General features: G+C 70.2%; 77 protein-coding genes and 4 pseudogenes. 45 read left to right on the top strand and 36 right to left on the bottom strand.

What is annotated here, in order from left to right:
* Positions 1-187 precede the first annotated feature (187 nt).
* Positions 188-394 carry a hypothetical protein gene (locus tag AB0N06_RS17615; RefSeq protein WP_366135578.1) on the top strand — a complete coding sequence of 69 codons (207 nt, stop codon included), beginning with the start codon at positions 188-190 and terminating at the stop codon, positions 392-394.
* A 655-nt stretch (positions 395-1,049) separates the two neighbouring features.
* Here the strand turns inward: AB0N06_RS17615 and AB0N06_RS17610 are convergent.
* Complete coding sequence (locus tag AB0N06_RS17610) at positions 1,050-2,726, bottom strand: AMP-binding protein (protein ID WP_366135577.1); 1,677 nt, start codon at positions 2,724-2,726, stop codon at positions 1,050-1,052.
* A 109-nt stretch (positions 2,727-2,835) separates the two neighbouring features.
* Here AB0N06_RS17610 and AB0N06_RS17605 point away from each other — a divergent pair, with 109 nt between their 5' ends.
* Both AB0N06_RS17605 and AB0N06_RS17600 read left to right on the top strand, forming a co-directional pair.
* Positions 2,836-3,678: a LuxR C-terminal-related transcriptional regulator gene (locus AB0N06_RS17605; protein WP_366135576.1), complete on the top strand. Its 843-nt coding sequence runs from the start codon at positions 2,836-2,838 to the stop codon at positions 3,676-3,678.
* A gap of 115 nt (positions 3,679-3,793) precedes the next feature.
* Positions 3,794-4,441 carry a LysE family translocator gene (locus AB0N06_RS17600; RefSeq protein ID WP_366135575.1) on the top strand — a complete coding sequence of 216 codons (648 nt, stop codon included), beginning with the start codon at positions 3,794-3,796 and terminating at the stop codon, positions 4,439-4,441.
* Positions 4,442-4,452: 11 nt separating this feature from the next.
* On the opposite strand, the gene AB0N06_RS17595 is transcribed toward AB0N06_RS17600, so the two are convergent.
* Positions 4,453-5,619 carry a winged helix DNA-binding domain-containing protein gene (locus tag AB0N06_RS17595; protein ID WP_366135574.1) on the bottom strand — a complete coding sequence of 389 codons (1,167 nt, stop codon included), beginning with the start codon at positions 5,617-5,619 and terminating at the stop codon, positions 4,453-4,455.
* 130 nt (positions 5,620-5,749) lie between these two features.
* On the opposite strand from AB0N06_RS17595, the gene AB0N06_RS17590 reads away from it, so the two are divergent.
* Positions 5,750-6,628, top strand: a complete 879-nt coding sequence (locus tag AB0N06_RS17590; RefSeq protein WP_366135573.1) for a DMT family transporter — start codon at positions 5,750-5,752, stop codon at positions 6,626-6,628.
* A gap of 324 nt (positions 6,629-6,952) precedes the next feature.
* Here AB0N06_RS17590 and AB0N06_RS17585 read toward each other — a convergent pair whose 3' ends face one another.
* Positions 6,953-7,846 (bottom strand): DUF2510 domain-containing protein, encoded by an 894-nt coding sequence (locus tag AB0N06_RS17585; RefSeq protein WP_366135572.1) that lies wholly within the window; start codon positions 7,844-7,846, stop codon positions 6,953-6,955.
* A 234-nt stretch (positions 7,847-8,080) separates the two neighbouring features.
* On the opposite strand from AB0N06_RS17585, the gene AB0N06_RS17580 reads away from it, so the two are divergent.
* The 3 genes from AB0N06_RS17580 to AB0N06_RS17570 all read left to right on the top strand — a co-directional run bounded on the left by AB0N06_RS17580 (position 8,081) and on the right by AB0N06_RS17570 (position 12,181).
* Positions 8,081-8,923, top strand: coding sequence for an alpha/beta hydrolase (locus AB0N06_RS17580; protein ID WP_366135571.1), 843 nt, complete (start codon positions 8,081-8,083; stop codon positions 8,921-8,923).
* Positions 8,924-9,004: 81 nt separating this feature from the next.
* Positions 9,005-9,280 (top strand): TetR/AcrR family transcriptional regulator C-terminal domain-containing protein, encoded by a 276-nt coding sequence (locus AB0N06_RS17575; RefSeq protein ID WP_366135570.1) that lies wholly within the window; start codon positions 9,005-9,007, stop codon positions 9,278-9,280.
* A 498-nt stretch (positions 9,281-9,778) separates the two neighbouring features.
* Positions 9,779-12,181: an endonuclease/exonuclease/phosphatase family protein gene (locus AB0N06_RS17570; protein ID WP_366135569.1), complete on the top strand. Its 2,403-nt coding sequence runs from the start codon at positions 9,779-9,781 to the stop codon at positions 12,179-12,181.
* Positions 12,182-12,425: 244 nt separating this feature from the next.
* Here the strand turns inward: AB0N06_RS17570 and AB0N06_RS17565 are convergent, their stop codons facing one another.
* Complete coding sequence (locus tag AB0N06_RS17565) at positions 12,426-12,758, bottom strand: hypothetical protein (RefSeq protein WP_366135568.1); 333 nt, start codon at positions 12,756-12,758, stop codon at positions 12,426-12,428.
* A 264-nt stretch (positions 12,759-13,022) separates the two neighbouring features.
* Between AB0N06_RS17565 and AB0N06_RS17560 the strand changes: the two genes are divergently transcribed.
* From AB0N06_RS17560 to AB0N06_RS17545, 4 genes are all read left to right on the top strand, one after another.
* The gene (locus AB0N06_RS17560) at positions 13,023-13,694 is read left to right on the top strand and encodes a TetR/AcrR family transcriptional regulator (protein ID WP_366135567.1); all 672 of its coding nucleotides are present in this window, start codon (positions 13,023-13,025) and stop codon (positions 13,692-13,694) included.
* Positions 13,695-13,912: 218 nt separating this feature from the next.
* Positions 13,913-14,614 carry a helix-turn-helix domain-containing protein gene (locus AB0N06_RS17555; RefSeq protein WP_366135566.1) on the top strand — a complete coding sequence of 234 codons (702 nt, stop codon included), beginning with the start codon at positions 13,913-13,915 and terminating at the stop codon, positions 14,612-14,614.
* 390 nt (positions 14,615-15,004) lie between these two features.
* Entirely contained in the window at positions 15,005-16,564 is a 1,560-nt protein-coding gene (locus AB0N06_RS17550) for a peptidoglycan-binding protein (RefSeq protein ID WP_366135565.1), read from the top strand.
* 284 nt (positions 16,565-16,848) lie between these two features.
* Positions 16,849-18,069: an MFS transporter gene (locus AB0N06_RS17545; protein ID WP_366135564.1), complete on the top strand. Its 1,221-nt coding sequence runs from the start codon at positions 16,849-16,851 to the stop codon at positions 18,067-18,069.
* 172 nt (positions 18,070-18,241) lie between these two features.
* Here the strand turns inward: AB0N06_RS17545 and AB0N06_RS17540 are convergent, their stop codons facing one another.
* The 5 genes from AB0N06_RS17540 to AB0N06_RS17520 form a co-directional block, all read right to left on the bottom strand.
* Positions 18,242-19,393 carry an XdhC/CoxI family protein gene (locus tag AB0N06_RS17540; RefSeq protein ID WP_366135563.1) on the bottom strand — a complete coding sequence of 384 codons (1,152 nt, stop codon included), beginning with the start codon at positions 19,391-19,393 and terminating at the stop codon, positions 18,242-18,244.
* Positions 19,394-19,435: 42 nt separating this feature from the next.
* On the bottom strand, positions 19,436-20,902 hold the full coding sequence (locus tag AB0N06_RS17535) for an NCS2 family permease (protein ID WP_366135562.1): 1,467 nt from the start codon (positions 20,900-20,902) through the stop codon (positions 19,436-19,438).
* A gap of 261 nt (positions 20,903-21,163) precedes the next feature.
* Entirely contained in the window at positions 21,164-23,548 is a 2,385-nt protein-coding gene (gene pucD, locus AB0N06_RS17530) for a xanthine dehydrogenase subunit D (RefSeq protein ID WP_366135561.1), read from the bottom strand.
* A 2-nt stretch (positions 23,549-23,550) separates the two neighbouring features.
* A complete protein-coding gene (locus tag AB0N06_RS17525; RefSeq protein ID WP_366135559.1) occupies positions 23,551-24,144 on the bottom strand; it encodes a (2Fe-2S)-binding protein in 594 nt (197 codons plus the stop codon).
* 2 nt (positions 24,145-24,146) lie between these two features.
* Complete coding sequence (locus AB0N06_RS17520) at positions 24,147-25,037, bottom strand: xanthine dehydrogenase family protein subunit M (protein WP_366135558.1); 891 nt, start codon at positions 25,035-25,037, stop codon at positions 24,147-24,149.
* A gap of 262 nt (positions 25,038-25,299) precedes the next feature.
* Here AB0N06_RS17520 and AB0N06_RS17515 point away from each other — a divergent pair, with 262 nt between their 5' ends.
* Together AB0N06_RS17515 and AB0N06_RS17510 are read left to right on the top strand one after the other, a co-directional pair.
* Positions 25,300-27,030: a PucR family transcriptional regulator ligand-binding domain-containing protein gene (locus tag AB0N06_RS17515; RefSeq protein WP_366135557.1), complete on the top strand. Its 1,731-nt coding sequence runs from the start codon at positions 25,300-25,302 to the stop codon at positions 27,028-27,030.
* 202 nt (positions 27,031-27,232) lie between these two features.
* Complete coding sequence (locus AB0N06_RS17510; protein ID WP_366135556.1) at positions 27,233-28,018, top strand: hypothetical protein; 786 nt, start codon at positions 27,233-27,235, stop codon at positions 28,016-28,018.
* Positions 28,019-28,266: 248 nt separating this feature from the next.
* Here AB0N06_RS17510 and AB0N06_RS17505 read toward each other — a convergent pair whose 3' ends face one another.
* Positions 28,267-29,088 (bottom strand): GntR family transcriptional regulator, encoded by an 822-nt coding sequence (locus AB0N06_RS17505; RefSeq protein WP_366135555.1) that lies wholly within the window; start codon positions 29,086-29,088, stop codon positions 28,267-28,269.
* A gap of 145 nt (positions 29,089-29,233) precedes the next feature.
* On the opposite strand from AB0N06_RS17505, the gene AB0N06_RS17500 reads away from it, so the two are divergent.
* Both AB0N06_RS17500 and AB0N06_RS17495 read left to right on the top strand, forming a co-directional pair.
* Positions 29,234-30,082 (top strand): (2Fe-2S)-binding protein, encoded by an 849-nt coding sequence (locus AB0N06_RS17500; protein WP_366135554.1) that lies wholly within the window; start codon positions 29,234-29,236, stop codon positions 30,080-30,082.
* Between the two features lie 191 nt (positions 30,083-30,273).
* Entirely contained in the window at positions 30,274-31,350 is a 1,077-nt protein-coding gene (locus AB0N06_RS17495) for a DUF2637 domain-containing protein (RefSeq protein ID WP_366135553.1), read from the top strand.
* 42 nt (positions 31,351-31,392) lie between these two features.
* On the opposite strand, the gene AB0N06_RS17490 is transcribed toward AB0N06_RS17495, so the two are convergent.
* Positions 31,393-31,755, bottom strand: a complete 363-nt coding sequence (locus AB0N06_RS17490) for an ATP-binding protein (RefSeq protein ID WP_366135580.1) — start codon at positions 31,753-31,755, stop codon at positions 31,393-31,395.
* 274 nt (positions 31,756-32,029) lie between these two features.
* Between AB0N06_RS17490 and AB0N06_RS17485 the strand changes: the two genes are divergently transcribed.
* The 3 genes from AB0N06_RS17485 (at position 32,030) to AB0N06_RS17475 (ending at position 36,303) form a co-directional block, all read left to right on the top strand.
* Complete coding sequence (locus tag AB0N06_RS17485) at positions 32,030-32,422, top strand: ribonuclease domain-containing protein (RefSeq protein ID WP_366135552.1); 393 nt, start codon at positions 32,030-32,032, stop codon at positions 32,420-32,422.
* 107 nt (positions 32,423-32,529) lie between these two features.
* Positions 32,530-32,919, top strand: a complete 390-nt coding sequence (locus tag AB0N06_RS17480; protein WP_366135551.1) for a barstar family protein — start codon at positions 32,530-32,532, stop codon at positions 32,917-32,919.
* A gap of 270 nt (positions 32,920-33,189) precedes the next feature.
* Positions 33,190-36,303: a glycoside hydrolase family 38 C-terminal domain-containing protein gene (locus AB0N06_RS17475; protein WP_366135550.1), complete on the top strand. Its 3,114-nt coding sequence runs from the start codon at positions 33,190-33,192 to the stop codon at positions 36,301-36,303.
* 14 nt (positions 36,304-36,317) lie between these two features.
* Here AB0N06_RS17475 and AB0N06_RS17470 read toward each other — a convergent pair whose 3' ends face one another.
* The 3 genes from AB0N06_RS17470 to AB0N06_RS17460 form a co-directional block, all read right to left on the bottom strand.
* The gene (locus AB0N06_RS17470; protein ID WP_366135549.1) at positions 36,318-38,060 is read right to left on the bottom strand and encodes a pyruvate dehydrogenase; all 1,743 of its coding nucleotides are present in this window, start codon (positions 38,058-38,060) and stop codon (positions 36,318-36,320) included.
* Between the two features lie 51 nt (positions 38,061-38,111).
* Entirely contained in the window at positions 38,112-39,683 is a 1,572-nt protein-coding gene (locus AB0N06_RS17465; RefSeq protein ID WP_366135548.1) for a protein phosphatase 2C domain-containing protein, read from the bottom strand.
* Positions 39,684-39,797: 114 nt separating this feature from the next.
* Positions 39,798-43,574 (bottom strand): S8 family serine peptidase, encoded by a 3,777-nt coding sequence (locus AB0N06_RS17460; protein ID WP_366135547.1) that lies wholly within the window; start codon positions 43,572-43,574, stop codon positions 39,798-39,800.
* 211 nt (positions 43,575-43,785) lie between these two features.
* Between AB0N06_RS17460 and AB0N06_RS17455 the strand changes: the two genes are divergently transcribed.
* The 3 genes from AB0N06_RS17455 to AB0N06_RS17445 all read left to right on the top strand — a co-directional run bounded on the left by AB0N06_RS17455 (position 43,786) and on the right by AB0N06_RS17445 (position 47,940).
* Positions 43,786-44,775, top strand: a complete 990-nt coding sequence (locus AB0N06_RS17455) for a helix-turn-helix domain-containing protein (RefSeq protein WP_366135546.1) — start codon at positions 43,786-43,788, stop codon at positions 44,773-44,775.
* A 120-nt stretch (positions 44,776-44,895) separates the two neighbouring features.
* Positions 44,896-45,378 carry a DUF456 domain-containing protein gene (locus AB0N06_RS17450; protein ID WP_366135545.1) on the top strand — a complete coding sequence of 161 codons (483 nt, stop codon included), beginning with the start codon at positions 44,896-44,898 and terminating at the stop codon, positions 45,376-45,378.
* 171 nt (positions 45,379-45,549) lie between these two features.
* A complete protein-coding gene (locus AB0N06_RS17445) occupies positions 45,550-47,940 on the top strand; it encodes a glycoside hydrolase family 95-like protein (protein ID WP_366135544.1) in 2,391 nt (796 codons plus the stop codon).
* Positions 47,941-48,059: 119 nt separating this feature from the next.
* Here AB0N06_RS17445 and AB0N06_RS17440 read toward each other — a convergent pair.
* From AB0N06_RS17440 to AB0N06_RS17415, 6 genes and pseudogenes are all read right to left on the bottom strand, one after another.
* Positions 48,060-49,443 (bottom strand): annotated as a pseudogene (locus AB0N06_RS17440) (AlkA N-terminal domain-containing protein).
* Between the two features lie 71 nt (positions 49,444-49,514).
* The gene (rsgA, locus tag AB0N06_RS17435) at positions 49,515-50,687 is read right to left on the bottom strand and encodes a ribosome small subunit-dependent GTPase A (protein ID WP_366135543.1); all 1,173 of its coding nucleotides are present in this window, start codon (positions 50,685-50,687) and stop codon (positions 49,515-49,517) included.
* A gap of 360 nt (positions 50,688-51,047) precedes the next feature.
* Entirely contained in the window at positions 51,048-51,254 is a 207-nt protein-coding gene (locus AB0N06_RS17430; RefSeq protein ID WP_366135542.1) for a hypothetical protein, read from the bottom strand.
* 119 nt (positions 51,255-51,373) lie between these two features.
* The gene (locus tag AB0N06_RS17425; protein ID WP_366135541.1) at positions 51,374-51,664 is read right to left on the bottom strand and encodes a hypothetical protein; all 291 of its coding nucleotides are present in this window, start codon (positions 51,662-51,664) and stop codon (positions 51,374-51,376) included.
* Positions 51,665-52,103: 439 nt separating this feature from the next.
* Positions 52,104-52,337, bottom strand: coding sequence for a chaplin (locus tag AB0N06_RS17420; RefSeq protein ID WP_366135540.1), 234 nt, complete (start codon positions 52,335-52,337; stop codon positions 52,104-52,106).
* Between the two features lie 297 nt (positions 52,338-52,634).
* A complete protein-coding gene (locus tag AB0N06_RS17415) occupies positions 52,635-53,045 on the bottom strand; it encodes a rodlin (RefSeq protein WP_366135539.1) in 411 nt (136 codons plus the stop codon).
* A 460-nt stretch (positions 53,046-53,505) separates the two neighbouring features.
* Between AB0N06_RS17415 and AB0N06_RS17410 the strand changes: the two genes are divergently transcribed.
* The gene (locus AB0N06_RS17410; protein ID WP_366135538.1) at positions 53,506-54,333 is read left to right on the top strand and encodes a chaplin; all 828 of its coding nucleotides are present in this window, start codon (positions 53,506-53,508) and stop codon (positions 54,331-54,333) included.
* A 223-nt stretch (positions 54,334-54,556) separates the two neighbouring features.
* Here the strand turns inward: AB0N06_RS17410 and AB0N06_RS17405 are convergent, their stop codons facing one another.
* Positions 54,557-54,784 carry a hypothetical protein gene (locus AB0N06_RS17405; protein WP_366135537.1) on the bottom strand — a complete coding sequence of 76 codons (228 nt, stop codon included), beginning with the start codon at positions 54,782-54,784 and terminating at the stop codon, positions 54,557-54,559.
* Between the two features lie 385 nt (positions 54,785-55,169).
* On the opposite strand from AB0N06_RS17405, the gene AB0N06_RS17400 reads away from it, so the two are divergent.
* Positions 55,170-55,508: a hypothetical protein gene (locus tag AB0N06_RS17400; protein ID WP_366135536.1), complete on the top strand. Its 339-nt coding sequence runs from the start codon at positions 55,170-55,172 to the stop codon at positions 55,506-55,508.
* Positions 55,509-55,836: 328 nt separating this feature from the next.
* Here AB0N06_RS17400 and AB0N06_RS17395 read toward each other — a convergent pair.
* Positions 55,837-56,058 (bottom strand): annotated as a pseudogene (locus AB0N06_RS17395) (hypothetical protein); the annotation flags it as partial.
* A gap of 207 nt (positions 56,059-56,265) precedes the next feature.
* Here AB0N06_RS17395 and sigJ point away from each other — a divergent pair.
* From sigJ to AB0N06_RS17380, 3 genes are all read left to right on the top strand, one after another.
* Positions 56,266-57,243, top strand: coding sequence for an RNA polymerase sigma factor SigJ (gene sigJ, locus AB0N06_RS17390; protein ID WP_366135535.1), 978 nt, complete (start codon positions 56,266-56,268; stop codon positions 57,241-57,243).
* A gap of 16 nt (positions 57,244-57,259) precedes the next feature.
* Positions 57,260-59,371, top strand: a complete 2,112-nt coding sequence (locus tag AB0N06_RS17385) for an MMPL family transporter (RefSeq protein ID WP_366135534.1) — start codon at positions 57,260-57,262, stop codon at positions 59,369-59,371.
* A gap of 304 nt (positions 59,372-59,675) precedes the next feature.
* Positions 59,676-60,071, top strand: coding sequence for a VOC family protein (locus tag AB0N06_RS17380; protein ID WP_366135533.1), 396 nt, complete (start codon positions 59,676-59,678; stop codon positions 60,069-60,071).
* Here the strand turns inward: AB0N06_RS17380 and AB0N06_RS17375 are convergent.
* A complete protein-coding gene (locus tag AB0N06_RS17375) occupies positions 60,008-60,751 on the bottom strand; it encodes an AraC family transcriptional regulator (RefSeq protein ID WP_366135532.1) in 744 nt (247 codons plus the stop codon). The two genes, AB0N06_RS17380 and AB0N06_RS17375, sit on opposite strands and share 64 nt — an antisense overlap.
* 29 nt (positions 60,752-60,780) lie before the next feature.
* Positions 60,781-61,956 carry a YihY/virulence factor BrkB family protein gene (locus tag AB0N06_RS17370; protein WP_366135531.1) on the bottom strand — a complete coding sequence of 392 codons (1,176 nt, stop codon included), beginning with the start codon at positions 61,954-61,956 and terminating at the stop codon, positions 60,781-60,783.
* Positions 61,957-61,973: 17 nt separating this feature from the next.
* Here AB0N06_RS17370 and AB0N06_RS17365 point away from each other — a divergent pair, with 17 nt between their 5' ends.
* The 14 genes from AB0N06_RS17365 (at position 61,974) to AB0N06_RS17300 (ending at position 74,373) form a co-directional block, all read left to right on the top strand.
* The gene (locus tag AB0N06_RS17365; RefSeq protein ID WP_366135530.1) at positions 61,974-63,611 is read left to right on the top strand and encodes an acyl-CoA dehydrogenase family protein; all 1,638 of its coding nucleotides are present in this window, start codon (positions 61,974-61,976) and stop codon (positions 63,609-63,611) included.
* A gap of 59 nt (positions 63,612-63,670) precedes the next feature.
* A complete protein-coding gene (locus AB0N06_RS17360) occupies positions 63,671-63,925 on the top strand; it encodes a hypothetical protein (RefSeq protein ID WP_366135581.1) in 255 nt (84 codons plus the stop codon).
* A gap of 13 nt (positions 63,926-63,938) precedes the next feature.
* On the top strand, positions 63,939-64,526 hold the full coding sequence (locus AB0N06_RS17355; protein ID WP_358857136.1) for a GNAT family N-acetyltransferase: 588 nt from the start codon (positions 63,939-63,941) through the stop codon (positions 64,524-64,526).
* A gap of 298 nt (positions 64,527-64,824) precedes the next feature.
* A complete protein-coding gene (locus AB0N06_RS17350) occupies positions 64,825-64,908 on the top strand; it encodes a putative leader peptide (RefSeq protein ID WP_317864749.1) in 84 nt (27 codons plus the stop codon).
* A gap of 125 nt (positions 64,909-65,033) precedes the next feature.
* The gene (locus AB0N06_RS17345) at positions 65,034-66,731 is read left to right on the top strand and encodes a nitrite/sulfite reductase (protein WP_366135529.1); all 1,698 of its coding nucleotides are present in this window, start codon (positions 65,034-65,036) and stop codon (positions 66,729-66,731) included.
* Positions 66,728-66,943: a hypothetical protein gene (locus AB0N06_RS17340; protein WP_366135528.1), complete on the top strand. Its 216-nt coding sequence runs from the start codon at positions 66,728-66,730 to the stop codon at positions 66,941-66,943. Before AB0N06_RS17345 ends, AB0N06_RS17340 begins: the two co-directional genes overlap by 4 nt.
* Positions 66,903-67,619, top strand: coding sequence for a phosphoadenylyl-sulfate reductase (locus tag AB0N06_RS17335; RefSeq protein WP_366135527.1), 717 nt, complete (start codon positions 66,903-66,905; stop codon positions 67,617-67,619). Before AB0N06_RS17340 ends, AB0N06_RS17335 begins: the two co-directional genes overlap by 41 nt.
* The gene (cysC, locus tag AB0N06_RS17330) at positions 67,619-68,188 is read left to right on the top strand and encodes an adenylyl-sulfate kinase (RefSeq protein ID WP_366135526.1); all 570 of its coding nucleotides are present in this window, start codon (positions 67,619-67,621) and stop codon (positions 68,186-68,188) included. The genes AB0N06_RS17335 and cysC overlap by 1 nt, the downstream gene beginning before the upstream one ends.
* Positions 68,185-69,120: a sulfate adenylyltransferase subunit CysD gene (gene cysD, locus AB0N06_RS17325; protein WP_366135525.1), complete on the top strand. Its 936-nt coding sequence runs from the start codon at positions 68,185-68,187 to the stop codon at positions 69,118-69,120. The genes cysC and cysD overlap by 4 nt, the downstream gene beginning before the upstream one ends.
* Positions 69,121-70,482, top strand: coding sequence for a GTP-binding protein (locus tag AB0N06_RS17320; RefSeq protein ID WP_366135524.1), 1,362 nt, complete (start codon positions 69,121-69,123; stop codon positions 70,480-70,482). It begins immediately after the preceding gene.
* Positions 70,483-70,726: 244 nt separating this feature from the next.
* On the top strand, positions 70,727-71,842 hold the full coding sequence (locus tag AB0N06_RS17315) for an ABC transporter substrate-binding protein (RefSeq protein ID WP_366135523.1): 1,116 nt from the start codon (positions 70,727-70,729) through the stop codon (positions 71,840-71,842).
* Positions 71,843-71,876: 34 nt separating this feature from the next.
* A complete protein-coding gene (locus AB0N06_RS17310) occupies positions 71,877-72,668 on the top strand; it encodes an ABC transporter ATP-binding protein (protein WP_366135522.1) in 792 nt (263 codons plus the stop codon).
* Entirely contained in the window at positions 72,655-73,575 is a 921-nt protein-coding gene (locus AB0N06_RS17305) for an ABC transporter permease (protein WP_366135521.1), read from the top strand. The genes AB0N06_RS17310 and AB0N06_RS17305 overlap by 14 nt, the downstream gene beginning before the upstream one ends.
* Before the next feature lie 33 nt (positions 73,576-73,608).
* Positions 73,609-74,373, top strand: a complete 765-nt coding sequence (locus tag AB0N06_RS17300; RefSeq protein WP_366135520.1) for a CbiX/SirB N-terminal domain-containing protein — start codon at positions 73,609-73,611, stop codon at positions 74,371-74,373.
* A gap of 273 nt (positions 74,374-74,646) precedes the next feature.
* Here AB0N06_RS17300 and AB0N06_RS17295 read toward each other — a convergent pair whose 3' ends face one another.
* The 4 genes and pseudogenes from AB0N06_RS17295 to AB0N06_RS17280 form a co-directional block, all read right to left on the bottom strand.
* On the bottom strand, positions 74,647-75,279 hold the full coding sequence (locus tag AB0N06_RS17295) for a DsbA family protein (protein WP_366135519.1): 633 nt from the start codon (positions 75,277-75,279) through the stop codon (positions 74,647-74,649).
* 68 nt (positions 75,280-75,347) lie between these two features.
* On the bottom strand, positions 75,348-75,932 hold the full coding sequence (locus tag AB0N06_RS17290; protein WP_366135518.1) for a TIGR03086 family metal-binding protein: 585 nt from the start codon (positions 75,930-75,932) through the stop codon (positions 75,348-75,350).
* A gap of 78 nt (positions 75,933-76,010) precedes the next feature.
* A pseudogene (locus tag AB0N06_RS17285) lies at positions 76,011-76,469 on the bottom strand (ketopantoate reductase C-terminal domain-containing protein); the annotation flags it as partial.
* 25 nt (positions 76,470-76,494) lie between these two features.
* Positions 76,495-76,684: pseudogene (locus AB0N06_RS17280) on the bottom strand (DUF4440 domain-containing protein); the annotation flags it as partial.
* 581 nt (positions 76,685-77,265) lie between these two features.
* On the opposite strand from AB0N06_RS17280, the gene AB0N06_RS17275 reads away from it, so the two are divergent.
* Positions 77,266-79,644, top strand: a complete 2,379-nt coding sequence (locus AB0N06_RS17275) for an MMPL family transporter (protein ID WP_366135517.1) — start codon at positions 77,266-77,268, stop codon at positions 79,642-79,644.
* A 7-nt stretch (positions 79,645-79,651) separates the two neighbouring features.
* On the opposite strand, the gene mgt is transcribed toward AB0N06_RS17275, so the two are convergent.
* Genes mgt through AB0N06_RS17255 form a run of 4 tightly spaced genes read right to left on the bottom strand, consistent with a single transcriptional unit; the run spans position 79,652 to position 83,999 of the window.
* On the bottom strand, positions 79,652-80,842 hold the full coding sequence (gene mgt / locus AB0N06_RS17270) for a macrolide-inactivating glycosyltransferase (RefSeq protein ID WP_366135516.1): 1,191 nt from the start codon (positions 80,840-80,842) through the stop codon (positions 79,652-79,654).
* Between the two features lie 54 nt (positions 80,843-80,896).
* The gene (locus AB0N06_RS17265) at positions 80,897-82,204 is read right to left on the bottom strand and encodes an extracellular solute-binding protein (RefSeq protein ID WP_366135515.1); all 1,308 of its coding nucleotides are present in this window, start codon (positions 82,202-82,204) and stop codon (positions 80,897-80,899) included.
* Positions 82,204-83,043: a carbohydrate ABC transporter permease gene (locus tag AB0N06_RS17260; protein WP_366135514.1), complete on the bottom strand. Its 840-nt coding sequence runs from the start codon at positions 83,041-83,043 to the stop codon at positions 82,204-82,206. Before AB0N06_RS17260 ends, AB0N06_RS17265 begins: the two co-directional genes overlap by 1 nt.
* Positions 83,040-83,999 carry a sugar ABC transporter permease gene (locus AB0N06_RS17255; RefSeq protein WP_366135513.1) on the bottom strand — a complete coding sequence of 320 codons (960 nt, stop codon included), beginning with the start codon at positions 83,997-83,999 and terminating at the stop codon, positions 83,040-83,042. The genes AB0N06_RS17260 and AB0N06_RS17255 overlap by 4 nt, the downstream gene beginning before the upstream one ends.
* A 126-nt stretch (positions 84,000-84,125) precedes the next feature.
* Here AB0N06_RS17255 and AB0N06_RS17250 point away from each other — a divergent pair, with 126 nt between their 5' ends.
* Entirely contained in the window at positions 84,126-84,992 is an 867-nt protein-coding gene (locus AB0N06_RS17250; RefSeq protein ID WP_366135512.1) for an aminoglycoside phosphotransferase family protein, read from the top strand.
* Positions 84,993-85,112: 120 nt separating this feature from the next.
* On the opposite strand, the gene AB0N06_RS17245 is transcribed toward AB0N06_RS17250, so the two are convergent.
* Positions 85,113-85,841, bottom strand: a complete 729-nt coding sequence (locus AB0N06_RS17245; RefSeq protein WP_366135511.1) for a 3'-5' exonuclease — start codon at positions 85,839-85,841, stop codon at positions 85,113-85,115.
* A 105-nt stretch (positions 85,842-85,946) separates the two neighbouring features.
* Positions 85,947-87,179: an SAV2148 family HEPN domain-containing protein gene (locus AB0N06_RS17240; RefSeq protein ID WP_366135510.1), complete on the bottom strand. Its 1,233-nt coding sequence runs from the start codon at positions 87,177-87,179 to the stop codon at positions 85,947-85,949.
* 581 nt (positions 87,180-87,760) lie between these two features.
* Here AB0N06_RS17240 and glgX point away from each other — a divergent pair.
* Positions 87,761-89,914, top strand: coding sequence for a glycogen debranching protein GlgX (glgX, locus tag AB0N06_RS17235; RefSeq protein WP_366135509.1), 2,154 nt, complete (start codon positions 87,761-87,763; stop codon positions 89,912-89,914).
* Positions 89,915-90,215: 301 nt separating this feature from the next.
* Here the strand turns inward: glgX and AB0N06_RS17230 are convergent, their stop codons facing one another.
* Both AB0N06_RS17230 and AB0N06_RS17225 read right to left on the bottom strand, forming a co-directional pair.
* Positions 90,216-90,899, bottom strand: coding sequence for an ABC transporter ATP-binding protein (locus AB0N06_RS17230; protein ID WP_366135508.1), 684 nt, complete (start codon positions 90,897-90,899; stop codon positions 90,216-90,218).
* Positions 90,896-91,984 (bottom strand): ABC transporter permease, encoded by a 1,089-nt coding sequence (locus AB0N06_RS17225; protein ID WP_366135579.1) that lies wholly within the window; start codon positions 91,982-91,984, stop codon positions 90,896-90,898. Before AB0N06_RS17225 ends, AB0N06_RS17230 begins: the two co-directional genes overlap by 4 nt.
* Before the next feature lie 172 nt (positions 91,985-92,156).
* Here AB0N06_RS17225 and AB0N06_RS17220 point away from each other — a divergent pair, with 172 nt between their 5' ends.
* Together AB0N06_RS17220 and AB0N06_RS17215 are read left to right on the top strand one after the other, a co-directional pair.
* Positions 92,157-93,377: a sensor histidine kinase gene (locus AB0N06_RS17220; RefSeq protein WP_366135507.1), complete on the top strand. Its 1,221-nt coding sequence runs from the start codon at positions 92,157-92,159 to the stop codon at positions 93,375-93,377.
* The gene (locus tag AB0N06_RS17215; RefSeq protein WP_366135506.1) at positions 93,374-94,009 is read left to right on the top strand and encodes a response regulator transcription factor; all 636 of its coding nucleotides are present in this window, start codon (positions 93,374-93,376) and stop codon (positions 94,007-94,009) included. The genes AB0N06_RS17220 and AB0N06_RS17215 overlap by 4 nt, the downstream gene beginning before the upstream one ends.
* Positions 94,010-94,771: the final 762 nt, after the last annotated feature.

The following is a 94,771-nucleotide window of genomic DNA, read 5'->3' as shown; positions in this document are numbered from 1 at the left end:
AGCCCGCCCCGATCACCGCAGCCACCGCCCAGGACCTCGCGAACCTCATTGGATGGGACAGCCCCAAAACGATCAGTAATTAATCGACAGCTCCCTGGGCTCCGGCCCGCCACCACGCACAGCACCTGCGCCGCAGGTGCAGCCGTCGGCCCTGACCGCCGAAGAGCGGGCTGCGATATTGGAGTTAATGAACGGTGACGAGTACGCCGAGCTGGCGCCCGCGCAGATCTGGGCCCGCGAGCTGGATGCCGAGCGCTATCACTGCTCCGTCTCGACGATGTACCGGATCCTGCGTGCAAAAGGAGCAGTCCGGCGAGCGCCAACGGCAGGCCACCCACCCCGCCAAGGCGGTGACCAAACTGATCGCCACCGGCCCTGGCAGGTGTTCACCTGAGACAACTGATCCGCGAGACCATCGCCAGCAACGGCACCGTGACCCAAACCGTGCACGCGGACCGCGGCACCTCGATGACGTCGAAGAAGGTCCCACTTGCTGATCCATCTGGGCGTGACGCGGTCACACTCGCGGCCGAAGGTCTCCAACGACAATCCTTACAGCGAGGCCCAGTTCAAGACCACGAAGTACATGTCGGACTACCCAAGGCCGCGTAGTTAAGAGCTTGTGTACAAACTGATCCACAGCTCTCAGTTCTGCGGGCTGGTTCGCCGATAACTCCCCATGGAAACAGGGCCTCTTGGTAGTCCAGGGGTGACGAAACCATCCCAGACACACAAGAGGCCCCGCCATGCCGCTGCACCCCCTGCCCGAGCCCGCCGTCATGCCGTCATGCCGTCATGCCGTCATGCCGTCGGCGGAATCGTCCTGCTCCTGTGCGGCGTGCCGCGGGGGGCACGGGACGCAGCACCCGGCCCGGCCCCGCCGCTACACCTCGGACATGAACAATTCGGAGTGGCAGGGCATCGCCGCGGCGATGCCCTGGCCGGCCTGGCCGGACGGCAAGGGCGGGCGCCCCGAGGAGTACTGCCGGAAGCCGATCGTCGACGCGATGTGACGGTGCCGTGCGCGTAGGACAGCCCGGTCCGTCCGGTCATCGCAGGTCCCCCTCGTCGTATTCGGTGCCGGTGCCCTGGGCCGTGCGCTCACGCAGCTCGATCCGACGGATCTTCCCGGAGACGGTCTTCGGCAGCTCGGCGAACTCCAGCCGGCGGATCCGCTTGTACGGGGCGAGAACCGCCCGCGAGTGCGCGAACAGCACCTTCGCCGTGTCCGGGCCGGGCTCCCAGCCCTCCGCCAGGACGACGTACGCCTTCGGTACGGCGAGCCGGACCGGGTCCGGCGCGGGCACGACCGCGGCCTCGGCGACCGCTTCGTGTTCCAGCAGCGCGCTCTCCAGTTCGAACGGCGAGATCTTGTAGTCGGACGCCTTGAACACATCGTCGGCGCGGCCGACATAGGTGATGTAGCCGTCCTCGTCGCGGGAGCCGATGTCGCCGGTGCGGTAGTAGCCGCCGGCCATCGCCTCGGCGGTACGGTCCGGGTCGCCGTGGTAGCCGGTCATCAGGCCGACCGGGCAGGACGACAGGTCGAGCGAGATCTCGCCCTCGATCGCACCGGGCTCACCGGTGACCGGGTCGAGGAGCTCGACCTTGAAGCCGGGACTGGGCCGCCCCATCGAACCGGCCTTCAGCACCTGGCCGGGGGTGTTGGCGACCTGGACGGCGGTCTCGGTCTGGCCGAAGCCGTCCCGGATCGTGACGCCCCACTCGCGCTGGACCGTTTCGATGACCTCGGGGTTCAGTGGCTCTCCGGCGGCGACGACCTCGCGCGGCGGGGTGTTCAGCTGGGAGAGGTCGGCCTGGATCAGCATCCGCCAGACGGTGGGCGGGGCGCAGAAGCTGGTGACGCCCGAGCGGTCCATTTCGGTCATCAGGCGGCCCGCGTCGAACCGGGTGTAGTTGAAGATGAAGACGGTCGCCTCGGCGCTCCACGGCGCGAAGAGGTTCGACCAGGCGTGCTTGGCCCAGCCCGGTGACGAGATGTTGAGGTGGACGTCCCCGGGCTTGAGACCGATCCAGTACATCGTCGCCAAGTGACCCACGGGGTAGGAGACATGGGTGTGCTCGACCAGTTTGGGGCTGGCGGTCGTGCCGGAGGTGAAGTACAGCATCAGTGGTTCGTCGGCATCGGTCTCCCGGTCCGCCTCGAAGCTCTCCGGCTGCTCGCCGGCGCCGGCGTAGGGGAGCCAGCCCGGTACGTCCTCGCCGACGGCGATCCGGGTGTAGTCGCCGGGCACCTCGTCGAACTTGGGGGTGTCGACGTCCCGCACGATCACATGCCGGACCCGGCCGCGCTCCACCCGGTCGCTCAGGTCGACGGGGCCGAGGAGCGGGGTGGCGGGGATGACGACGGCGCGCAGTTTCATCGCGGCGAGGGCCGTCTCCCACAGTTCGACCTGGTTGCCGAGCATGACGAGGATCCGGTCGCCGGCGCGCACCCCTTGGGCGCGGAGCCAGTTCGCGGCCCGGTTGGAGCGGGCGGACATCGCGGCGAAGGACACCTCGGTGCGGCGGCCGTCCTCCTCCACGATGTGCAGGGCGGTGCGGTCGTTGTTCTCCGCGATGACGTCGAACCAGTCCAGCGCCCAGTTGAAATGGTCGGCCCGGGGCCAGCGGAACCCCTCGTACGCCGTCGCGTAGTCCTCGCGATGCTGGAGCAGAAAGTCCCGGGCGGCCCGGAACGTTTCCGTTGCGCTGGTTGCCGACATGTGCCCTCCTTTTTGCGGACCGGACCGGTCCTTTAACATCATGTAAACAGTGACCCAGGTCTCACCAGCCCCGAACGGGGGTACCGCAGGCGGGCAGAGAGGCGACAGCGTGCCGGAACCGGTCGATGCGGTCGAGATGCAAGCGGCCCTGCTGCGGTTGCGCCGGACGAGCGGGCTGCCCGTGGCCTTCGGCGGACTGCTGTCGGATGCGCGTCACGCCAGGATCGCGGAGCTCAACGGGGCACAGACCACGGCGCTGCGCGGCCTTGTCATCACTGTGGGCAGCGGACTCGGCGGCAAGTCGATCGCCCTGTCCCGACCGTGCGCGGTGACCGACTACCCGTCGTCGCGGCACATCAGCCACGAGTACGACACCGCGGTCGCCGCGGAGGGGCTGCGTTCGGTGGTCGCGGTGCCCGTCGTCGTACGCCGCAAGGTACGGGGCGTGCTGTACGGGGCGCTGCGCGAGCCCCTCACCCTCGGGGACCGTGCGTTCGACGCGGCCGTCGCGGCGGCCCGCGACGTGGAACAGGCGCTCGCCGTGCGCGACGAGGTGCAGCAGCTCCTGGCCTTCAGCCGGGACCAGGTGGCGGACCTGCGGGCGGCGCCGGCTGCTTGGGAGGACGTCCGCGAGGCGCACCGCGAGCTGCGCGCGCTGGTCCCGAGGGTGACCGACCCGGCGCTTCGCGAGGAACTCCTCTCGGTGTGCGGGCGACTGGCCTCGGCGTCCGGGACAACGGTGCCGGGCGCCCACGGGGTGCAGCTGGCGCCGCGCGAGATCGATGTCCTCGCCTGTGTGGCCGCGGGCGCGACGAACGCGGTGACAGCCGACCGGCTGGGGCTGCGGCCGGAGACGGTGAAGGGGTATCTGCGCGCGGCGATGCGGAAGCTGGGGGCGCGCACCCGGCTGGAAGCGGTCGTGGCGGCGCGCCGGGCGGGGCTGCTGCCGTAGACCGACCGGCCCATGTGCCGGCCGGTCTTGGGTGCGCGCCGGGCATCCGCCTCGGTCGCGCGCCTGACGTCCGCCGGGGTCTGTGCCGTACGGTCGGGGCCAGGGGGTGACGGACATGGTGTCCACGCATCAATATCTTGCCTTCGCGGCGATGTCCCTGCTGGTGATCGTGATCCCGGGGCCGAGCGTCCTCTTCGTGATCGGCCGGGCGCTGGCCTACGGACGCCGCACCGCGCTGACCACGGTGCTGGGCAATGTCGCCGGTTCGTACGTCCTGGTGGTGGCGGTCGCGCTGGGCATCGGCTCGCTGGTCGAACGCTCGATGATGGTCTTCATGGCGGTGAAGCTGGGGGGTGCGGCGTATCTGGTCCTCCTGGGGGTGCAGGCGTTCCGCCACCGCAAGGAGCTGCGGCTGGGGGCTGTCGAGGCGTCTCCGGCGCGGCCCGCGCGCGGTGATCTGCGGACGGTGGTGGACGGTGTGGTCGTCGGCGTCACCAACCCCAAGGGCATCGTCTTCTTCGCCGCGGTACTCCCCCAGTTCGTGGACCCGTCGACCGGCCATCTCCCGGTGCAGATGCTGCTGTTGGGGCTGGTGCCGATCGCGATCGGGCTGGTGACGGACACGCTCTGGGGGCTCGGCGCGTCGGCGGCCCGGAGCTGGTTCGCCCGGTCGGACAGGCGGCTGTCGATGATCGGCGGGGCGGGTGGCTTCGCGATGATCGGTCTGGGCGTGACGGTGGCGGCGACGGGCCGCGCCGACTGAGCCCGACCGGCTCAGTCCCCGAAGTCGACGAAGGGGGCGAACCGGATGTCGTGTGCGGCCGGGTCCGCGGGTCTCATCGTGGCAAGCATCCGCAGCCCCTCCTCCGTGACGGCTTCGCGCTCCGACGGGCTCAGCCTCCCCAGCGCCTGCACGGTGACGGTCCCCTCGCCGTCGGTCTTCCGCCCGGGCGCGCCGAACCGCCAGATCGCCGCGAGGAAGCCGTCGACGAGCACGGCTCCGTACGCCTGATTGCCGTTCCCGTTGCGCCCTTTGAACCGTGGCGGGATGACACGCGTACGGTCCGCGTGGCCGAGCAGAACGTTGTCGAACTCGGGCAGGAAGCGCGGCGGGGCGGGGGTGTCCGCGTCGGGACGTGGGGCGTCCGGCAGGTCGAAGAGTTCCACTCCGTGCTCGTCGCGGAAGGTGATCAGCCGTGGCCGCAGCCGCTCGAAGACCTCCCGCAGCCGGGTCAGTCCGGCCCACATCTGCATGTCCTTCACGGAGGCGGGTCCGAAGGCGCCGAGGTAGCGCAGCACGGTTGCGTCGGGCGTGGACGCCGGCTCCGACGGCCGGCCGAGCCAGTGCTCCACGGTGGTCAGCGCGACCTGTCCGCTCCGTCCCCAGAGCCCGCGCGGGGTGACCTGGACCAGGGGCAGGGTGCAGCGGACGGCCACGGTCAGGGCCTGCGGGTCGGCGTCCGGCCACTGCGCGCGCAGTGCCGCGCGGAGTTCCTTCGGAGTGCGCGGGCGCTCCTCGACGAGCTCTCTGCCGATCGCCGCGAGCCGGTCCAGGTCCACCCCGCCGAGCCCCTGCCGGAATATCTGCAGCTCCCGGCTGCGGGCCGGCTGGACCAGCGGACGCAGGGTCAGCGCGTCGTCGGCGGTGTGGGTGTGGATGGTGGAGCGGAGGGTGACCATGCGGACCACCTCCCGGGACGCCATCAGCGCGGAGAGCTCGGCCGGGTCGAAGCCTTCGAGCCGGGCGAAGAGCTGGTAGTACGGCGGCTTGGTGTTCTGTGCCTGGAGCCCGACGAGATGCCCGACGGCTTCCTTCGCGGACATCGGGGTCCGGCGCAGGAGCAGTTGGCGCTCCAGGGTGGCCCGGCCCAGTGCGCGGGGCGTGAGCAGCGGGGGCCGGGCGGATGCGGTTCGTGCGGCGGGGTTCGTCTTCGCGGCCATGAACGGCACGGTACGGGAACTTGCGGACAACTCCCGTCCGCAATCACACCGTCTCGTCCCTTCCCGCGGCCGCCGCACCGCAGCGCGGCAGGACCCCGGATTGCGCGCGGGCCGCCCGCATCATGGTCGGGTGATCAGCGTCCTGTTCGCCATCCTGACCGCACTCAGCAACGGCGCCGCGTCCGTACTGCAACGCCGTGCCGCCCTCGATGTACCCGACACGAAGGCGTTGCACCCGTCGCTGATCGGCCACCTGCTGCGCCAGAAGGTGTGGCTGGCCGGAATCGGGCTGGTGATCGTCGCCGCCGTCTGCCAGGCCGTCGCGCTGGCCACCGGGCCGATCGCGGTGGTCCAGCCGATCTTCGTCATCGAACTCCCGGCGGCGCTGCTGTTGGCCGGGTTCGTGATTCGGGTCCGGGTACCGGGCGGAGTCTGGTACGGCGTGGCTGCCGTGACCGTCGGGCTGGCCCTCGGCATGACCTCCGCCGCTCCGGGCGGCGGCAGCATGTCGGTGCGGGGCGCGGTCTGGGTCCCGGCGCTGATCATGACGGGGATCTTCGAGGCCGCGCTGATCACCGGCTCGATGAAGACCCGCGGGAACCCCCGGGCGGCGCTGCTCGGGCTCGCCGCCGCGTGTGGTTACTCGCTCACCGCCGCGCTGATGAAGGACGCCATGGGGCGGCTCGGTGACGACGGGGTGACCGCGCTCATGACGTCCTGGCAGCTGTACGCCACCGCCGCCGCCGGGGTGGGCGCGCTGTTCCTCCTTCAGAACGCGCTCCAGGCGGGCACCCTGGTCGCCGTCCAGCCGATGCTGACCCTGGGCGACGCGCTGATCAGCGTCCTGTACGGGGTGACGCTGTTCGGCGAGGAGCTGCGCACGGGCTGGTGGCTGCTGCCGGAGCTGGTCGCGATCGCTCTCATCGCGCTGGGCTGTATCGAACTGTCCCGTTCGCCGCTGGCGTCCGGGAGCGCCGTACCGCCGCGGCGCAGCACCCGCGTGACGTGACGGCCCGTACCGGGCCCCGGGGTCGGGCGTCCGGGTTCCGGTGCGTCGGCGAACAGCACGACGGCGATCGGGCCGAAGAGGTGGCAGACGGTGCACGCGGTGGCGGTGTGCCCCTGCTCCGTACTCACCTGTTCGGTGGATAGTTCGCTGAGTCCGGCACGACGGGGAGAGTGCGAGTTCCGGACGGTCCGGGACGACGCCCGTCGCCTGGCAGGCGGGGCTTTCGAAACACGCCCTACGGCCGCCGGCCCCTGTGATGCTCGCCCGACGCGCGGAACCGGCCCGGGGGAATCAATCCCGCGGGCCGGTTCCTGCCGATTCGCTTCAGGCGGTCTGCCCGGATCCCGAGCCGGTCGAGGCCGACGCCTTGATCCCCTTGGTGATCTCGTCCATCACCGAGAGCGCGGGCGCCTTGGGACCGACGTCGAAGCCGGACCGTACGACCACCAGCATGTCCGCGGACTGCGGGGAGGTAAAGGCCAGCGACTGGACGTAGCCGTCGTCGCCCTCCTTCGTGACCACCTTCCAGCGCACCAGATAGCCCTTGCGGCCCGCGACGGTGACCGCCTCGGACTTGAGCTGCTCGTGCGAGGTGATGGCGCCGTACGCCTTGCCGCCGTACGACGACGTGGCATTGACGGAGATGTCCGCCTTCGCCGCCGCCTCCGCCGTCTTCGCCGTGATCTTCAGCGCCTGGGCCGGGGCGACGAACACCCCTCCGCGCTCGCACTTCTGCGACGCGTCGGCCGGGCATGTGTACGATCCCGTGCTCATCGAGGCACCGATCAGGGCCGACTGGCCGGTCCAGCCGTCGGGCACCGGCAGGCTGATACCAGTGCTCGCGTCCGTGGCATACCCCTTCTCGGACGGCGGTTGCCGCTGGTCGGGCGCCGGACTCCGGCCACCGGGACCACCGGGACCGCCCTGGCCGTTCTGTCCCCCGGGGGGACTGGGCGCCGGCGACTCGACACCGCGGGACGTGTTCTCGGAACTGTGGGATCCATCAGTCAGCAGGACGGCGCCACCCGCGATCGCGGCCAGCACCACCACACCAGCGGTGACGCCGACACCGATCCGGATCCGACGGCGTCGGACGGCCGCGGGCGGCATCCGGAGCTGATCCGTCCATTGACTCCCGTCCCACCAGCGTTCCTGGACAGGGCCTGTTCCTGTATACCCGGGGTCCGTATGCCAGCCGGGAGGGCTCATCTCGGTCACGACGCCCACCGTAGAGGCGCTCCGTGAAAATCGCATGAAACGGTGCGAGGAACCCGCTCAGGGCCGCCGGCAGTGCGCGGACCGCCGAATCGGGGCGTAATGGGCTAGGACCTCTCTTTTCGGAACAGGCTGCGACCAAGGAGTACGGGCAGGACCCGGCGAGCCGGGCACGCTCCGAAGAGAGGCCCCAGGAGCCCGGACCACGACGGGACCGGGCCGTGCGATGGGAGAGCCATGCCGTACATCACCGTTGGCGAGGAGAACTCCGCCGGCATCCATGTGTACTACGAGGACCACGGGACGGGGCAGCCCGTCGTCCTGATCCACGGGTTCCCGCTGAGCGGCGCATCCTGGGAGAAGCAGCTCCCGGTCCTGCTGCGCGCCGGGTACCGGGTGATCACGTACGACCGGCGCGGCTTCGGCCGCTCCTCGCAGCCCACCACGGGGTACGACTACGACACGCTCGCCACGGATCTCAACGCCGTCATGGAGAAGCTCGACCTGCAGAACACCATCCTGGTCGGGTTCTCCATGGGCACCGGCGAGGTCGTCCGTTACCTGGGCAATTACGGATCCGCGCGGGTCGACCGGGCGGCACTGATCGCCCCGATCCCGCCGTTCCTCCTGAAGACCGGGGACAACCCCGAGGGGGTCGACCAGAGCGTCTTCGACGGCATCATGAGTGCCATCGCCTCGGACCGTCCCGCGTATCTGACGACCTTCCTCCATGACTTCAACAACGTCGACAAGCTCGGTGGCACCCGGATCAGTGACCAGGCGCTGCAACTCCAGTGGACGGTGGCCGCCGGTGCGTCGGCCCACGCCACGCTGGCCTGCGTGCCGGCCTGGCTGACGGACTTCCGCGACGACCTGCCCAGGATCGACGTGGAGACGCTGATCGTCCAGGGCAACGAGGACCGCATCCTGCCCATCGACTCCTGCGGGCGGCGGCTGCCCGGCCTGATCAAGAACAGCCGTCTCGTCGAGATCCCCGGCGGCCCGCACAACATCGGCTGGACCCACGCCGAGGAACTCAACGCGATTCTCATGGGATTCCTGAACCGGACAGCCTCCTGAGCGCCGCACGCCGCCGGGGCGTCCGGCCATGACCCGGGAGAGGTCAGCGGCTCCCTGGACCGGGTCCCCGGAGCGTGACCGGTGCGGATTTCCTCTGGGGGACCCGCGCCACAGCCCCGGCGCGGCCCCAAGCCCGCACTCAGCGCGGCCGCCCCGTCCAGCGCACCGGAGGCCCAGCTCCTGGCCGCGCTCGGCACGGTGCTGCGGGACCACGGCGCGGACTACCCGCACCTGGCCGCGGCGACGGCCTCCTCGGCACGCTCCGGGACCCAGGGACAGGACCAGGCCCTGGAGTTCGGCCTTGACCGCATCCTGGACGGCCTGGAGGTCCTGATCGCCGAGCGCGCCCGGAGCTGATCCACGCGAGGGCCCGCAGCGACGCAACTACCGCAGGGCGGTGACGGGCGGGTGTCCTCCATGCGGTCTTCGACTACCGCGACCCCGAGCCCGGCACCGGCGAGAACGTCGCGTTCCGCACTGTCCTCAGCCACATCAGAACCAGTGACTCAGACCGGCCGGCAATGGGGGGTGGGTGAAGGAGCGGGGCTGAGGTGCGTGCCTCGCAAGGCGGAGGATTGAGCCGGATGGGGTCTCCCCTGCTCGAGCGAAGCCGAGAGCCTGGGGAAGGAGCCATGGCGAGGGACGGCAACGCCGCGAGGTGCGTGCCCCAGCCCCGTGACGCCCCCCAAGTGCCGGCCGGTCTTGAGGTCAGCGAACCCGCGGTCCGGCCGTAGCCCGAGTGCGCGCCCGGGGATCGTCGGAGCGTTTTCTGGAATTAACCCCTGATGCCTTGTCACAGCCAGGTCTACGCGCATAGCTTGTGGCCCCTCATCACACTTCGAGGGGCAGCTCACCGTGCACATATCCAGACCTCGTTCCATCCTGCTGGCCGGCGCGGTCGCCGTGACCCTCTCGGCGACCGCGCTGCCTGCCGCCTTCGCGGCCCCTTCCTCGACCGCCGTGATCTCCGAGGTGTACGGGGGCGGGGGCAACTCGGGTGCGACGCTCACCCGCGACTTCGTCGAACTGGCCAACGCCGGCTCGGCCGCGTACGACCTCTCGGGCTTCAGCGTCCAGTACCTGCCCGGCACACCGTCCGCAGGTTCGCTCTGGCAGGTCTCCGCGCTGACCGGGTCCGTCGCGCCCGGCGGCCGCTACCTGGTCGCCCAGGCCGCGGGCACCGGCGGCACCGTCGCCCTGCCCACCCCGGACGCGACCGGCACCGTGGCGATGTCCGCGACCAGCGGAACCGTCGCCCTCGTCTCCGGAACCACCCCGCTGACCTGCAAGACCGCGGCCGACTGCGCCGCCGACACCCGCATCGTGGACCTTGTCGGCTACGGTTCCGCGGTCGTACGGGAGGGCAGTGGCCCGGCTGCGGGTGCCTCCGCCACCGCCTCCGTGGCGCGCGGTACGTCGCTTGCCGACACCGACAACAACGCCGCCGACCTGGCCGCGGGCGCCCCGACACCGGTCAACGCGGCCGGTGAGACGTCCGGCGGAACGGGACCCGGCGACGGGAACCCGACCGAGCCCGGCACCGTGCGGGTGCACGACATCCAGGGCACCACCCGCGTCTCGCCGCTGAACGGCCAGTCGGTGACCGGGGTCCCCGGCGTCGTCACCGGCGTGCGGACCACCGGCTCGCGCGGCTTCTGGATCCAGGACACCACGCCGGACGCGGACGCCCGTACCAGCGAGGGTGTCTTCGTCTACACCGGCTCCACCGTACCCACCGTCGCGGTCGGCGATTCCGTGCTGGTCAGCGGCAAGGTGGACGAGTACTACCCGTCGGCCACCACCCAGTCGATCACCGAGATCACCGCCCCCAGAGTCACGGTCCTGTCGTCGGGCAACGCGCTGCCCGCGCCGGTCGTGCTCGACGCGGCGTCCGTGCCCGACGCGTACGTCCCCTCGGCAGACGGCGGTTCGGTCGACAGGCTGACCCTGGACCCGGCGGCGTACGCCCTCGACCTGTACGAGTCGCTCGAAGGCGCCCGCGTACAGATCGCCGACACCCGGGTCACGGGTGCGACGACCGCGTACAACGAGGTCTGGGTGACGGTCAAGCCGAACGAGAACCCGACGGGGCGCGGCGGCACGCTCTACTCCTCGTACACCGACCAGAACACCGGTCGCATCAAGGTGATGTCGCTGGACACCACCGGCCCCTTCCCCGTCGCGAACGTGGGCGATGAGCTGTCCGGCACCACCACCGGTGTCATGGACTACGCCTCCTTCGGCGGCTACAACCTCCAGGCGACCGAGCTGGGCACGCTCACCGATCACCACCTGCGGCGCGAGGTCACCCGGAAGCAGAGGGACAAGGAGCTCGCGGTCGCCACGTACAACGTGGAGAACCTGGACGCGCTCGACAAGCAGGCCAAGTTCGACACGCTCGCCGCAGGCGTCGCAGTCAACCTCTCCTCCCCCGACATCGTGTCGCTGGAGGAGATCCAGGACGACAACGGTGCGGTGAACGACGGCACGGTCGGCTCCGAGGCGACGCTCAAGCGGTTCACCGACGCGATCGTCGCGGCGGGCGGTCCGCAGTACGCATGGCGCTACATCGCCCCCGTGGACGGCAAGGACGGCGGCGAGCCCGGCGGCAACATCCGTAACGTCTTCCTCTTCAATCCCGAGCGCGTCGAGTTCGTGGACCGCGCGGGCGGCGATGCGACCACCGCCGTGACCGCCGTCCAGACAAAGAAGGGCGTCGCTCTCTCGGCGTCGCCCGGCCGCATCACCCCCACCAACGACGCGTGGGCGGACAGCCGCAAGCCCCTGGTCGGCGAGTTCCGCTTCCACGGGAAGCCGGTGTTCGTCATCGGCAACCATTTCACCTCCAAGGGCGGTGACCAGCCCCTGCACGGCCGCTACCAGGAGCCGACGCGCAGCTCGGAGAAGAAGCGCGTCAAGCAGGCGACGGAGGTCAACACCTTCGTGACGTCGCTGCTGGCGGCGGACAAGTCGGCGCGGGTCATCACCCTCGGGGACCTCAACGACTTCGCGTTCTCGCCGACGATGGACGCGCTGACCGACGGCCAGGTACTCAAGCCGCTGATCACCACGCTGCCGGAGAACGAGCAGTACAGCTATGTGTACGAGGGCAACTCGCAGACGCTGGACCACATCCTGACCAGCCCCGGCGTGATCCGCTTCGACTACGACGTGGTGCACATCAACGCGGAGTTCGCCGACCAGGCGAGCGACCACGACCCGCAGATCGTGCGCGTGGACGTGAACGCACAGGACTGATCCCGTACAGCCGGAGGGGGCCGCCCGGTCGACGGGCGGCCCGCTCTGTTCGACCGGTCGTATCGCTGAGGACGAGTGCGGCGTTGTGGCCGCCGAAGCCGAGCGAGGTTTTGACGGCGGCCTCGAAAGCGCCATTGCCGAACGTCTGCCGCTCCAGACGCGTCCGGATGCCCGAGTAGCTCGGGCATCCGGTGCGGCACTCACAAACTGCCGTGTGTTGATCGCGAACTCACCGCGCTGAGCCTCAGCGACCACCGCCACCGCCGTGGTCACCACCACCGCCGTGGTCACCACCGCCGCCGCCGTGGTCACCGCCGAAGCCATGGTCGAAACCGAAGCCATGGTCGAAACCGAAGCCATGGTCGAAGTCGTGACAGCGGAATCCCCAGTCCCAGCCGTCACCAAACTCGCAACGGTGCCAACCCCAGCCGCCGCCCTGAGACGGGACGGAGGCAACGGCGGACGACGGGGGAGAAGCGGCCGCACTGACAGCGCCGGCTCCGGCCGCTACAGCAAGGAGGGGCGCCGCGCATACCGCGGCGGCTATGCGCCGCATCCTGGTCGTATTCGCGCGCATGATATGTCCCCCCTTCTGGGGGGTCGAGAAAGAGATCTCGGGCGTTCACTGGGGACGCCCATCCGCACCAGATCCTGCGCGCGGGTCCGGTGCGCGGTGATCCACCCACCGGAATTGCCGGCAGCGATTCTCTGGCGGGCTTCAGGATCTTACTATTGAGTACAAGAGGTGTCATACGATACGAAACGCCTCGTATCGCCAAGATAGGGTCACACAGAGGGCAAAGTCAAAGGGCGCACCAGTGGCTCACAAAGGAGGCACACGGTGGTTACTCCCAGGCAGCAGAACGGCCGTCAGGACCCTTTGGCTCCTGAGTACGCCGCCCAGCGCAACCGCATCGTGCCTCGCTACGGGCGGAGGCGCCGGGAGTCTCACGAAGCCGTGCTCCGAGCCACGAAAGCCTTGCTCAGAGAGGTCGGATATCAGCGACTTTCCTTCGAAGGCGTCGCCCGGCGAGCCGGCGTCAGCAAGGCAACGATCTATCGGTGGTGGCCGAACAAGGCCGCGCTGGTGATCGAGGCCCTCAGCGGGGACGTCCCCCTTCCTCCCATCCATGAGACCGGCGACCTGGAAGCCGACCTGCGAACCGCCGTCCGGCTGACCATCGAGCTCGTCTCCGCCATGCCCACGTGCCTGATCCTCCCGGCGCTGCTCGCCGATGTGATCGAGGATCCCACCGGTACCGGAGCCTTCGCCGAGCTCATCGAACCCCGCCGCGCGTCGGTCGTGGAAATGCTGGAGCGAGCCCGGCTCGAAGGCCGGTTGCAGCCCGACACCGATACCTCACTGATGGTCGACATCTACTCCGGAACCGTGGTCTACCTGGCCGCGGTAAGCCGCGAACCCCCCGGCGAGGCGGTGGTGGACCAGCTCGTCAGCCTCCTCCTGCACGGCCACCTCCCATCCCAGACCCCTCCGACGACAACGACGGGCTGAACACGCGGGTGCGACGGCGAATCGCCCGCGCCCCGGCGCCGACCTCGGAGGCAGAACCTGACCGAGGAACGGCGCGCCCGCTCGCGCTCCGAGGAATCGGCAGGTTTCAGGTGCGCCCCCTGACAGCCCGCCGCCCTGGAGGATGCGCGTTCTGGCCCCCGCCACCCGCCCTTCCGGTGGACGACGCTCCTTTCGAAACACGCCCTAGGATTGCCCTGGTGAGCGACAAGCCGGTTCCTGACAAGACTTCCTCCCACACCACCGGGTCCCAGACCCTGGCCCGCGGCCTGACCGCGCTCGGGCTGGTCGCCGGGACGCCGCACGGGCTCGCGGTGCAAGACGTGGCGGACCGCTTGGGCATGCATCGCACCATCGCGTACCGCATCCTGACCACCCTGGCGGAGTTCCGGCTGGTGTTCCGGGGCGCCGACGGCCGCTACCGGGCGGGGTCCGGCACGGCCGCGCTGGCGCGGGGCTATGCGGCCGGGATCCGGGAGGCGTCGTTGCCGGTACTGCGACGGACCGCAGACGAACTGAGGGCCACGGTCGCGCTGATCGCCGCGGAGGGCGACGACGCGGTGGCGGTGGCGGTGGCGGAGCCGCAGTCGGTGGACTACCACCTCTCCTACCGGGTCGGCAGCCGCGACCCGATCGGAGTCGGCGCGGCCGGTCTGGCGCTGGCCTCGTTCCGGCCGCCGTCATCGGACGATTCGGCCGAGCTCGCCGAGGTGCGCAAGCGCGGTTACGCCATGACGTTCGGGCGGGTGGAGCCGGGCGCCTTCGGGGTGGCCGTGCCGCTGCGTTCGGCCGATCCGGCGATGCAGCTGTGCGTCAACCTGATCACCACCCGGGAAGAGGTGGCGCGCGCCTCGGTCACCGGCATGCTGGCCGCCGCCGAGGAGCTCTCCCGTAGCGTCTGACCTGCCGCAGTGGGAGCAGGCCGCCGTCTTCAACGAGCTGGTGCTCGGCTTCCTCGGGGAGCACAAGTGACCGGCGCCGCGGCGCCGGACGGCTCGCGGCGCGCGGAGGCCGCCCGGCTGCTCCTCGACTCGCGCTGCAGCTCGTCGCGGAGCGGGGGCGCGGTACGGTACACATCTGACACCCAGTCATGCAGCCCGGCGACCGGCCGCGCCGCCGGGCTGCTTGCTGTCTCGCTGGTCAACTCTGCCGGAGTGACAGGGAGTTCGACACGCAGGCAAATGTCTTTCATGCCCTGGACGCATGGATAGCCTGAGCCCGCTTCGCGGCCCTCGACCCACCCCACTCGGGTCCGGGGGCCGTTCTTTCTCCCCCACAGAGCAGGAGCAGGTATGCCCAGACGCGCCGCAGCCCACACGAGGGGCCGCGCATCCGTGCTGGTGGCTCTCACTGCCACCGCGCTCGCCGCGACCGGCACTCCGGTCCTCGCCGCACCCCCTCCCGTCGCCGCCGGCTCCTCCATGAACCAGGCGTTCGCGCAGGCGGCACGGAAGTTCGACGTACCGCGCGATCTGCTCGCCGCCGTCGGCTACAGCGAGACGCACCTCGACGGCCACGCCGGGCGCCCCAGTCAGGCGAACGGGTACGGCGTGATGCACCTGGTCAGCAACCCCGGGAACCACACGCTGGAGAAGGCGGCCACACTCACCGGCACGCCGCTGTCGAAGCTCCGTCGGGACACCGCGGCCAACATCCTCGGCGGCGCGGCCGTGCTGCGCGCGTACGCGGACCGCATCGGCCTCGACAGCAACAAGCGCGATGACATCGACGCCTGGTACCCGGCCGTGGCGCGGTACAGCGGCACGACGGGCCGCGCCGCCGCCCTCTATGCCGACGCCGTCTACACCTTCCTCAAGAACGGGATCGTCACCACCGTCCCCGGCGGCGAGCGGGTCTCGGTGACCGCCCGCCCGGTCGCTCCGGAGAAGGGCGCTCTCTCCGACCGCGAGGTACGCACCCATAGCCCCGACTACCCCTCGGCGCTGTGGGTCCCGGCCGACCCGAACAACTTCACCAAGGGCCGGTCGGCGCCGATCAGCAAGGTGATCATCCATGTCACTCAAGGCTCGTACTCGGGCTCGATCAACTGGTTCCAGGACCCCACGGCCGAGGTGAGCGCCCATTACGTGATCCGATCGTCCGACGGGCAGATCACCCAGATGGTCCGTAACAGCGACACCGCACACCACGCCAGGGGTGCGAACGCCTCGGCGCTCGGCATCGAGCACGAGGGGTTCATCGACGACCCGTCCTGGTTCACGGATGCGATGTACCGCTCCTCGGCCGCCCTGACCAGCGCCCTGTGCGACAGATACGGCATCCCGAAGGACCGGGCGCACATCATCGGCCACAGCGAGGCGGCGGGCAGCGACCACACCGACCCGGGCCCGTACTGGGACTGGGCCCGCTACATGGGCTACGTCGAGGGCGACGACAGCAGCGGCAGCAGTGACGGGCTGAGCTTCGCCTCGTACGCCACCCAGCAGAGCGGATCGACGGGCGCCCAGGTCAAGGCGGTGCAGCAGCTGCTGACCGCGCAGGGCTTCGACGCGGGCGCAGTGGACGGGAGGTTCGGCCCGGCCACGCTGACCGCGGTCAAGACGTTCCAGACGGCCCGGGGACTGGGCGCCGGCGGCATCGTCGGCGCGAGGACCTGGACGGCACTGCTGTCGGCCGGGACCGTGCCGACGCTGAAGCAGGGGGGCTCGGGTGAGGACGTGAAGCGGCTCCAGCGCTCGCTGACCGCGGCGCTCGGCACGACCGTGAACGCCGACGGGACCTTCGGCCCGGACACGGTGTCGGCGGTGCGCACCTATCAGAGCGACCGCGGGCTGACGGCGGACGGGATCGTCGGCAGCGGCACCTGGGCGGCGCTGCAGGCAGGACGCTGACCCGGCAGAACGGCAGCAGACGCCGGTAATCGCCATGCCGCTCAACGTGTGGGCGGAGCGGCACGGGTTCGGTTCGACGGGTGAGCCGGCGCGACGGCCGTACAGCCGGGCGTCGGCCGAGCCATGTGCCGCTCGGCGGCCTCATGCTAAATTTGCGCGCATGTTCCTCCTCTGTGCCTAGGACCCCGCACCGACCGTGCCCGTCACACCGGGTGCGGCACTCCGGTGTCCCTGCACGCACACAGCGCGCCAGGTCCGCGCTGCCTTCCCGAGGAACGATCCTCATGCTTTCGCCTTCGCCCACGCCCTCTCACGCTCCTTCGTACGCAGCGGTCCTGCGCACCCGTCATGCCTCCCGCACCTTCGGTGCCGCGCTGCTGGGACGGCTGTCGTACGGGATGATCTCCCTCTCCCTGGTACTGGCGGTCAAGGGCGCCACCGGTTCGTACTCCGTGGCGGGCGCCGTCATGGCCCTGTTCGGGGCGACCAGCGTCTTCCTCTCCCCCGCGCGTGCCGCGCTGATCGACCGGTACGGGCCCCGACGCGTGCTGCCGCCCCTGGCCATCGCGTATGCGCTGCTCCTCTCGGTCCTGGCCCACGCCACCTGGCAGCCCGGCGCGTCGGGTTTCCGGCTGGGCGTGTGGGCCGCGATCGCCGGTGCCTGCACACCACCGCTAGGGCCCGTAATGCGGACCCTGTGGAGCAGCCTCATGCCCGACCGGGAGCTGCTCCAGCGCGCCTACAGCCTGGACGGCGTGGCCGAGGAACTCCTCTTCGTCACCGGGCCCTTGCTGGTGGGGCTGCTGGTGAGATTCGCCGAACCCGTGGCCGGTGTGGCGGTCAGTGCCGCGCTGGTGCTGATCGGGGCGTTGGTCCTGGTGACCTCTCCGGCAGTGCGCGGTACGGGCCCCCGTCCACCGAGGACGAAGCCACTTCCCGCGGCACCGTCCGGGAAACCACTGCTCGGCATGGCCGGGTTGCGTCACGCTGTGGTGGTTGCGGCCGGGATGGGGCTGTGCCTGGGGGCGCTGGAACTGCTGGTGCTGGCCTTCACCGACCGGCATCACCAGGATGCGGCGGCGGCCTGGGTGCTGGCGGCGCTCTCCGCGGGGAGCGCGGTCGGTGGCCTGGCCTACGGCGCCGTCTCGTGGCGCGCGTCGAGTCGGCTGCGACTGACGGCACTTGCCGTCGCCCTGGGGCTGTGCCTGCTCGCGGCCGGGTTGTCACCGAACCTGTACGTGCTGGTCGGCACGGTCGCCGTCGCCGGGCTGTTCGTCGCCCCGGCCCTGACCACGGCGTATCTGATCGCGGACGAGTCCGTCGACGCGGGCAGCCGTACGCAGGCCGGCGCATGGGTCAACACCGCCGTCAATGCCGGGTCCGCGGGCGGAACAGCCGTGGTCGGTCCGATGCTGGGGCATCTGCCGCTCGCGGCGTGCTTTGCCCTGGCCGCGGCCCCGGTGCTGCTCTGCGCTGCGTTCACGGCCGGCGGCGACCGCCGGTGAGGTCCTCCGTCCGCAGACACGCTTCGAGCTCGTCCGCTGGATAGGGCACGGTCTCGCTCCCGCCCAGCATGCGCTGGCGGAACCCGCGCAGCAGGAGGGCCGTCGGCGCGTGCCGGGTGACGGAGCAGGCGCGGGAAACGTTCGGTCTCCCCTGTCGCGGTCCGAGAGCCGGTCAGGCCACCGAGGAGATGCGGCCGGCCACCGGCCGGCCGCCCTCGTGGTGGATCGGGGTGTGTGCGCCGGTGAGCGGGACGCCGCTGCCACCGCGCCGGTCGGCGACGATCTCGGCGGCGATGGAGAGCGCGGTCTCCTCGGGGGTACGTGCTCCGAGGTCGAGGCCGATCGGCGAGTGCAGCCGGGCCAGTTCGAGTTCGGTGACGCCGACCGCGCGCAGCCGGTCGTTGCGTTCCAGATGGGTGCGGCGCGAGCCCATCGCGCCGACGTACGCGACCGGAAGCTTCAACGCCCTTTCCAGCAGCGGAACATCGAACTTGGCGTCATGGGTGAGCACGCAGAGCACAGTGCGCGCGTCGACGGCGGTCGCCGCAAGGTAGCGGTGCGGCCAGTCGACGACGATCTCGTCGGCGTCGGGAAAGCGGGCCGCCGTGGCGAAGACGGGGCGGGCATCGCACACGGTGACGTGGTACCCGAGGAATGTGCCGGCCCTGACCAGGGCGGCGGCGAAGTCGATGGCCCCGAAGACGATCATCCGGGGGGGCGGAACGCTCGATTCGACGAGCAGGGCAAGAGGGCGGCCGCAGCGTGATCCCTCGGCGCCGATGGTGACAGGGCCGGTGCGGCCCGCGTCCAGCATGGCGCGGGCCTCGGCCGCGGCGGTGCGGTCCAGCTCCGGGTGTCCGCCGAGACCACCCTCGTACGAACCGTCGGGGTGGACGAGTTGGGGGCGGCCGAGGAGTTCGGCGGGGCCGTCGGTGATCCGTACCACCGCCGCCGCCTGGCTCGCGGCCGCGGCGGCGAGCGCGGCGGCGAACACCGGGCGTGCGGGGTCGTCCACGCGGACCGGTGTCACCAGGATGTCGATGATGCCGCCGCAGGTCAGACCGACCGCGAAGGCGTCCTCATCGCTGTAGCCGAACTGCTCACGTACGGTGATGCCGTCCTCGAGGGCCTGTTGGCACAGCTCGTACACCGCACCCTCCACACAACCGCCGGAGACCGAACCGATCGCGTTGCCGTCGCGGTCGACGGCGAGGGCGGCTCCCGGCTGCCGGGGCGCGCTCCCGCCGACCGCCACGACCGTGGCGACGGCGAACTCGCGTCCCTGCCCGACCCACCGGTGAAGCTCTTCGGCGATGTCCAGCATGGTGTGTCTCCTTAAGCGAGGTGTGGAGGGTGGAGCGGGTGGTCAGTTGACGCCCAGCCAGCTCTCGATCGGGTGCAGGGCGAAGTAGATGACGAAAATCACCGTGAGTCCCCACATGAAACCGCCTACCTCCCGGGCCCTGCCCTGGGCCGCCTTGATGGCCACGTAGGAGATGACACCGGCTGCGACGCCGGTGGTGATGGTGTAGGTGAAGGGCATCAGGACCACGGTCAGGAAGACCGGGATCGCGACGGAACGATCGCTCCAGTCCACATGGCGGGCGTTCTGCATCATCATCGCTCCGATGACGACCAGGGCGGCGGAAGCCACCTCGGCGGGCACGATCGCGGTGAGCGGCGTGAAGAACAGACAGGCCGCGAAGAAGAGTCCCGTGACGACGGAGGCGAGGCCGGTGCGGGCACCTTCGCCGACGCCGGTCGCCGACTCGACGAACACGGTCTGACCGGAGCCTCCGGCGACGCCGCCGATCGCACCGCCTGCGCCGTCGATGAACAGCGCCTTGGACAGGCCGGGCATCCGGCCCCTGTCGTCGGCGAGCCCGGCCTCCGTGCCGACGCCGATGATGGTGGCCATCGCGTCGAAGAAGCCGGCCAGCACGAGGGTGAAGACGATGAAGCCGACAGTCATCGCGCCGACGTCGCCCCAGCCGCCGAAATCGACGTTCCCGAAGAGCGAGAACTCCGGCAAGGAGACCGCGCTGCCCTTGAGCTCCGGCGCACCGCTGAACCAGGCCTTGGGGTCGATGTTGCCGACCGTGTTGACGACCATGGCGATCACGGTTCCGACGACGATGCCGATAAGGATCGCACCGGGGACGTTGCGCGCCTGCAGCATGAAGATCAGCAGCAGGGTCACGCAGAAGATCAGCACCGGCCAGCCGGCCAGTTCACCGGTCAGGCCGAGAGAGACGGGACCACCGCCCGGGGCCGGGTTCTCGTGCACGAATCCGGCCTTGACGAGGCCGATCAGGGCGATGAACAGGCCGATGCCCATCGTGATGCCGTGCTTCAGCGCGAGCGGGATCGCGTTCATGATCAGCTCACGCAGACCGGCGACCACCAGGAGGCAGATCACCAGCCCGTACATCACGCACATACCCATGGCCTGCGGCCAGGTCATTTCGGGGGCTACCTGCGACGAGAGGACGCCGGAGACGCTGAGCCCGGCCGCGAGCGCCAAGGGCACCTTGCCGACGAAGCCCATCAGCAGGGTGGTCGCGGCCGCGGCGAGCGCGGTGGCGGTGATCAGTCCCGGCCGGCTGAGCAGATGTCCTTCGACGTCCTTGCCGCCGAGGATGAGCGGGTTGAGCAGGAGGATGTACGCCATGGCCATGAAGGTCGTGACGCCGCCGCGCACTTCGCGCGCAACCGTGGATCCACGCTCGGAAATGTGGAAGTACCGGTCGAGCCAGGATCTGCCGGCGGGGACGCGCGAGCCGGGGCCCGCCTCCTCCGCGGTGGTCCTGGACTCCACTGACTGCTGGGTCATGATGCCTGACTCCCAAGGTTCACAGGGGCACCCGCGATGGAGACTCGTGCTGCGGGTTTTGGGATGACTGCTTGGCTGCACGACCCGGGGGACGGCCCGAGACGAACTGTTCACGCAGAGTGGATGTGCGGGTACTGCGGGTGTTTCCGGCCGAGCACCGCGAGCGGTGCGGTGCATGGGTTCTCCGGGCGTTGCGGGCGGCGGACGTGTGACGTTCCTGGGAGGCACGCACCGCCCGGAGAGTTCGGCGGGAGCCGTCGGTCAGGTGCCGGTGAGGTGCTCGGGGCGCACCGGTGTCCTGTTCAGCTCCAGACCCGTCGCGTTCCGGATCGCCGCGAGAACGGCCGGGGTCGACGACAGGGTCGGGGCCTCGCCGACGCCACGGAGCCCGTACGGGGCGTGGTCGTCGGCGAGTTCGAGCACATCGACCGGGATGGTCGGCGTGTCGAGGATGGTGGGGATCAGGTAGTCCGTGAAGGACGGGTTGCGTACCTTCGCGGTCTTCGGGTCGACGATGATCTCCTCCATGACGGCGACGCCCAGGCCCTGGGTGGTGCCGCCCTGGATCTGTCCTTCGACGGACAGCGGGTTGAGGGCCTTGCCGACGTCCTGGGCGCAGGCCAGTTCGATGACCTTGACCAGGCCGAGCTCGGTGTCGACCTCGACGACCGCGCGGTGCGCGGCGAAGGAGTACTGGACGTGGCCGTTGCCCTGGCCGGTGCGCAGGTCGAACGCCTCGGTGGGCCGGTGGCGCCACTCCAGCTCGATGTCGACCGCCTCGTCCTCCAGTACGTCGACCAGATCGGCGAGCACCTCGCCGCCGTCGGTGACGACCTTTCCGTCTTCGAGGAGCAGCTCGGCGGTGGCCCAGGCGGGGTGGTACGTACCGAACTTGCGGCGGCCGATCTCCAGGACCTTCTCACGGACGGCCTCGCAGGAGTGCTTCACGGCGCCACCGGTGACGTATGTCTGCCGGGAGGCCGAGGTGGATCCGGCCGAGCCGACCTGGGTGTCGGCCGGGTGGATGGTGACCTGGGAGACACCGAGCTCGGTGCGGGCGATCTGGGCGTGGACGGTGACGCCGCCCTGTCCGACCTCCGCCATCGCGGTGTGCACGGTGGCGACCGGTTCGCCGCCGACGACCTCCATGCGGACCCGGGCGGTCGAGTAGTCGTCGAAGCCCTCGGAGAAGCCGACGTTCTTGATGCCGACCGCGTAGCCGATGCCGCGTACGACGCCTTCGCCGTGGGTGGTGTTGGACAGGCCGCCGGGCAGCGCCCGTACGTCGGCCTGCTCGCCGGCGACCTCCCACTGGCGCTCGGGCGGCAGCGGCCTTGCCTTGACCCGGCGCAGCAGCTCGGCGACCGGTGCCGGTGAGTCGACGACCTGCCCGGTCGGCAGGAGGGTGCCCTGCTCCATGGCGTTGAGCTGCCTGAACTCGACCGGATCCATACCCAGTTCGGCCGCGAGCTTGTCCATCTGCGCCTCGTACGCGAAGCACGCCTGGACCGCGCCGAAGCCGCGCATGGCGCCGCACGGCGGGTTGTTCGTGTAGAGCGCGATCGCTTCGATGTCGACGTCGTCGATGACGTACGGGCCGACGGAGAGCGAGGAGGCGTTACCGACGACGGCCGGGGAGGCGGAGGCGTAGGCGCCGCCGTCCAGCACGATGCGGCACTTCATGTGGGTGAGTTTGCCGTCGCGGGTCGCGCCGTGCTCGTACCAGAGCTTCGCGGGGTGGCGGTGGACGTGTCCGAAGAAGGACTCGAACCGGTTGTAGACGATCTTGACCGGCTTGCCGGTGCGGAGCGCCAGCAGGCAGGCGTGGATCTGCATCGACAGGTCCTCGCGGCCGCCGAAGGCGCCGCCGACGCCGGAGAGCGTCATGCGGACCTTGTCCTCGGGCAGGCCGAGGACGGGGGCGATCTGGCGGAGGTCGGAGTGCAGCCACTGCGTGGCGACGTACAGATCGACGCCGCCGTCCTCGGCGGGGACGGCCAGGCCGGACTCGGGGCCGAGGAAGGCCTGGTCCTGCATGCCGAAGACGTACTCGCCGCTGACGATCACATCGGCGCGGGCCGCTGCCGCGTCCGCGTCGCCGCGGACGATGGGCTGGCGGTGGACGATGTTCGGGTGCGGGACGTGCCCGGCGTGGTGGTCGGTCCGGCCCTCGTGGATGAGGATCGCGTCGGGGGCGGTGGCGGACGCCTCGTCGGTGATGACGGGCAGCTCGCGGTAATCGATCCTGATCTTCGCAGCGGCGCGGCGGGCGGTCTCCGGGTGGTCGGCGGCGACGAGCGCCACCGGTTCGCCGTGGTGACGGACCTTGCCGTGGGCGAGAACGGGGGTGTCCTGGATCTCCAGGCCGTAGTTCTTCACCGAGGTCGGCAGGTCGTCATAGGTGAGCACGGCATAGACGCCGGAGGTGGCGAGCGCCTCGGAGGTGTCGATCGAGACGATCTCGGCATGCGCGACCGTGGAGCGCAGCGTGTGGCCCCAGAGCATGTCCTCGTGCCACATGTCCGAGGAGTAGGCGAACTCGCCGGTGACCTTCAGGATGCCGTCGGGGCGGAGCGTGGACTCGCCGATGCCTCCCTTGGCGCGGGTGCCCTGGTTGATGTTCGTGGGGGAGCCGGTAACGCCCATCGTCAGACCGTTTCTTCCGCGCGGGCGGCCGCGAGGCGGACCGCGTCGAGGATCTTCTCGTAGCCGGTGCAGCGGCAGAGGTTGCCGGAGAGCGCCTCGCGGATGTCCGCGTCGGACGGCTCCGGGTTGCGCTCCAGCAACTCATCGGCGGCGACGAGCAGACCGGGGGTGCAGAAGCCGCACTGGACGGCGCCCGCGTCGATGAACGCCTGTTGGATCGGGGAGAGTTCGCCGGTGTCGCGGGGCTGCTCTCCGGTCGGCTTGGCCTCCCACCGGCGGGCCTGGTCGAGCGTGGTCCCGCAGGCGCCGGAGGCACAGCCGCTGCCGGGGTGCGCCTCGGAGCGGTGGGCGGCGAAGTCGGCGAGCCCCTCCACGGTGACGACCTCGCGGCCCTCCACCTGACCTGCGGCGACCAGACAGGCACAGACCAGGACGCCGTCCAGGCGGACCGTGCAGGAGCCGCATTCGCCTTGCTCGCAGGCGTTCTTGGAACCGGGCAGGCCCATCCGCTCGCGCAGCACGTAGAGGAGGGACTCGCCCTCCCAGACGTCGTCGGCCTCCTGCTTACGGCCGTTGACCGTGAAATTGACGCGCATGATCAGGCAGCTCCTTCGGTGCTGCGGCCGTTGCCGCGGTACGACTCCCAGGTCCAGCCGAGGGTGCGGCGGGCCATGATCCCCACCGCGTGCCTGCGGTAGTTGGCGGTGCCGCGCACATCGTCGATCGGGTTGCAGGCGCCGGCGGCGAGCGTGGCGAACTGCGCGGCGATGGACGGTGTGATGATCGTGCGGCTGTCCCAGAACCCGCCCTCTTCGAGCGCGGCGTTCAGAAATTCCTCGGCCTCCTTCGCCCGGATGGGTGTCGGGGCGGCGGAACCGATGCCGGTACGGACCGTGCGGGTCTTCGGGTGCAGGGCCAGGCCGAAGGCACAGACCGCGATGACCATCGCGTTGCGGGTGCCGACCTTGGAGTACTGCTGCGGCCCGTCGGCCTTCTTGATGTGCACGGCCCGGATCAGCTCGTCCGGTTCGAGGGCGTTGCGCTTGACGCCGGTGTAGAAGGCGTCGATCGGGATCATCCGGGTTCCGCGTACGGACTCGGCCTCGACCTCGGCGCCCGCGGCGAGCAGGGCCGGGTGGGCGTCACCGGCGGGCGAGGCGGTACCCAGGTTGCCGCCGACGCCTCCGCGGTTGCGGATCTGCGGGGATGCGACGGTGTGCGAGGCGAGCGCCAGCCCGGGCAGCTCGGCCCGCAGGTGCTCCATGATGTCGCTGTACGGCACGGAGGCGCCGAGCCGCACCGTCTCCTGGCCCACCTCCCACTCGGTCAGCTCACCGATGCGGTTCAGGTCCAGGAGGTACTCGGGCCGCCGGTGGTCGAAGTTGATCTCGACCATCACATCGGTGCCGCCCGCAATGGGCACAGCCGTCGGGTGCTCGGCCTTGGCGGCGAGCGCCTCCTCCCAGCTGGCGGGGCGAAGGAAGTCCATGAGTGGCTCTCTTCTTCTCATTCGGGTCGCGTTCGCTGGGGCTGGGGACGGCCGGCCCTCGATCGGCTTGTTCATGCGCTGTTGACGCGATGTGTGACCCAGTACACAACCGGGACTCCACACGGTGCAGTCACCGAAACCATGAAGGAGTTGGCTGGTCTCCGTCCTCGTCTTGTAGATTCGAACGAATAGCGGGGATCAGTAACCTCACCGCACTACCCAGTTTTCACCCGCACCAACGAAAGAGATCGGCGGCAACGAGATGCGGCTGCGCGCACTGCTGGAAACCGATGCGCTGGGCTTGCGGCTGCTCAGTGGCGAGGACGAGCTCGACCGGTCCGTCCGCGGCGTCATGACCACCGACCTGCGGGACCCGAGCCGCTACCTGGCCGGCGGGGAGCTGGTCCTGACGGGCCTGGCGTGGCGCCGGGACGCGGCGGACTCGGAGCCGTTCGTACGGATCCTGGCGGGCGCCGGGGTCGCCGGACTCGCGGCCGGCGAGGCGGAGCTCGGTGACATCCCCGACGATCTGGTCGAGGCGTGCGCGCGGCACCGGCTCCCCCTCTTCGCCGTCCATGAGAACGTCGCGTTCGCAACGATCACCGAGCATGTGGTGCGCCAGGTGTCCGGCGAGCGGGCGGGCGACCTGGCAGCGGTCGTGGACCGGCACCGCAGGCTGATGACCTCGGGCCCGGCCGGCGGCGGCCCGGAGGTGGTCCTCGATCTGCTCGGCTCGGACCTCGATCTGCACGCCTGGGTGCTCTCTCCCACCGGCCGGCAGATCGCGGGCGCCGGTGCGCCGCTGCCCGGCCCGGTCGGCGCGGTGCTGGCCGGCCGGCATCTGGCCGCCACCCGCACCGGCCGCCGGGGTCCGCACCGGGCCACCGTCGACGGCACCACGTATTCGCTGTTCCCGATCCGGAACACCGGCAGGAGTGCCGCTCCCGCGTCCCGCGATGTCCGCGAGTCGTTCCTCTCCGACTGGCTGCTCGCGGTGGAGGCCGACGCGAGCGACTGGCCGGCTGCCCGGCTGGATCTGCTCCAGGGCGTCACCCAGCTGATCGCGGTCGAACGGGACCGGCGCGACGCGGCCCGCACGGTACGCCGCAGGCTCGCCCAGGAGGTCCTGGAGCTGGTCCAGACGGGTGCCGCGCCCACCGAGATCGCGGCCAGGCTGCGGGTCGCGGCCCCGGTCCTGCTGCCCGGCCTCGGCACCGCCCCGCACTGGCAGATCGTCGTCGCCCGGGTCGACTGGGACGTCGAGCGCGCGCCGGGCTCCACGGGCGGCGCGGGCACATCCGGCATCGCGGGCAGCCCCGTCGCCCAGGCGCTGCTGGAGGAGATCCTGGTCGACCCGGCGGTCACCGGCCCCGACTCCGCCGACCGGATCGCGGTCGCGCACATGGGCGACGAGGCGGTCGCCCTCGTACCGCTGCCTGCTGCCGCCGCACCGGTGCCGGATCTCACGGACGCCGCGGCCGGCGCCGAGGACGACCCGGCGCTGCGCGCCGACGCGCTGCTCGCCGCCGTCAGCGAACCGCTCTCCGCAGGCCTCGCCGACGACGGCCGCCTGACACTGGGTGTCAGCGCCGCGGTGCACTCCCCCGAAGGGCTGCGCGGCGCCCTGGAGGAGGCCCGGCACGCCCGCCGGGTGGCGGCGGCCCGTCCGGGCCGGGTCTGCGCGGCCGGCCACCACGAGCTCGCCTCACACGTCCTGCTGCTGCCGTTCGTCCCGGACGATGTGCGCCGCGCGTTCACCGCACGGCTGCTCGACCCGCTGCGCGACTACGACCGGCGCCACCGGGCCGAACTGATCCCGACCCTGGGAGCGTTCCTGGACTGCGACGGTTCCTGGACCCGCTGCGCGGCCCGACTGCATCTGCACGTCAACACCTTGCGCTACCGGGTCGGGCGAATCGAGCAGTTGACGGGGCGTGACCTTTCGCGCCTCGAGGACAAGCTCGATTTCTTCCTCGCCCTGCGTATGAGCTGACTCCTCGCGTCTACCACAGCTCTCCCCGCGACCGGCCGATTGTGAATTCATTCACCTGACCCCTTGGCCCGGCGTGCCATTCCGTGCTGAGATGCCGCCAGACTCAATGCCTGTCGTCGAGCCCGGGTCGGACCCCGGTTCGAGGACGGGTCCTCAACAGCTCAATGGCGCGCTCGGGGAGGGCAATGTGGCGCATACCGCCATGTCTGGTTCCGGAACGACAGCAGATGACGATCCGCCGCTCCAGACAGCGGTATGGCGGCTGCGGTCACGCGCCTGCTGGTCGGACGCCGCCGCTCTGCTCGAACGCGACGCCACGACCGATCCGGCCGCGGCACTCCAGCGGACGGCTCTGCTGATCGAACGCTGTCTGTACACCGGCGACGGCTGGACCGACGCCGAGGACGCCCTGCGCACCGCCGAGGCCCTCGCCCACGACGACGCCGAGCGGGGCGCCGCTGCCTGCGAACGCGGCCATCTGGCATACGCGTCGACCCTCCTCGGGGTACGGGACCGGGCCGACGAGGCTCGGGTCGCGCTGAGCCGGTCCGCCGCCCTGCTCTCCCCCGCGGCCCCGGGCCGCCCGCTGCTCGACTTCCGCCGCGGCCTGATCGCGCAGAACATCGCCGACTCGCCGCAGGCCGCCCGTGCCGCGTACCGCAGGGCGCACGCCGGGGCCACGGCCCAGGGCGACGAGCTGCTGCTCTCCTCGACGTGGCGTCACCTGGCGCTGCTGTCGCTGCGCGAGGGCGAACTGGCCGAGGCCCGGCACGGGTTCGCCGAATCGCTGCGGATAAGGGAGGAGCTGGGCTATCTGATCGGCACGGCCCCGGCGCTCATCGCTCTGGCGGACACCGAACCGGAACCGGAGGCGGCGGCGCGGCTGCGCGCCGAGGCGGGGCGCCTCTTCCGCCTTCTGGGGGGCGTACCGACCTGGCTGGCCCCACACCTGGAGCCGCCGGCCCCCGGAACGGCCGAGGCGAACTGAGCACGGGTCCGCCGCAAAGGTCCGTCAGGTACGGTCCTCGACCGGATCACCGGGCTGCCGTCCCACGTCGCTCCGTTCGGGGGTCGGCGTCGGACGCGGCGGTGCGGGCGGTGGGTTCGGGCCACGGTTCGGGTTCAGCGGCACCGCGGCGGCGGGCTTTCCGTCCTGCCCGCTAGTGTCGCGCCGGGGCGAGGTCACCGGGGACTTCGGCGGTGCGAGCCTCCTCGTCGGCGGCCCCGACCGTGGTGTCAGCGGTCCGCGCCCGCGAAGTGTTCGCGTACGAGCGACTGCACGACGGCGAGATCCTGGGCAATCAGCGCGTCGAGCAGCGCGGTGTGCTCCGCGGCGTCGGCGAGCAGATCGGCGCGGCGGGTGGCCGGGTTGTGCTCCAGGGGCCACTGGGAGCGCCGGTGCAGATCGTCGGCGACCATCACGAGCTGCTGGTTGCCGGAGAGCGCGAGGACCGCACAGTGGAAGGCGCGGTCGGACTCGGCGTAGCTCGCCCGGTCCCCCACCGCGGCGGCCGCGACGGTGGCCTCGGCCAGCGGACGCAGGGCGCCCCAGCGGGCCTGCTCCACGGTGCGGGCCAGCCGCAGCATGACGGGCACCTCGATCAGGGCGCGCACCTCGGCCAGTTCGGCGAGCTCCTGCGGGCCGCGCTCGGCGACCCGGAAGCCGCGGTTCGGCACGACCTCGACGGCGCCCTCGATCACCAGCTGCTGCATCGCCTCACGGACGGGCGTCGCCGACACGCCGAAGCGGGCGCCGAGCACCGGGGCGGAGTAGACCTGCCCGGGCAACAGCTCGCCGTCGACGAGGGCGGCGCGCAGGGCGTCCAGGATCTGGCCGCGCACGGAGTGCCGCTGCACCACGACGCGGGGCGCGGGCGGCTCGCTGTGGGTGTGCTCACCACGCACCCGCTCGGCACCGGCCCGCTCGGCACATGGCTGACTACCGCGCGCCTGGTCCGGCATCCGGACGGACGGTACCGACGGCGGCGTGGCCGCGGACGAGGACGCGGCGGACGTGTACGGCGCCCGCGCCTGCTCACGCGCTCTGCCCTGCTCCACTCGGACCTCCTCGGCCGGCCGTGGGCCGGCTCGCATGCGCCATGCCCGTTGTGCACGATAAGCGGACGGCGCCACAGCTCAAACACCGAACGGTTCGGGTAAGGTAAGGCTTACCTGCAAACGATCGCGATTCGGTGGTCCCTGCATGACCCTCCCCACCCTGCTTCCCGGCACCACCGCGTCCGCCGTGACGGGCGCGTACACACGCCTGGCCGAGGTCTTCCCCGGACTGCGCGCGGAGGCGCTCGCGGACGACGAGGCCACCCCTCACGGTGCCGGCTGGGTGGGTGCGGACGAGCTCGCGGCGGGTGGTGCCGCGCTCGACGCCTTCCTCGCCCGGGACCACGCGCAGGTGCTACGGGACTACGGGCAACAGCCCCGGCCCGATGTGGTCGCCAGCTTCGGACTGCACCGGTACGCCTGGCCGGCCTGTCTCCTGGTGACGGTGCCGTGGTTCCTGCACCGGCGGGTGCCCCGGATCCCCGTCGGGGACGTGGCGTTCCAGCGGGCACTGGGCCATCTGACCGTCCGCGTGAGGGAGTTCGCCTGCCTTCCGGACGATCCGGCAGCCAAGCTGCCGGGCGCCCGGGTGGTCCCGGACGAGGCGGCCCTGCGGGCCGAAGTGCTCGCCGCCGTGGCCGACCACATCGGCCCGGTGCTGGACGGCTTCGGACCACGGATGCGGCGGGGCAGGCGGGCGTTGTGGGGCATGGCGACGGACGAGGTCGTCGAGGGCCTCTGGTACATCGCCCATCTGCTCGGCGAGGAGCGGCGCGCGATGACCGAGCTGGAGGAGCTCCTGCCGGGCGCCACGAAGCCGTACGTCGGCTCGGCGGGCTTCCGTGAACTGACCGGGCCGAACGGCGAGTCACTGCCCACCCGCGACCGGGCGAGCTGCTGTCTCTTCTACACGCTGCGCCCCGAGGACTCGTGCGTCACCTGCCCGCGCACCTGTGACGCGGAGCGGGTACGGAAACTGACACCCACTCACTGATCCACACCGCTCGTACGAGTAGTACTATTCGAACGCAGATCACTGGCCGCGTACGGATATTCGATCAGATCCCGGCTATCCGTATGCCCTGCCAACCCAATGGCGTTCTCTTGCCCCGAAACCCCCTGAGCGTGACGGGGTTTCGGCAATCATGGCGCCCGAAATGCCCTACGCGATGCAAGGGACCGCGCATGAGACTGACCGACATATCGCTGAATTGGCTGCTTCCGGGCGCCGTGCTGCTCGTGGGGGTCCTGGCGGCGGTGGCGGTGGTCGCACGCGGTAAGCGCGCCACTGACAATTCCGCAGCCGACGACAGCTGGGAACGCAGCGAGGAACGTCGCAGACGCAAGGAGGCGCTGTATGCCACCGCCTCGTACGTCCTGCTGTTCTGCTGCGCGGCGGTCGCGGCCGCCCTCTCCTTCCATGGGCTCGTCGGCTTCGGCGAGCAGAACCTCGGCCTCTCCGGGGGCTGGGAGTATCTCGTTCCGTTCGGCCTCGACGGGGCCGCGATGTTCTGTTCCGTACTCGCAGTGCGCGAGGCCAGCCACGGTGACGCGGCGCTCGGATCACGGCTGCTCGTATGGACGTTCGCCGGCGCGGCCGCCTGGTTCAACTGGGTGCACGCACCTCGCGGAATCGACCACGCGGGCGCTCCGCACTTCTTCGCGGGGATGTCGCTCTCGGCAGCCGTGCTCTTCGACCGGGCGCTGAAGCAGACCCGCCGGGCCGCACTGCGTGAGCAGGGCCTGGTGCCCCGTCCGCTGCCGCAGATCCGGATCGTACGGTGGCTGCGCGCCCCCCGTGAGACCTTCGGCGCCTGGTCACTGATGCTGCTGGAGGGCGTACGCACCCTGGACGAAGCGGTCGAGGAGGTACGCGAGGACCGGCGGGAGAAGGAGCAGCGCCGTCTCCGCAGGAAGGACCAGGAGAAGCTGGACCGGGCCCACATCAAGGCGCTGAACCGGCAGAACCGGGCCTGGCGCCGGGTCGGCCGGGGCGGCACCCAGGTGGACGTCCAGGCCATCGCCCCCTCGACGGTCTCTGCGCAGTCCGTCATGGAGCCCGCCATATCCGAGCCGGGACAACTGCCCTTGCGCCCCCGGCCATCCCTGCAGGCCGTGACGGGTCCGGGCTCCAGCGCCTCGGACCGGAACTCCACTGAACCGCTGACCGTCGACCTCACCGCCGAGGACGACACCCAGGCTCTGCCCCGGCTCGATTCGCTGGAGCGGAAACTGAAGGACCTGGAGCAGCAGTTCGGCTGATCCGTCACGAAAGGCCCTGACGGCCCGGTCCCTTCCGGGCTCTCAGGGCTTTTCGCCGTCCAGCTCGAACCAGACCACCTTGCCCAGCGCGTGCGCCGTCACTTCCCAGGCGTCCGCGAGAGCATGCACCAGGACCAGTCCCCTGCCGTGCGTAGCGTCGTCGGCGTTCGGTACGCACGACATGGTCAGTCCGGTGACAAAGTCCCGGACCTCGACGCGTAGCGTCGCCGGTGTCACCTTCACGGTGACGAGCGCTCCGTGATCCGTGTGGACCAGTGCGTTGGTCACCAGTTCGCTGAGCAAGAGCTCCGCCACTTCGGCGGAATCCTCCTGCCATCGATGTCGTAGGAACTCCCGTAGTGCACACCGCACTTCGGCCACGGCCGACAGGTCGGTGCGAGCCAGTCTGCGGTGCAGCTGAACATCGTACTGACGCTCCATCGTCTCCCCCGCGCGCACAGTCGATCGCCCCCCCTCTCGTCGAACATCCTCCCGGGATGCATGCCCCGCACAGAGGCTGCCACGCTTGTCGGCCCATCAATATGCGCACAGGGGGCGGGCGCACTCCGGATTCGCGTGACACACGGCTGGTGCATGCGCACCGCTCCGGTGAACTTCCAAAACCTTCACACGCGTTGACGTTGACGTGGCCATGTCTACGCGCGTCATCATGGTGGACATGCGAATCCCCCCACGGATCACCATGCTCGGCGGCGTCGCCGCCCTCCTGTCCGTCCTCTTCGTCGGCGGTCCGGTCACGGCGTCCCCCACCGCCGCGGCCACGTCGGTCGGCAGCATCTGCTACTCGGACCTGCCGTCCCAAGCGCACGACACCCTCGATCTGATCGAGGCGAACGGACCGTTCCCCTACTCGCAGGACGGCGTCGTCTTCCGCAATCGTGAAGGCGTGCTGCCCAGCCGGAACACCGGCTACTACCACGAGTACACGGTCATCACCCCGGGCTCCCCGACCCGCGGCGCGCGGCGGATCGTGACGGGCGAGGCATCCCAGGAGGACTACTACACCGCCGACCACTACGCGACGTTCGACCTCGTCGACCACGGCTGCTGAGTCCCGGCGGCCCACACATGCCAGACCGACCCCTCCGGTCCGATCCGCGCCGTAGCCCCCCACCTGCGGCGCGGATCCCCGGACCACCGGGGAGTTACCCTGCGCCCATGACCGTGACCTATGTGATCGACGGCTCCGAAGTCACCGGCCTGGAGCGATTCTGGCAGGTGATCGGCGAGGCGGTGAATGGTCCCGGCGGCTACTTCGGCCGCAACTTCGACGCCTTCGCGGACTGTCTCAGCGGCGGGATGGGCACTCCGGACGACGGTGACTTCGTCTTCGAGTGGCGGGACCACGCTCTTTCCGCACAGGCCCTGGGCCACGAGGAGACAGCGCGGTATCTGCGACAGAGCCTGAGCCGGGTGCACCCCACCAACCGACCCGCGGTCCAGCGACGGCTCGACGACGCCCTGGCTGGGCGGGGACCGACACTGTTCGACCTGCTCGTGGACGCTCTGACGAGCGGAACGGCGCCCGGCACACTACGGCTGAGGTAAGACCGACCGGCACATGGGTGAGCGGGATCACCGCACCCGGACGTCGACGCTGACGAGTCCGGCCGGGGTGTCCAGCCGCACAGTGGTGACCAGAGTGCCGCGGCGACGCTCTGCCCCGGCAACATGTGACATTGCCACAGGGTCGCCAACGGTGCGCACAGGCTCAGTTGAGCAGCCGTCACCCCCTCGCGCCGCTCGCAGGGGTGCCTGTTCCGCCGCCGGGGAAGTGGAGCCATGGACACCCCGAAGCGCTGATCCCGAGGAGCCGTGATGCACGACGACCGCACGCTGGTGGAGGGCCGCCTGGAGCGCGCCCTCCAGCAATTCATCCGCCCCGCCCAGTACGCAGACCGGTCCCCGCTCGCCCTCTCCGTGTGGCACGCGCCGGGCGAACCGGTTCCGGTGGCGGAGGCGATGCAAAGGACGTACGAGCCGTTCCGGGCCGGCACGGAGTGGGGCAGGCCCTGGTCGACCAGCTGGTTCAGGCTGGAGGGCACAGTGCCCGAGGCGTGGGCGGGGCGCCACGTCGAGGTGGTCGTCGACCCAGGATTCTCCGGTCAGGGTCCAGGCTTCCAGGCAGAGGGGATGCTCTACGACACGGAGGGGGTACCGCTCAAGGGCATCCACCCCCGCAATCGCCATCTGAGGGTCGCGACCGCGGCGTCGGGCGGTGAGCCGGTCTCCTTGCTGCTGGAGGCGGCGGCCAACCCGGCCGTACTGGAGCACGGCTTCGCGCCGACCCCGCTCGGGGACGTCCTCACGGCGGGCGACCGGCCCCTGTATCGGTTCGTCTCCGCGGACCTCGCCGTACTGGACGAGGAGGTCTGGCATCTCGTCCTGGACATCGAGGTGTTGTCGGAGCTGATGCATGAACTGCCCGCCGACCGGTCACGACGGCACGAGATCCTGCGGGCGCTGGAGCGGATGCTCGACGCACTGGATCTTCACGATGTGGCGGGCACGGCGTCCGGAGCCCGGACCGAGCTCGCCGAGGCACTCGCCCGCCCCGCGTCGGCGAGCGCGCACCGGATCTCGGCCGCCGGTCATGCACACATCGACTCGGCGTGGCTGTGGCCGCTGCGCGAGGCGGTACGGAAGGCCTCGCGCACGTTCGCCAATGTCACCGCGCTCGCCCAGGACTATCCGGAGCTGGTTTTCGCCTGTTCGCAGGCCCAGCAGTACGCCTGGGTGCGTGACCATCAGCCGCACATCTGGGAGCGGATCAAGCAGGCGGTGGCGGACGGACAGTGGGCGCCCGTCGGTTCGATGTGGGTGGAGTCCGACGCCAATATGCCGGGTGGTGAGGCGCTGGCGCGGCAGATCGTGCACGGAAAGCGTTTCTTCCAGGAGGAGCTGGGCGTGGAGACGGAGGAGATCTGGTTGCCGGATTCCTTCGGCTACACGGCGGCATTCCCGCAACTCGCCGCACTGGCAGGGGTGAGGTGGTTCCTGACGCAGAAGCTCTCCTGGAACCAGACCAACAAGATGCCGCACCACACCTTCTGGTGGGAGGGCATCGACGGGACCAGGGTCTTCACCCATTTCCCGCCCGTCGACACGTACAACGCGCACTTCCACGCCCATGAACTCGCCCATGCGGAGCAGAACTTCGCCGAGAAGGGGCGGGCGACCCGCTCGCTGGTGCCGTTCGGCTGGGGCGACGGCGGCGGCGGTCCGACCCGCGAGATGCTGGAGAAGGCGCGGCGGCTCCGCGATCTGGAGGGTTCTCCGCGGGTCACGATCGAGAGGCCGTCGGCGTTCTTCGTGGCGGCGGAGGAGGAATACGCCGAGCAGGCCCCGGTCTGGTCCGGCGAGCTCTATCTGGAGCTGCACCGGGCGACGTACACCACCCAGGCCAAGACCAAGCAGGGCAACCGTCGCAGTGAACACCTGCTGCGGGAGGCTGAGTTGTGGGCAACGGCGGCAGCACTTCGGGCGCCCGGGTACGCCTATCCGTACGAGACGCTGGACCGGGTGTGGAAGACGGTCCTGCTGCATCAGTTCCATGACATCCTGCCCGGCTCGTCGATCGCCTGGGTGCACCGCGAGGCCCGCGACACCTACGAACAGGTGCGGACGGAGCTGGCCGACCTGGTGGCCGAGGCGGTGACCGCGCTCGGCGCCGCAGAGGGGCTGGTGGCGCTCAACTCCTCTCCGTACGACCGACGTCAGGTGATGGAGCTGGACGCGGAGGCGAGCGCGGTGCTGCCGTCCGGTGCCCATGTCCAGCAGCTGGCCGACCGGCGCACGGCGGTGCTCGCCGAAGCGCCGGGACTGGGCGCAGGACTGCTCGACGGGTCAGCGGTGCCCGAACACGAAGTCACGGCGGGCCGCACCTCGGACGACGGATTCGTCCTCGACAACGGCCTGCTGCGCTTCACCGTCGACCGCGACGGGCTGATCGCCGCCGTCCGTGACGTCGGCGCGCGGCGTGAGGTCCTCGCCCCTGGTCACCGGGCCAACCTCCTTCAGCTGCACCCGGACCACCCCAACCACTGGGACGCCTGGGACATCGACCGGCACTACCGCCGGTCCCGCACCGATCTGACCGATGCCGATTCGGTCGAGCTGGTCGAGGAGGGACCGCTGCGCGCGGCCGTACGCGTGGTGCGCTCGTTCGGCAGGTCGCGGATCGTGCAGGAGATCCGGCTGGCGGCGGGCAGCAGGCAGATCGACATCGACACCGAGGTGGACTGGCAGGAGTCGGAGAAGGTCCTCAAGGCCGCCTTCCCGCTCGATGTGCATGCCGAACGGTCCACGTCCGAGATCCAGTTCGGGCACATCCACCGCGCCACGCACGACAACACCGGCTGGGACGCGGCGCGTTTCGAGATCTGTGCGCACCGCTGTCTGCGGGTCGCCGAACCGGGATACGGGATCGCGGTGCTCAACGACTCCACGTACGGGCACGACGTGACCCGGACCCCGCACGGGTCGGGGCTCGCCACGACCGTACGGCTGACGCTGCTGCGCGCCCCGCACAGCCCGGATCCGGAGACCGACCTCGGCACGCACCGGTTCCGGTACGCGCTGGCGCCCGGGGCGGAGGTCTCGGACGCGGTACGCGAGGGGCTCGCACTCAATCTGCCGCTGCGCGCGGCAGTGGCCCCGGCCGTGCCGTCGCTGGTCACCACCGGGCATCCGGCGGTGACCGTGGAGTCGGTGAAGCTCGCCGAGGACCGAAGCGGCGATGTGGTCGTCCGGCTGTACGAGTCGGCAGGCGGCCGGGCGGAGGCCACGCTCCGGGTCGGCTTCCCCGTCGTGCGGGCACAGATCACCGACCTGCTGGAACGACCCCTGAACGAGGCAGCCACCGATGAGCACGGTCTCGTCCTGGCGCTGCGGCCGTTCCAGATCCTGACGGTGCGACTGACTCCGGCCTGAGCGACGGGAGGCCGTCAGGGGCGTGGCACGTTCCGCAGGTTGGAGCGGGCCATCTGAAGCATCCGGCCCACGCCGCCGTCCAGCACGATCTTGCTCGCGGAGAGCGCGAAGCCGGTCACCATCTCCGCGCTGATCTTCGGCGGGATGGAGAGCGCGTTGGGGTCGGTGACGACATCGACCAGGGCCGGCCCCTTGTGCTTGAAGGCGTCCTTGAGGGCGCTTTCGAGCTGCTTGGGCCTCTCCACCCGTACGCCGTACGCCCCGGCGGCCCGGGCGATCGCCGCGAAGTCCGGGTTCTTGTTGGTCGTACCGAACGACGGCAGCCCCGCGACCAGCATCTCCAACTCGACCATGGAGAGCGATGAGTTGTTGAACAGAACCACTTTCACGGGAAGGTTGTACTGGACCAGGGTGAGGAAGTCGCCCATCAGCATGGTGAATCCGCCATCGCCGGACATCGACACGACCTGCCTGCTCCGGTCGACGAACTGGGCGCCGATCGCCTGCGGCAGCGCGTTGGCCATCGAGCCGTGGCTGAACGAACCGATCACCCGGCGCTTGCCGTTGGGGGTGAGATAGCGGGCTGCCCACACATTGCACATGCCGGTGTCGACGGTGAACACCGCGTCGTCGTCGGCAAGTTCGTCGAGCACCGAGGCGACGTACTCGGGATGGATAGGGATGTGCTTCTCAACCTTGCGGGTGTACGCCTTGACCACGCCCTCCAGCGCGTCGGCGTGCTTCTTCAGCATCCGGTCGAGGAACTTGCGGTCGGTCTTGACCTTCACCTGCGGCGTCAGACAGCGCAGCGTCTCACGGACATCGCCCCAGATCGCCAGATCCAGCTTGGATCGGCGGCCGAGGTTCTCGGGGCGCACATCGACCTGGACGATCTTCACATCGGTAGGCAGAAAGGCGTTGTACGGGAAGTCGGTGCCGAGCAGGATCAGCAGATCACACTCGTTGGTCGCCTCGTACGCGGCGCCGTAGCCGAGCAGTCCGCTCATGCCGACGTCGTACGGATTGTCGTACTGGATCCACTCCTTGCCGCGCAGCGCGTGACCGACGGGGGCCTTCACCCGCTCGGCGAACGCCATGACCTCGGCGTGCGCGCCCGCCGTGCCGCTCCCGCAGAACAGGGTCACCCGCTTCGCCCCGTCGACCATCCGGCAGAGCTTCTCGATCTCCTCGTCACCGGGCCGGACCGTCGGCCGCGCGGTGACCAGGGCGTGCTCGATCGACTTCTCCGGCGCCGGCCGGGAGGCGATGTCGCCCGGCATCGAGACGACGCTGACCCCGCCGCGTCCGATCGCGTGCTGGATCGCGGTCTGGAGCAGCCTGGGCATCTGCTGCGGGTTGGAGATCATCTCGTTGTAGTGGCTGCACTCCTGGAAGAGCAGCCCCGGATGGGTCTCCTGGAAGTAGCCGAGACCGATCTCGCTCGAAGGGATGTGCGAGGCAAGGGCGAGGACGGGGGCCATCGAGCGATGGGCGTCGTAGAGGCCGTTGATGAGGTGCAGATTGCCGGGGCCGCAGGAACCCGCGCAGGCGGCCAGGGTCCCGGTGATCTGGGCCTCGGCGCCGGCGGCGAAGGCGGCGGTCTCCTCGTGTCTGACCTGGATCCACTCGATGGCCGCGTTGCGGCGAACGGCGTCGACGACCGGGTTGAGGCTGTCGCCGACGACGCCGTACAGGCGCTTGACGCCCGCCCGGACGAGAATGTCGACGAACTGCTCCGACACGTTCTGCTTGGCCATGGGTGCGTATCCTCTCCGCGGTAGGAATCCATCAACCCACGGCGCGTGCCCTTACGCCTCCCAGACGCCGACACTCGTACGGTCGTCGGCGTACCCCTTCACCCTGAGCTGGGTGTCCGCGAGGAACGCCGCCAGGCCGGGCGGCTCCTGGGGCGTCCAGCGTTCGGCGAGCTCCTCGGCGAAGGCGGGTTCGCCGCGCAGCGGCTCGGCGAGACCGGTACTGCACAGGAGCAGCGTGTCCCCCGGGCGGGCTACCGAGGCACGGAACCGGAACGGCGGCGCGGGTGGCGGTGGCGGGCTCTCGACGTACGGGGACGGGGGCGTCGCGATCCCCAGGTCCATGGTCAGCAGGTCCCCGTCCGCCCTGCTCTCGGGGGACGCGGACCCGAAGCCGACGACGGCCTGCCCGGTCATGGCCCCGGCATCCGGGACGTCCGGTTCCAGGTCTTGCCAGACGCCGTCCCGCAGCCGGAAGAGCCCCCCGCCGCCCACCCCGAAGAAGACCCGGGTCCGGCAGGCGGGATCGGCCGACAGCAGCAGACACCGCAGCCCCGCGGTGTACTCCTCCGGTTCGAGCCCCCGCTCGACGGCGCGGGCGCGGAGTTTGCCGTAGCCGCGGTCGGTGAGTCGGTGCAGACCGGATTTGAGGTCGCCGCGGCGGCCGGCTCTTATGTCCTCGGAGAGCCGCAGGTGGCTGCGGCCGACGGCTCCGCCGATCCAGCGGCAGGCGTCTGCGGCCGCGAGATGGGCACCCTCGGTGGCACGGGCGCCGCTGGCGACGGCGACGAGCACAAGGGCGTTCTCGGCGGCACCGAACCGCACGGTGAGCAGGGCGTCACGCCGGGGCTCTCCCCGGAACCGGGCGGAGTCGCCACGCACGGAGGCGGCGCGCAGCGTGTACGTCCCGTACCGGGCGCCGTCGAGCACGGTGTCGGCGACGAGTCCGTCCAGTTCCTGGGGGACGGTGGCGGGGAGAGCGGTCGGCTCGGCGTCGTAGGTGGGCGGACGGTCGCCTACGTACGAGAGGCCGGGGCGGGCCGCGAGGGCGGGAGGGGGTTCGGGAGCCGTCCCGGGGATGGGTGCGGCCGGGAGCGGAGTGGTCGGTCCCGCCCCGGCCGCCTTCGGCTTCGCGGAGACCTGCCGTCGCGGGAGCGGCGGAACGGAGGCTGTCGTCGGCGCTGCGACAGGGGGCGGCGGAGGGACCGGCGGCGCTTCGGCAACGGATGGCGGCTTGGCCGGCGGCGGTGTGGCGAACGTGCTCGGCCGCGTGGGGCCGACCGGCGGTTCCCACGGCGCACGCGCCTGCACGGATTGCATGGGAGGAGGCGGCGGCGGAGATTCCGGTGCCGGCAAAGGCGGAGGCGGAGGTGCAGACGAAGGCGGAGGTACAGCCGGCGGCGGAGGCGGCACGGGCGGACCGTCGGCGGGCGCCACGTGGGGTGGTTCCGGAAAGGCGGCGCCCGCGCCGGGCCCCGCCGCACCCACAGCCGCCGAAGCCGAGTCGAAGCGGTCGTCGAGACTGTCGGCCGCGCTGCTCACCCTGGCATCCGCGGCGGTTTCGTCGTACAGCCTGCGCCACCAGTCGTCCTCGTGGGCGGCGGGCCTCTCCCCCTGCTGGCTCATGCCCTTATTGTCCACCCGCGGGGCATACGGAAACGGGTCATCAGAAAAAAAGAGGTCCGCCGGACGACCCCACCCCCCACGGGAAGGTCGCCCGGCGGACCGGTCAGGGCATGATCAACGCACGGCGTACGCGTCGTTCACGGTCTGGATGACGGAGTTGCCGTTGTCGTCCGTCAGTTCCGTCTTCAGAGTGACCGGCTTGCCGGCTGCACCCGCGTGGTTCACGGTCGCGGTCCAACGCCCGTCCTGCTGCGCGGTGGCGGCCTGGATCCAGGTCGTTCCACCGTCGTACGAGTACGAGACCTTTGCCGAGGTCAGCTTGCCGGGCGTGTAGCCGGCGTGGCCGGTGACGCTCAGGCCGATCGTCTGACCGTCCTTCGCCGCAAGGGTCTTGAGCCCGTCGGTGTCCAGGTCGTAGCCCGGGAACAGCAGCGGAATACCCTGAGAGTACGCGTTCTCGTCCCGCTTCGAACGGAACTTCCAGGTGGTCTCGGTCTGGGTGGACCGCTTCCACACGGCAGCGGGCTGACCGAACTTGGCAGTCTGCATGGTGAGTTCGTACGCCGCGTCCTCGGCCGGGACGGTGAACACCCCGGACGGCCACCCGGACTCGCCGAGCACCTTGCCACCGCTGGTGAGCCTCATGTTGCCCACATCTCCGAAGGAACCCTGGAGACCGGCGTGTTCGCTGTCCGCCCAGAAGCCCGGGGCGACGCCGATCAGGTTGTCCTGACGCTCGGCGGCGAGCACTTCCTTGCCCTGCGCGTCACGCGGAGTGGACGGGCCGACGATCCCCCGGTACCAGTTCTCCGTACGCTCCGAGCCGGACGCGTAGGTACGAGCCGGGTCGACCATGAACTCGCCCCAGGGGAAGCTGGAGGAGAGGTACCGCTCCCAGCCGGTGTCGCCCGCCGAGTAGTACTCGGTGCGCTTTCCGGGGACGGCGACGGTGTCGAAGGCGGCCGAGTAGCGCCCACCGTACGGCCGGTCGATGATCATCGTGTCGATGTAGTCGGCCGCGACGCCCATCGCTTCGTACGTGGCGGTGGACATGCCGAGCTTGCTGTCACGGACCTTGTACGTCCGGTCCGAGGTGACCGGTCCGGTCTCGGGGAAGCTCAGGTTGTAGACGAACGGGCTGGCGGCAGTGCCCTTCCAGCGCAGCTTCACGGGGCCGGCGGCCAGGGCGGCGTTCAGGCCGGCGGCCTCACTCGCTTCGACGGCGAGGGTGGGCAGCGGCGCCGAACCGAAGCCGGCGTTCGGCTGCCAGAGGCCCGCGGACGGCCGGTGCACGATGATCGCCTTTGCTCCGGCGGCCTTGGCGTTCCGCGCCTGGGTGCTCATGGATCCGTCGTCGGTGACCTTCACCAGGGCGATCTTGCCCGTGACATCGGCGGCCTTCAGCTCGGCGGGGGTGCCGGTGCCCGCGTCGACGAGCGCGGCCTCGCCGGAACCGTCGAGGTTGACGGAGCCGGTGCTCGCGAGCACTGGGTGCAGTTCGGCGCCGCCGACGACCGAGAACTCCTCGATCTGCGGGGCGTACGCACGCCAGGCGCTGTCGAACTCGAAGTCACCGTCGCTCGCCCTGCCCTGGATGTCGACCAGGTAGTTCTTGACGATGCGGGTGCCGGTGATCGAGCCCGAGTGCAGCCAGACATCGTCCCAGCTGCGGCCGAAGGCGAGGGTCGTGGAACGGCTCTCGGACGCGCGGTCCTCCGTCTTTACCTGGATCTGGTGAGCCTTGCGGGCGTCCAGCACCAGGGTGGTGTCCTTGGTGACGTTCAGCTGCGGGCGCGCCAGGTATCCGACGGACTCGACAAGCCTGCCGGTGGCGTCCTTCAGGTCCGGCGACATGATGAAGCTGGAGACGAAGTAGGCGCCGGGGCGGACCTGGTACACCTGGTCGGCCGAGCCGTCGTTGAAGCGGCGCTCACCACTGGCGGTGTCGGTGCCGATGACGTCCAGCGAGGAGGAGCCCGCGGCGGGCTTGCCGGTGCGGTCGACCAGCTTGACCCGCAGGGTGACGGTCTCCGCGCCGACGTACAGCGAGAACGGGGTGGAGACCTTGACGCCGTCGGCGCCGGTGGCCAGCACACGCCCGGTGACATCACCGTACTGGGCGGCCTTCAGCTGCGCGGTCGGGTCGATCTGCAGCGGGACCTTGACGGTGGCTCCGGCCGGGACGGTGACACTGCTCGCGTCGAGCTTCGCGACGGAGGAGCGGACGGCCGAGCCGTCGTTACCGGTGACGCCCTGGACCTTCAGCGACAGCTTCACCGGCTCGGTGCCGGAGTTGGTGTACGGGACGTCGACCGTGGTGCGGTCGCCCTTGTCCTGCGGCCAGTTGAACGTGCCGCCCTGGACGGCGGGGGCACCGACGACGGTGGTGTCGATGGCGGCCTTCACATCGAGGCGGCCGCCGCCGGTCTCCCGTACGTCACCGGGGATGTCGCTCTTCGCGGACGAGACGAGGGCCGCCTTGATCTGCTGTGCGGTCCAGTCCGGGTGACGCTGCTTCACGATCGCTGCGGCGCCCGCGACATGCGGGGTGGCCATCGATGTACCGGACATCGTCCGGTACGCGTGGACACCGCGGCCACCGGCAGCCGCCGCCGAGATGGCGACGCCGGGGGCGGAGATCTCGGGCTTGAGGGTGTGCGAGCCGATCACGGGTCCGCGGCTGGAGAACTGGGCCGTGGAGTCGTCGCGGTCGACGGCGCCGACGGTCAGCACGCTGGGGGCGCAGCCCGGGGAGGAGACGGTGTTCAGCGTCGGGCCGGAGTTGCCTGCCGCGATGACGAACAACGTGTTCCTGCTCTGGGCAAGTTGTTCGGCGGCGACGCTCATCGGGTCGGTGCAGTCGGTCGGCGTCGGGCTCCCGAGGCTCATGGAGACGACATCGGCCTTCTGGTCGACGGCCCACTGCATGCCGGCGATGATCCAGGACTCGGCACCGAATCCGCTGTCGTTGAGGACCTTGCCGGCGAGCAGGTCGGCGCCGGGTGCGACGCCCTTCTTCTTGCCGTCGCTGGCCGCGCCGGTGCCGCCCACGGTGGAGATGGTGTGGGTGCCATGGCCCTGCCGGTCGTCGGTCGAGTCGGAGTCGGTGAAGTTCTTCGAGGCGGTGATCCGGCCCTTGAGGTCGGGGTGTTCGGCGTCGGCGCCGGTGTCCAGGACGGCGACCTTGGTGCCCTTGCCGTCGTATCCGGCGGCCCAGGCGAGGTCGGCGCCGACCTGCTTCGTCGACTTGTCGAGGGTTGCCTGGACCTTGCGGTCGAGCCAGAGCTTCTTGAGACCGGAGGCCGAGCGGGAGCGGTTCTGGGTGACGTCCGACCAGAAGTCGGCGGCCTTCGCCTTGTCCGCCTTGAGCGCGACGCCGTCGATGGCATCGAGGGAGACTCCGCGCTTGGCGCCGCGCGGGGTGGTGGGCGCGGAACGGGCCAGGTCCTGGCCGTAGACCGCGATCAACGGCAGCGACGTGGTGCTCGCGTCGTCGTAGCCCTGGCGGATCAGTCCGGTGACGTTGAAGAGCTCCTCGTCGACCGTGCCCGCAGCGAGCGCCTCGGTCGCGGTGTCCGGGTAGACGTACAGGTCCTTGCCGGACTGCCGGGTCTGTACGAGGGGTACGGTGCCGTCCTCGCGGGGCAGCACGGTGGCCGACGAGGCCCCCGAACGGTCCGTCCTCACCAGGACCTTGTCGCCGGTGACAAGGGTGACGGTGACCGGCTTGCCGCCCTTCGCGACAGCGTCGGCACCGGCTGCCGCGCTACCGACCAGCGGGCTCTTCGAAGTGGACTCCGTCGGTGGCGCTGCCACGGACGGTGCGACCACGGTCACGGCCAGGACCGCGGCGGTCGCCGCTCCCAGTGCCGTACGCGATATCGGGCGCATCGCTCTCCCCAGATGAATACGGATCAGGACAGCACAAGCTGGCTGATTCCGGAGGCTATTGGTGCTGCGGTGGGCGCCACATTGGCATGGCGACGGGCGCTACAGGGATGATGTACACGGCGGGTTTACGCCGTGGCCGTTTTCCGCCACGACCGGCCGGCCGAAGAGGGCGGAACGATGCGGAATTGACGCGTCCGGGGAGGGTCCAAGGGTGCTGGGAGCCATAGGTCTCGACGGGAGACAGGAGTCCGCCTATCGCGCGCTCGTCGCGGTGGGCGCAGCGGAGGTCTCGGACCTCGCACACCGGCTGGGACTCCCCGAGTCGGAGACCGAGCGGGCGCTTCGCCGACTGGAGCAACAGGGCCTCGCCGCCCAGTCGTCCGCCCGCACCGGGCGGTGGGTGGCGGCGCCGCCGGGGGTCGCCCTGGGCGCGCTGCTGACCCAGCAGCGCCACGAACTGGAGCAGGCGGAACTGGCGGCGGCGCTGCTCGCCGAGGAGTACCGGGCGGATGCGGCCGAGCCCGCCGTGCACGATCTGGTCGAGGTGGTCACGGGCGCGAGCGCGGTGGCGCACCGCTTCCACCAGTTGCAGCTGGGTGCGGCCAGCGAGGTGTGCGCGCTCGTCACCGGGAAGCCGATCGCCGTCAGCGGCATGGAGAACGAGTCCGAGGAGCAGGCGGCGGCCCGTGGGGTGTCCTTCCGGGTGGTGCTCGAGCGGGAGGTACTCGCCCTGCCGTCCGGAATCCTGGAACTGTCGGCGGCCCTGAGCCGGAACGAACAGTGCCGGGTCGTCGACCGGGTGCCGACCAAGCTGGTCGTCGCCGACGCCTCGCTGGCGATGGTTCCGCTGACCGGCCGGGGTGCCGAGCCCGCGGCACTGGTCGTCCATGCCTCCGGGCTGCTGGAGTCGCTGATGGGGCTCTTCGAGGCCGTGTGGCGCGAGGCCATGCCGTTGCGGCTGGGCGAGAGCGGCTGGGCTCACGAGGACTCCGTGGGCCCCGATCCGACCGATCTGGAAATTCTGTCGCTGCTGCTGGCCGGGCTCACGGACGCGAGCGTGGCGAAACAGCTGGAGCTGGGACTGCGGACCGTACAGCGGCGGGTGAAGGGCCTGATGGAGCTGACCGGGGTGTCGACACGACTGCAGTTGGGCTGGCACGCGTACGAACGGGGCTGGGTGGCCCGCACGCCGCGGGCCTGAGCAAGTCGGGTCCCCCACGGCTTCGGGACCGCCTCATCACCCCCTCTGAGCTGCGTCGACGGCGTCCGCCCCGAGCCTTGCTGACGGGCGGAACCTGCCGGGCTCCGGCAGGCTGGTGAGATGGGTGTGTGGCAGCTCATCGCCGTTGGCCTGGTCATGCTGCTCGGCCTGGTCGGCGTGCTGGTGCCCGGGGTGCCCGGCCAGGCGATCGTCTGGGCCGCCGTGCTCTGGTGGGCGCTCACCGACAGGAGCCCGGCCGCCTGGGGCGTACTCATAGGCGCCACCGCACTGCTCTTGCTGAACCAGGCGCTGAAACCGCTGCTGCGGCCACGCCGCCCGCAGGAGGCCGGGGCGCCGCGCAAAACGCTGATGCTGGGCGGGATCGCCGGGATCGTGGGCTTTTTCGTGGTGCCCGTGGTGGGCGGGATCCTGGGATACATCGGGGCGATCTACGGCGCGGAACGCCTGCGGCTCGGCAGCGGCGGAGCGGCGCGGGCCTCGCTCCGTTCGGTGATGCGGGCCACCGGCTACTCCGTACTCGTCGAGCTGTTCGCGTGTCTGCTGGTGACGGGGGTGTGGCTGGGAACGGTGCTCTGGGGCTGACCGCCCGACCGCCCCCTTTCCCTTGACCGCCAGCGTGGATTCCAACCAGATAGACGGAAACACATCGGATCTCTCCCGGGCTATTGACGCCCAGGCGCCCCTTGCTTACCTTCCGTGAAGGAATAGCTCGGATGAATTGATGCGCCTGTGTACGAGCCGCCAGGAGACGCCTTGCCCACTGCACCGGATCCTTCCCGCACGCCCGGCACCGCCCCCTCGTCGCCGTCCCCCTCCCGAAGAACTGTTCTCGCCACCGGTACCGCGCTCGGCGGCGCGCTGGTGGTGGGCGGCGCAGCCGTCCCCGCCCAGGCCGCCGCCCCGGCCACCGCGCCTGCCGCCTCCCCCGCGCCCGTCGTGCACTCCCCCACTGACAGCTGGCGCACCGTCCTCGACGACGCCGACCTGCTCTGGCAGAAACTGCCGACTACCTGGTACGAGGGCCCGTATCTGGGCAACGGACGCCTCGGCTCCGGCATCTACGCCGAACCGGGCGCCACGACCACGGCCGTCCGTTTCAACGTCCAGCACTCCGAGGTCCAGGACCACCGCCCCGAGTTCGGCTCCCTCTTCGGCCTCGCCCGCCTGCCGATCGGGCACTTCACCCTGGAACCGGCCGGCACCATCACCGGCATCGAGTGGTGGATGCGGCTGCGCACCGCCGAACTCGAAGGCACGATCACCACCACCGCGGGCACCCTGAAGCTGCGCGCCTTCGTCCACTCCTCCAGCGATCTGCTGGCCGTCGACATCACCCCGAGCGAGGGCGAGCAGGGCTTCCGCTGGGTCTTCCACCCGGCCGATGCCATCAGCCCGCGAGCCGGCTTCCAGAAGCCTCCCGCCGGCTACACCGGCAATCCGCCCGCCACCGTCGAGGAACACGGGGGATCATCGACCGCCGTCCAGCCGCTGCTGGCGGGCGGCGAGCATGTCACCGCCTGGCGTGAGGTCACCCGCGGCGGGGCACGCACCCTTTACGTCACGGTCACGCACTCCCACCCGAAGGCGACGGCCCGCGACCGTGCGCTGCGCCACGTGAGGACCGCGGCCGACCTCCCGTACGGCCTGCTCGTCGGACCGCATCACCTCTGGTGGGACCGGTACTACCGAAAGAGCTTCCTGTCGCTCCCGGACGCCCGGATGCAGCGCTTCTACTGGATCCAGCTGTACAAGACGGCATCGGCGGCGCGTAAGGACGCGCCCGTGATGGCCACTTCCGGTCCCTGGCTCGAACCCACTCCCTGGCCCAACACCTGGTGGAACCTCAACGCCCAGCTGGAGTACTGGCTGATCCATGGCTCCAACCACCTGGAGCTCGACGCGATCACCCGGTCGCTGAGCGAATTCCGCGACAACCTCGCCAAGGAAGTGGCCACCCCCTACCGAGCCGATTCGGCCGGACTGCCACGCACCACGGACCCGCACCTGATCAATGGCGGTGCCACCGCCCCCGTCCTCGGCTACGGCGTCGGCATTCCCGGCCAGAACCCTCCCACCCCCGAGGTCGGCAACCTCACCTGGGCGCTGCACAACGTGTGGCTGTCCTACCGGCACACCATGGACGAGTCGATCCTGCGCGACACGCTGTTCCCGCTCCTGCGCAAGGCCGTCAACTACTACCTGCACTTCCTGACGCCCGGCGCGGACGGCAGGCTGCATCTCCCGGCGACGTTCTCGCCCGAGTACGGCGTCAACGCACCGGACTGCAACTACGACCTGATGCTGCTGCGCTGGGGATGCCGCACTCTGCTGGACTCGGCGAAGCAGCTCGGCGTCGACGACCCGCTGACCGCGCGCTGGCAGGAGGTACTGGCCAAACTCGCTCCGTACCCGGTCGACGCCAACGGGTTCATGATCGGCGCCGGTGTCCCGTTCGCGAAGTCGCACCGCCACTACTCGCACATGCTCGCCGTCTACCCGCTGTACGAGCTGACGGGGGCGACGGCCGACGAGCGCGACCTGATCGAGAAGTCCCTCGCCCACTGGGTCGGCTTCGAGGGCGCCCTGCAGGGCTACACCTTCACCGGCGCCGCCTCCATGTCGGCCCTCCTCGGCAAGGGCGAGGACGCGCTGAAGTACCTCGGTCAGCTGATGAGCCGGTTCATCCAGGCGAACACCATGTACAAGGAGTCGGGCCCGGTCATCGAGACCCCGCTCTCCGCGGCCCAGTCACTGCACGACATGGTGTGCCAGTCCTGGGGCGGCACGATCAGGGTCTTCCCCGCGCTGCCCGCCGCCTGGCGGGAGCTGACCGTCCATGACTTCCGCACCCAGGGCGCGTTCCTGCTCAGCGCGGTACGGGAGGAAGGCCGCACCCGCTGGGTCCGGCTGACCAGCGAGGCCGGCGCCCCCTGCGTCGTACGCCACGGCATCGAGGGCCCGATCGAGATCCGAGACCGTCACGGACGGCCGCTGCGGTACGAGGAGGTAGCGGACGGCACGGTCCGGATCGAGCTCCGCAAGGGCGACTCGGCGCTCATCACGGCCGAGGGCGACCGCCCGGACCTGACGATCCGCCCGGTCACCCCGAACGCCTCCGCGCCACGCTGGGGCCTGCCGGTCTGAGTCCGGCCCCGGCCGCAGGCCACAGTTCGTGGGATCACATCGTCCGATGCGCCGGACGATGTGATCCCCCCGAAGAGGATTCACAGCAGGGGCCTCGAAGAAGAGGCCTGACGTTCGGATCAGGCCGATCCGGCATGATCCGAAGGCAGTCCCTGGAGCTCCAGGTGGCGCACGGCGTACGAACGCCAGGGCCGCCACCGCTGCGCCTCGGGGCGTCCGTCCGGATCCACATCGGGGTCACCGAGCGCCCGCATCCTGATCAGCGCCGCGGCTGCCGGGCCGATCCCCGGCAGCCGCACCAGCGCACGCTCGGCCTCCTCGCGGTCCGCCCCGGCGTCGAGCCGTACGTCCCCTTCCGCCAGCGCGGCCGCCAGCGCCTGCAGCGCCGGCGCCTCCGCCTCTCCTGCCAGCACTCCCGGCTCAGGGAACACATGCGTCAGCCCTCCGCAGGGCACGTCCAGAACCTTCCCGTACGTCTCCACGAGCCGCTCCGCCGCGTCCCGTCCCACCAGCGTCCGTACCGCGAACTCCTCCGGGTCCGCCGCCCCCGGCGACCGCAGCCCCGGCCGGGCGGCGACGCGCGGTGCCAGCAGCGGGTCGGCACCGAGCCGCTCGTCGACGGCATACGGATCGGCGTCCAGGTCGAAGAGGCGCCGCAGCCGCTGCACCGCCGTCGTCAGGTCGCGCAGATCGGTGAGGTGGATCCGGGCGTCCAGCCACGCCCCCGCGGACCGCTCGTCGACGGCGACCATGCCCGTCCCGTACGGCAGCCGCAGGGTGCGCCGGGCAGGTACGGGCGCCGGGCTTGCCGCTGACCTCCTCGATCCGGGCGACGGTCTCACCGGCCAGCAGATCGAAGACCTCCCGGGCGGCGTACGGCCCGCGGTGGGCGAGCCGGAGCGGGACCCCGGTCGTGCGCGCCTCCCGTACCGCCGCGCCCAGCCCGGTACCGGCCTCGGCCCGCAGTGCGCTCGGCGTACGGGCGTAGATCTGTCGGATCGTGTCGTTGAACTGGCGCACGCTGGCGAAGCCCGACGCGAACCCGATCTCGGTGACAGGCAGCCCGGTCGTCTGGAGCAGCACCCGTGCGGTGTGCGCGCGCTGGGCACGGGCGAGGGCGACGGGTCCGGCGCCCAGCTCGGCGTTGAGCTGCCGCTGCACCTGGCGCGAGCTGTAGCCGAGCCGGTGGGCAAGACCGGGAACGCCTTCCCGGTCGACCACGCCGTCGCCGATCATTCGCATGGCGCGGCCGACGACATCGGCGCGTACGTCCCATTCCGCGGACCCCGGGACGGCGTCCGGGCGGCATCGTCTGCAGGCCCGGAAGCCATGGCCCTGGGCGGCGGCTGCGGTCGGGTAGAAGCGGACGTTCTTCCGCTTGGGGGTGACGGCAGGGCAGCTCGGCCGGCAATAGATGCCGGTGGTCTCGACGGCGAAGAAGAACTCCCCGTCGAAACGCGCGTCGCGGCTGCTCACCGCCTCGTACCTGGTCTGTTCGTCCATCACACCGCCCAGTGTGCGCCACCCCCCAGTGGCGCACTCGCGGTTTTCGGACGTGGACTCGGCCCCGTGCGCTACCGCAGCCGGCCCCGCTTGGCGTCCATGGCCGCCCGGCCCTCGGCCCCCTTGCGCTTCCACTCGCGGCGGATCTCGGACCGTACCCGGGCATCGGTCTTGGCGACGATGCGCTGGTTCTCGCGGAGCAGCTTGCGGTAGCTGTCGAGGCGCCGCTCGGGCAGCGCGCCGTCCTCGATGGCCGCGAGCACTGCGCAGCCGGGCTCGGACTCATGGTGGCAGTCCTGGAAGCGGCACTCCCGGGCCAGGTCCTCCACGTCCGAGAAGACCTGTCCGACACCGGCCTCCGCGTCCCAGAGACCGACCCCGCGCAGCCCGGGGGTGTCGATGAGGACGCCCCCGGAGGGCAGGACCAGCAGGTTGCGGGTCGTGGTGGTGTGCCGGCCCTTGCCGTCGACGTCACGGGCTGCCTGGACAGCCATCACGTCGTCGCCGAGCAGGGCGTTGGCAAGCGTGGACTTGCCGGCGCCGGACACCCCGAGCAGCACACTCGTACCGCCGGAGACAATGGCGCCGAGCACGTCGAGCCCCTCCCCGGTGGCGGAGCTGACGGGCAGCACCTGCACACCGGGGGCGACGGTCTCGATGTCCTGGACGAGGTACGCCAGCGTGGCGGTGTCGGGCACCAGGTCCGCCTTGGTCAGAACCACCAGCGGCTGAGCGGCGCCGTCCTGCGCGGACGCCCCGTCCCGCAGCAGTGCGTCACCGCTGGAACTGGACATGGCGAGCGCCAGAAAGCGTTCCACCCGCCCCAGGTCGAGCTCCACGGCGAGCGAGACGCAGATGGCGATGTGGTCGACGTTGGTCGCGAGGACCTGTCCCTCGGACCGCTTCGACGACGTCGAGCGCACGAAGGCGGTACGCCGTGGCAGCAGCGTCCGTACGAACTGCGGATCACCGTCGGGGTCGACGGCGACCCAGTCGCCCGTGCAGACGATCCGCATCGGGTCGCGCGGCACCACGAACGCGGTGTCGGCGCGCACGGTGCCGTCGGGGGTGACGACATCGCACTGACCGCGGTCCACCCGCACCACCCGACCGGGCAGCAGTCCCTGTTCGGCGTGGGGAGCGAACTCGGCGGCCCAGTCGTCGTCCCAGCCGTACGGTGCCAGCGGATGCGACGCGGACGGGCCGACGAGGGAGGAGAGCGGGGAAAGCGAGGAGAAAGACAAGGGAAACCCTTCAAAGGGTGGCCCCGGCGACGCGCACACGGGCGCGTGGAGGTTACGGAGAAGGTCAGCCGGCGACCACGGGAGTGAGAACGATGCTCTTCGGGTTGTGGGCAGCGCCCACTGCGGCGACAGTCATCAATGTCCTCACCTCCTGGTCCAAGCACGGGGCCGACACCGGCGGTTCATGCCCGCCGTCCGGAACGCTGCACACGATAGCCCGGGACCGCCCGACGGCGTCAACACATTTTTGATCCGCACGCGTCGATGCCCACCCCCCGTCGAGCGGTGGGCATCGGCGCATGCGGTCCCGTACGGACACGGGAGTTCGAGCGGTCCGGTCACACGGGTTCTATCCGGAGGTCATTCACCGATGTCCTCGCAGGAGGTGCGCGCGGCGGGCACGAGTCCGTCCGCGCGGGTCGGACCCGGCTCGGGACGCGGTGCCCGGTCCCGGTCCCGGCCTCGCCGGGCCGCCTGCCATTCGGCGAGCAAGCGGTCATAGATCGGGGTGTCGTCCTCCGTGTGCCGGTGCAGGCCCCACGGGCGTTGGCTGTCGTACTGGTCCATGGGACGCCTGTACCCGGTTCGACGGGTTACGGCCGCCGCCACTGCGGCAATCGGCCCAGTACTCCCCTCCAACGAGGGTTTCGAGAAGCTGCCCCTGTGCCGGTCGGTCTTACGACGGATCAGCCGCCGAGAGGCACGCTGCCGCGCAGCGGCGCAGCGTCCTGGGCCGCTGCGGCCGCCTGACCGGCGACCTCGGTGACGGTGCCCTTCTTCTGCACCGGGTCGGTGGCGCCGCTGACGGTCTCGACGACCGGGTCGACACCCTGTGGCGCCGCCTCCAGCACCTGGTTGACGCCACTGTCGAGACTGAAACCGGGCGCCGCAGCGGTGGTAACGGCGAAGGCGGGAGCAGTCGTTCCGAGAGCAACCACGGAACCGGTCACGAACGCAGCTGTCTTCGCGTACTTCACTTTTCGGGTTCCCTTCTACGGCGGCATCTGTTTCGGTCGCGTCCCCGCACCGCACAGGCCTTCTTTACCTGTGACTTCTGCCGCTTTCGCCCTGGGTAATGATCCGGTTCCGGCCGGGCAACTGCGCGGTCTCCTTTTTCTGCCGGAACACTCAATCGATTGCATGACTAATCACCGGAACGGGTGTTGTACGGGTTCCGGGGGCGGAATCAGTGGTGCACTGTCAGGTGCTCCGTTCTGCGCAGCTGTCCCGGTGTCAGCCTCCAGCCGCCGGCGCTCCGCGCCCCGGGCCGGTGGAATGTCTCCGGTCGTTCCGCCGCATCCGGGCAGTACCGCGCACCTCCGGGACGGAGAACGCAGAAAAAGAGGAACGCCCCGGATCGCAGGAGGTGCGATCCGGGGCGAACCGGACATGAGCACGGGGCTCGGCCGACAGCGGTCAGCTGTTGGCGCAGGCGTTGCCGGACGCGGGGTTCAGCCCACCGATCACGCTCACGGTGTTGCCGCAGGCATTGACCGGAATGTGAATCGGAAGCTGGATGACGTTGCCAGAAATAACGCCCGGAGAGTTGAGAGCGGAGCCAGCGGCACCGGTGTCGGCGAAGGCGGGCGTAGCGGCACCGATCGCCATCAGCGTTCCGGCGGCGACGGCAGCAGCCTTGGTGTACTTCACTTTCGTCCCTTTCTTTGACGGAGTCCGGAGCGGCCACGACTTTCGTGCCGCACGAGCGCTGTCCTGATCGCTCGTAACTCCGCCACTGTAATTCGTAACGATGTAAGTCCGTGCGCGAAACTCTTCAGGGAAAGAATTCTCGGAAATCCGCCCGAATGACGTAATCCCCCGATCGCCCGCCACCACCGCCGGAATCTTCCGGAATCTCCGCTACCCCGAGATTGCCGCGGGCAGCAGCAGACCCGGACCGCGCAGAGGAGGAACGCCGGCGGCCCGGGCCAGTTCGGTGCGGCTGGATCAATGGGTGGAAGCGCCGTCGCCGGAGAGCACCGGGATGGTGTCCCGGATGTGCGACAGGGGCTCGTCACCCTTGGCCTGGGTGGAGTTCTCGGTGCACTGCTGGTTCTGCGGCGAGGACAGGACGCTGACGTCCTGGACCGCGACCGGGGCGACACCGAGCAGCGAACCGGCGTTGACCTTGGCCGGGAGGCCGGCACAAGGCTTCTTCAGACTGCCCTGGACCAGGCCGAACTGCGGGCTCCAGTCACCACGGGTCTCGGAGTCACCGAAGGACTGCGAGGCGCCGTTGCCGTTGACCGAGGAGGTGCAGGTGCCATTGCCGATGGCCATCGCCTGCGGAGCGCGCGTGGCCGAGATGCCGGCAGTGGAGGCGGCGACGGCGCCCGTAGCCAGAACCATCTTGATCACGATGAACCCCTTCCCGCACTTGACGCCCCACGCCGGAACGCACCCTGCCCAACTCGGCGCAGGGCGTTTGGTTCTGTTCATTCACCCGAATGTCAGGAAGCCACGGACACCCGTACGAGAGCACGCCCAGAAACCCGCGGTTCCGCCTGAACAACCGGCTGGAGAACACGCGTGCGTCACCCGTCCGGGTGGTCACACAATTCCCGTGGACTTTCGAGTTTCCTTCACCAATTCCCCATCGTTACGACTGTCGACAAGCGCACTTCCGGAACGCGTCCGGCAGAGATTCGCCGATTCTGCCGTGACGCGACCACCGCTTGCCGAACACGGACATGGAGAACCGTCCGGGCGGCAGCCCCGGGCGGTAACTGCCACCGCCTAGTGAAAGAAATGCGGGCATTCCGCCCGCGCACGATGTCCTAAGAAGGGGCAACTAATGCGAAAAGCCTTGAGTAAAAGCATGATCGTCATGGCGGCGGCGTCAGGAATCCTGACCGCGGCCGGCGGCTACGCGTTCGCGGATGCCTCGGCCGACGGGACGGCCACCGATTCGCCGGGCGTCGGCTCCGGCAATGCCGTGCAGGTGCCGGTGCACGTTCCCGTCAACCTCTGCGGCAACACAGTCAATGTGGTCGGGCTACTGAACCCGGCCTTCGGTAATGAGTGCGAGAACACCGACAGCGGTCCGGACGACAACGGGACCCGGGGCGCGAGCGCCAAGGGTTCAACCAGCGACTCCCCCGGGGTGCTGTCAGGGAACCTGATCCAGGCTCCTGTCGATATCCCGGTCAATGCCTGCGGCAACTCCGTCGATGTCGTCGGTGCGCTGAATCCCGCGTCCGGCAACGGGTGCTCCCATACGCACCGGCCGTCAACGTCATTGCCGCCCACCACCGTTCCCCCCGTCACGGTGCCGCCCGTCACCGTTCCCCCCGTCACCGTTCCCCCCGTCACCGTGCCGCCCGTCACCGTGCCGCCCGTCACCGTTCCCCCCATCACGGTGCCGCCCGTCACCGTGCCCCCCATCACGGTGCCGCCCATCACCGTGCCCCCCATCACGGTTCCCCCCGTCACCCCGCCGACCACCACCGTGCCCCCGACCACCACCGTGCCCCCGACCACCACCGTGCCCGTCACCGATACGACAGTGCCGCGCACCCCGCATGTCCCCGGCTCGCAGCTGGCCCACACCGGCGCCGCCGACCTCGGCCTGGCGGCCGGAGCGAGCGCCGCCCTGCTGCTCGGCGGCGCGGTGCTGATGCGTCGCGCCCGCGCCGGACAGAAGTGACGTAACCGCTGGATCGCGGACAGGTCCGGTAGGACAGCCTCGGCTGTCCTACCGGACCTGTTTCCGTAACACCGACCGGCACATGGGGGCACGCGGCGGGCGATCCTCGCGGTATCCGCGGCGTCCAGACAGCGCATCGGCGGACTCGAGGGCGGAGCCGAGCCGAAGGCCGCATGCAGGGCGGACCGAGCCGAAGGCCGCGCAACCCCGTCACTGGCGCCCCTCACGCGGAGACGGCGCCCCCCATCACGGCGGCAACCGCCATCCGCACAGCCCGCCCCGTCTCCGCCGCCGCGTCGTCCCCCGACTCGATCGCCGTCGTGGCGGCATTGAAGATCCCCTGAAGCAGCAATGCCGTACGCCGCGGATCGTCATCCCCCAGCTCCGCCGGCGCACCTGTCAGCGGAGTGAGCAGCTCCCGGTGCGCCTGCGCCGCGCTCTCCCTCACCACGTCCGCTCCTCGCCGCAGCCGTCGGGCTGCTGGTCGGTGGGCAGGTGCCGTTCAGCCTGCCCACCGCCACGGTCGCCGTCACCATGGCCGCCTTTGCCGCCTGGGGCCGCTTCGGCCCGGCGCCCTTCACCGGCTGACCCACGGGGTCGACTGCCGCCGTCGGCGCGGTGCGGTGCCGAAGTGCCGCTCATCGCGCCGGGGCCGGCGCCCACGCGCCAGGGTCTGCCGTCAAACTCGCTCCTGCTCCACGGGCGACGACCGGATCTGTCCGGGGAGTTGTCGCCGCCGAGATCGGCGGTGGCGGTCGCCAGGGTGACGCGGGCGTGGTCGAGTTCCCGTGTAATGAATCTTCAATTCGTTCTGTCTCTATAGAAAGATCACTGGCATGGAGATCCTTCGGTACACATTCCTTGTCTTCCACCTCTTCGGGTTCGCCGCGCTCCTGGGTGGCATCTTCTTCCAGCTGCGAGGGAAGGACCCGGTGACTGGCAGTTACATGGTGAGCAGCACGGTCGTTCAGCTGGTCACGGGTGCGGGACTCATCTGGACCCGAATATCCCTGGACCTTCCGGTGCCTCACGCGAAGATGGGGGTAAAACTGGCCTTGGACGTCCTGGTGGCGGTGACAGCACTGGTGGGCATGCGCAACAAGCAACCATGGGCCTTCTATGCCGTGGGGACGTTCACAGCGGCCGCAGCCATCGTGGCCGTCGCATGGAAGTAGCCTCCCCAGCAGGCCCGAGCCCGCATCCGCACCACGAACACACCTCAGAGGGCATGTGACCTAGGCGAATTGCCCTTTCTGTCCTAGTAGGTTCCTCGCCAAGCGCATAACGGATGAAACAACATCCACCTGCCGAGGTACTTACTAGGGCACAAGGCGCAATTCACCTACACCAAATGCTTTCTGAGAGACAGTTCAATGTAGACACGGAGCGACGAGCCTCATCCGACACTCGCTGCCGGAGCTGCCGCGATCTCTGTGTCCCGCCCCCGCCGGTCGGCGGGCTTCCTGGAGTGCAACAGCCCGACCCGGCCGGCAGATGCGGCGCTCACTCCTCCTGCCCGTCGTCGTCATCGTCGAGGTCAGCAGTGTCCGGGTCGCGCAGATGCCGCAGCCCCTGGACTGGCTGGGAGGCGGTAAAGCTGTAGCGGCCCAGGCAGTTGAGGTTCTTGTGCTTGAGCGGGGACAGGTGGGCGATGTCCTCGTCCCGGCGCGTCATCCATAGCACCACGGCGTTCAGCACGAGCCCCAGCGCCCCGAGCTGGTCCTCCCAGCAATCAATAGCTGCTACCGCGGTGGGACGCCTCGCACACACCGGCAGAGGAGCACGGGGGTCACGACGACCAGCCGGTAGGACGTCACAGGTGACATTGCAGGCCATTGATGTGATGTAGATCGCATTTCGGTGGTGGATGTCACACTCCGCGTGCCGTGGTCGCTCTCATTTCGCAATGCACCCGCGACGGAAGGCCCCACGATGTACCACCCCCCGCCGGACTCCCAGGCCGCCTCATGCGAAGGCAGCCCGCAGGAGGCGGCGTCAGATCCGGTGGCGAACACCGCGACACAGATGTTCCACGACCACCGTGAGCTGCTGTTCTCCATCGTCTACAACATGCTCGGCAGCGTCGCCGACACCGAGGACGTGTTGCAGGAGACGTGGCTGTCGTGGACGGCCAGAAACCAGGCGCCGAGCGCGGAGCCGATCGGCAACCCGCGCGCCTACCTGGTGCGGATCGCGGTGAACCGGGCCCTGGCCCACCAGGCCACCATCAGTCGTCGCCGTGAAACCTACGTCGGGCCATGGCTGCCTGAACCGCTCGTCAGCCCCCTCACCGACATGTCCGTCCCCGGCAATGCCGCTGACGCGGCAGTGCACGCCGAGTCGGTGTCGATGGCGCTGCTGGTGATCCTGGAAACCCTCACCCCCCTGGAACGCGGGGTGTTCGTCCTGCACGAGGTGTTCGGCTACGCCCACACCGAGATCGCAGAAATCCTCGGCCGCAGCCCCTCGGCGATTCGCCAGCTCGCCCATCGCGCCCGCGAGCACGTCCATGCCCGACGCCCCCGCTGCGAGCCCGACCCGCACGTCCAGCAGCAGGTGACCGAACGGTTCCTCGCCGCCGCGCTCGGCGGCGACCTGGACGCCCTCCTGCAGACCCTGGCGCCGGACGTGACCCTGTGGGGTGACGCCGGAGGCAAGGGCAGGGCGCCGGCGGGCCAGCGACCGCTCCACGGCCGGGACAAGGTCGCGCGCCTGCTCGCCGCAGCCGCCCCCCACTCCGGCAAGGGCCTCGACATCGCCTACCGCAGCGTCAACGGCGACCCGTCAGCACTGCTGTTCGCCGGCGACACCCTCTACGCCGTCCTCGTCCTCGACCTCACTCCGGACGGCGACCAGGTGAGCGGGATCTACGTCGTCGCCAATCCCGACAAGCTCTCTCACGTCGACTGAACGCCGAGGAATCCACATGGTGCGCAAAATGGCGGCCCTGCCCAGTGGCAGGGTGGCGAAATGGGTCATTCTCGCCCTCTGGGTGGCCCTGCTGGTCCCGGCCCTCATGCTGGCCGGCAAGCTCGGCGACGTCGAGGAGAACGACAATTCGGCCTGGCTGCCCAGTAACGCGGAGTCGACCAAGGTCGTCGACCGAGCCGAGAAGTTCCAGCCTGCCGATACCCTGCCGGCGATTGTGGTCTACGACCGGCCCGAGGGCATCACCGATGCCGACATGGCCAAGGCCCGTGCCGACGTCGAAGCCTTCAAGGGGATCGAAAACGTCGTGGGGCAGCCACAGGGCCCGTTGAAGGCCCAGGACGGCCAGGCCATCCAGACCGTGGTCCAGGTTCACAAGGACAAGTCGGGCTGGGAGGGGATCGGCAAGGTCGTCGACGCGATGGCCGAGGTCGGCGAAGAGAACGCGGGCGGCCTCGGGTTCCACGTCACCGGACCGGCCGGTTACGCATCCGACTCGATCAAGGCCTTCAGTGGAGGCGGCGGCCTGACAACGATCACCGCGTTGGTGGTGGTCGTGATCCTGCTGTTCACGTACCGCAGCCCGTTGCTGCCACTGCTGCCCCTGCTGACCGTGGGCGTCGCCCTGGTCACGTCGGAAGCGGTGATCTATCTGCTGGCGAAGAACGCCGGACTCACCGTCAACAAGCAGACCAGCTTCATCCTGACCGTGCTGGTGTTCGGCGCCGCCACCGACTACGCACTCCTGCTCATCTCGCGATACCGGGAGGAGTTGGGGCGGCACGAGGACCGGCACGAGGCGATGGCGGAGGCCCTGCACCGCTCCAGTCCCGCGATCATCGCCAGCGCCGCGACCGTCGCGGTCAGCCTGATGCTGCTGATGCTGGCCACCCTCAATTCCACCAAGGGGCTCGGGCCGGCCTGTGCCGTGGGCATCCTCGTCGGGCTGCTCGCCATGGTCACCCTGATGCCGGCCCTGCTGGTCATCTGCGGCCGCTGGATCTTCTGGCCGGTGAAGCCGTCGTACGGATCGGCGGTGGCGACCGACAAGGGCCTCTGGACCCGGGTCGGCACCGCCGTCTCCGGCCGACCGCGGATCGTATGGATCGGCACCGCGCTCGTCCTCGGCGTCATGGCGATCGGGGTGTTCGGGCTCAAGGCCGACGGCCTCTCCGCCCCGGACCAGTTCACCAACAAGCCGCAGATGGCCGTCGGCGAGGAGATCCAGTCCAGGCACTTCCCGGCCGGGTCGGGCGACCCCATCTACGTCGTGACCAAGGCCGCCTCGGCGGAGCAGGTGAAGACCGCGCTGTCCGGCGTCCCAGGAGTCGCTGACGTCTCGGCGCCGATGGTCAAGGGTGGTGACGCCATATTGCTCGGGGAGCTCAAGGACGACCCCAGCAGCACGGCCGCGATGCGCACCGTCGAGCGGGTCAGAACCGCGGTCCACAGGATCGAGGGGGCGGATGCCCGAGTCGGCGGCAACACGGCGATCGCTCTCGACGCGCAAGAAGCGGCCGCCCGCGACTCCAAGGTGATCATCCCCATCGTGCTGGTCGTGGTGTTCCTGATCCTCACGCTGCTGCTGCGGGCGATCGTCGCCCCGCTGCTGCTCATGGCGACGGTGGTGCTGTCCTTCGCAGCGGCCCTTGGCGTGAGCAGCCTGATGTTCAACCACGTGTTCCACTTCGCCGGGGCGGAAGCCTCCTTCCCGCTTCTGACGTTCGTGTTCCTGGTCGCCCTGGGCATCGACTACAACATCTTCCTGGTCACCCGGGTGCGCGAAGTGACAGTGCTGCAGGGCACCCGGCGGGGCGCGCTCCTGGGCCTGTCCACCACCGGGGGTGTGATCACCTCAGCGGGTCTGGTGCTGGCCGGTACATTCGCGGCGATGGCCTCGCTGCCACTGGTGTTCGCGGCCGAGCTCGGATTCGCGGTGGCGTTCGGCGTGCTGCTGGACACCATGATCGTCCGCTCGGTGCTGGTCACCGCGCTGACCCTGGACGTGGGTCGGTGGATGTGGTGGCCCAGCAAACTGTTCAGGCATCACGACGCCCCCCAGTCGCCAGTGGTCGAGCCCAGCCTCGAACCCGCTCTCAGGGGTATGTGACGACCTTTCGCCACGGGTCTTCCGGCGCCGGCCGGGAGACCCGGTAAGGACGACAGGCGGACACGGTCCCGTTCTTGATCAAAGCTTCAGCGGGTCATCGCGCGGGAGAAGCTGGTCGAGACCCTGGCCGTGTCCGCGGTGGGTCCACTGCCGGGACAGGGGCGGAGCAGGGAACGCGGCCGTCGAGGAGCCCCCTGGTCCGCACCGAAAATCTAGGTCACCCGCCCCGACGCCCCCGCAGCCGGACAAGGAGATGACCGATTCGTACAAGACCCGTGGCGCGTGTCCGTTCTACGTTCGGACCATGACTCCACGAATCGACGCGATCGGCATCACGACCGCGGATCTGGCCGCATCGCTCGCCTTCTACCGCCGGCTCGGGCTCGACATCCCGGCCGGGGCGGATTCCGCACCCCATGTCGAAGTGACCCTGCCGGGCGGGCAGCGCCTCATGTGGGACACCGAGGACGTCGTCCGCGCCTACGACCCCGAGTGGTCCGGTACGCGGGGCGGCGACCGGGTTGGGCTCGCGTTCCGCTGCGACGGTCCGGCGGAGGTGGACGCGGTGTATGACGATCTGACCGGCGCCGGGTACCGGGGCCATCTGAAGCCGTGGGACGCCGTGTGGGGGCAGCGTTACGCGGTGGTCCTCGACCCGGACGGCTGCGCGGTGTCGCTGTTCGCCAACGCCTCGCAGTAGGCGGTCAGGGTCGTGCCGGCCAGTTCGCGCATCTCCCGCGCGAGATGCGCCTGGTCGGTGCAGCCCGCCGCGAGCGCCGCCTCGGCGTACGGCGCTCCGGACCGTACGAGAACGAGCGCGCGCTGCAGTCGCAGGATCCGGGTCAGGGTCTTGGGCCCGTAGCCGAAGGCCGCCAGGGAACGGCGGTGCAGTTGGCGGGCGCCGAGACCGGCCGTGTGCGCGGTGTCGGCGACGGACCGGCCCCGCGCCAGCTGCGCGGCGACGTACCGCATCAGCGGGTCCGCCGGCCCGGTATCGGCCGCCCGCCGCAGTGCCACGGACTCCAGGGCTGCGGCGGGGTCGGCGGCATCGGCGATGCGCTCGGCGAGTACCCGCACCTGGGCGGCCGGCCACAGATCGGCGAGCTCGACCCGCTGGTCACGCAGTTCGTCCGCCGGTACGCCCAGGAGCGCCGGGGCGGTGCCGGGGGCGAACCGGATGCCGGTGAACCGCCGGCCGGTCGCCCCGGCGGGCTCGTACGCATGGGTGTCGGGCCCGGCGACGAGCAGTCGGCCGTCGATCCAGAGCAGGTCCATGCAGCCATCGGGCAGTACCGGTCGGACAGGCCCCTCGGGGACCTGCCGGGTCCAGACGACCGCCCCGCCGAACCGGGACTCCCACTCCTCGTACGTGTCGCCCATTGTGTGAGCCCCTCCAAGGGCTGTCCCCGCTACGAACGGGACTCCCGGGACCTCTTCGTCTCCCGCTCCGCGTCCTTGGCCGGGTCCTTGGCGATGTCCTTCTCGGCCCTCGGCTGCAGCAGCCGGGACTTCACATCGTCCGGCGGCAGGAACCGCGACCACCGCTCCGGGAACTCGGACGGCATGTAGGGACTGTCACCGTCCTCGTCGTACTCCGCCTTCGTCCGCGCCACCAACTCCGCGGCCTGGGCGGCCCGCGCCAGGTCGTTGGCCGCACGTGCCGCCGCCGTCGCCACCGACGGCCACACCCGGTCGATGGCGGCGTTGACCGCCGCCCCCACCAGTACCGCGAACGCGGAGATGCCGATCCACAGCAGCACGGCGATGGGGGCGGCCAGCGACCCGTAGATCGTCGGCCCCTCGACCGTACTGGTCAGATAGATCCGCAGCAGGAAGCTGCCGACCACCCACATGGCGAGCGCCACCAGCGCGCCCGGCACGTCCTCCAGCCACGGCGACCGGACCGGCACGGACACGTGGTAGAGCGTCGTCAGGAACGCGATCGTCAGCAGGATCACCAGCGGCCAGTACAGGACGCTGATGACCTCCGTGCCCCACGGGATGAACTCCACGACCCGGTCGGGGCCGACTACCAGCAGCGGCAGTACGACCGCGCCGAGCAGCAGCGCGACGATGTACAGCAGGAAGGAGAGAAGCCGCGTCTTGACGATGCCGCGCTGGCCGTCGAGGCCGTACATCACGGTGATCGTGTCGATGAAGACGTTCACGGCGCGGGACCCGGACCAGAGCGCGATCGCGAATCCGATCGAGATGACATCGGGCCGGGCACCTGTCGTGACGTCCGTCAGGAGCGGTTTCGCGAAGTCGTTGACACCCCGCTCGGACAGCACCGTCTGCGCCGCGTTCAGGATATTGCGCTCGATGGAGGCGACCGTGGTGGTACTGGTCCACTCGTCGACGTACCCCAGCAGTCCGATCAGGCCGAGCAGCAGGGGCGGCAAGGACAGCAGGGTGAAGAACGCCGCCTCGGCCGCGAGTCCCAGAATGCGGTACTCCATGCACGAATTGACGGTGTCCTTGAGCAACTGCCAGACCATCTGCCGCTTGGATATGTTGCGGTAGAGGACTCGGGCCCGGTGGAGCCGACCCGGTGGCCGCTCGGGTGTTTCATTTGCTGCCTGCACATCCTTACCGTATCCGCATGGCAGCCACCACCCACACCGTGTCCAATCAGGTCCCGCCGCTGGTCGGCTACGACGTCTTCGCGGCCGACCGCGCGCTCACCGAGGCCGTGGAGCGGCATCTCGCGCCCGAACGGCTGGCGGGGGTGCGCGAGGAACTGCACGACCTGGGCCGGGCCGCGGGGTCCGCGCAGGTCCAGGAGTGGGGCACGCAGGCGAACGAGAATCCGCCGAAGCTCCGCACCCATGACCGGTACGGGCATCGCATCGACGAAGTGGAGTTCCACCCGTCCTGGCACCGGCTGCTCGGGCACGCGGTCACCGCCGGGCTGACCGATGCCTGGGGGCGGCCCGGCGGGCATGTGCGGCGCGCGGCCGGGTTCCTGGTGTGGACACAGGCCGAGGGCGGGCACGGCTGCCCGCTGTCGATGACGCACGCGGCGGTGCCCGCGCTGCGGACCGATCCGGAGCTGGCCGCCGAGTGGGAGCCGCGCCTGACGTCGCCGGTGTACGAGCGGGGGCTCCGGCCCGCCGCGCAGAAGGCCGGTGTGCTCTTCGGGATGGGCATGACGGAGAAGCAGGGCGGCACCGATGTGCGGTCCAACACGACACGGGCCGAGCCACTGTCCGCCGACGGCGAGTACCTGCTCACCGGGCACAAGTGGTTCTGCTCGGCCCCGATGTCCGACGGCTTCCTGGTGCTGGCGCAGGCACCCGACGGGCTGACGTGCTTCCTGCTGCCCCGGGTGCTGCCCGACGGCACCCGCAACGTGTTCGCGATCCAGCGCCTCAAGGACAAGCTGGGCAACCGGTCCAACGCCTCGGCCGAGGTCGAGTTCGACGGGACGTGGGCACGCCGGGTCGGCGAGGAGGGACGCGGGGTCCGCACCATCATCGAGATGGTGGCGGCGACCCGGCTGGACTGTGTGACCGGTTCGGCGGCGCTGATGCGGCAGGCGGTCGCCCAGGCGGTCCACCACTGCACGTACCGCAGCGCGTTCGGCGGGGTGCTGATCGAGAAGCCGCTGATGCGGAACGTACTGGCCGATCTGGCGCTGGAGTCCGAGGCGGCGACGGTGCTGGCACTGCGGCTGGCCGCCGCGTACGACGCCGGTACGGAGGCGGAGGCCGCGTTCCTGCGGATCGCGGTGCCCACGGCGAAGTACTGGGTGACGAAGCGGTGCACCCCCATGGTGGGCGAGGCGCTGGAGTGCCTGGGCGGGAACGGTTACGTCGAGGAGTCCGGGATGCCGCGGCTGCTGCGCGAGGCGCCGCTCAACTCGATCTGGGAGGGCTCCGGGAACGTGCAGGCCCTGGACGTCCTGCGGGCGCTGCAGCGCGAACCGCAGGCGCTGAACGCGTTCCTCCAGGAGGTCGGCAGGGCGCGCGGTGCCGATCACCGGCTGGACGGGGCAATCAAGGCCATGCTGACCGAGCTCGCCGATCTGAACGGGATCGAGGCGCGGGCCCGCCGGCTCGTCGAACGGATGGCGCTGGTACTGCAGGGTTCGCTGCTGGTCCGCTGGGCGCCGCCGGAGGTCGCCGACGCGTTCTGTGCGTCGCGGCTGGGCGGGGACTGGGGCGCGGCGTTCGGGACGCTGCCGCACAGCCTGGACCTGGCGTCGATCGTGGAGCGCGCACGGCCCGTCGCACACTGATCCGCCCGGAAAAGCGACGCAGGGTGGTGCTGCGCCGACACGGCACCACCCTCCATGCTGTGCACACCGAGCAACAGGGCACAGGCTCCGCCGTGCGGTCCCGGCTGCCGCTGCCGAAGTCGCTGCAACCGGGCCGGGTGTGGCTGCCGTCACTCGGCATGTGCCGGGTGGAGCCACTGCCCGGCGGCTGGCTCGTGCAGGTGGCGGACGGCCCGTCGGACGGTGGTCAGGGCCCGGACGACGGGGTGACCGGAGAACCGGAGTCCTCCAGTCCGCACCGCGGGACAGGCTTTGGCCAAAGCTGCACGGCATGATTCCCTGACAGCCATGAGCAACACGGAACGCACAGCCGCCGCCGAGGTGACCGTCTGGTCCCTGGAACAGACCTCCCCCGACGACCTGCGGCCCGCCGCAGCCCCCGAGGGCGACATCCGGATCGTACGGTCGGCGGTGCCGCTGCCCGAGTTCAGCCGGTTCCTGTACACGGCGGTCGGGGGCGACATCCAGTGGACCGACCGGCTCTCGATGACGTACGCGCAGTGGCAGGAGGCACTGGACCGGCCCGGCGCGGAGACCTGGGTGGCGTACGAGAACGGGACCCCGGCCGGGTACATCGAACTGGACCCGCAGGACGAGGGCGTCGTCGAGATCATGTACTTCGGACTGATCCCGGCGTTCCGCGGCCGCCGGATCGGGGGCCATCTGCTCGCCTACGGGGCCGCGCGCGCCTGGGACCTGGCGGAGCGCTGGCCGGAGCGGACGCCGACGAAGCGGGTGTGGCTGCACACCTGCTCCAAGGACGGCCCGCACGCGATGGACAACTACCTGCGGCGCGGGTTCCGGCTCTTCGACACGAAGGTGGAGCTGGAGCCGGAGGTGGCCACGCCGGGGCCGTGGCCGGGGGCGCAGCGGTAGAAGTCGGGCCGGCGCCTTGCGCGCCGCGGGGCCGTCCCGGAACCGGGACCACCTGTGGCGCCCCGCCGCGCGAGGCGCAGCGCCGGATCGCCGCGCGTCCGCCGGGTATGTGCGGTTGCCCGGAGGCGGCGATCCTACGGGACACCGTACGGACATACCGGGAGCTAGCGGCTCATACGGATCCGAACGCCCGCACCTTGGCGTGACCGGCACCACAGTGTCTCACTTTTCGGGACAGTCTCGTCCACATCATGGATAGTGGTGGACTGTCCCGAGACGCGCGTGACAGGCTTCCGTCATGCCTGGAACTGGGATTGCCTTGGTGAGTCGACGCCACGTCGACCTCGGCCGCGTGTCCAGCGCCATCTGTCCGGCGAGCTGAGAGTCCCAGCACCCGCCGCGATCCCCCCTTTCTTTCTTTTCTCTGCAACTCCTGCGCACCGCCGCGCCTCAGCGCGAGTGTGCAGTTCAGAGCCGCCCTCCCGCAGTCCCGAAGGACGTACTGTCATGGCCGCCACCCCGGAACAGCCTGCGACCACCACACCCCGCCGCAAGGCCGGACGCCACCGTGGCGAGGGCCAGTGGGCCGTGGGACACCACACTCCGCTCAACGGCAATGAGCAGTTCAAGAAGGACGACGACGGTCTCAATGTACGGACACGGATTGAGACGATCTACTCCAAGCGCGGATTCGACTCGATCGACCCCAACGATCTTCGTGGGCGCATGCGCTGGTGGGGTCTCTACACCCAGCGCAAGCCCGGGATCGACGGGGGCAAGACCGCGATCCTGGAGCCCGAGGAGCTGGACGACACGTACTTCATGCTGCGGATCCGGATCGACGGCGGCCGGCTGACCACCGCGCAGCTGCGCGTCATCGGCGAGATCTCGCAGGAGTACGCGCGCGGCACCGCGGACATCACCGACCGGCAGAACATCCAGCTGCACTGGATCCGCATCGAGGACGTCCCGGCGATCTGGGAGAAGCTGGAGGCCGTCGGGCTCTCCACCACCGAGGCGTGCGGCGACTGCCCGCGGGTGATCATCGGCTCGCCGGTGGCCGGGATCGCCGCCGACGAGATCATCGACGGCACGCCCGCGGTCGACGAGATCCACGACCGCTACATCGGCAACAAGGAATTCTCCAACCTGCCGCGCAAGTTCAAGACCGCGATCTCCGGCTCCCCTGTGCAGGACGTGGTCCACGAGATCAACGACATCGCGTTCGTCGGCGTGGTCCACCCCGAGCACGGTCCGGGTTTCGACCTCTGGGTCGGTGGCGGGCTCTCCACCAACCCACGGCTCGCCGAACGGCTGGGCGCCTGGGTACCGCTGGACGAGGTCCCGGACGTCTGGGCCGGCGTGGTGGGGATCTTCCGTGATTACGGCTACCGGCGGCTGCGCACCCGCGCCCGGCTGAAGTTCCTGATGGCCGACTGGGGCCCGGCGAAGTTCCGCCAGGTACTGGAGGACGAGTACCTGAAGCGCCCACTGATCGACGGGCCCGCACCCGAGCAGCCGAGCAGCCGCTGGCGCGACCACGTGGGTGTCCACCAGCAGCAGGACGGCCGCTTCTACGTCGGGTTCGCGCCCCGGGTCGGCCGGGTGGACGGCTCCACGCTGGCCAAGATCGCCGACCTGGCGGCCGCGCACGGTTCGGACCGGCTGCGCACCACCGTCGAGCAGAAGATGCTCATCCTCGACGTCGAGCAGGACCAGGTGGACTCCCTGGTCACGGGACTCGAGGCGCTCGACTTCCAGGTGAGACCCTCGCCCTTCCGCCGCGGCACGATGGCCTGCACCGGCATCGAGTTCTGCAAGCTGGCGATCGTCGAGACGAAGGCACGCGGCGCCTCGCTGATCGACGAACTGGAGCGCCGCATGCCGGAGTTCGACGAGCCGCTCACCATCAACATCAACGGCTGCCCCAATGCCTGCGCCCGCATCCAGACCGCGGACATCGGCCTCAAGGGTCAGCTCGTCCTGGACGCCGACGGCAACCAGGTCGAGGGTTACCAGGTGCACCTCGGTGGCGCACTGGGCCTGGAGGCCGGCTTCGGCCGCAAGGTCCGTGGCCTGAAGGTCACTTCCGCCGAGCTGCCCGACTACGTCGAGCGGGTGCTGGGCCGGTTCCAGGCGGAGCGCGAGGACGGCGAGCGGTTCGCGACCTGGGCGGCGCGGGCCAGTGCGGAGTCGCTGTCATGAGCGAGCGCGCCGCACCGTTCTACTGCCCGTACTGCGGCGACGAGGACCTGCGCCCGCACGAGACCGGGCACGGTGCCTGGGAATGTGCTTCCTGCAACCGCGCGTTCCAGCTCACATTCCTGGGCCTGCTGACCCGAGGACTTCAGCGCAACGACGTTGAACGGAGGGAATATGACGGCGGCTCAGCAACACCGACAGCTAGGGTCCGATGAGCTCAGGGAGCTGGCCGAGCGAGCGGGGCGGGAACTCGAGGACGCCTCCGCGCCGGAGATCCTGCAGTGGGCCGCCGACACCTTCGGCAGGCGGTTCTGCGTCACCTCCTCGATGGAGGACGCGGTCGTGGCGCATCTCGCGTCCCGCGCCTTCCCGGGCGTCGACGTGGTCTTCCTCGACACCGGTTACCACTTCGAGGAGACGATCGGCACGCGTGACGCCGTCGAGGCCGTGATGGATGTCAGCGTCATCACGTTGACCCCGCGGCAGACGGTGGCCGAGCAGGACGCCGAGTACGGGCCGAAGCTGCACGACCGGGACCCCGACCTGTGCTGCAAGCTGCGCAAGGTCAAGCCCCTTGAGGAGGGCCTGACGTCGTACGCGGCCTGGGCGACCGGGCTGCGTCGCGACGAGTCCCCGACCCGCGCGAACACCCCGGTCGTCGGCTGGGACGAGAAGCGGCAGAAGGTCAAGATCTCGCCCATCGCCCGCTGGACGCAGGACGACGTCGACGCCTACGTCGCGGAACACGGAGTCCTCACCAACCCGCTGCTGATGGACGGTTACGCCTCCGTGGGCTGCGCGCCCTGCACCCGCCGGGTATGGGACGGCGAGGACGCACGCGCGGGCCGGTGGGCCGGGCGGGGCAAGACCGAGTGTGGGCTGCACGACTGATGACGACTGATCAGGAGAGTTCGATGAGCGTGACGGAGACGGGAGCCACCGTCTGGCTGACCGGTCTGCCGAGCGCGGGCAAGACCACCATCGCGTACGAACTGGCCGGGCGGCTGCGCAGCGAGGGCCACCGGGTGGAGGTGCTCGACGGCGACGAGATCCGGGAGTTCCTCTCCGCGGGTCTGGGCTTCTCCCGCGAGGACCGGCACACCAACGTCCAGCGGATCGGCTTCGTCGCCGAACTGCTGGCGGCCAACGGCGTGAAGGTGCTGGTCCCGGTCATCGCCCCGTACGCGGACAGCCGGGACGCGGTACGCAAGCGTCACCAGGCCGAGGGCACCGCGTATCTGGAGGTGCATGTCGCGACTCCGGTCGAGGTGTGCTCCGTACGCGACGTGAAGGGGCTCTACGCCAAGCAGGCGGCGGGCGAGATCAGCGGGCTCACCGGGGTCGACGACCCGTACGAGGCGCCCGAGTCGCCGGACCTGCGGATCGAGTCGCACCAGCAGACCGTGCAGGAGTCCGCGGCGGAGCTGTACGCGCTGCTGAGCGAGAGGGGTGCAGCGTGACGACCGTCGCGGCTGTTTCGGAAAGCACCGACAATCCGTACGCACTCAGCCACCTGGACTCCCTGGAGTCCGAGGCAGTGCACATCTTCCGAGAGGTGGCGGGAGAGTTCGAGCGGCCGGTGATCCTGTTCTCCGGCGGCAAGGACTCGATCGTGATGCTGCACCTGGCGCTGAAGGCGTTCGCGCCGGCGCCGGTGCCGTTCACGCTGCTGCACGTCGACACCGGGCACAACTTCCCCGAGGTCCTCGACTACCGCGACCGCACCGTCGCCGAGCACGGGCTGCGGCTGCATGTCGCCTCCGTGCAGGAGTACATCGACGCCGGGAAGCTCCGCGAGCGCCCCGACGGCACCCGCAACCCGCTGCAGACCGTGCCGCTGACCGAGGCGATCCAGGAGCACCGCTTCGACGCCGTGTTCGGCGGCGGCCGCCGCGACGAGGAGAAGGCGCGCGCCAAGGAGCGGGTCTTCTCGCTGCGCGACGAGTTCTCCCAGTGGGACCCACGCCGCCAGCGCCCCGAGCTGTGGCAGCTGTACAACGGCCGCCACGCCCCCGGCGAGCACGTCCGGGTCTTCCCGATCTCCAACTGGACCGAGCTCGACGTCTGGCAGTACATCGAGCGCGAGGGAATCGAGCTTCCGGAGATCTACTTCGCCCACGAGCGGGAGGTCTTCAACCGCTCCGGGATGTGGCTGACCGCCGGTGACTGGGGCGGTCCCAAGGAGGGCGAGCGGGTCGAGACCCGGCAGGTGCGCTACCGCACCGTCGGCGACATGTCCTGCACCGGCGCGGTCGACTCGGACGCCACGACGCTCGCCGCCGTGATCACCGAGATCGCCGCCTCCCGGCTCACCGAGCGGGGTGCGACGCGCGCCGACGACAAGATGTCCGAGGCCGCGATGGAAGACCGTAAGCGCGAGGGGTACTTCTAAATGAGCACAATCTCCGATGAGTTGTCGACCACCACCCTGCTGCGGTTCGCCACCGCGGGGTCCGTCGACGACGGGAAGTCCACTCTCGTCGGACGCCTTCTGCACGACTCCAAGTCGGTCCTGACCGACCAGCTGGAGGCCGTCGAGCACGCCTCGCGCAGCCGGGGCCAGAAGACGCCGGACCTGGCGCTGCTGACCGACGGGCTGCGGGCCGAGCGCGAGCAGGGCATCACCATCGATGTCGCCTACCGCTATTTCGCCACGCCGCGCCGCCGGTTCATCCTGGCCGACACCCCGGGACATGTGCAGTACACCCGGAACATGGTGACGGGGGCCTCGACGGCCGAGCTGGCCGTCGTCCTGGTGGACGCCCGCAACGGCGTCGTCGAGCAGACCCGTCGGCACGCCGCCGTCGCCGCCCTGCTGCGGGTGCCGCACGTGGTCCTGGCCGTCAACAAGATGGACCTGGTCGACTACGCGGAGCCCGTATTCGCCGCCATCGCCGAGGAGTTCACCGCATACGCCGCCTCGCTCGGCGTTCCGGGCTGGGGGCCTGGCGGGGACCCCCAGGAGAACTGGTGCACCGCGATCCCGATCTCCGCGCTCGCCGGTGACAACGTCGTGGAGCCCTCCGCGCACATGGACTGGTACGGCGGCCCGACGGTCCTCGAACACCTGGAGACGGTGCCGGTCAGCCACGACCTCACCGGCTGCCACGCACGCTTCCCCGTCCAGTACGTGATCCGGCCGCAGTCCGCCGAGCACCCCGACTACCGGGGCTACGCGGGCCAGATCGCCGCCGGCGCGTTCCGGGTGGGCGAGGCCGTCACGGTCCTGCCCTCGGGCCGCACGTCGACGATCGCCGGGATCGACGCGCTCGGCGAGAGCGTGGACATCGCCTGGGCGCCCCAGTCGGTGACCGTCCGGCTCGCCGACGACATCGACGTCTCGCGCGGAGACCTCATCGCACCGGCCGACGACGCACCGGCGGTCACCCAGGACGTCGAGGCGACCGTCTGCCACGTCGCGGACCAGCCGCTCGTGGTCGGCCAGCGGGTGCTGCTCAAGCACACCACCCGTACGGTCAAGGCGATCGTCAAGGACATCCCGTCGCGGCTGACGCTCGACGACCTCTCGCAGCACCCGGCGCCCGGACAGCTCGTCGCCAACGACATCGGCCGAGTCGTCGTCCGTACCGCGTCGCCGCTCGCACTGGACGCGTACGCGGACTCCCGGCGCACCGGCTCGTTCCTGCTGATCGACCCGGCGGACGGCACCACGCTGACGGCCGGCATGGCGGGCGCCTCGTTCGCCGCCGAGGCCGAGGCCGTGACCGCCGACGACGCCGAATGGGACTTCTGATGGTTGTCGACATCTACGCGACGTTCGCGAAGGAGGGCGGCCGCATCGGCAGCGGCGCCCTCGGCAGCGGCCAGGGCGGGGTCGCGCGATGTGCGTGATGACGTACGCGCACTTCCTGCGCGCCCGCTTGCACCAACCGCACCGCCGATACCGCCAGTTCAGACGAAGACATGCCGACTGCCCGGCCGCGTCCCCATAACCGTCGAGGGACGTGAGCACCGGGCCAACGAGAGGAACGCCTCCCGTGCCTGCCACCCGTTTCCCCCTGCGCCGCGGCCTCGCCGCGGCCGCCGCTCTGCCGCTGCTCGCCGTGGCGCTCACCGCCTGCGGCTACGGCTCCGCGGCGAAGGGCGACGACACCAAGAAGGTGAACGTCTCCGCCGACGGCAAGAAGCTCTCCGCGGACACCGTGAAGATCGGCTACTTCCCGAACCTCACACACGCAACCGCCATGGTCGGCATCCAGGAAGGCATCATCGCCAAGGAGCTCGGGGGCACGACGGTCAAGCCGTCGACGTTCAACGCGGGCCCGTCCGAGATCGAGGCGCTCAACGCCGGTTCGATCGACATCGGCTTCATCGGCCCCTCCCCTTCCATCAACGGCTTCACCAAGTCCGGGGGCAAGAGCCTGCGGATCATCGGCGGTGCGGCGTCCGGCGGCGTGAAGCTGGTCGTCAACCCGAAGAAGATCAAGACCCTGGACGATCTCAAGGGCAAGAAGATCGCCACCCCGCAGCTCGGCAACACCCAGGACGTGGCCTTCCTCAACTGGCTCTCCGAGAAGGGGTGGAAGGCCGACGCCCAGAGCGGCAAGGGCGACGTCTCCGTGGTCCGCACGGACAACAAGGTGACTCCGGACGCCTACAAGGCCGGTTCCGTCGACGGCGCCTGGGTCCCCGAGCCGACCGCCTCCAAGCTGGTCGCGCAGGGCGCGAAGGTGCTCCTCGACGAGTCGACGCTCTGGCCGGACCACACGTTCGTGATCACGAACATCATCGTGTCGCAGAAATTCCTCACGGAGCACCCGGACGTCGTCGAGGCGGTGCTGCGCGGTTCGGTCAACACCAACGCGTGGATCAACGCCAACCCGGACAAGGCGAAGGCGTCCGCCAACACCGCGCTCAAGAAGCTGTCCGGCAAGGAGCTGCCGGCCGAGGTCCTCGACCCGGCGTGGAAGTCGATCCGGTTCACCGATGACCCGCTGGCCACCACGCTCGTCACGGAGGCCCAGCACGCGGTGAAGGCGGGTCTGCTGGAGCAGACGGATCTGACGGGCATCTACGACCTGAAGCCGCTGAACAAGATCCTCAAGGCCGCGGGCAAGCCCGAGGTCGCCGACGCCGGACTCGGCGTCAAGTAGGACCCGTTCCAGGAACTCCCAGGAGGTGACGACCATGGCGATGACCACGCTCACCAAGGCCGAGGGCCGTACGGCGGTCGGGCACGCCGCCCGTATCGACCACGTCTCGAAGTCCTTCGGCGGGCCGGAGGGGCCGCAGCTCGTCCTGGACGACATCACGCTCGATGTCGCTCCCGGCGAGTTCGTCACCCTTCTGGGAGCTTCCGGGTGCGGCAAATCGACGCTGCTCAACCTGGTGGCCGGACTCGACCGCCCGACCGCGGGGTCCATCGAGATCCCCGGCGGGCGGCCGGCCCTGATGTTCCAGGAGCACGCCCTCTTCCCGTGGCTGACCGCGGGCAAGAACGTCGAGCTCGCGCTGCGACTGCGTGGTGTACCCAAGTCCGACCGCCGCACGGAGGCGGAGCGGCTGCTCGAACTCGTACGGCTCGGCGGGGCGTACGGGAAGCGGGTGCACGAACTCTCGGGCGGCATGCGCCAGCGGGTGGCGATGGCCCGCGCGCTCGCCCAGGACAGCCAACTGCTGTTGATGGACGAGCCGTTTGCCGCTCTCGACGCCATCACCCGGGATGTTCTGCACGACGAGCTGACCCGGATCTGGCGCGAGACGAACGTCTCGGTCCTCTTCGTCACGCACAACGTGCGCGAGGCGGTCCGGCTCGCCGAGCGGGTCGTCCTGCTGTCGTCGCGGCCGGGCCGGATCGCCCGCGAGTGGACCGTCGACATCGACCAGCCGCGCCGTATCGAGGACACCGCGGTGGCGGAGTTGTCCGTCGAGATCACCGAACACCTGCGTGGGGAGATCCGCCGACATGGCCAGCACTGACACCACCACCGAGGACAGCACCGCCGCGTCCGGCACGCTCAAAGACGCCGCCCAGGACCTGGCCGGGCTGGAGGCGGGGCTCGACGCGCTCGACGCGGTGCGGGTGAGCCGGACTCCGGTACGCCAGGTGCTGGTGCGGAAGGTCCTGCCGCCGGTCGTGGCCGTCGCGCTGGTGCTCATCGTCTGGCAGATCCTCATCTGGGCGAAGGTCACCGACGACTACAAGCTGCCGTCGCCGTCCCAGGTCTGGGACGAGGTGACCAACGCCTGGGCGCAGGGCACCCTGCTCGGCTACATCTGGACGAGCGTCTCGCGCGGCCTGCTCGGCTTCCTGCTGGCGCTCGTCATCGGTACCCCGCTCGGGCTGCTGGTGGCGCGCGTGAAGGTGGTGCGCGCGGCAATCGGGCCGGTGCTCTCCGGTCTCCAGTCGCTGCCGTCGGTGGCGTGGGTGCCGCCCGCGGTGATCTGGCTGGGGCTCGACGACACGATGATGTACGCGGTGATCCTGCTGGGCGCCGTCCCGTCGATCGCCAACGGTCTCGTCGCCGGTGTCGACCAGATCCCGCCGCTGCACCTGCGGGCCGGGCAGACGCTGGGCGCCACCGGGCTGCGCGGCACCTGGCACATCGTGCTGCCCGCCTCGCTGCCCGGCTATCTGGCGGGGCTGAAGCAGGGCTGGGCGTTCTCCTGGCGCTCGCTGATGGCCGCCGAGATCATCGCCTCGTCGCCCGATCTGGGCGTGGGCCTGGGGCAGTTGCTGGAGCAGGGCCGCGAGACCAGCAGCATGTCGATGGTGTTTCTCGCCATCTTCCTGATCCTGATCGTCGGCATCGCCATCGACCTGCTGATCTTCAGCCCGTTGGAGCGGTGGGTGCTGCGCAGCCGCGGTCTCCTCGTCAGTCGCTGACCCACGAAACCGACCCAGGAACCGAGTATCGTCATGGCTTCCCCCGTTCTTCTCGTCATCGCCCACGGCAGCCGCGATCCGCGGCACGCGGCGACCGTGCACGCACTCACCGCGCGGGTCCGGGCTCTGCGCCCGGGACTTCGCGTGGAGACCGGCTTCCTGGAGTTCAACGCCCCGTCCGTACCGCGGGTGCTGGAGCGGCTGGCCGGGCAAGGCGCCGGCGAGGTGGTGGCCCTGCCGCTGCTGCTGACCCGGGCCTTCCACGCCAAGACCGACATCCCCGCCGTGCTGCACGAGGCACAGACCCGGCTGCCGCGGCTGCGGATCCGGCAGGCGGAGGTGCTCGGCCCATCGCCGCTGCTGAACTCCGCCCTGGAACGGCGGCTGCACGAAGCCGGGGTCTCCCCCGGCGACCGAAGCTCGACCGGCCTCGTCCTGGCGTCGGCGGGCTCCACAGACCCGGAGGCGATCGCAGTGATCGCTGAAATCGCGCGGGAGCTGCGGCACACCGGTTGGTGCGCCGTGCGGCCTGCGTTCGCCTCCGCTGCATCTCCTGGGGGCCATCCCCCCGCCGAGGACGCGGTGCGGGCCCTGCGGGCGTCCGGTGTCCGTCGTGTCGCCGTGGCCCCGTACGTCATCGCGCCCGGCCGCCTCCCCGACCGTATCGCCGCGGGCGCCCGGGAGGCGGAGGCGGATGTACTGGCCGACGTGCTCGGCCCTTCGCGGGAGTTGGCGCGGCTGCTGCTGCGCCGCTATGACGAGGCGTGTGTGCCGCGCGTGGCGGCGCTCACCGCCTGACAGCGGCGCGGGATGCGCGGCGCCCGGCCGTCTCGGTCCGCCCGGCCTTGGCCGTCGCCCTGACCGTGACGGCCGCTCCGGCGCCCGCCGCGGTGCCCGGCGACGGTGACCGTGTACGCGGCCGAGGGGAGGGACGGGACACCGGCACCCTGCGCGCCGGCCGCGGTGACGGTGAAGGGGCCTACGTCCTCGGGGAGCCCACCGCTGCGGATGCGGGCGGGCTCCGCGTCCGGAGCGTGAGGAGGACCCCGCCGCGCCGGAGGGGCGCGGCGGTCAGCCGACGTCGAGGCTGCCGGTGCGGGTGCGCTTGAGCTCGAAGAAGTCCGGGTAACCGGCCAGCACCCGGAAGCTGTCGAAGAGCCTGCCCGCCTCCTCGCCGCGCGGGGCGGCGCGCAGCACCGGGCCGAACCACACCGTGCCGTCGACATGGATCGTCGGCGTGCCGACATAGCCGTCCGCCTCCGGGTCCTTGCCCGCGTCATGGCTGCGCCGCAGCGCTTCGTCGTAGGTGTCCGCGTGCGCGGCACCGGCGAGCGCGGCGGGCAGGCCGAGCTCGGCGAGGGATTCGGCGATCACCTCGTCGAAGTCCTCGTTCTTCTGCTGGTGGATGCGGGTGCCGAAGGCGGTGTAGAGGTCCCGGAGCACGCCGTCGCCGTGCTCGGCCGCCGCGGCGACCGCGACCCGTACCGGGCCGATCGACTTGTCGACCAGTTCCCGGTACCAGTCGGGCAGTTCATTGCCGGTGTTGTGCAGATGGAGGCTCATGACATGGAAGCGGAGCTCGATGTCACGCTGCTGCTCCACCTCCAGCATCCAGCGGGAGGTGATCCAGGCGAACGGGCAGGCGGGGTCGAAGTAGAAGTCGACGACGGCGCGGTCAGTACCGTGATTCCGATGAGTAGTCATGGGCCGAGCGTAGCCAGCCATTGGCATATGGCTACGGGCCAATCAGCATGCCTTCCAGTGGGCCACTTTCAGGCGGCGGTCCACTGCGGATCGCGTCCGCTGCGGGCCAGTGCGCGCGCGAGGACGGGCGCCGATCCGGGCACGTCGACCTCGTCGGCGAAGCCGCCGTACTGCCGGTAGAGCTCGGCGGACCCCTCGATGACGCCGAGGACGTACGCGGCCGCCCCGTCGGAGAGCCTGAGCTCCTGACCGGTCGCGCGGGCCACGTCCCAACTGTGCAGAGCCGTCTCCTCGATGAGCATCGCGGCGATCTCGGCCGCGGGGGAGGACGCATGGCCCAGGTCGATCTCGCCCTCCCAGACGGCCGGGTCCGACCAGGCGGCGACGGCCCGGTCGAGCTGCGCCGCGTACTGCTCGGCCCAGTCGGCGTCGGCCGTGAAGTCACGGGCCTTGAGCTCGTCGGGGAGGGGCGTGCGCCGGGCGCGGTGCTCCAGGCCGTGCGAGGTGTAAAGCACCCAGTGGTTGATCAGTTCCCGCAGATCCCAGTCACCGCAGGGAGTGGTGGGCGCCGTCAGCTGTTCGGCGCTGATGCCACGGGCGATACGGGCTGCCTCGGCGGCGCATTCGGTCATATGGGCGTGCTCGGTCTTCATGCACCGAACGGTACCGCCGGCCGCCGGCTCCGGTATTGAAGAAATGCGACAGCGGCCCGTGCCGGATGTCCGGCTCGCTCAGGACGCGGCGTCGACCAGTGCGGCGAGTTCGGCCACGGACATCGATCCGGGCTCCCGCCGCTCACGCGCGAACGCGTTCGCGGTGCGCTGCAGCACGTCGTTGACCGGTGTGGGCACCCCGTACAGCCGCCCGAGCAGCGCGATCTCGCCGTTGAGGTAGTCCGCCTCGATCGTGCCCGTACCGCGGCTGAGGCTCTGCCAGGACGAACCGCCTCCGCGCGGCGAGCCGTCGAACGGTTCGAAGCGGATCCGGCCGTTCCGCGTCTTCGCCTGTTCCTCCTGGCCGACCGCGTCGATACCAGCGGCCGCCAGGACCGCCTTCCCCTCGGCGAGCGCCCGCTTGAACAGAGCGACGGCGTCGTCCCCGGTGAGCAGTCCGGTGACCGCCTCGATCGCGTTGGCGAGATTGGACAGGAGCTTGCCGTACTTCCAGCGCATGACGTCCGGCACGACGGGGCGAGCAGCCTCGACTTCTCCGGTCGGTCAGCCGCCACAGCGAACTGCCGTGCGCCCGGAACCCCTTGGACTCGGTCTCGAAGGTCAGATGGACGACCCCGTCGGCCAGCTGGACCCACCCGGGCGAGGAGTTCGGTGGACGCGCGGACCAGCGGGTCGAGGAGGCTGAGCTCGCCCTCGATGGCCGCGGCGACACCGGGCGACGGCTCAGGCACGTGTCATCTCCACGAGCTTGGCGAGGGTGTTCCGGTTCGGCGTAGGGGCGCCTTGATGAGAGCGGGACGGTGGATGTGGTGGCCGCACACCTGGATCCCGCGCGACAGTGCCGCGTACGTCGTGGTCATGGGCACACCGTAGGACGGTCTGCCCGAGCAGCGCGGCCGCCGCGCCCCGTGGGGAGAGCACGGCGGCCGCCGATTCGGTGATGCCTGCTGCTCAACGACCTTCAGCAGCTTGTTCAGCGTGCCCTCGGTCGCGTGGGAGCGCGCCGACGCGGTAACCGCCGTCCACCGTGATGGCGCGGGATGTGAGGACCGGGGCCGTTCCACCATCCGGCTCCGCCTCAGCAACCCGGTGGAGGTCTGAGCGAGATGCTGAAGCGCTGGGTGACGCCCGACAGCCTTTTACTTGTAAGGGTCATGAACGGCCCCTCTCAGGGATCCACTGGCCCGCAAGGTGGAGAACGGGCCCCGCAGGTTCACCGGGGAGCATGAGGAGACAACTTGATTCCGCCCCTACCTTCGGAGCAGCGACGATGGCAGGGAGCCGACGTCGGCCACGAGGGGGCAGGTCCGTCATGAGAACAGTGGATTCGGCGCGCACGGGGGCGCCACGCGTACGCGGCATCGCCGCCCGGGCCGGCGGCTGGAGCGCACGGCACCGATGGGCGGCGGTGACCGTGTGGGTGCTGTTCGTCGTTCTCGCGATGGGACTCGGCTCGGCGACCGGCCGCGTCGACGTGAAGGAGAGCGACCAGCTGTCCGGCGAGGTGGGCCGGGCTGTGCAGATCACCGAGGACGCCGGGCTGAAGGATCCGGCGGGCGAGACCGTGCTCATCCAGGCCGACAGCCCCTCGGTGAAGGCCACTTCACCGGAGTTCCGCTCGGCCGTCGACGCCGTGATGCAGGCGGTCCAGTCCACCGGTGAAGTGACCGCCGTGACCTCTCCGTACTCGACGAAGAGCATCTCGGCGGACGGTCGCAGCGCGCTCGTGCAGTTCGAGATGCGGGGGGATCCCGAAACGGCGAGTGCGCGCGTCGAACCGGTGCTGAAGGCCGTCGACAAGGTCCAGGGCGAGCACGACGGTCTCGTGATCGAGGAGATCGGCAGCGCGAGCATGGGCAAGACCTTCGAAGACGCCTTCGGCGACGACTTCCAGCGGGCCGAACTCTCCGCCGTACCGGTCGCCCTGGGCATTCTGCTGATCGCGTTCGGGGCCCTCGTCGCCGCACTGCTGCCGGTGGCTCTGGCCATCACGGCGATCATCGCGACGATGGGGCTGATGGGCGTGGTCAGCCATCTCCAGCCGATGAGTGAGACGGCGAACTCGGTGATGCTGCTGGTCGGTCTGGCCGTCGGTGTCGACTACTGCCTCTTCTATCTGCGGCGCGAGCGCGAGGAAAGGGCCAAGGGGCGCGACGCCCGGACCGCCCTGATGATCGCCGCGGCAACCAGCGGACGCGCGATCATCGTCTCCGGTGTGACGGTCTGTGTCGCGATGGCGGGCATGCTCTTCACCGGTCTCGCCGAGTTCGAGGCGATGGGGCTCGCCTCGCTCATGGTCGTCGCGGTCGCGATGGTCGGCTCGGTGACGGTCCTTCCCGCCCTGCTCTCGCTGCTCGGCGAGCGGGTCGAGAAGGGGCGGGTGCCGTTCCTCAACCGCCTCAAGCGGTCCGCCGGCAGCCGGCGGAAGTCGACCGCCCACCACGACCGCCCGCAGCCGTCGGCCGTGCAACCGGGCGCTGCGAGCGGCGAGAGCCGGGTGTGGCGTGCGGTACTCAACTCGGTGCTGCGCCGCCCCTGGACGGCGCTGGTGATCGCGGCGGGCGCACTCACCGCGATTGCGCTGCCCGCCGTCGGCATGCACACCCAGAACCTCACCCTGGACCAGGAGTTCGGCAGCTCGCTCCCGATCGTGCGGACGTACGAGCGACTCAACGCGGCATTCCCCGGCGGAGCCGACCCGGCCCGGGTCGTGGTGAAGGCCGACGACATCAACGCCGCTCCGGTACGTCAGGCGCTCGCCGACTTCCGTGAGCAGGCCGTCGCGTCGGGCGCCTCCAAAGGCCCGGTCGACATGGTGACGCACGACGCGGAGAACATCGCGGTCATCGACGTACCGCTGGTCGGTGGATCCGATCAGAGCAAGGCCGTCAAGAGCCTGGATCTGCTCCGTGACCAGGTGCGCCCGGACACGCTCGGCAAGGTCGACGGCGTCGAGGCGCCGATCACCGGTCAGGTCGCGGGGTCGAAGGACTTCAACGACCAGATCGTCGGCGCGGTGGTGCCGGTATTCGCCTTCGTCGTGGTCTTCGCCTTCCTGTTGATGCTGCTCTGCTTCCGTTCACTGACGATCGCGGTGACGTCCATCGTGCTCAACCTGCTGTCGGTGGGCGCCGCGTACGGCATCCTGACCGCCGTCTTCCAGCACGGCTGGGGCGCCTCTCTGGTCGGTGCGGAAGGGGTGGGGGCAATCATCTCCTGGCTGCCGCTCTTCCTGTTCGTGATCCTCTTCGGGCTCTCGATGGACTACCACGTGTTCGTGGTGTCCCGGATCCGGGAAGCCCGACTGCAGGGCCGTTCAACCAGGGACGCGATCGCCCACGGCGTGGTGACCACGGCAGGCGTGGTGACCAGCGCGGCGGTCATCATGGTCGCGGTGTTCGCGATCTTCGGCACGCTGTCGATGCAGTCCATGAAGCAGATGGGCGTAGGCCTGGCCGCTGCGGTGCTGATCGACGCGACGATCATTCGCGGGGTGTTGCTGCCGGCCGTCATGGCGCTGCTCGACGAACGCAACTGGTACCTGCCGAAGTGGCTGAGGTGGCTGCCGGACCTGACACACGACGAGTCGGGCGTCGCGGACGAGGCGCGCGACGACCGGGCCCCTGGCGCGATTCCCTCCCCTGCCGTGGGGGCCGCGGGGGACAGTACGCTCACCGGACAGTCCCGGTAATCCCTGCTCAGGCGGGCAGTTCGGCTTCGATGAGGCCGACTGCCCGCTTTGTGCCGCCCTCCCCCGCCATGTGCTCCCGTACCGCCGCCGCCTTCGCCGCCACCACCGGGTCCCCGGCCAGAGCAAGCACTGCGGTGCGCAACGCCTCCGGCGTCACCTCGTCCATCGGCAGATGGCGGGCGACGCCCAGCGCCTGCAGCATGTCGGCGTTGCCGAACTGGTCGACCGCCTGCGGGACGGCGACCATCGGGGTGCCGGTGGCGAGCCCCTCCTGGCTGCCGCCCGCACCCGCGTGGGTGAGGAACGCGTCCGCCTGCTCGAGCACGGAGAGCTGCGGAACCCAGGAGCACACCTCCACATTCGCGGGTACGTGCCCGAGTTCGGCGACGTCGACGAACGCACCGATCTGGAGCACGACATGCCAGCCGGGCAGGTCACCGAAAGCCTCGATGCAGTCGCGGTAGAAGCCGGGCTGCTGGGTGAAGGACGAGCCGAGCGACACCAGCAGCACCTTCTCGGCATCCGCGGGCCGCTGCCACTTCCCCTGGTCGGCACGGTCGCCCAGGCAGGCACCGACGAAGGTGTGGACCTCACGGTCCACCCGGTCCGCGTTCGGCTGGAGCACCTCGGGGATCAGGACGACCGAGCGGCGCGGTCGGCCGACGAACGGGTCGGGATGCTGGTCGATGCCGTTCTCCGTGAGCCAGTCCGCGAACCGCTTGCGGTACGCCCGCCCGCGTTCAGTGCGCATCAGTTCGGCGGTCATCGGCTCGCCGACCTCCTCCTCGTACCCGTCCCAGGCGACCAGGTTGGGCGAGAGGGAGACCGCGGGCACGCCCCAGCGGTGGGCGAGGACGCGGGCCGGGTAGGAGGTGATGTCGTGCAGGACGAGGTCCGGCTCGTCCCCGTCGAAGGCCTTGATGAGCTGGGGCAGCGCCTGGACGGCGTCGTCGAGGAACGGCTCCAGGTGGTCGATCGGTTCGGTGCCCCAGTCCTCCGGTGCGGTGGGCAGGACCGAGGTGTAGAGCACCGGTTCGGCTCCGGTGGCGGCGACCTTCTCGGCGAAGGACGGCGGGATGGCATAACTGACGCGGTGCCCACGGCCGACGAGTTCCCGGATGACTTCGAGGCTCGGGTTCACGTGTCCGTGGGCGGCGATGGAGAACATGGCGATGTGGGCACGTCGGATATCCGTCATGCCCACACCATAGACGAGACGAGACGTCTCGTGCAGCCGGAATTCCGGGTCCGGTCAGCGCTGATAGCGCGCCAGGACCCGGTTCCCGTCGTCGACCAGGCGTTTCTTCAGTTGGTCCCGTCCGATCGCCCCGCTGTAGTACTCCTGGAGTGCGGGCGTGGCGACCTTGTCCTTCCACTCGGGGTAGCCGCGCACCGACTGAGCGGGCGCCGGGCGCAGCCCCTTCGCGAGGGCGACGCCGGTCGCCCAGCCGTTCTCGGCCGTGTGCAGAGCCGGGTCCGCGAGCGCCGCCGTGCCGGTCGGGAGCATCCAGTCCCCCCGCGCCAGGCGCACCATGTTCTCCGGGCGCAGCAGGAAGTCGATGAACTCCACGGCCGCCTTCTTGTGCGGGCTGGCCTCGGCGACGGAAAGAGTCTGCGGGCTCACACCCTGGGCGAGTCCGTCACTGCCCGCAGGGGCGGGCAGCACGGTCCACTCGAAACCCTTCGGGGCCTGCTCGACGACCTGCTGACGGTAGGAGAAGCCCAGCGGAACCATCGCGTACCTGCCGCCGAACAGCCCCGGAAGGGTGTCGGAGCCGCCCATACCGAGCGTGGTGCGGGCGGCGCTGTGATCGGTGTTGACCTGGTCGCGGATGGTGTCGGGCATGACCTCGTCGCCCTCGTCGAGACGGATGGTCACCTTGCCGTCGGCGCCGCGGTGAAAGAGCCGGCCGCCGCTGGAGACTCCGAGGTTGAGGGTGACGGAGACCGGTTCCCGGAGCGGCCAGGCGACTCCGTACGCCGCCTTCCCTTCCCCCCTGCCCGTCAGTTCCTTGGTGATCTGCCGGAATTCGTCCCAGCTCCAGGGCTTCGCGGGGCTCGGGATCCGGACCCCGGAGGCCTTGAGGATCTTGGTGTTGGCGATCAGGACCCGGGGTTCCTGGAGGAACGGCACCCCGTAGACACCGTCGCCGAACGTCGCGGTCCGCCAGCTCTGCTGCGGGATGTCGGCGGCCAGCCGCCCAGGGAGCAGTGCGCGCAGGTCGGCGAGATAGCCGCCGTACGCGAAGTCGGCGAGGTCGTCGGCGGCGTCATGGATGACATCCGGTGCCTCGTCGCCCTCGAAGGAGGTGAGCAGCTGGTCGTGCACGCTGTCCCAGCTGCCCTGGATGTACTCGACCTGAATGTCGGGATGGCCCCTGTTCCACTCGTCGACCAGCTGCTTGTTGGCGTCGACGGACTCCTTCTGCCACGCCAGCGACTGGAAGCGGAGCTTGATCTTCCCGCTGTTGTCCGATCCGCCGCCGCCATCGCTGCAGCCGGTGAGGAGCAGAGCCAGTGCGGTGGCCGCGGCGGCTGCGGTACGCCCGAGTGCCCGCATCAGCTCTTCACCGCCCCGGCCAGCATTCCCCCGGTGATCCGGCGCTGGATGATCGCGAAGAGGGCCAGGGAGGGCAGGGTGGCGAGGAACGCGGCGGCGGCGAGCGGCCCGAGCTCGGCCGCGCCCTCCGCGCCGAGGAAGTGGGTGAGTACGACCGGCAAGGTCTGCTTCTCCGGTGTCTTGAGCAGGACGAGCGCGAAGAAGAACTCGTTCCATGCGGTGATGAACGCGAAGAGTGCGGTGGCGACGATGCCGGGGGCCAGCAGCGGGACGGTGACCGAGACGAGTGTCCGCAGTCTTCCGGCGCCGTCGACCGAGGCGGCTTCCTCGAGTTCGGGCGGTACGGCGCGGACGTACCCGACCAGCATCCACAGCGCGAACGGCAGTGCCCAGACGGCGTACACCGTAATCAGCCCCCAGAGGGTGTTGATCAGATGCAGATTCTTGAGGATCAGGAAGAGCGGAATGATCAGCAGGACGAAGGGGAACGCCTGGCTGACGACGACCCAGCCGGTGGCGGCCGCTGTGAGCCCGGTGCGCTGTCGGGCCATCACATAGGCCATGGGCGTGGCGATGACGACGGCGATCAGAGCGGCGCAGGCCGCGGCGACCAGCGAGTTGGCGGCGGCCTGCAGCAGGGGCTGCTCGTCGAAGGCCTGACGGAAGTTGTCCAGGGTCGGATGCTCCGGGATCCAGGTGGGGTGCAGGGAACCCAGTTCGCGCGCCGGCTTGAAGGCGGTGGAGATCAGCCAGAGAAACGGGAACGCCAGGAAGACGAGGTAGCCCAGGAGCGCGACGTACTGTCCCGCGCGGGCCGATCTGCTGGTCCGGAGACTCACTGGTCCTCGCCTCCCCTGAGCCGGCCGACGAGGTGGACGGCGAGGACCACGGAGATCACCGCGACCATCACACAGCCCATCGCCGCGGCGTAGCCGAACTGGCCGTAGCGGAAGGCTTCCTCGTACGCGAAGAGCATCGGCAGCCGGGTCCGGCCGCCGGGACCGCCGTTGGTCAGGACGTAGACCAGGGCGAAGGAATTGAAGTTCCAGATGAAACTGAGCGCGGTGATGGAGAGGGCGACCGGCCTGAGGGCCGGCCAGGTGACGGTACGGAACCGGCGCCAGGCACCCGCGCCGTCCAGGGCGGCCGCCTCGTGGAGTTCGTGCGGCGTGTTCTGGAGCCCGGCCAGAAGCGCGACGGTGGTCTGCGGCATGCCCGCCCAGACGCCGACGACGATCACTGCGGGCAGCGCCGTGGCGAGTCCGGTCAGCCAGTCCCGGCCGTCGCCGAGCCCGAGATCGCGGATGGTCTCGTTGAGGACACCCGCGTCCGGGTTGTAGACCAGCCGCCACATGATGCCGACGACCACTTCCGGCATGGCCCACGGGATGATCGCGAGGGCCCGGGCCAGCCAGCGCATCCGCAGGTTCTGGTTGAGCAGGAGGGCGAGGCCGAGGGCCAGGACGAACTGCGGGACGGTGACGCCGGCCGCCCAGACGAGGCCGATCCGGAACGAGTCCCAGAAGAGTGCGTCGTGGAGCAGGTCCTGGAAGTTGAGCCCGCCGACCCACTGGGTGGAACGGGTGCGGCCGGACTGGGCGTCGGTGAACGCCAGCGCAATGCCGTAGAGCAGCGGGCCGACGCTCAGGATCAGGATCGGAATCAGGGCAGGCAGTACAAGGAACCACGCACCGGCGTTCCGGTTGACCCGCCGGGCTGCTCCACCGTGCGTGGATTCGGGGCTCCTGGGCGGGCCATGCCGCCCGGTCTGTACCGTTGCATTCGCCAACGTCATGAATTCGACCCCCTTGCGTCATTGGATCGGTTTCACCCGGATCTGGCCGCTCAGGTTGCCCCCGCCATGGTGCTGACGGGTCGTCGGTTCGTCAAGGTCGCCTGCACAGATGCGAAAATCGGATCCATGAACGAAATGCGTGCGCGCGAGGTACTGACCGCTGCCGGACTGTCCGACGGCGCGGAGCTGCTCGCGCTGGGTGAGAACGCGGTGTTCGCCGTCGGCGACCTGGTGGTCAAGGTCGGCCGGAACGCCGTGCAGAACCCGGAACTGCTGGCCCGGGCCGAGCGCGAGGTCGCCGTCGCAGAGTGGCTCGCCGGATCGTCGGTCCCTGCGGTGCGGGCGGCTGAGCCGAAGGCGCGGCTGGTCGAGGGGCATCCGGTGACGGTCTGGCACCGGCTCCCCGACGCGGTCCGTGCCGCCCAGCCGAGGGATTTGGCGCAGCTGCTCACCCTGGTCCACGCACTGCCCGCGCCGGAGGGCTTCACGCTGCCCCGGCGTGAGCTGCTCGGCGGGGTGGAGCGGTGGCTGCGGCTCGCGGGCGACGCGATCGATCCGGCCGACGCACAGTATCTGCGGGAACGGCGGGACGGATTCGCTGCGGCGGCTGCGGCGTTGGTACCGCATCTGGTGCCGGGGCCGATCCACGGAGACGCGCTGCCGCGCAATGTCCATGTCGGTCCGGACGGGCCGGTGCTGGTGGACCTGGAGACGTTCTCCACGGATCTGCGCGAGCACGATCTGGTGGTGCTGGCGCTGTCCCGGGACCGGTACGGGTTGGCGGCAGAGGCGTACGACGGATTCACGGACGCCTACGGGTGGGACGTCCGTGAGTGGGACGGGTGTGCGGTGTTGCGGGGGGCCCGGGAGACGGCAAGTTGCGCGTGGGTCGCGCAGCATGCGCCGGGGAATCCGGCAGCGCTGGCGGAGTTCCGACGCAGGGTCGCGTCCTTGCGCGACGAGGCCCCCGAGGTGCGGTGGTATCCGTTCTAGGGCGCGTTTCGAAAGGAGCGTCGTCCGCCCGTACGCCGCCCGGCAGACGGGGCTTTCGGAAGACGCCCTAGCCGTGACCGGCACTGTTTGCCCCTGGGCCCCGGGCACCGGGGCGCGCGTTCAGGTGGTGACCTGGGCCGGTTCGCGTACGGGCCAGTGTGGGTCGATCACCGCGTCCGCGGTGCCCTTGCGGCGCAGGAAGGACTGGAAGTCCGCTGCCCAGTCCGCGTACCACGTGATCTGGCGCTCGTGGAGTTCGCTCGCCGTCAGTGCGGCGACCGAGCCGTGGCGTGCGGCTATCGCGTACGCCACCCGTACCGCCGCCAGCGCGTCCGCGCTCGCGTCATGCGCACCGCCGTGCACCACTCCGTACTCGACGCAGACCGCCTCCAGCGTCCGCTTGCCCTTGCGGTAGCGGTCGACCGCCCGGTCGATCGTGTACGGGTCGACAACCGGACCGATCCCGCGACCGCCGAGCCGGTCGCTCAGGGACGGCAGCCCGTGCCGGCGCAACTCCGCCGTCAGCAGCGTCAGATCGAAGGCGGCGTTGTACGCGACGACCGGCACCCCCTGGCGCCAGTAGCCCGTGAGCGTTTCGGCGATCTCGTCCGCCACCTCGCGCACCGGCCGGCCCTCCGCCGCTGCCCGCTCGCTGCTGATGCCATGGATCGCCGAGGCCTGCGCGGGAATCCGGATCCCCGGATCCGCCAGCCAGGTACGCTGCCGAACCGGCTCCCCGTCCCTGCCTGCGACGCCGACGACCGCGGCCGTGACGATCCGGGCCTCCAGCGGCTCCGTGCCCGTCGTCTCCAGGTCGAAGCCGACCAGCGCCTCCCGGTGCCAGCTCATCCCGTACCTCCTTCGTGGTGCTCTCCCCCAGGTGATGACCACCCTGCCATGCACCACTGACAACACGTGCGACAGGTGACGTGTACGGCGGGCGGGGCGAAGGGCTCAGGAGACCGGCCGGGAGTCCGTCCACACGGACTCGAACTCCTCGCGGTACGTCTCGAAGAGCCCGTTCTCGTTGTCCTGACCCGCCCGGACCACCGCCCGGCCCCCGCCTCGCAGCACCAGCACCGGCGCCTCCATGCCGCGTGCGCGCCGCAGATAGGGCTGGACGACACCCACCGCGTCCGCCCCGTCGCCGTCCACCAGATAGGCCGTGAAGCGCGGTGTCTCGTCGAAGACGTGGATCTCGAACGCGCCCGGATCACGGAGTTTGGAGCGGACCCGGCGCATGTGGAGGATGTTCATCTCGACCGACCGGCTCAGCTCGCCCTTCTTGAGCCCGAGTTCCCGCTCACGCCGCTTGACCGCGCTGCTTGCCGGGTTGATGAACAGCAGCCGGATCCGGCAGCCCGATTCGGCGAGCCGGACCAGCCGGCGGCCGGAGAAGTTCTGCACCAGCAGATTGAGGCCTATGCCGATCGCGTCGAGGCGGCGCGAACCGCCGAAAAGGTCCTCGGCGGGCAGCTGGCGCTGCAGCCGGACCCGGTCGGAGTGGATGGAGACCACATCCGCGTACCGGTCGCCGACCAGTTCCTCGACGGCGTCGACCGGCAGCCGGTCGGCGGACCGCATCGCGGCGCCGCTGCCCAGGATCTCCAGGAGGCGCGCCGAAGCACGCTCGGCCTGGGCGAGGACTGCCTCGTTCAGCGCACGGTTGCGGGAGACGACATTGCGGGCGACCTCCAGTTCGTCGAGTGCCAGCTCGACATCGCGCCGGTCGTCGAAGTACGGCTCGAAGCAGGGCCAGTGCTGGACCATCAGCTCCCGCAGCTGCGGAAGTGTGAGGAAGCTGAGCACGTTGTCGTCGGCCGGGTCGAGCAGATAGCCCTTGCGGCGGGAGACCTCGCGCACGGCGACGGCGCGTTGCACCCATTCCTGTCCGGCGGGCCCCGCGGCGGCCACCACCCAGTCCTCACCGTGCACCGGCTCGTAGATCGGCCGCAGCACCGCGGCGACCACGGAGCGCAGCCGCTGTTCCACGAGATTCAGCCAAATATAGGCACGCCCGGCTCGCTGGGCCCTGGTCCGGACCTCGCTCCAGGCTTCCGCGCCCCAGCCCAGTTCGGCACCGATCTCCATGGGCTGCGCAAGCGATACCGCCCCCGGCGGGGCGTCGACGGATTCCCCCTCGTGACCTGGGTCACCCGGGGGAAGCTCGAACCCTCCCGAGCTCAACCGCGCACCGCCTTCCGCTCCCCCACCAACGATCAAGGAAGGGTACTCCGGGAGCGGGAGCCAGTGCAGCCGGATGGACAGGCTCCTTTCTCAACTCCCCCAGTTGCCGGGCGCGTTCCCTGCGGCAAGTTCTGCCGTAGTGAGCTGATTCATAGTGATTGAGCACCCCGTCAAGGGACGCATTCCGGACGTGCGCCCCGGTCAGGTTCTCGGACTCCGGTTCCGGGCGACACGGAGAGGCTCGATGTTGACCGGTCCGGCGGAGGTGGCCGACCGGACCGTGCCACGTCCCAGTGCCCCTCCCGGCACGCCCTGCCCCGTCGCACCGCACGGCACGCGCGCTCGCCACGTCGGCCAAAGGCCCTGGTGGCTCCTTCCCCAAGCTCTCAGCTTCGTTCGAGCAGGGGAGACCCCAGCCCAGGACGTCCGGCCGGTCGGCGATCACACGCACCGGACGACGCTCCACGGGGCATGCATCGCCGGTCACGGCACTGGGTCCGGGGCACTCTTTCGGGGAAGATCTGGCCGGGTCGGCCCCCAGTGCCCCCAGCACCCGGAGCAGAAGTGGAAGAGTCATATCTATGCAGGTCTGGCCGGGACAGGCGTATCCCCTCGGTGCCACGTACGACGGCGTCGGCACCAACTTCGCGGTCTTCTCCGAGGCCGCCGACCGAATCGAGTTGTGCCTGCTGCACGACGACGGTTCCGAGACAGCGGTGGAGCTGAGGGAGACCGATGCCTTCGTCCGCCATGCCTATCTGCCCGGGGTGATGCCCGGTCAGCGGTACGGATTCCGGGTGCACGGGCCGTACGAGCCGCAGCGCGGAGCCCGCTGCAACTCGGCGAAGCTGCTCCTCGACCCGTACGCGCGGGCGGTCTCCGGGCAGGTCCGGTGGGGCGAGGCGGTGTACGGCTATCCGTTCGGCCGGCCCGACGCGCGCAACGATCTGGACTCGGCGCCGCACACCATGAGCTCGGTGGTGGTCAACCCGTACTTCGACTGGGGCGACGACCGTCGACCCCGTACGGACTACCACCGCACGGTGATCTACGAGGCCCATGTGAAGGGTCTGACGATGCTCCATCCGGGGCTGCCGAAGGAACTGCGCGGTACGTACGCGGCGCTGGCGCATCCGGAGGTCATCGCGCATCTGACGGAGCTCGGGGTCACGGCGATCGAGCTGATGCCGGTGCACCAGTTCGTCCAGGACCACCGGCTGGTGGACGCGGGGCTCGCCAACTACTGGGGTTACAACACCATCGGTTTCTTCGCCCCGCACAACGCGTACGCCTCCCGCGGCGACCGCGGTGAGCAGGTGAGCGAGTTCAAGCAGGCCGTACGAGCCCTGCACCAGGCGGGCGTCGAGGTCATCCTCGACGTGGTCTACAACCACACCGCGGAGGGCAATCACCTGGGACCGACGCTGTCCTTCCGAGGCCTCGACAACGCCTCGTACTACCGCCTCGCGGATGACCAGCAGTACTACATGGACACCACGGGGACCGGGAACTCGCTGCTGATGAGGTCGCCGCACGTGCTGCAGCTGATCATGGACTCGCTGCGGTACTGGGTGACCGAGATGCATGTGGACGGCTTCCGCTTCGATCTCGCGGCCACGCTGGCCCGGCAGTTCCACGAGGTGGACCGGCTGTCGTCGTTCTTCGACCTGGTGCAGCAGGACCCGGTGGTCAGCCAGGTGAAACTGATCGCCGAGCCGTGGGACGTGGGCGAGGGCGGTTACCAGGTGGGCAACTTCCCGCCGCTGTGGACCGAGTGGAACGGCAAGTACCGGGACACGGTCCGAGACCTGTGGCGGGGTGAGCCGCGGACCCTCGCCGAGTTCGCGGGGCGCCTGACGGGGTCCTCGGACCTGTACCAGGACGACGGCCGGCGCCCGCTCGCCTCGATCAACTTCGCCACCTGCCACGACGGCTTCACGCTGCATGACCTGGTCTCGTACAACGACAAGCACAACGACGCGAACGGCGAGGACAACCAGGACGGCGAGAGCCACAACCGGTCGTGGAACTGCGGCGCGGAGGGCGAGACGGACCAGCCGGTGGTGCTGGAGCTGCGCGAGCGGCAGATGCGGAACTTCGTCGCCACGCTGATGCTGTCCCAGGGGGTGCCGATGCTGAGTCACGGCGACGAGTTCGCGCGGACACAGCACGGCAACAACAACGCGTACTGCCAGGACAGCGAGCTGTCGTGGGTGCACTGGCCGGAGCCTCGCAAAGCCGGTACGGAGGACGAGGAGGGGGACGGCCAGGAGCACCGCAGCAGCCTGCTGGAGTTCACCCGGGCGATGGTCTGGCTCCGCCGCGACCACCCGGTCTTCCGGCGCCGCCGGTTCTTCCACGGGCGGCCGGTGGAGGGCACGCACGACGAGCTGACGGACATCGCCTGGTTCACGCCCGAGGGCAGTGAGATGACACAGCGGGACTGGCAGGCGGCGCATGCCAAGGCGCTGACGGTCTTCCTGAACGGGCACGCCATCTCGGAGCCGGGCCCGCGGGGCGAGCGGATCTCCGACGACTCGTTCCTGCTGATGTTCAATGCGAGCGCCGACACGCTGGAATTCGCCGTTCCGGTGAACCACGGCCGGCAGTGGACGGTGGTGGTCGACACGGCCCGCCCGGAGGGGGTTCAGCCGGGAGGGGGCCCGAAGGTGTCTGCGGGCGACCGGGTGACGCTGGTGGGACGGAGCATGGCGGTGCTGCAGCGGCCGGCGTAGCCGCCCGCCGCGCCCTTGGCGTCGGCCCCGAGGCTCCCGCACGAGGCAGTATTCGCGCCGCCCAGGCCGACCTTCTCGACGTACTCCCTGACGTACGTCTGCCAGACCTTCATGAGCTTCGAGAGCGCGGAGTAGTTGGACCCCGCTCCCCGGGGTCGGCGAGCCCCCGTCGGACCCTCGGAACGGGCTCCCCGGCCGGCAAGGTCTCAGATTCCGCCGATTGACCGGCGCGCACCTCACCGCGTTTCCAGGAACGCACCGTGCGCGACGAATGTCGCGCACGGTGCGTGGCCGGTGTGGTTCAGCGGGCGGCGGCGGGCAGGTGGAGGCGTCCGTCGTGGACTTCGGCGATCTGGTCGACGGCGGTGAGGTGGGTGCGGTCGTGGGTGACCAGGACGGTGGCGGTGGACTGCTGGTGGGTGAGGCGGGTGATCAGGTCGATGACGGCGGCGCCGCGTTCGTGGTCGAGGGCGCTGGTGGGTTCGTCGACCAGGAGGACGGTGGGGTCGTTCATCAGGGCGCGGGCGATGTTGACGCGCTGTCGCTGGCCGCCGGAGAGCTGGTGGGGGCGGCGGCGGGCCTGGTCGGCCAGGCCGACCGCGTCGAGGAGTTCGAGGGCGCGGGTGTGGGCCTTGGCGGGGTTGCGTCCGTCGAGCTGGGCCATGACCTGGAGCTGTTCGGCGGCGGTGAGGGAGGGCAGCAGGTTGGGCTGCTGGAAGACGATGCCGATCTTGTGGCGGCGCAGGTCGGTGAGTTCGCCGCGGCTCATGCCACTGGTCTGGGTGCCGTCGATGGTGACGGTGCCGCTGTCGGGGGTGATAAGGGTGGCGGCGACGGCCAGGAGGCTGGACTTGCCGGAGCCCGAGGGGCCGACCACGGCGGTGAGGCTGCCCTTGGGCACGTCGAGCGTGACGTGGTCGAGGGCGGTCAGGCGGGTGTCGCCGTCGGGGTAGGTGAGGGTGATGTCGGTCAGGTTGAGGCTCATCGGGCGCTCCCCAGGGCGGTCAGCGGGTCAACGGAGGTGATGCGGCGGATGGACAGGCCGGCCCCGAGGGCGCCGAGGAGGATGATCACGGCGGCGGGGAGCAGGACAGTGGCGGGGGTGAGGAGGAACGGGACTGCGCTGCCGGCGACGAGTGCGCCGATGCCGGCCGCGATGCCGGTGCCGATCAGGGTGCCGCCGGCGAGCAGGATGACGGCCTGTCCGAGGGCGTCCTTGAGGAGGCCCGCCGTGGAGGCGCCAAGTGCCTTCAGGACCGCGACGTCGCCGCTGCGCTGGATCGTCCACACGGTGAAGAAGGCGCCGATCACCAGTGCCGAGATGGCGAACAGGAAGCCGCGCATCAACTGCAGGGAGCCGTTCTCGGAGGTGTAGGAACCGATCGCGGACAGCGAGTCCTGCTGGGAGACCGTCTCGGTGCCGGCGGCCTGATCGGTGGCCGTCACATCGGTGCCGGAGGCGGCGTTCAGGGCGATCACGGTCGCGGTCGGGCCGTCGCCTCCGGCGGTGGGAGGCGCGACCTTGTGCCAGGTGTTCAGGCTGGTCCAGACGACCGGAGTGTGGCTGAAGAAGGCGTCGCCCTGGACGGCGGCCACGGTCAGCTGCTGACCGGCCAGGGTGAAGGCGTCGCCGGGCTTCACACCGAGGTCGTCGGCGGCCTTGGTGGACAGCACCGCCGACTGGTCGTTGATCCGGCTGCTCTCCGGGGCCAGGGAGGAGCCGGGCGTCACGCCGAAGGCGGAGACCCCGGAGCTCTTGTCCCCGGCGGTGGCCTTGGTGGTGGTGATCCCCAGCGGTTCGGCGCTGGTGACTCCGGGGGCCTTGGCCCACTGCCGCCACTGCTGCTGGGTGACGGTGGAGTTGGCGTACGACAGTTTCTGTCCGCCGCTGGGCGCCTGGAAGGCGATCTTGTCGGCGGGCAGGCCGGTGATGGCGGAGACGTTCTGCTGGCCCAGCCCGGCGGTCAGCCCGGACAGCAGGCCGACCAACAGGGTGATGAGCACGATGACGGTGCCCATCAGGGCGAAGCGCCCCTTGGCGAACTTCAGGTCTCTCCAGGCGACGAACACGGCTTTGGCCTGCCCTTTCTTGCGGTGGACTCGGTATGTCTCCACCATCGCCGCCGACCCCCCGCCCGGACATCTGGCGGAGGAGGGCACTTCACGGATCGAAGGGCGGCAGGCGGGTTGTAACTTTCGATGGAGGCCGCCTTGGGGCATGCGTCCTTAGGCTGGAGGGACTGTGAACACCACCGCTCCCGCTCTGACCCCGACCACCCGGGCCCTGGCCTGGTGCCTGCACCTGCTGATCGTCGCCCTCCTCGTCCTGGCCGCGGGCCGGGCCGTGGCCGACAACCGGCCCTACGCCGCGACAACCGTCGCCGCAGCCGCAGCGTCCGCTCTGGTGTACGCGGCCGGTCCAGCCCTGCCGCGCATCCGCCGTTCCCCGCGGGCGGCCGCACTGTGGCTAGCCGCCGTCGGCGCCTGCTGGCTGGTGCTGCTGGTCCTGTCCGCCGACGGGGTCTGGCTCGCCTTCCCGCTGTACTTCCTCCAGCTCCACCTGCTGCCCCGCCGTGCCGGACTGGCCGCCGTGGCCGCCACCGCCCTCACGGCGATCACCGCCTTCGCAGCCCACCAGGGGTCCTTCAGCCTCGCCATGGCGATCGGCCCGGCGCTGGGTGCCGCCGTCGCGGTCGCGGTGGTGTGGGGCTACCAGGCCCTGTACCGGGAGAGCGAACAGCGCCGCCGCCTGATCGAGGAACTCACCACCACCCGCGCCGACCTTGCCCGCGCCCAGCACACCGCCGGGGTGCTGGCCGAACGCGAGCGCCTGGCCCGCGAGATCCACGACACCCTCGCCCAAGGGCTCTCCAGCATCCAGCTGCTGCTGCGCGCCGCCGAACGCGCCCTGCCCGGCGCACCGGAGAGCGCCGCCGGATACGTGGACCAGGCCCGCCAGGCCGCCGTGGACAACCTCGCCGAGGCCCGCCGCTTCGTCGCCGCCCTCACCCCGCCCGCCCTGGAAGGTGCCACCCTGGCCGGCGCGCTGGAACGCCTGTGCGCCACCACCTCCACCCGGCACCGGATCACCGCACGCTTCCACCTCACCAACGACCCAGCACAGCTGCCGACCGCGCACGAGGTCGCCCTGCTGCGCATCTCCCAATCCGCCCTCGCGAACACCGTCCGCCACGCCCAAGCCACCACCGCCGAAGTCACCCTCAGCTACCTCGGCGACCGCATCGTCCTCGACATCGTCGACGACGGCACCGGCTTCGACCCCGACCGGTTGCCCGCCCCCGACCCTGAAGGCGGCGGCTTCGGCCTGGCCGCCATGCGCGCCCGTATGCGCGCCCTCGGCGGTACCCTCACCGTCGAATCCGCCCCCGGCCACGGCACCGCCCTGGCCGCCCAGCTCCCCCTGACCCCGCCCGCCGACAGCGAACCCGAGGCCCACCGGTGACCGACAGCCCCATCCGACTGCTCCTGGCCGACGACCACCCGGTGGTGCGAGCCGGGCTCCGCGCCGTGCTGGAGACCGAACCCGGCCTCACCGTGGTGGCCGAGGCCGCCACCGCCGAGGAAGCCGTCGCCCGCGCCGCCCAGAGCGACATCGACGTCGTCCTGATGGACCTGCAGTTCGGCAAGGGCATGGGCGGTGCCGAGGCCACCGCCCAGATCACCGCCCGGCCCGGCGCCCCCCGCGTGCTGGTAGTCACCACCTACGACTCCGACGCCGACACCCTGCCCGCCATCGAGGCCGGCGCCACCGGCTACCTCCTCAAGGACGCCCCGCCCGAGGACCTGGCCGCCGCCGTACGCACCGCCGCCACCGGACGCACCACGCTGGCCCCCGCGGTCGCTGATCGCCTCATGAACCGGCTCCGCACCCCCGCCACCGCCCTGACCCGGCGCGAGACCGAAGTCCTCGCACTGGTCGCCGAGGGCCTGTCCAACCAGGCGATCGGCCAGCGGCTCCACCTCACCGAGGGCACCGTCAAATCCCACCTGGCCCGCATCTACACCAAACTCGGCGTCGACTCCCGCACCGCCGCCGTGGCAACCGCCACCGACCTCGGCCTCATCCGCCGCTGAACCAGAACCCACGCGCGGCGCGTTCAGGCGGCCTGCCTGAAGCCCGCCGCCGTCAGGCTCTCCTCTCCCAGGACAGTGAAGCCGTCCGGAGGCAGCCTGTACTTGTACCAGGTTCGCCCGCCCCGCCGGAGCAGTTCGCCTATACCCGCGCCCGCTTTACTCCGACACCCCTGCCGTCCAGCCCGGATATCGGGTACGGGGGTGACGGAAGGGGCTGTGGAGTGGGGCGTGATCTGGGTCTGGACGGGGTGGTGGACCACGTCACCGGCCTTGGGCACAGCGGTACAGCGACTGGTGAGCTCGCATGTTGAGGTGTCGCGTATTCGCGGCTGAGGCCCGCAACTTCATGACGCTGTGTGAGCGGTCTGGGACGGTTGATTGCGGTCTGAGTGTCGGCGTACTCGTTGAAGTGCTCAGGCAAGTACGGACGGACGTGGTCGTCAAGGTGGCGGCCGGGTGGGGAAGAAGGCCTCAGGGGCGGGGGTGGTTGTTTTGGAGAGATCCGCAGAACTCCAGCGGATCGCCGAGATCGTGCAGGAATAGACCGAAGGCCCGGCCTGGCGACACAGGCCGAGCCTTCGCAGTGGATCGGATCAGGCTCTCAGAGGGCTCTACCTTCTTGATCGGGTCGATCGAGCCATTCGTAGGGTTGGGTCACCCAGGGGTGCCGGGTGTGGCTATCAGAGGGCTGCCCCTCGTGGCTCGAAACGCTTCGCCACCCGGCACCCCACGACGACTCGGCCGCCGATTAGGAAGTGCGAA

Origin of the sequence: Streptomyces sp. NPDC051020, assembly GCF_040683105.1 — a bacterium.
GTDB lineage: Bacteria > Actinomycetota > Actinomycetes > Streptomycetales > Streptomycetaceae > Streptomyces.
Note: the sequence above shows the minus strand (reverse complement) of the source record. Positions and strands in the feature narration are given on the sequence as shown.

Bases quoted from the DNA above. Each gene is read 5' to 3' on its own strand.
- AB0N06_RS17615 (WP_366135578.1), top strand. From the start codon at position 188: ATGAACGGTGACGAGTACGCCGAGCTGGCGCCCGCGCAGATCTGGGCC.
- AB0N06_RS17610 (WP_366135577.1), bottom strand. From the start codon at position 2,726: ATGTCGGCAACCAGCGCAACGGAAACGTTCCGGGCCGCCCGGGACTTT.
- AB0N06_RS17600 (WP_366135575.1), top strand. From the start codon at position 3,794: ATGGTGTCCACGCATCAATATCTTGCCTTCGCGGCGATGTCCCTGCTG.
- AB0N06_RS17595 (WP_366135574.1), bottom strand. From the start codon at position 5,619: ATGGCCGCGAAGACGAACCCCGCCGCACGAACCGCATCCGCCCGGCCC.
- AB0N06_RS17580 (WP_366135571.1), top strand. From the start codon at position 8,081: ATGCCGTACATCACCGTTGGCGAGGAGAACTCCGCCGGCATCCATGTG.
- AB0N06_RS17565 (WP_366135568.1), bottom strand. From the start codon at position 12,758: ATGCGCGCGAATACGACCAGGATGCGGCGCATAGCCGCCGCGGTATGC.
- AB0N06_RS17550 (WP_366135565.1), top strand. From the start codon at position 15,005: ATGCCCAGACGCGCCGCAGCCCACACGAGGGGCCGCGCATCCGTGCTG.
- AB0N06_RS17545 (WP_366135564.1), top strand. From the start codon at position 16,849: ATGCTTTCGCCTTCGCCCACGCCCTCTCACGCTCCTTCGTACGCAGCG.
- AB0N06_RS17540 (WP_366135563.1), bottom strand. From the start codon at position 19,393: ATGCTGGACATCGCCGAAGAGCTTCACCGGTGGGTCGGGCAGGGACGC.
- AB0N06_RS17535 (WP_366135562.1), bottom strand. From the start codon at position 20,902: ATGACCCAGCAGTCAGTGGAGTCCAGGACCACCGCGGAGGAGGCGGGC.
- pucD (WP_366135561.1), bottom strand. From the start codon at position 23,548: ATGGGCGTTACCGGCTCCCCCACGAACATCAACCAGGGCACCCGCGCC.
- AB0N06_RS17525 (WP_366135559.1), bottom strand. From the start codon at position 24,144: ATGCGCGTCAATTTCACGGTCAACGGCCGTAAGCAGGAGGCCGACGAC.
- AB0N06_RS17520 (WP_366135558.1), bottom strand. From the start codon at position 25,037: ATGGACTTCCTTCGCCCCGCCAGCTGGGAGGAGGCGCTCGCCGCCAAG.
- AB0N06_RS17515 (WP_366135557.1), top strand. From the start codon at position 25,300: ATGCGGCTGCGCGCACTGCTGGAAACCGATGCGCTGGGCTTGCGGCTG.
- AB0N06_RS17510 (WP_366135556.1), top strand. From the start codon at position 27,233: ATGTCTGGTTCCGGAACGACAGCAGATGACGATCCGCCGCTCCAGACA.
- AB0N06_RS17500 (WP_366135554.1), top strand. From the start codon at position 29,234: ATGACCCTCCCCACCCTGCTTCCCGGCACCACCGCGTCCGCCGTGACG.
- AB0N06_RS17495 (WP_366135553.1), top strand. From the start codon at position 30,274: ATGAGACTGACCGACATATCGCTGAATTGGCTGCTTCCGGGCGCCGTG.
- AB0N06_RS17485 (WP_366135552.1), top strand. From the start codon at position 32,030: ATGCGAATCCCCCCACGGATCACCATGCTCGGCGGCGTCGCCGCCCTC.
- AB0N06_RS17480 (WP_366135551.1), top strand. From the start codon at position 32,530: ATGACCGTGACCTATGTGATCGACGGCTCCGAAGTCACCGGCCTGGAG.
- AB0N06_RS17475 (WP_366135550.1), top strand. From the start codon at position 33,190: ATGCACGACGACCGCACGCTGGTGGAGGGCCGCCTGGAGCGCGCCCTC.
- AB0N06_RS17470 (WP_366135549.1), bottom strand. From the start codon at position 38,060: ATGGCCAAGCAGAACGTGTCGGAGCAGTTCGTCGACATTCTCGTCCGG.
- AB0N06_RS17465 (WP_366135548.1), bottom strand. From the start codon at position 39,683: ATGAGCCAGCAGGGGGAGAGGCCCGCCGCCCACGAGGACGACTGGTGG.
- AB0N06_RS17460 (WP_366135547.1), bottom strand. From the start codon at position 43,574: ATGCGCCCGATATCGCGTACGGCACTGGGAGCGGCGACCGCCGCGGTC.
- AB0N06_RS17450 (WP_366135545.1), top strand. From the start codon at position 44,896: ATGGGTGTGTGGCAGCTCATCGCCGTTGGCCTGGTCATGCTGCTCGGC.
- AB0N06_RS17430 (WP_366135542.1), bottom strand. From the start codon at position 51,254: ATGGACCAGTACGACAGCCAACGCCCGTGGGGCCTGCACCGGCACACG.
- AB0N06_RS17410 (WP_366135538.1), top strand. From the start codon at position 53,506: ATGATCGTCATGGCGGCGGCGTCAGGAATCCTGACCGCGGCCGGCGGC.
- AB0N06_RS17400 (WP_366135536.1), top strand. From the start codon at position 55,170: ATGGAGATCCTTCGGTACACATTCCTTGTCTTCCACCTCTTCGGGTTC.
- sigJ (WP_366135535.1), top strand. From the start codon at position 56,266: ATGTACCACCCCCCGCCGGACTCCCAGGCCGCCTCATGCGAAGGCAGC.
- AB0N06_RS17385 (WP_366135534.1), top strand. From the start codon at position 57,260: ATGGTGCGCAAAATGGCGGCCCTGCCCAGTGGCAGGGTGGCGAAATGG.
- AB0N06_RS17380 (WP_366135533.1), top strand. From the start codon at position 59,676: ATGACTCCACGAATCGACGCGATCGGCATCACGACCGCGGATCTGGCC.
- AB0N06_RS17375 (WP_366135532.1), bottom strand. From the start codon at position 60,751: ATGGGCGACACGTACGAGGAGTGGGAGTCCCGGTTCGGCGGGGCGGTC.
- AB0N06_RS17365 (WP_366135530.1), top strand. From the start codon at position 61,974: ATGGCAGCCACCACCCACACCGTGTCCAATCAGGTCCCGCCGCTGGTC.
- AB0N06_RS17355 (WP_358857136.1), top strand. From the start codon at position 63,939: ATGAGCAACACGGAACGCACAGCCGCCGCCGAGGTGACCGTCTGGTCC.
- AB0N06_RS17350 (WP_317864749.1), top strand. From the start codon at position 64,825: ATGCCTGGAACTGGGATTGCCTTGGTGAGTCGACGCCACGTCGACCTC.
- AB0N06_RS17345 (WP_366135529.1), top strand. From the start codon at position 65,034: ATGGCCGCCACCCCGGAACAGCCTGCGACCACCACACCCCGCCGCAAG.
- AB0N06_RS17340 (WP_366135528.1), top strand. From the start codon at position 66,728: ATGAGCGAGCGCGCCGCACCGTTCTACTGCCCGTACTGCGGCGACGAG.
- AB0N06_RS17335 (WP_366135527.1), top strand. From the start codon at position 66,903: ATGACGGCGGCTCAGCAACACCGACAGCTAGGGTCCGATGAGCTCAGG.
- cysC (WP_366135526.1), top strand. From the start codon at position 67,619: ATGACGACTGATCAGGAGAGTTCGATGAGCGTGACGGAGACGGGAGCC.
- AB0N06_RS17320 (WP_366135524.1), top strand. From the start codon at position 69,121: ATGAGCACAATCTCCGATGAGTTGTCGACCACCACCCTGCTGCGGTTC.
- AB0N06_RS17310 (WP_366135522.1), top strand. From the start codon at position 71,877: ATGGCGATGACCACGCTCACCAAGGCCGAGGGCCGTACGGCGGTCGGG.
- AB0N06_RS17305 (WP_366135521.1), top strand. From the start codon at position 72,655: ATGGCCAGCACTGACACCACCACCGAGGACAGCACCGCCGCGTCCGGC.
- AB0N06_RS17300 (WP_366135520.1), top strand. From the start codon at position 73,609: ATGGCTTCCCCCGTTCTTCTCGTCATCGCCCACGGCAGCCGCGATCCG.
- AB0N06_RS17295 (WP_366135519.1), bottom strand. From the start codon at position 75,279: ATGACTACTCATCGGAATCACGGTACTGACCGCGCCGTCGTCGACTTC.
- AB0N06_RS17290 (WP_366135518.1), bottom strand. From the start codon at position 75,932: ATGAAGACCGAGCACGCCCATATGACCGAATGCGCCGCCGAGGCAGCC.
- AB0N06_RS17275 (WP_366135517.1), top strand. From the start codon at position 77,266: ATGAGAACAGTGGATTCGGCGCGCACGGGGGCGCCACGCGTACGCGGC.
- mgt (WP_366135516.1), bottom strand. From the start codon at position 80,842: ATGACGGATATCCGACGTGCCCACATCGCCATGTTCTCCATCGCCGCC.
- AB0N06_RS17265 (WP_366135515.1), bottom strand. From the start codon at position 82,204: ATGCGGGCACTCGGGCGTACCGCAGCCGCCGCGGCCACCGCACTGGCT.
- AB0N06_RS17255 (WP_366135513.1), bottom strand. From the start codon at position 83,999: ATGACGTTGGCGAATGCAACGGTACAGACCGGGCGGCATGGCCCGCCC.
- AB0N06_RS17250 (WP_366135512.1), top strand. From the start codon at position 84,126: ATGAACGAAATGCGTGCGCGCGAGGTACTGACCGCTGCCGGACTGTCC.
- AB0N06_RS17245 (WP_366135511.1), bottom strand. From the start codon at position 85,841: ATGAGCTGGCACCGGGAGGCGCTGGTCGGCTTCGACCTGGAGACGACG.
- glgX (WP_366135509.1), top strand. From the start codon at position 87,761: ATGCAGGTCTGGCCGGGACAGGCGTATCCCCTCGGTGCCACGTACGAC.
- AB0N06_RS17230 (WP_366135508.1), bottom strand. From the start codon at position 90,899: ATGAGCCTCAACCTGACCGACATCACCCTCACCTACCCCGACGGCGAC.